The sequence below is a fragment of the Photobacterium sp. Alg240-V54 genome (assembly GCF_900537155.1).
In the GTDB taxonomy this organism is placed as follows: domain Bacteria; phylum Pseudomonadota; class Gammaproteobacteria; order Enterobacterales; family Vibrionaceae; genus Photobacterium.
The window spans coordinates 288,358-403,700 of the sequence record NZ_UNRL01000001.1; the positions used below are offsets into that span (position 1 = coordinate 288,358).

Below are 115,343 nucleotides of genomic sequence, written 5' to 3' on the forward strand. Positions count from 1 at the left end.
TTCAACTTACCAACTACACGCTGCTGTTTGCCATTTCTGCGCTATCTATTTATTTATGGATGCACAGTGCGATTCAAGTCGGTGCGATCGCTATTGCCATTAGCCTTGCACTGCGTATTAACGGCATGTCAATGTGGATAATGTGGGAAGTCGGCGCATTATTTGAAAATATCGGTACGGTTGTTGATGGTATGAAAACCTTATCAAAGCCGATTGCCATTGAAGATGATGCCGATGCTAAGCCTTTAGCAGTAACCCAAGGCGGGATTGAATTTGATGATGTAAGTTTCCATTACGGTGAAAACAAAGGCATTATCAGCCATCTTAATCTCAACATTAAACCCGGTGAAAAAGTCGGTTTAGTCGGACGTTCTGGCGCAGGTAAATCAACCTTAGTTAACCTACTTCTGCGCTTTCATGATGTGGAAGGTGGTAAAATTCGTATTGATGGTCAAGATATTACCGCCGTTACTCAAAACTCACTGCGTAGTAATATTGGCATGGTGACCCAAGATACTTCCCTATTACACCGTTCTATTCGTGAAAATATCGTCTATGGCAAACCAGATGCTGATGATGAAACCTTATTTGCCGCCACTCGCCAAGCGCAAGCGCATGAGTTTATCGAAACCCTTACCGACTCTTTTGGTAATGTTGGCTACGATGCACAAGTGGGTGAACGTGGAGTTAAACTGTCAGGCGGTCAACGTCAGCGAATTGCTATCTCGCGAGTATTACTTAAAAACGCACCAATCTTAATTTTAGATGAAGCAACCTCGGCGTTAGATTCTGAGGTTGAAGCTGCGATTCAAGAAAGCCTTAATGAGCTAATGCAAGGTAAAACAGTGATTGCGATTGCGCACCGTTTATCTACCATTGCCGCGATGGATCGGTTAATCATTCTTGATAAAGGCCAAATCATTGAGCAAGGCTCTCATGCTGAGTTATTGCAGCAAAATGGCATTTACGCACAATTATGGGCCCATCAGACCGGTGGCTTTATTGGCGAGCAGGATGTTTCTGACAGCGTTGATGATTTGAATCAGAATATATAGTTGTATTTGATTTTCTTTAACACCAAGCCGCTGATTTAGCGGCTTTTTTTGAATGCTTTGCGGTGATGATGTTTTTGAATAGGAATAAAGAAAAGCATGGGTACTATATATTTTTACATTTTTCTCAAGCCTGCCCAACTATAGTTACTCTCCCGACAATACTTGCCAGTGTCCAACCTTTGTCATTCCCTACAGTGAATGCCCGCGAGGGCGATAGGGAATCTATTCACAGCGCGTTGTAGAGTTATTATTTTCGTTGATGTCTGTAATGCTCAAACGAGTGGTGAATAGATCACGGGCAACCCTCATTTCTCTATTATTCAAAAACATATGGTTGTCCTATGTTTTTTTCTTTAAAAATTCAACATGCGGTAAGTAAACTCTCTATCGACATCGACCTCACAATCATTCTCTAATTAGAAATAACAGCAGCTAGATAAAAATTACGGGAGTCCCCAGTATTTCTATTTACATTCGGTCAAATATAGAGCCTATATCAGGACTAAACAGCTTATGATATAACTTAGTAGCATAACTATCAGTCATACCTGAAATATAGTCACATATTACTCGTTTTTTATTCGTTGAATGTTGATACTTTTTATAAGTAGATGTCGGAAGTAAACGCTTGGGATTTTCTTGAAGAACTTCAAACAAACTAAGAACCATTTGTTGCCCTTTATACTCTAAAGTTTGAACTTCTGGTCTTTTTATTACATTCTTAAATACAAACGTCTTTAATAGTTTAAGCAATGATTTTGCTTCGCTAGACATTTTTACCTGATATTTAAGCAATGGCGTTTCAAACTCGGTCTTTTCATACACCTCAATGCTAGGTATAAAATAACCGATTAACTTACTAATTGCATGCTTACGGTCTTTATTAGATTCTGAAAAGAGTTTTTCATTAAAGAAGTCAATATCACCATGTATGATATTATCACTTCCCATCTTTGTTATAACTTCATCATTCCATTGTTTAAAAGTTACCAATTGTAGAGCCAATGCATCTTCTAAATCATGAACTCCATAAGAAATGTCATCAGCCAACTCCATTATTGATGTGTCAAAACCTTTAAATTGTGCTCCAGAAACACCATCCTCATCAGTTATTGGTGTCCTAAATAACAATTTGTCATTTTCAGGTATTCCATCAAGAATCCAATCTAAAATATCACTATCATCATCATGAATACACTTTGGTGGTTTATAGCCATCAATATTAATCTTATTTTTACAACCACATATACTGGAGTAATCCGCTACTTCTTTATGTAATACTGGATACTTTAATAACCCCAACGTTGTTCTACGAGTTAAGTCTAAACCACAATCTGGAGAATACTCACCAAGCCTACTAACAATTCTTAATGTTTGCCCATTACCTTCAAAACCACCTTGATCGTTCATATAGAAGTTCAAAGCAACTTCTCCACCATGCCCAAATGGAGGATGCCCTATATCGTGAGCTAAACAAATTGCTTCAATCTGGCTTAGTGTTGGAATCCACTCAAGATAATCTTCTCTACCCTTATACTTTTCACGTAAATGCTCGCAGATTCCAGATCCAATCTGTGCGACTTCTAATGAATGAGTTAGTCGTGTTCTGTAAAAATCACTTTCACCAATTCCTAAAACTTGAGTCTTTGACTGTAATCTCCTAAATGAAGAAGAATGAATGATTCTTGCCCTATCTCTTTGAGCCTGACTATCATCCGTATTTGAATTAAATGGCTTTGCTTCATAACCATCTAAATATCTGCGTCTTGCTTGCCACATATATAAAATCCTTCTGTAAATATAACAATTTATTAATAAGCATCCTTACTTTATACGCAAAAACACACTCATAAATTTCGCTAATAATATTCTATTTAATTCACCAAAATACAAAATATGGGACAGCCATAATTATTCAGAGGTCTATCCGTGATCTATGCAGTACGGGTTTGAATATTAAAGACACCAACGAAAAACTAACTCTACAACGCGCGGGTAATAGATTTCCTATCGCCCTCACGGGCATTCACTGTAGGGAATGACGGCATTTGAACTCGAGCATGTGTTGTTGATAATGGCAACAACGAGATAAAAAGTTATGGGTATCTATTCTTTGGCATACCACCTTTTTAACTAGTTGAAAGTCGAGCATAAGTAAGTGCTAATTCAATTACAGGCATTGGAAAACGCTGCTCTTCACGAATACCATTGAAAGAAGGTAAATAATTAAAACCCTTTTCAGAAACGATTTTCTCGCAAAGTGCGATTACATAGTTCACTTCATTTATGGAGATGTTAAGAGAAGATAAAACATCAGCCACATCGTAGAACTCATATTTAGGTAAATTAGCGGATTCAACCGTAACCAAACGCTCCCCCAATAATTGAATTTTTTTATCTTGTCCTTTGATTGTATTGCTCTGCTTACCCACTTTTTCATCCAGTTTCTCGAACTTTTCTTTTGAGTTGCGAATAAACTGGCTTAGAAGCTGCGATTGTTTGGCTTGTTGATCAGCTAGTTGAAGGATTAGATCGTCATCAGAAACTTCTGGTGGTGGATAAACACCATATTTTCTGATTGATGGCATAACTTCCTTTATGACCCAATTTTGGAACTTCTTAGCACCAGAGCTATTGGATTGAAGAGCAACTCGGTAGACACCAGGTTCACTAACAAAATAGTCCGTTCGCTCAACACCATTTTCAATAATGTTTTCCATAAAGCGCTCATCATCCTCAAGTGAAGACAAACAAGCTCTCAAAAATGAAGTTTGATCCGAAGTTGCCTTACCATCTAGATGTTGCGACTCCTTTGAAATCACTCGAATTACATCAGGTAGCAAGAACAGTGTTTCACCATTTTTCTGTAGCGTTTTTATTTCAAGTTCACCCATGGAACTTGGGTACAACAAAACATCAAACATTCAATTTCCTCATTGATTGACCTAGAAAAACAAAAACACAGGACAGCCAAATCTTTACTTTAAAAAATCAACACGTGTAAGTTGATTCCTATCGTCCTCAGTATCATTCTTTATTAGGAATGGCAATATCTAGGCGAAATTATTGATGTCCATTATTTTTTCGATAATAGTCTATTTAAACTATAAGTATCATGACGTTGGTTGCATTTTTGAAAATGAAGAAGTGATGGCTATCCGTGAACTATTCAGTTCGTGTTTGAGCATTAAAAACACCAGCGAAAATAATAGCTCTACAACGCGTGGATGGTAGATTCCCTATCGCCCTCGCGGGCATTGTTGGAAGGAATAACGAAGTTTGGACTCGAGCATGTATTGTTGATAATGGCTGCAGCGAGATAGAAAGTTATGGGTGTCCATTTTTTTATCGATTTTTTTATCACGATCAAAGCTTAAAACAATTGTACGGTAACCTATTCATTCTCATAAGATATTACTAATACAAGGTCACTTGGTCGTGTCCAACACTTCGGATAAGTGTCGACTCCGCAACACATATCCTTATTGTTATAATCCAGATACTAACTCATACAAGTAAGCTTCCTATTTATATTTGAGGCTACAAAGCGCATATCCATACTTTTGAAGAACGGATGCCAAGGTCGTGGGGCTAGAAAGTAAAAACGATTTCCGTATTCCCATACCAAGCACACCTCTCCAGATAAACCTGCATCATTGGCATAATACTGAAGCGATTGATTTAATTCATTTTGCTGTTGGCTGGACATTGATTGAACTCGAGAAGACACAGGTACGATGATCATATCTTGACCTTGCTCTCTAATATGTGCGACTTCGTATGTTTGGCTAGCCATTGGTTACCTCATAAGACTATTGGCAGAAGCTATTAATATACAACCAAGGGAGTATAGTTAATCGTATCTCGATCTCATTTAGTAAAACATGGGACAGCCATAATTATTCAGAGACCTATCCGTGATCTATTCTGTTCGTGTTTGAGCATTAAAAACACCAGCTAAAAAATAACTCTACAACGCGTGGATGGTAGATTCCCTATCGCCCTCACGGGCATTCACTGTAGGGAATGACGAAATTAGGACGCGGGCATGTCTTATTGAGAATAATCGATGTAACCTTATTCACCTGAATGCTTGAACTTATTAAACGCCATAATAAGCATCGACAAGATCACCAATGATTATAGAATTAGTACAAGCATTTATCTCAAGCCAATCTTTTATATAAGCTCTATCACTTTCAGATGCTGAAGAATATCGTCCGTCACCACATATAAATAGCGAGTAATCATTTAAGATACCACCACCCCCACACCTATAAGGCAACATGGTGTGAAGGCAACATGGGACAGCCATAAATTTCATGAGAACTAACCGTGATCTATTCAGCACAAGTTTGAGCATTAGAGAAGCAACGAAAACAATAACTCAACAACGCGCGGGTGGTAGATTCCCTATCGCCCTCGCGGGCATTCACTGTAGGGAACGACGATAACCAGTCCTGACAATAGCGTTAATTCTTGTCTATTTACTAAAGGAAAATTTACGAGTGTCCTATATTTACAATAAAATTCCTTCAAGATTGAATCTACGTCTACTGTCTCATGTACTTCTTTGATACCGTTAAAATATAATTTTTTGATATTTATAGTTTTTATCCCCCCCCCCAACATGTAATAATGTTAATTATCAGATATGTCGATGATGGAGAAGCTTAGTTATTCAAACGATCATTCTCTCCCGCTAATACTTTCATAATGAGGTCCATCTGTTTCATTATTTGGACATCTGTATTTTGTGACCATTTATAGTGCTTAGCTATCTTATTCAACTGTCTATTTAATGAAAAAAACTTCCTGATCAACTGCTCTAATATCGGTTTCTTTTTTATTGTTATAGATGACGAGTACACTGTTCTTGTAAAGTGACATACATTTTGCAGATATAACTGCAGTTCAAGAATCGAGTTTTGTTCACCTAGAGAGTCTGAATATTCTTTCTGCGCATCTAAAAGTAAATAAAGCACGACAATTGAATCGGCGAGCTTGATTGGTAATTCAGGAAAGTTGGTTGTATTCATATTGAGTCCATCGTGTCGGCTTTTCAAAGAGAAACAGGGCAGCATAAATGTAAATAAAGACTACACTGATGTAGTTATTCACAGCGAGAGCCAAACCTACAACAAGCCACCTAGTAATTATTCATTAACCTACTGAATAGGTGGTTGATCTAAAAGTAGAAGCAATAAAACTGAATGTACCCGCACCAACAATATGATTTAGGACTCTTACATCCTGACTTGAACTCGTAGAGCATGATAAGGCTCTATGATACAAAGCGCTAAATGCTACCAAGCCTTCTCCCCACGATATTTCTCTCGTTGGAGCAATCACCGCGTTACAAAATGACTTGTGATATTCAAATATTTCTTCAACGCCTCTAGCAACATCACAACTCGAAAAACATAAGCAAGTATCTTTCAAGTGAGGCCATGCAATTAGGTCAAGCTCTTTCCAAGTAATAAATCCATTTGTTAACTCAATCCCTTTATCTGAGCCATGCCCGCTAAAATGTACATATTTTATGTTCTCATTTGCTGCATATTTGATGGCTTTTTCAAAGTACGCTTTGTTAACGACTTCAAAGTGCCTTGCTGATATTCCTTGTAGTTTCAAAACCTCTTTGAGAGTTGCACCTTCATATCTGTCATCGTAAATATCTTGTGCATTTCTTGATTCAATAATCAAAATTTCGTTTTTAACCACAGTTACTTTACCCGCAATATTAAACTTAAGATTAAAAATATCTTAGGTTTTTTTTGCAATTTTTTCTCTGACATAACACACAAGATGCATAAAAAGTTTAAAACGCGATTGACGATTAAGAAACCAACGAAAAAATAACTCTACAACGCGCGGATGGTAGATTCCCTATCGCCCTCGCGGGCATTCACTGTAGGGAATGACGGCATTTGGACACAAGCATGTGTTGTTGAGAATGACAACGGCGAGATAAAAAATTATGGGTGTCCTGTGATGTGTTTTTTTCTATCTCTTTTTGAAGTCGTTCAACTTAATGACATTACTCATATCAATCGTCTGGCTTTCCTGTGCCCACTGCAGCCATTGACTCAAAAATTCTTGATTTGAGAAAAAGTGCGACTTCTTGTGTTTACTATTACGAGGGAATTGACCTGCAAATAAGTTAAAACCAATTAGGTCAACATCTTCAAGCAACATACCATCCTCATAGCTATGGCGTTCAAGGTGCCAAAAAAACACAGGACAGCCAAATCTTTACTTTAAAAAATCAACACGTGTAAGTTGATTCCTATCGTCCTCAGTATCATTCTTTATTAGGAATGGCAATATCTAGGCGAAATTATTGATGTCCCTTATTTTTTCGATAATAGTCTATTTAAACTATAAGTATCATGACGTTGGTTGCATTTTTGAAAATGAAGAAGTTATGGCTATCCGTGATCTATTCAACGCGTCTTTGAGCATTAAAAACACCAGCTAAAAAATAACTCTACAACGCGTGGATGGTAGATTCCCTATCGCCCTCGCGGGCATTCACTGTAGGGAATGACGAAATTAGGGCGCGGCCATTATTGGAAGGAATAACGAGGTTTAGACTCGAGCATGTGTTGTTGATAATGGCTGCAGCGAGAGAAAAAGTTATGGGTGTCCATTCTTTTAATTTACAGGGTCTCATTACCATGAGCTGTTATTGGTTTATGCCTTGTAACTCCAGGAATTTTGATAAATCAGTACCAGTGGTAGAACCAATAAAATAACTAGGACTCCACAGGGCATTGCCTTTTGCTAAATCTTGGTTTAGTTCCGGGTGGTAGCGTTTTAATTCGCGTGAAGTTGTACCTTTCAATGTATTGACTAATTTACTTAAGGTTGTTTTAGGCGGGTAATCAATAACCAAGTGAACATAATCAGAACCACCTATAAACTGTTTTAAAGAAATGTCATTTTCGACACATATTTTTTTCATTAATTCTTAAATCTTATTGATTGCACCGCAGTTAAATACATCACCTTTATACTTAGTAATGAAAACAATGTTTGCACTTAACAGGTGTGCAACATTTCTATCTTTTCTTAATTCTTTTGTCATTTTCTTATTAGACCGCGTTTATTAAAGTTATCTAACACTATATTATTCGCGCCATTAGGTCGATTAGACCGTGTTTTTAGTTACTGTTTTCAAGTAACAATAAATATAAGTTAAGGCATGAAACAATGAAAAAAACATTACTATCTGTAGCGGTTGGTTTATTAACCGCAACTTCTAGTTATGCAGCTGAATCTACCCAAGCTAATTACTATCAAGATGCCCACGGTAACTTCATTGGTTATACCCCTGCTACATCGGATGAACTAATAAATGGATATGATAGATATGCAAGATTATTCAGGGATGATTGGAACGGGTTCATGTATGATAATGGTGAACTGTATCATGATGGTTATCCAGATAGACAAGTAGGTATTTTCACAAATAAAACATATTATAAAAGTACAGATTGTTCCGGTACTGGTTATTTTGAATCTAGTATTAGTGATAATGGTTATGTTGAGCCATTTAAAACTGAGGCTATAAAAAACGATAACAATAAGTACATTAAATATAAAGTTCAAAATAAAAAAGGTTATAGTTATGACGACTATACGCCAGCTGTTATGTCATTTTCAACAATAGATTCTGATGGTGCTTTAATTTGTGAAGAAACACCTTATGCAATCCTAGACAGGAAAATACAGGAAATTAAGGACGCGTTAAACGATCCTGATAATTATTATGATGATCTAGATGAATACCTATCAGATCTATATCTTGAATTGAGGGAGAATACTTACCCTAAGTATGTGGCTGAAATACTAGATCACGGTACTGATATAACCAATGCATATAGTTGGATGGGGTTTAAAGATCATGGTAGTGGTCTTGTGACTGGGTATGTAAAAGGTATTGATTTTGACGCGGGTATTGAATTTGTAGACGTGCTAACACAAATACCACCTACACCACCTGAAGAACTAACGTATGTACGTACATCACATGATCTTAATGTACGTGTTCAATCTAAAGGTACAATTGGATCTGTTAGCGTAAATAAAGGTTCTGACATTAAACTAAGCCAATTGTTTGTTGAAAAGATTTCAGCGGGTATTTTTGAAGTTACTATCCCGGAATCATTTTTACCAAAAAATAAAGCTGTTAGACACTTACAATTACAGTGTTCAAATAACGTGGGTGCATCAAGCTTGATACCGAATACAAGTATTGGCTGTTATAAAATGGATAATCAAAATAAAATCCGTGTAACGACAACACGAAACGAAAAATATCACAGCACTGATTTTAGTTTAAATATTACATATTAATTAGCACAAAAGTTACATGACCATTTTCAAGTAAAAAATTAAATAAAAATTATGGCATTAAAAAAATGAAAAAAACATTATTGGCTGTGGTTGTTGGCTTGGTACTTACTGGCTGTGGTGGTGGCGGTGATGATGATAAACCAAGTATTGAAAATCCAAAACCTGAAATAGAAAAGCCTGTATTACCTTTAGATCCATTACCACCAACAGTGGTATGTGATGAAAACTCAACAGATGAAGAATGCAGCGATCTTGATGATGGTTTTACCAATCCATTGTTACCAGTTAAGCCAGTGTTACCGCTAGAACCAGCCCCCCCAACAACGGTATGCGATGAAGATTCAACAGATAAAGAGTGTATTAATCTTGATGATGGTTTCACAAACCCTTCAGAAGCTGTGACAGGTGACACAGCACCCTGTGATGATGGTTCATGCCTAGAAGATGATGGTTTTACTAGCCCTTTGTTACCGCTTGATCCAAGTCCTATAGCAAAATTTGCTAACATTATCGGCTTTGATTTGAATTTTGTAAAAGAAATGTGCTTCGATAATTGGGAGTTAAGCTGTAAATTTGACGAAGAAGAACGCCCTTATTTTCAACTATGGTATGGTGGTGATTTTTCCGATGGTACTCAAATTTTTCCGTTGACAGGTAAAATTGCCGTTGCAGGTACTTATGATCTAGAACATGACGAAGGCAGCATAGTTTCTGCAAAAGTTAAATCTAGTAACGGTTATATTAACGGCGATCCTTCAGATGTTAATGCGCAATTAGTTACAAGCGCAAAGATTGAGAAATTTTTAGAATTAAGTGATTCAATAGCAATATTTCATACAGAGGCAAATCTAAGAAATAACAGTTTCAATATGGGTTTAAAAACAATTAACTTAACTGCTGAATACGTATTAGAAACAAGTTTTGGTAATAGTGTTGAATTTGTTCAAGACACACCCTATGATTTTTCTGACCTGCTAAGTGATAAAACAAAAAACAGTCTATTTCAGGTGTTAGAAACACATTCTAATGAATGGGTTGACTAATAAGTAAAAACAAACCCTATGTTACGTGACATAGGGTTTTTTTGTATCTAAAGACGATCCTGTGCCAAAATCTGTGTCATTGCCTATAAAACATGGGACAGCCATAATTATTCAGAGGTCTATCCGTGATCTATTCAACGCGAGTTTGAGCATTAAAGACACCAACGAAATAATAGCTCTACAACGCGTGGATGGTAGATTCCCTATCGCCCTCGCGGGCATTCACTGTAGGGAATGACGGAATTAGGAAAACATGGGACAGCCATAATTATTCAGAGGACTATCCGTGATCTATGCAGCACGAGTTTAAGCATTAAAAACACCAACGAAAAAGTAGCTTTACAACGCGTGGATGGTAGATTCCCTATCGCCCTCGCGGACATTCACTGTAGGGAATGACGAAATTAGGACGCGGGCATTGTTGGAAGGAATAACGAAGTTTGGACTCGAGCATGTGTTGTTGATAATGGCTGCAGCGAGATAAAAAGTTATGGGTGTCCATTCTTTTTTCTACAAAACTGAACAACAATCAATACGTTATATGTTAATATACTTTTTATTATTACCACCAATAAAATCAGGCGCTTATGGCAAACATCGTATTTATTGCAACCAGTTTAGACGGTTTTATCGCCGATAAACAAGGGAAGTTAGACTGGCTCCATGCAGTACCAAACCCACACAATATCGATACTGGATTTCTGCCCCTAATGGCGCGCATTGATGGCTTAGTGATGGGCCGTAATACTTTTGAGATGGTGGTAAGTTTTGATTGCGATTGGCCTTACACTAAACCTGTCTTTGTATTAAGTAATACCCTGACTCAGGTACCTAAAGGCTATGAAGACAAAGTAACGCTTGTTCACGGTGAATTAAAAAATATTATCACCACACTAAATTCTCAAGGCTTTAATGAATTATATATTGATGGTGGCATAACAATTCAACATTTTCTAAATGAAGATCTTATCGATGAAATGGTTATCACTCGTTTGCCTATCCTTCTCGGCGGCGGTACGGCTTTATTTGGTGATCTACAACAACCATTAAACTTTAAAGTGACGAGCAACAAAGTGATCTTAGAAAACCTTGTTCAAACCACTTACGTACGAGAAAGATTATCTTAATACTCTACAATGCGTGGATGATAGATCCCCTATCGCCTCACGAGCATTGACTGTAGAAAATGACGAAATAAAGCCAGTACCTTATTCACTTTCGACTAAGAGTATTGGCTTTATTTGTAAGATGGCTGTTACGATTGTTTAACGTTTACAGACCGTAAGATGCTAGCAAGTTATGGAAATACAGTGAGATACTTGCCCAAGTTCGAGTGAACCAGCCGCCTTGTTGAACGCCGTTGAGCGCGACAAGTGGCTCGGTTTGAATAACTTTATCTTTATAGGTTACGGTAATTTCACCTAATTTCTCACCCTTATCAACCGGTGCTTTGATATCACGTTCAATTTGAAGCTTAGCTACCAGACCTTTCTCATCAACACTGGAAGGAAGGACCATGGTTAATGGCTTCTCAAGACCTAAAGAGACCGTATTTTGCTGCCCTCCCCAAACCTTTTGTTCCGAAAGTTTACTATTTGCCGCATATAAAGTGTCTTGCTTAAAGAAGTGAAAGCCGTAATTGAATAATGCCTTACTTTGAGCGGCAACATCATTCAACGATTTTGTACCTAGAACAACGCCAACCAACTTCATTGGATTATTTGGGATTTCAGCAGAGCTTACTAGTGAGTATCCCGCAGCTTCTGTACTACCTGTTTTCATGCCTGTCGCATATTGGTAAGTGAACAATAAGCGATTGAAATTGGGTTGACGGATATGATTGTATTCAAAATACTTTTGACTGAAAAAATGAAAGTATTGAGGGTAGTCGTTCATGATGTGCTGTCCGAGCAGTCCAAGATCATAAGCGGTTGAGAAATGTGCTGGCGCAGGCAAGCCCATGACAGTTGTGAAGTGGGTATTGTGCATACCGAGCTTAACAGCAGTCGCGTTCATCATCGCAACAAATGAAGATTGAGAACCCGCGATGTAATTTGCCAAAGTAACAGCGGCATCATTGCCCGATTCAACAAGCATACCTGAGATAAGATCTTTCACAGAAACAAAAGAGCCAGGCTTTAAGAACATTCTTGAACCACCAGTGCGCCATGCGACTTCTGGCACTTGCACTTTTGAGTCTAGTGAAATTACACCGGCGGCCAATTTTTGCTCAACAATGTACATTAGCATTAACTTGGTGGTACTAGCTGGTGCCATACGCATATTGGCATCGTTAGCGGCAATAATCTGTCCGGTGTTAGCATCCATTAAAATGAAAGCGCGTGCTGCAACTTGAGGCGAAAATACTCCTGCCTGAGTCCATTTTTGCATCAAGGTTTCTGGGATCCCATTATTACCACCAGCTTCTACGGGTGCAGAAGGCACTTGTATATTTTCTGGAATACTGGTTTTTACATCGATAGCGCCGAAGCTATTGAGTGGTGCTTGAGCTTCTTTGTATTGCGTTGCCGCAAAGTAATCACTATTAGGCATAGTGTTCGTTGCATCATTGCTAGGTGTAGCAAATACTGTACTGGAGGTAAATAATGCAGCGATGGTTGCTGCTAAAGAAAGCTGTTTGATTATTGTCATAAGAGTTTTTATTTACAGTTATTTACTAAAAGTGCGATATAAAAAAGCGACTGGATAGGATACTAACTTCACTGAGTAATTAATGCCCTACAGAGTTTATCTATCACACCACAAAAATGGTGAGTGCTTTTCCGTTCTTGATCAGCGTTACAATGACTTTGGTTACAAGGTCGTATTTCTATCTTACCAGTAGATCCATTATGGAAACCTGAACGGTTATGATGTTTATGCTGCAGGGAGGAAAAACATGGGACAGCCATATCTTTACTTAAATAGATTGCCTGAAAACAAAAAAGCGTTAGCACATTCTAGTATGCTAACGCCTTAAATAAATCGCACCTCATGTTACGTATTACGCACATGTGTAGGTTTAATGATATTTATTTAACCAATATTGCAATCAGTGCAGCTTTGCAATTCAATTTCGTGTTCAAAAACAGCAACATCGCTACCATCTTCAAATAATTCAGCGATTTCTTGTGCGACTTCTTGCTCATCTTCTGCTTTTACTTGATCAGCAAGTGTTTCTTCTGAGTAACCATAGAAATTTAACAATAAGTAATCACGGACTTCATCTTTAGTACAAGTCACGTTCACCACAAGCTCTGAATTAACATTGCCCTGCGCAATGATCGCCGCTATTTGTGCGACTACATCTTCTTTCATCGTAGCTGTTAACCAACCAAGATCAGTACTTACTGTGGTTTTATTACAGTTAAAACAAGGAAGTTGATGAAAGTAGTATTGAAAATTAGTCATAGGTGATTTCTTCTTTAAATATTGTAAGCCAAGATTATGAGCGTTTTCTGGCAAAATACTACTGCAATAACTATTGAAAACACGATTAACCTGAATAATTAACAGCAAACAAGATGATTTACTTAAAGCGTCACCTCACAATATTAGTTACAGCGTCACTTAAGGTTGCTTTTATTCACATTCATAAAATACAAACCAATACCAAATATTCCCCATTGTAGTGTGTCGTGATGTCTTTCAGTTTTCCATTTACAGACTGATTGATAAACCAAACTACTACAATTTACGAATACCAACAGGGGTTATTGGGGGGTTCAGTTTACAAAATGGTTAAATTGTCTGCTCTATACTGTGAGTTACAACAAATTTGTGATGTTGATATAAAAAATATCAACTCATATTTGATAACGCAAAAAAATAAACTCTTATTATAATTAGCTAACAGGTGTTTACAATAATGTTAATAATGCTTAATGACGCATGAATAAGTGATTGACTTAATATACTTAAAGGAAAATCTAATGTTGCAATAGCGTAACTTGAACCCTTTTAGAGTCAGACGTAACATGCGCACACCTTTATTTGAGAGGACACCGCTTTGAACACACCCAGTCGATACTGGAATGAGATTTTTCCACGTTAATCTGTCCTCCAGCGCTTTTAAGTGCGAGTTGACAATGTTTAACTGTCAGCATGCACTATTCCTTATTTTCGTTGCTTTTGCTTAAATCTTAGTATTCCAGTTTTCATTGGTAGACGCTGTATTATCAGCCTCACTTGGTGTTTTTAAGTGTTCTTTATATCATCGCCATTAGTGGAGATATAAGACATGCTGAACGCATTCACATTAAACGATTTACGTTTACAACGTTTAGATTTAGACGCTCAAGACTCTATCTCATCAGCACTATGGGTTGATCTCATCGACCCCAATCAAGAAGAACGAGAGCGCGTACAGCAAGAGTTAGGACAAGGCCTTGCAACACGCCCTGAACTTGAAGATATTGAAGCAAGTGCGCGTTTTTTTGAAGATGAAGATGGCTTACATATTCACTCCTTCTTTTATTCCGAAGATATGGAAGATTATGTAAGTAATGCTACCGTTGCTTTTACTATTCGTGATGGACGTCTATTTACGTTACGTGAACGTGAATTACCAGCATTTCGACTTTATCGCATGCGGGCACGTACTCAACGGCTGCAACAAGGTAATGCTTACGAGCTACTGTTAGATTTATTTGAAACTAAAATAGAGCAACTTGCTGATGTAATTGAAGATATTTATAGCGAATTAGAGTCTATTGGCAAAACTATTTTACGTGGTAAGCCTGGTGAAAATTTTGATAAAGCCTTATCAAACCTAGCTGAGCAAGAAGATGCTGGCTGGAAAATTCGTTTATGTTTAATGGATACTCAACGCGCATTAAGCTTCTTGGTTCGCAAGGCCCGTTTACCTGAGAGTGAATTAGAACAAGCACGTGAAGTATTACGCGATATTGATTCTTTGCTACCTCACAATGAGTCTTTATTCCAAAAGGTGAACTTCCTGATGGATGCTGCCATGGGCTTTATTAATATTGAGCAAAACCGCATTATTAAAATATTTTCAGTGGTATCTGTCGTATTCCTACCACCAACATTGGTTGCATCAAGTTACGGTATGAACTTTAAGTTTATGCCTGAGTTGCACTGGGAACTGGGTTATCCTTATGCGTTAGGTTTAATGGTACTGGCGGGGTTTGCACCTTACTTATTCTTTAAACGTAAGGGATGGCTATAAGCTACAACTAATCATTGCTATCGCACATTATTTACAAAAAAAAGAACCCTACTTCAACAGCAGGGTTCTTTGTTATTTATTAACCGTTATAATTGTGGCTTCAGGCCAAGTTTTTCTAACACTAACTTAAAGTTAGCTTGACGCTCTTTGGCATTATGCACTTCGCCAGTTGAACATACAGAATCTGGACAACCACGGTTTACAATACCTGACACATCATCAATAAACTCAGTTCCTTTTAGGCCACTATCAACGTACTTTTTCAGTTCGTTGTAGTAATTCCAATCTGCATATTGTCCACCTTCATCAGAATATGCCTGCACTGATGTTACCCAGTAAAACAAACCTGCAATCCACTTAATTTCTTTGTTCTCTTCAGAGCTACAAATTAGACCCGGATTTGAACAGAAATCAAGATCAGCATACAGTGGGTTTGCTGGTGGTGCTTCAACGGTAACACCATCAATGGTTTTACCAATTGTCGCAGGATCAACATGGGAACGGCCTAAGTAATGGTTAAGGGTACCGAAGTTCTGACGGCCTGTCGTTTGAATTACACCGCGTCCCCACCAGCCACAACCTTCAACACTTTCCTGGCTGCTACCATCCCAAATAAACGTACCCGCTTGTTGACCAACATAAGTCTTACAAATATCACGTTCCCACACCTGCTTAGAAGTATCGACATTTTCTGGTACATCATTACAGTGACCATTGTTTGTCCAACGACCAACCGCACCATTAACCAATAGGCCACGCTCTTCAAGTACTGCATCTGGTGCGGCAAATACTGGCGCTGGCGCACCGTACCATTTAGCATGCGTTAATGCACTCACTTCCATCTTGTTATCACGAGGACAAGAGTAAGCGTAATCTAAGCCTGAATCAGGATTCACACCGTAATCTGCATATTTCTGACCTAACTGACCACAACTTGCTGTCATTGGGTAGTCTGCAGGTGCACCGTATTTTACTTCAGACCAGTTATTCTCATCACAAGCGTTATAGCGAATCGTCTCTTGCATGCTTTGGGCTAAGAATGCAGCAATGGCAACTTTAGCGTAGACAATGTTAGTTGCATCATCAGCGTCATCACTCAATAGCCAAAACTTATTACCTGCAACACCAATATTGTGCATTGCATTTAAGCCATCAAGGAAATCATTCCACTTATAAACGGTAGATGGGATCCATTGTGACTGTGGCGTTTCGTAAAGGAAGGCTTCATTATCCATTACATCAGCCGCATTGGTCAGCTGTTGGTTCAATGCTTCTATGCGTGTTAGTGAGCCTTTTTCTAGCTCTTTGCCAACATAGTACAGCGGCACTTTAGCTGTTTGGTAAGATTCAATTTGCGCGGTTAAATTAGCGCTGTTTTTATCAAACAAAATAGCAAAAATATTACTGTAAGCTGCTTTGCGAATTTTCTGCTCTGAGGTTGCATTACCCATAAAGTAATTAGCAGCTTGATCTGTCGGCATATTGGCTAACATCGCAGGTGTTTTTACAAAATCAGTGACTTGCTTAACGTATTCTAGCGCATTATGCCATTGGTCATTTGACAGGGCAGCCGTTGCACTTGACTTAGTAAAGACCACAAAATCAGCTTTGGTTGCGCTATCTGCTGTATAAAGTGCAAGCTTATCTATTAAATCTGCACTGTAATTAGATGCTGCATTCCACACCGACTGACGGCCAGAATGGGTATCAAATGCAAACTCACCAATCGATAATGACCAACCAAATGGCGCTTGCGGCGCAACAGTTGATACAATCAAGTTATGTGCTTGTGTCCAACCCTTTAGATCATTGCTTAGTGCGTTGATCGCATCCACATCGATTTTACTGCCAGTGCCATCAACAGCCTTAATTAACGCTTCTTTAACAGCAACAGTTGTTGTTAATAGGTTTTTATCTTTCGTTGCATTATCAAGCACATCGCTACTAATAATCACTGATGCTGTATTAGCTTTATTCGCTTGTTCAATAACAGCAACAAATGCCGCAGTTAGCTTATTAACATCGGTAAGATCAGCACTGTTCGCTGTCGCAATAGTCAGAGTCTCAGGCGCTGTTGTTGATGGGCTTGCAACTACAAACGTATTAGGCCAACCCGCCACTTCTAAACGTACAGGATCCATTGGGTTTGGCAATGAAAGTACTGGCGCAGTACCTGGTTCTGAACCATCACAATTTAAGTGCAATGCCCATGAAGCGTCGCTACCCGGTATGCTTTGGGTCCAGTAAACCGCAGAATATGCAATGTTGTCATGAACCATAATGTCGCCACCCGTTGCATGATCACCACGCGTCCAGTCAGGGTAAACATTAAATTCTTCACACAATCCCCCCGGTGGCGTTACTGGCGGCTCAACGGTTTCTTCTTTAATAGTGATAGTTAAACTAGCATTAGAAGAAAGTGCTTGGGCATCAGTTGCAATAGCATTTAGAGTAACATTACCTGTTTGCGTAGGTTGCCAATCACATGCAAATACCGTTGTTGTTGCAGCATCAAAGGTACAAATTTGTTGGTTATTTGCGTTAACAACTACTTTGGTCAAATCATTATCAACATCAGAGGCATTAATAGAAATAGAAACAGTGCCCGTTTCTTCAATGATTGAACCGTTAGTTGGAGTAACAAATGCGACAACTGGCGCGCTAAAATCGTCGTTACCTTCAGCTTCAACGTTTACAGCAACAGATTGTTGTTCAATTTTTTGGTTATTTTTATCAAACACAAAGAGATTAATTGCCGCACTGCCCGCTTCTGTTGGTGTCCAAGTTTGCGAGTAAAGCTCAGTAGTTTGATCAATTGCTTTTTCAGCCAGCTTGGTATTATTAATCCAAAACTCAACTTTTGATGCTAATTCACCATCAATACGTGCCTTAATGACAACCGCTTCGTTAGCTTTTAATACTTGGCCTGCAATTGGAGCAAGAATCGATAGTTCGGTTTCTTCTGGCTCAGGTGATGGCTCGTCAGTACACTCTGTTAATGACCAAAACCATGAATCGGTTGTTGGTGTTTCCCATATACTTGGGCTATTTTTAGCGATAAAACATTGGCCATCATATGACACAACATCGCCATTATTAACTTGGGTTGTACCCGGAATAAACGGAATAATAGTGCCAGGCTCTGGATTTGGCTCAGGCTCTGGTTCACCTGAACACTCAGCAGTGTCCCAAAACCATGAATTGATACTTGGCGAGTCCCAAACACCAGGGCTATTTTTAGCTATGTAACACTCACCATTAAAAGACACCATAGTGCCATTTTGAACTTTTGTTTCTCCCGGAACAAAAGAAATAACGTTGGTGTCAGAAGCGTATACATTGCTGCTCAGTATTACACTGAATATAGCCGCTGTTATTTTATTTATTTTTTTCACTTTACTTCCTAAGTATGTCCACTCATTTCAACGAAGCTAACACTCTCATCCTCATAAGTATTGATAGTTGTATTCCGTACAACCAACTTATATTTAGCGTTTGTTTCACCAATGAAGTGTTATTAATCAATACGATACCACTCAATATAATATATTATTATGACTTGTATTAATTATACCAATAGATATATGTAACAGTTGATTAGAATGTGTAAAGCCCTGTAACAACAATGGGCATAGACGCTTGTATCATGAAAAAATTAATATTTTAGATTAAGGCTTTTTGTCACGCAGAAATAAGGTAACATAGCGCCATAAATGCTAACGTACTAGATAGCATATCTTTAAAAAAGAATAGGTTAGAATCAATGGATTACCAACATTACTATGAAACCATGATCGAAATATTGGTTGATAATTTTGATACAGATATTGGTGAATACAATGGTCAAATTGAATTATCTGTCGATGAATATAACGACAGCTGCATGATAGCTAAAGAATTTAATGTGGCTTATAACCCTGAGCATAGCGTACTCGATGTATTACACCAATCAACGCCTGAAGTTGGTGACATAACGACCTATATTGTTTCAGCGCTAGCATTAGGGTGTTTAATTGATTATTTAGAAGATGAACTGATTGTTGATTTTGATGATTAATTCTATCTTTTAACGCTTATCCAATAAAAAGCTAACAATTACGGCTGTTAGCTTTTTATTTATCTTCCCCCCTTCTTAACATCATGATATGTATAATCTTCATGCACATTTATCATGTCTTACAAGCAAGATCATCATTAAAAATATTAATTATTATAAATATCAATTGAAGATTAATTTATGTCCGCTAACATAAGGCAACTTATTACTCGTGTTCACTATTTTATAACATAAGGCAAAGGATGCAGCCAAAAATATATATCAAATTAGAAGATACTGTTTGGAAAGTTACCGAAAATGGCCAGTGGCTAGCAGTAACTCCACACGAAGTGATCGATATTAGTTTACCTTTTATTACAGAGCATACGCATTTTAACGATGTGATTAGCCTTCACTTTAATGAAATAGAAATCCTAACTGATTTAGGCTAGTTTTCCTCAGTGATTATTTAGTTAACAATCTAGATTGAATACGATTTATTTCACATGTTGCCATGCAAACCCACCCCTTTACATACCCCTTTTGCGAGCAACATTTTACCTTCGTATCGCTAAGTAACATATCACCGCTTTCAAACATATAATTAGCCATCTTTGCCTGTTGGGGTAACATTGATGTCAGATAATGATCTAGAAATATCTAAATGGCGACAACAGCGTAAAAAAGGTCTGTTGCGGTTTATTGTGAGCAATAGCCTTCCTGCTTTTTTAGGTGTAATAATCGGGAAATTTATCGGTGCCTTCCTCATGACTGATAACGGTTTTAATGACGTATTAGTTCGAGAAATAATAATCAGTTTTATCGCTCTCGTTACTGTTTTACCATTATTAAGTATCCTTCACTGGCAATGGAAAGAGCGTAAATACCGCCTCCATAATGAAAAATATAATCCAAATTCATTAGATAATAGTAACGACTAAGGGATTAAAATGACGATACAACAAAAAATAGCAATAAGCCTAGGTTCAGGTCTACTAGTAGGATCGGTTGCTACTGTATTACCTACTTTTCAATTTTGGTGTTTTATTATCGGACTCACATTACTTAATTACGCTCTCATAACCAAGAAAAGCTAACGTTTTGCAATAGCTGCTAATTTGTATTGGCATAACAATATTATCGGCATAACACAAATTGTGGTGGTAATAATGTCAGCAAGCGTATGGTACTTTTGATGCATCATTAAAGCCGCATATCCCACCATCGAGAGGATCATTAATACGCTTAATTTGGGTCTATACACCATAAAATATCCGATAAAAACTAAACCAATTGCGGTGTGGGTGCTGTAATCCAAATCAAAAGCAGGCCAAATACCAATTACATTATCGATAAACATAATTGCATAGATAAAAACAGCCGACAGTACCACTCCCCCCAACTGTAATAAACCATCTTTGAGCCCGTGCTGTCGTCCCGCCAGCAGCATACAAATAATGCACACAATCACAATAATTGGAGTATAAAGATCGGCAATAACAGCCCACTGTTCAAACGTCATAATTGCTATATTCCACAAAAAAATAATCATTATCTTCACATACATAACGAATTATTTCATCTGTTTGAAAAGAACAAGAATTGTCAGAGAAGAGGAATAGTGGACAGACATATCTTTTTAAATTACCAAATATATGGATCGTCACCATACAAATATGCTCGCCGTACACAACGATTAATCACATGATAAAAAGGCGTGATTTGAGGCTCGATCAATTTACGTCTTGAGATTGTCATTGGTTGAACCATAAGCAACTTGAAGCTTAAGTGTGGTTGTGCATGGTTAATGTGCAAGGGTGTGGCTGTCCTTTGTTTCTGCTAGCCGGATAATAATTTTATTAGGAGCTCACCTTGTCTACTTTAGGTATTAAAATTTATACCTATAGCGTATTGATATTTCTTTAATACCATTACGCTCACTTAACAATATTAAATCTCACTCTCTGCGACTAATTAATATACTTAATGTCATTTTATGACAGCACTATAAAAGATAACTATCAGGCATTTAATAATAAAAGACTGTTATTTAACCTACATTTATCACAAAACTTGCAAAAAAGATCACAAAAAAACAACGAAAATAACATTTTTTATAAGTTTAATGTTCACTATAATTATTGACCATCTAAGATGGACTTATGGTATTTCACCATACTTTTCCATAATAATAACCATAGGGCCCACGGATGAAGCCACTCATGTATATCGTTGTTGAAGGCGTTATCTGGAAAATAACAGCTGAAGGTGAATGGATACAAATTCCCCCATCAGAAATCCTTGATAGTTCTGTACCTTTCATCTCAGAAAAAGCACAAGTTAACGACATCATTAAAACTAAAAATAACGAAGATGATGTGGTTAAAATTAGTACTTCAGCAAGAATAATGGACAGCCATATCTTTTTAGATAAAATTTCCCCAAAAGACAAGCCATTCCACTACTCATACCCCCTCAAATTTAAGTTTTATAGCTCATTATTGAAATTCTTCGTAAAATCAACCCTATTCGTATATTTTACGATCGGTAACACCCACAATCCTAACGGTTATTGTGGTATTTCCATCTAATACGAAGAATCTATCTCTAGTTAGGATGCAACTGATGACTAGCCAACTTTCCTTTGCACCAGTGTCCACCTGCATGTTGTTTGAAAGCACACATTCTGGACCATTTACCACTTACATTGGCATACCGCTCCATAAACTGCTCGCTATGTTCAAGCCAAGCGTCTGGTGTTATTCCCAATTGTTGTAAAATTTTAGGCTGGCTAGATGATATAAAGCCTTTTTTATCATTGCGAATACAGCGGCCAGTCCAGTCTATAAGTTCAAGATAATCGGCAAAGGCAAAGTTTATTCCTGCCGTTTTAGCCTGATGTTCAGCACCCACAAAGGGTAATAATTGAAAGTGACCTCTATTTGATGGTGGTTGTTTAGTAGAGGTTTTAAGTTGCTGATATTCACGAATGCGCTGCTGAATCGAGGTGAAATCTGACCGTTCTAATGACGGTGTAACGCCAGCTCGAATAGGATTTAAATCAACATACATCATGCATGACAGTAGCGATTGTTCATCTAATAGTGCTTGAGACTTAAATCGCCCTTCCCAAAACGCGCCTTTACATTGGTCTTCTTTATTGGCTTTTCGTGCTATTTCCTCATTAAGGCAGCGCATAAACCAGCTAATACTGCCTAATCTTTGCTGCCATTCCGTGACTAAATTTGATAACGCTTGCTGTTTATCTGTGCCTACTTGTCCTTCTTTTAAGAAATCAAGCGCAATAGGATGACCATTAAATAACTGCAACCAGCGCGATATTACCGCTTTAGGTGTTAACTTTTTCTGCTGTTCAGTATCTATTTTTAGCACCAAATGGTAATGGTTGCTCATCACCGCATAAGCGCAAATATCAATACAAAAAACAGCTGCTAATTGTTTGATTTTATTTACTATCCAACCTCGACGATGGTGATAGTTCTTGCCGTTATATGGATCGTCACCACATAAATACGCACGACGTACGCAGCGATTAATGACATGATAAAAAGGTGTGATTTGCGGCTCGATCAATTTGCGTCTTGAGATTGTCATTGGTTTCACCATAAGCAACTTGAAGCTTAAGTGTAGTCACTCATGGTTGATGTGCAAGGATATGGCTGTCCATTGTTTTTTTAGAAATAACAGCTAATTGGTTAGATTCGCGTTTATAAAGCTTTGATTAGAGATTAAGAAGATTTACTGTACTGCAGATACGAAAAAGCCGCTGATCAATCAGCGGCTTTTCAATGTGTGGCGGAGAGATAGGGATTTGAACCCTAGATACGCTATAAACGTATGCCGGTTTTCAAGACCGGTGCTTTCAACCACTCAGCCATCTCTCCATGACAAATATCATACTGCTGCAGCATATATATGTAAACCAAAAATGAATTAACAGCTTAATTTTAAAGCACTTTAGTGGTTATTTTACTCAAAAATACAATTAAATAACAAAGGTGACATATTAGAGAACAATAAACGTACTCATTGCTATGCTGTAGCCAGAATCTTTATTTTCGTTATATCAGTAATGATCCGTTATAATCTCAACAGTTAACCTATTAGATTGAAAAACACATGGCAAACAAATCAGATTTTACGGACGAAGAATACCAAGCTTTTGCTCAATTAATGGATGCTTATAATCGAACTTTTGCAATTTCACTCACCACCCTCATTTTATCTATTTTAGGTTTTATCGTTGCTGAAACTCAAATCGGTTACGCCATTACCAATAATATTCGCTGGATTTTTGGATTATTAGTAGCCTTACCGTTATTGGTTACTGTTATTGGTTCTAAACGTGATTTCAATAACCTTTCATTTAGCATGCCTAAAACAATTTTATATTCCGTGCTCAACGCTGTAAGTCTGATCACTATTATTGGTTTGGTTTTTAGCCTTAACTAAAAATAATGCTCAATATTTAACCAAATTAAAAATCCTACCATTAAACTTTATAATGAACCATCAAACTATTGGCGGTTCATTTATTATTATCAATTTTAAGTTATTGATAATAATGAAACAAACATTAACATGCATATCAAATGAATCTTTTGCATTGACGAAGCACCCCTCCAAGGAATAACATGCATAAAAAATACATCTTATGTTATTAAGGAATTTTAAAATGGCTATTCATGTTAAGAATAATATTACTTGGGTTGGGCAGCGTGATTGGGAAGTTCGTGATTTTCATGGCACAGAATATAAAACAACCCGTGGTACTAGCTATAACAGTTATTTAATTCGTGAAGGTAAAAATGTATTGATCGATACTGTTGATCATAAATTTACTTTGGCTTTTCTTCAAAATTTAGAACAGGAAATTAATCTTAACGACATTGATTATATCGTTATTAATCATGCCGAAGAGGATCACGCAGGTGCATTAACTGAATTGATGAATCGTATTCCTAATACACCTATCTATTGTACAGAAAATGCTATTGATTCAATTGTCGGTCACCACCATCATCCGGAATGGAACTTTAACACCGTAAAAACAGGTAACACGCTTGATATTGGTAATGGTAAGGCATTAGTGTTTGTTGAAACGCCTATGTTGCACTGGCCTGATAGCATGATGACATACATGACTGAAGATGCAGTCCTGTTTAGTAATGATGCTTTTGGTCAACATTATTGCGATGAACGCCTATTTAACGACGAAGTCGATCAAAACGAACTGCTCGATCAATGCCTACGTTATTACTCAAATATTTTGACGCCATTTAGCCCTTTAGTAACCAATAAAATTCATGAAGTTTTAGGCTTCAATTTACCCGTTGATATGGTCGCAACATCACATGGTGTTATTTGGCGCGATAACCCTACTCAGATTATTGAAAAATACCTTGAATGGGCTAATCAGTATCAAGAAAACCGCATCACGATTTTCTATGATTCTATGTCTAATAATACTCGTATGATGGCTGATGCTATTGCACAAGGGATCACTGAAGTTGATGATGACGTTATTGTGCGGATCTTCAATGTAGCTCGTCACGATAAGAATGAAATTCTAGCTAATATGTTCCGCTCAAAAGGGGTACTTGTTGGCTCATCAACCATGAATAATGTCATGATGCCTAAAGTCGCGGGTTTACTTGAAGAAATTACTGGCTTACGTTTTAAAAATAAAAAAGCTGGTGCATTTGGTAGCTATGGCTGGAATGGTGGTGCTGTCGATCGTATTCACGCTCGTTTAACTGATGCTGGTTTTTTCACTACCGTTGGTCTTAAAACGAAATGGCGTCCAGATGGAAAAGCATTACAACAATGTCGTGAACACGGTAAAAAAATAGCCAAAGAATGGGCTCAAACTGAACGCCCATATGATCATTACACACCTTTCACAACCCAAATAACATCAGCATCAACCATACAAGTTGCAATTGATACACCAGAAATAATCGAACCAACATCCGTTGTTGAACAAGAACCTACTGTAAATACCGAATGTTGCACACAAGCAACCGCAAGCCAAAAAATGTTATGTACTATTTGTCAGTGGATCTACGATCCTGCATTGGGTGAACCCGATCAAGATGTTGATCCAGGTACATTATGGCAAGATGTTCCTGACAGTTTTCTCTGCCCTGAATGTGGTATCGGTAAAGAAGTATTTGAACCTATAAACTAAAATAAGGTTAGCGCGTATAATGTCCAATCCAATTATTGTCATTGGCAGTGGCTTTGCTGCTTACCAATGGGTGAAATCATTTAGAAAGCTCGACCAAAATACTGCAATCACTTTAGTAACCGCAGATCAAGGTGCTGATTATTCAAAGCCTGAGCTAAGCCATGTGTTTAGTCGAGATCAACAACCAACAGATCTTATTAAACAAACCGCTGTTGAATTTGCTACAGAACATAATATTGAATTACTCACTAATACTGTCGTTGATGAGATCAATACCGACCATCAATGGATTCGTTTTAACCAGCAGCAATGGCATTATTGCTCATTAATTATTGCAACGGGTGCCAAATCTTTTGTCCCTAAATTTGAAGGAAATGCTTTAGATAAAATCATTACATTAAATAGCCTTGATGAGTTAACACGTGACCACTCAAAAATTACTACAGCAAAACATATTACTATTTTAGGTGCGGGATTAATTGGCACTGAAATAGCCATAGATTTAGCTACAACTGGCAAGAAAATTACCTTATGCGATAAAGCCGCTGCCATGATGCCAACATTACTGCCTGAGTTTATTGCTGCCGAGTTACATCATATACTGCATCAAAAAAATATAGATCTACAATTAAATACCATTATCACTGCAATAAATACTGATGATAAACAAATAACGATCTCGCAATTAAATAACAAAACGATACATACTGATGTTGTCATTGCTGCGATGGGATTAACACCACAAATTCATTTAGCTCAACAAGCAGGAATCAAGACTAACCAGGGTATTATCGTTAATAATATGCTGCAAACATCGGCAGCTAATGTCTATGCCATTGGAGATTGTGCTGAAATAAATGGCAAAATAAGTGCGTTTATTCAACCGATTATGTTATCAGCGATGGCACTGGCCAAGACGTTGGCTGGAACGCCGACACCATTATCATTACCACCCATGTTAATCAAAGCCAAAACACCTTGGTTACCGTTAAGTTTAGCGGGAATAACCACTATGGAAGATATTCATTGGCAAATAGAGCGAGACAATGACGGTTATGTTGCTAAAGCGCACACTGATGATCAAACCTTAATCGGCTTTATTGCTACGCATAATAAGCAAAAACACGCCTTCGCATTATTAAGACAATTATCACCAACGTTATAATTCATTCAAATATCGGCGCTATTTTCAGGCCCACTATTATTGTGGGCCAATTGTTTATCTCATCATGACATTACAGCGTCTATCTTTAATAAATAAGTACACATATTTATTAAGGTGACATTATTCGTATGAGTCCACTCCAGTCAACCGATAGTCAATTTAAGCGTGCACAAGCTAGTGATAGTAGTGTCCTTAGTGAATGTATTTATGAAAGCTCACATGAACTAATGGACTTTATGTTCACTTCTCGTAGTGAAGCCATTCCGACACTAACTAAACAAGTATTACAACCTCGAGGATTATTTAGTTATCGCTTTGGGTATGTTTATTATCATGATAACCACATTAAAGGCACTGTCGTCGGTTATACTAAGCAACATATGCAGCAGCAAGAGCTTATTGGTGCAATCCAATTATTAATTGATACTCCTTTAAAACTAAAATGGCATTTATTAACCACAGTGCGTAAAGCGTTAAATAATTATGTGCCCTTACCTTCTGAAGATGCATTTTATATTAATAATATTGCTGTCTTTGATGAGTATAGAGGCCAAGGTATTGGTGCTGACATACTTGATAGTTTATGTAATTGGTTACAAAAACAAAATATTTCTAGTATTGAACTCGATGTTACTCAGTGTAATAAAGGCGCAATTAATTTTTATCAACGTTATGGTTTTCATATTATATCTCAATCGGGTTCAGATGAATTAGAACAACAATTTCAACTGCCGATATTACTAAGAATGCGTTATTTTATTCCAACGAGTAACCTAGCTAAATCCTCACCTCGCTACACTAATATCATCAAAGAAGTCTCACGGCTTTACCCTATTGCTGTCGATGATATTTACGTTCCCGGCACTGTCGAACAGTTACAAGATATGCTAAAAAACACTCAAAAGCCGATTTCTATTGGTGGCGGACGCTATAGTATGGGAGGACAAATAGCCCATAGCGGTTCGTTACATATCGATATGCGTGGTTTAAACCGTATTCTTGATCTTAATGTCGAACAACAAACGATTACCGTACAAGCCGGTACGCGATGGCGAGATATTCAAGCATGTATTCAGCACCATGGGCTCGCGATAAAAATCATGCAAACTTATGCTAATTTCACTATTGGTGGATCATTAAGTGTAAATTGTCATGGGCGTTATGTCAGTTTAGGACCTTTAATTTTATCAATAAATTCTATTGTGTTAATACTTCATAATGGCAAGCGTATCAATGCCTCCCCCGCCACAAACAGTGAGCTCTTTTATGCGGCAATTGGTGGTTATGGAGCGGTCGGGATCGTCGTAGAAGCGGAATTATCATTAACGACTGATTGTCATATTGAACGTTTACATAAAAAAATGCCATTAAGTGATTACCCCGCTTTTTTTAAACATCAAATCAATAATAATACCAAAGCTATTTTCCACAATGCCGACATACTCCCACCTCGATTTGATAAAATTCATGCAGTTACGTGGTCACAAACAACCAAGCCCGTTAATGTATCTCCTCATAAAGAACGAAAGCTGTATTTACTCGAGAAATACATGTTATGGACAATTACAGAGTCACCATGGGGCCACTGGCGTCGTGAATATATCTATGAACCATTAATGTATTGGAATAAAAAAATCACAACTCGTAACGAGGAAGCTAATTATAATGTTGCTGAACTAGAACCGATTTCACGAAATCAAAATACTTATGTTCTGCAAGAGTATTTTATTCCAGTTGATCGTATTGATGACTTTACGCCAATAATGACCGAAATTCTTAATCGTTATCATGTTAAAGCGGTTAACGTTTCCATTAGACATTCTCATGCAGATCCTGGCTCACTGCTAGCTTGGGCGCGTGAAGAAGTATTTGCTTTTGTATTATATTACAAGCAACAAGCCAGCGATGCTGAACAACAAAAAGTCGCTATTTGGACTCGAGAACTGATTGAAGCTGCAATTAATGCTGGCGGTTGTTATTACCTTCCTTATCAACCCCACGCTCGTTATGACCAATTTCATCGCGCTTACCCGAATGCAGCAGCTTTATTTGCATTAAAAGACAAATGGGATCCACACTATCGGTTTCGCCATTGCTTATGGGAGAAGTATTATCGTCAAACAGATGATATCGCTATTTTCTCGCGAGCTGAGTGTGGCCAATCTGCATTTCGGCAAGTATTTAGTACCATTAATGGTAGAGACGATTTCTATCTTTTTCTACAAAATATTTATCATCTCTACCCTGAGCATTTATTCCATGCGCTTATTAGCCAATGCTGCCAACGGTTTACTACAGATAAAGACATTTACCATGAAATTCAATACGGTCTTAGAGATATAAAACCCAAATTGGCGGATATTACCTACGCTCTTCCCGCATTAGCAAAACAAAAAAAAGAAATGGCATGTCAAACTTCAACTATTTTAGCCACCACGGAAACACTGAAGGGGTATTTAGAGATTGGTTCCACTGGCCGTTATGTCAAAACACTACAAAAACAGCTGTCTATCTCTGGGCCAATTTTTTTATGTAATGATATTGTACCTGATAACTCGCCAGCAGAGATTGCAGAGCGCGGTAGTATTAAACCCGTAGGTCACTTTTTTGATCTCGCCAATTATGAGCCATTACCTGCCGAGACAATTGCTAACGCATCACTTGATTTAGTCAGTTGCTATATTGGATTACATCACTGCCCACCCCATAAATTAGACGCTTTTATTGCATCAATTGCTCGAGTATTAAAGCCTGGAGGACGGTTTATTTTACGTGATCATAATGCAGAAAATATACCTATGCAGACATTTTGTGCATTAGTCCATACCGTGTTTAATGCCGGTTTAGGTGTAAGTTGGGCTGAAAACAAAACCGAATTGCGTAACTTTCAAGGACTAGATTATTGGATCACAGCATTAGCTAAACATAATCTAATTAATAGCCAGCAATACTTACTTCAACAACATGATCCCTCACTCAACACCTTGATGCGATTTGATAAAAAGATTTAAACAAATAATTAAGATAAAAAACACGATGAATAGACGAGTATTTATTTACCGTCTTTTATCCTTAATCACACTCAATTTAATACTCATGAAATAAAAGTTAATAAAAACGTCAATAAATCTGACATATACCCATGCCAATATTATGGTTTTTAGACGTAACGGTATTAATAGGCATGTTCACAAGACGATTATTCTTAAAAGGTACAGTGGCAACAATGGTCGCTACCTATTTGACTGGCTGTAATTCAAGTAGCAGCAACAGTAACGACGATAAAGACAATACGCATCAAGATTGGAAATTGGTCATTTTACCTGATACTCAAAAATACTCTGAAAATAGCCCTGAACGTTACTTATCTCAAACTCAATGGATTGCTGATAATTGGAAAAATGAGCGTATCCCTTTTACGATCCATTTAGGTGATTTGGTTGAGCACGACGATCAACCAACAGAATGGCAAGCAGCAACCCAAGCAATGGACATACTTGGCGCCTCCGAAAATACCCCTTACTCTGTTTTATGTGGTAATCACGATTTAGCTGAAGGTGACAAATATGATGTTAATCGAAAAGATAGCGAACCGTTCCTAAACTATTTTTCTCAAGATAAGCTTTTATCAGTAACAACTTGTATTGCTGTTAGTGAATGTGGTTTTAACAGTTGCCACCTCTTTACAGCACCCAATAGCGATCAGCAATTTTTAGTCTTTGCTATTGATTGGAATCCATCACCACAAACATTTGATTGGGCACAACAAGTTCTCGATGATTATAAAGAAATACCCGCTATCTTCTCGACCCATCAATTATTAAATATTGATAGTGATGGTAAAAGCCCACTTATCACCTCAAAAGGCTTTGAATTTTGGATAGACTTTATCCACAAAAATGACCAAATATTCTTAACTATTAATGGTCACCATCATGGCGCTGCTAATATGGTTGCTCAAAATGCCTACGGTCGTGATGTACTGATGATGGTCGTTGACTATCAAGCCATGTATTGGGGTGGAAATGGTATGTTGCGTACTGTTGGCTTTGACTACAGTAATAATAAATTAGTTATACGCTCCTTCTCACCTTGGGTACAGAATATACCAGAAGATGAACGCACCCCCTTCGATCTTCCAGATCTGACTGACGAATGTAACCAGTTTGAGTTTCCAATTAATTTCAATGAACGTTTTAATAATTTAAATGAAGGCGAGCTTATTACTCCTTCGGGGCTTATAGATGGCACTATTGGTTACTGGTTGTTAGATAAAGAAAATATGATGCGTGTTGATAATGAAGGCGATATCACAACCATGTTTCAAGATCTATCCGGTAATGGTAGTCATTTTAAAATGGAGCCTAGAAAAGCAAATCAAGACGCTTTAAATAGCTATTTTGAATTTTCGACCTCAAAACCTAATAGCGGTAATTCATCTGGGTCCATTTTACTTAAAGGAAATAAAGCTACAGATAGCGGCGCTTATTTATCAACACTCGGTACGGCTATTACGCAAAACAACTGGGAGCAAGGCTATACCATCGAAACTTTTCTCCAGCTACCTGATGATTGGGAGAGTGATCGCTCTCGCTGGGGAGGTATTTTTTGCCAACAAGCCAGTTGTAATGATTTTACCCCTAACAGCGGTGAAGATCCGGCTGTTGTAATGGCTATTTCCTCCTTACGCGAAATGCAATGGGTAACTATGGACAATAAAAAACAAGATACAACAACAGCTTGGTCGTGGGATCTCGGCACCTCACGTTGGTTCCATATCGCTATAATTAACGATGGTCGATTCACAAAAATGTACATTGACGGCATTGAAGTTATGCGTAACCCAGAGCAACAAAGTACCGGTATTGCTATTAAAGAAAATGCTAATTGGTTAATTGGTTCCTCTTGTTCAAATGATGAATTACATAATCCATTATATGGCTATGTTAGTGAGTTAAGAATAGTCAATCGTGCTCTGACGCTTAATGAATTACTCTTTAATAACTAAATGCGTTCGAATTAACAGGCCGCTAATCTTCCCAATAGAGAGCACAGACTGAACTAAGAGGCAATTGTATCGGGGTGGAAGCACCCTATTCTCGCGATCTTTACACTCGCTACTCAAAACTCGCTTCACCAAAATACAGACGTAAAAAAGCCCGCAATTGCTTGCGGGCTTTTCTATTTGGCTCCCTCTACTGGACTTGAACCAGTGACATACGGATTAACAGTCCGCCGTTCTACCAACTGAACTAAGAGGGAATTATATGGTGGTGGGAGAAGGATTCGAACCTTCGAAGGCAGTGCCGGCAGATTTACAATCTGCTCCCTTTGGCCACTCGGGAATCCCACCGAAATTTAATGGTGCCGACTACCGGAGTCGAACTGGTGACCTACTGATTACAAGTCAGTTGCTCTACCTACTGAGCTAAGTCGGCACACTAATTTCTTTTTATTGCCAAGCCTAAACTCAACAATTAAATTTGGCGGAGAGATAGGGATTTGAACCCTAGATACGCTATAAACGTATGCCGGTTTTCAAGACCGGTGCTTTCAACCACTCAGCCATCTCTCCAATGCCGCGAATAATAGCGGCTTCCAATTACCCTGTAAACCCTTTATTTATAAAGAATAACTCAACCGAACAGCATTTATTCAATTCGAGCCTTCTCTGATCAGACATGGACACTATTTACGTATTATCTTGACGTCGATAATTGGCTGACTGCAATAATATGTCATAAAAAGCTTTCGCAGCAGGGCCAGTCTTAGCTGCTTTAGGAAGCGTTAAATGCATCGGTACTTGATATTTTTGCGCCTGCTCAACCTCAAGCACAACCACTTGAGCATTTTTCCTATCCCTCACCATATGTTTCGGTAAACGGCAATAACCAACACCTTGTTCTACAGCTTGAAATGCATGATCAAAATTATCAACGGTAATACGCTGTCTCGACTTCAACCAGCCAACATCCTGCTGACGTTTTTGCGTCGGTTCACAACCTAAATCTCTGATCACTATTTGAGGCAGCATCGACATATCAGTAAGAGATACTCTAGTTTTTAATGCTAATGAATGACGCTTAGCCACTATTGGCACCATAGTAATGACACCAAAAGCTTCCGCTGGATAATTTGTTATCGGTAAATTAATAATTGAAATATCAGCCCGCTGATTCGTTACCATATCAGTGGTTTTTGTTAATGATGTTTCAACTACTTGAATAGATGTTGCACTATTAGCACTAATATATTGTTGCATTGGCTTATAGAGCCAAGTTAGATCACATAAATGGTCCACTGCAATGGTTATTTCAGATTCAAAGCCTCTGGAAAGCTGCTGGCTTATATCTTCTAATTCACGCGCTTGTTCTAGCATCGTCGTTGCACGTCGTAATAACGATTTACCTTCTTCTGTCAATACTGCACGACGACCTTGTACCTCAACAAGCGCAATACCTAATTGTGACTCAAGCTTTTTAACTGAGTAAATAAGAGTGGTATGACTTTTGTTTAATACAATTGCTGCCGCTTGAAAACTACCAGCACGATCGATTTCATGCAATGTTAACCACTGGTCTAAGGTACTTTTTAATCTCATCTGTCTATTTTTTTCACAGTTAAACTCAGCATTATGAACTTTTCTGTTTATTTTTTATAGTAAATAATAACTCACACACAAACTCATACATTAAAGAGACACGCAGATGACTAAGCTACTTCAAGTTGATTTCGAATTTAACGGACCTTTTGGCGAGGAGATGACTGTAGCATTGATGGATCTTGCTAAATCCATCAATCAAGAGCCTGGAATGATTTGGAAAATTTGGACTGAAAACGCACAACAAAAATTAGGTGGTGGAATCTATCTTTTTGAAACTGAAGCAACGGCAAAAGCCTATTTAGCGATGCATACTGTACGCTTACAGCAATTAGGCATATCTCAAGTACGTGGTGTTATTTTTGATATTAATCAGTCACTCACCAATATTAACCAAGGCCCAACAACTGATAGCTTCTCGCACTAAGGCCCCAATATGACGAATAAAACATTTTTAACATTCCATGGCTGTATTTATTTAATGTTTTCATTAGCGCTATTTTTTATTCCAACGATTATATGGCCTATGTATGGCGTTGAAATAAATGATAAATATGCTTACTTTTTATCACAACATACCACCATTTTTTTAGGCGGCATTGCAGCTATTAGTTTACTGCTAAAAGATATTGAGGCTGGTATTACTGCGAAAAAACTATTCACCGCGCTATTAATTTTAAATATTTTAGGGGCTTTAATTACAATTTATGCTGGTGTAACGGGTATTTTTGTTGGTTTCGGTTGGAGTGATCCCGCTTTTTTCATTATTCTTTCGATTTTTACTTATCTACAATTAAAAAAACAATAAAAGCAACATAGATAGCACTAAGAAGGAGTTTCATAGAGGCAGAAGCTAGCACTCTGCTCTCGCGATCTCGAAACTCGAAACTCGAAAACTCAAATCCTCGCTTCACCAAATCCCAAACGTAAAAAAGCCCGCAATTGCTTGCAGGCTTTTCTATTTGGCTCCCTCTACTGGACTTGAACCAGTGACATACGGATTAACAGTCCGCCGTTCTACCAACTGAACTAAGAGGGAATTATATGGTGGTGGGAGAAGGATTCGAACCTTCGAAGGCAGTGCCGGCAGATTTACAATCTGCTCCCTTTGGCCACTCGGGAATCCCACCGAAATTTAATGGTGCCGACTACCGGAGTCGAACTGGTGACCTACTGATTACAAGTCAGTTGCTCTACCTACTGAGCTAAGTCGGCACAAAATTTCGTTATACAGCATATTAATAAATAACACTGCATCTTTATGTTGGCGGAGCGGACGGGACTCGAACCCGCGACCCCCGGCGTGACAGGCCGGTATTCTAACCAACTGAACTACCGCTCCAATTCTTTATAAAACTCGATTACATCGAATCTCTAGAATTTGGCGGAGAGATAGGGATTTGAACCCTAGATACGCTATAAACGTATGCCGGTTTTCAAGACCGGTGCTTTCAACCACTCAGCCATCTCTCCAATGCCGCGAATAATATAGTCGATAACGGTAGCTGTAAAGTAATAATATTCAAAAAACCACCAGCTGCATTTTTATTAATCAATGAAAACTAAAAACGACCAAAACAAGAACAATAAAGCATCATTCATACACTTTCATCACAAGTAACCGTTATTACAACTATAATGACGACAACACACCTAACTTATGCTCTCATAAAAACAATTAAAGCAGCATAACCACCTAATTATATCCAATATAACGATAATCTATGTTGCTTACATCGATATCAAACGAAATCCTTGTCTACACAAGATAATATACACTTTAGCATTTTATGCTATTTATCAAGCCTTACCAGAATAACAGTAACAATTTGTTTATTAACGATATTTATCATAAACCAATAATAAAACATCATGCTTAGTGTTTATCTTAATGTAATTTTCCGTTTAAAAACCATTAAATACATGATAAAAAGTAGTTAATATATTTAACATTTTTATATCTTTACAAGTACAAATATTAAACCTTTATCTTATTCTCTTAAATAATTATGCACTGTAAATATATTATCTATTAAAAATCAAACGCTTTTATTTATAAACACAGGATTACGTATGGATACAACATCATCAACAACACCAAATCGAGGAACATGGAGTTCAAAGATTGGCTTCGTGATGGCAGCAGCAGGATCTGCTGTAGGTTTAGGTAACATTTGGAAATTCCCTTACACTGCAGGTGAGAATGGCGGTGGTGCGTTCGTCGCTATATATCTATTATTTGTTATCGTGATTGGTTTTAGTGTGATGCTAACAGAATTTGCTGTTGGTCGAAAAACAGGATTATCAGCAGTCGGAGCATTTAAAACAACAGATCGTCGCTGGACTTTTGTGGGCATTCTAGGCGTACTTAGTGGTCTATTGATCATGGGTTTCTACCCTGTTGTCGGTGGCTGGGCCATTGCCTATATCTATAAAGTTTCTACTGGACTATTAAGTCAACCCGACGCGATTGGTGACAGTTTTAGCGGTTTTATTGCTAATCCTCTGCAACCTCTATTTTGGATGGGACTATATCTCTTCTTTAATATTTTAGTGGTTATGCGCGGTGTTTCTGGCGGTATTGAGAAAGCCGGTAAAGTATTAATGCCACTGTTATTTATCATTTTAATGATTGTATCAATCAAAGGATTAATGTTACCTGGTGCAATGGCAGGATTAGAGTTCTTGTTTAAGCCCGATTTTTCAAAAATTGATAGTTCCGTTGTATTAGCAGCATTGGGACAAGCGTTCTTCTCATTAAGCCTCGGTATGGGCTGTATGCTGACTTATGGTAGTTATCTACGTAAGCAAGAAAACCTAGTACAAACAACAGCAATGGTTACCGCAATGGATACAAGTGTCGCTCTACTTGCTGGTATCGCAATGTTCCCTGCCATGTTTGCTTTTGGCATGGAACCTTCAGCTGGCCCAGGTTTAGTGTTTGTTGTAGTACCACAGCTGTTTGCCGAAATGGGTGAAATTGGCTTAGTACTCGCTATTTTGTTCTTTATCGGATTAAGCGTGGCTGCACTTACATCATCAGTATCGTTACTTGAAGTTGTTGTTGCTTACTTAATTGATGAAAAAGGCTTTAGTCGTATAACTGCGGTATTAACAGCCAGTGGTGTAATGGCACTACTGTGTATCTTAGCGTCTTTATCCATTGGTGGATTTGGTCCAACTCTATTCCATACTGGTGCTTTTGATATTTTTGATTTGTTAACCGATAAAATCTTCCTTGCCATTGGCGGTATGTTGGTATGTTTATTTGCTGGCTGGCGTTTAGATCGTAGTGAATTGAAAAAAGAAATCACGAATGACGGTAAGGTTTCGTTCCCACTGTTTAATGTGTGGTATATGTTGATCAAATATATCATTCCAGTAGCTATCGCAATTGTTGCTATTGCTGGCGTAAAAGCTGGCTTTGATAGTAATAAAGGTGAGATTATGATCCTTGGTTTAATTATCATTGGTCTATGCGGGGTTTTCTCAAAGAAACTCTAACGATCATAAACATATAACCCTCTTTGCCGCTGATTATTATCAGCGGCTTTTTTAATTGTCTAAATAAGTCATTTTTTAGATCCTTGTTGCCATTTGTGGTTACAGGTACACTCTGCTAATCATTAACATTATACTCATAAGGGATTATCCATGAAAAATATTATCGCATTTATCTTATTAGGAATGGTTGTAACTGGCTGTGCAGGATCTCAAGGTACTACGATTCAAACCCATGGCAGTATTGAAGCAAGACAAAGTATTAATTAATCATCGTCATCATAATTATTGTTATAAACCGAGCCAAGACTCGGTTTATATTTTATTAGATTGCTCTCAATTCATTGAAATACTGCTTTAACTTATTTAAAAAATATAGCCGTTCATCAGCTGTTCCATGATCGAGAACGTTATAAGCTTCCTGTAATAATGCTAATTCACTACCATTATTTTCAGTAACCGTTAATTCCTTAGCCTCTTTAGCTAGTATTAATTGTGCTCGTTCTGATAACAGCATTAAATCAATTGATAATCCAGCTAACGACAGTAACTTCCGCCAAGCCGTATACGGTATTTGCTGATCGCGACTACTACCAAGCCAGCTATTAAGGGTTCTATTACCTTTTGCTGTCACCCCTAGTTGAATCGATATCTCTGTTTTAGATACTCCAAGGGTTTCAACTAAATAATTTACAACACATTGAACTTGCTGTTTCGTTGGCGCTATATAATTGTTATCCGTAATTGATAATAAACACTCGCTGTCAGGATTGATTACCTCACAGCCAACCATAAACATTTGTTTTATATGAGCATCAGCAGTAACACGTAACATATCCATATATTCAACGCGAGTACAATGTTGCTCAAAATCACTAAAAAGCTCTTCGATTGTAAAATACTGAATTTTATCTTCCATTTATGTTTTATCTTCCATTGAGTAATAAAGGCTAACATCATTAATAGTAGTCATAAGATATAACATATTAAACAGAAAACACTTTTCCTTGTCATAGTCAGTGACGTTACGTGAGCAAGATCTCATTCAAAAAAACATAAAAAACATAGGACAGCCATATCTTTACTTTAAAAATTAAAACAATTCACTGATATCTTTTAGGCTCGATCATACCTTGAGCAGATCACGGATATTAGGCTGAGTAAATGATAGCCTCTAAGCAAAAATTTATGGGTGTCCAGTACTTCTTTACTTCTTTGGAACACTTCGAACCAGCAAGTACCGCGGGGAAAATGGAATAGAATGATAAATTATTTGGTTCAAACGTAAAAAAGCCGCTATAAATAGCGGCTTTTTAATGTGTGGCGGAGAGATAGGGATTTGAACCCTAGATACGCTATAAACGTATGCCGGTTTTCAAGACCGGTGCTTTCAACCACTCAGCCATCTCTCCATGCGGCGTATAATATAGAGGACGGTATTTTATGTAAAGCGCTTATTCCAAAATGGAATCCAACTGCGCAGTTATAATACTACTTTAAACGTAATTGTATATTTTATCACAGACCAACCTTATTATTGGTACGCTATAATACTACTTAATGATCACAGGCAAACGATGCGAAATCGTTATGCACAATTTCAAGGATGATATAATGAATGCATTAATTATTGGTGGTTCTGGATCTATTGGACTTGCAGTTATCAAACAGTTATTGCTACTCAGGCCTCATGCGCACATCCATGCGACATATTTTCGCCACCAGCCCGACTATCAACATCCACACTTACATTGGCATGCGCTAGATATTACGATTGAAGCTGATATTGCTAAGCTTACTGCCCTATTACCCCAACTTGATGTGCTGATCAATGCCGCTGGCGTGCTCCATACTGCTGGGCATTTACCTGAAAAATCCATTCAACAGTTTGATGTCGATTTTTTCCAAACTAATATTCAAACAAATACCTTACCGACATTGCTACTTGCTAAGCACTTTATGGCATCATTAAAAACTTCACCGCGTAGTTATTTTGTCACGATCTCAGCCAAAGTCGGCAGTATTGAGGATAATAAATTAGGTGGTTGGATCAGCTATCGCAGCTCTAAAGCGGCATTAAATATGGCAATTAAAACCATCAGTATTGAATGGCAAACAAAATTACCTTCCTGCTGTGTGGTTGCCTTTCATCCTGGCACTACTGACAGCGCTCTTTCTCAACCTTTTCAACGCAATGTTGCTTCACATAAACTATTTACACCACAATATACTGCGCAATGTTTATTAAATATTTTATCGACGTTAACCCCTAAAAATAGCGGTCAATTTTTAAGTTATAGCGGCGACACCATTGCTTGGTAAAGATCCACTAGCGACATCAACATCAAACCATATTATATTATTATACTTCACGCTAAATTCATCATAAAATGCTGCTTTATTCGTGCTATTCGCTGCTATTTATTTCGGTAGGTATAATGAAAAACCGTTCTGTTGGCTTTGCAATGACCATCTTAATTATTGGTAATTTAGTGGCAGTGCTTTCTGATGCTTTAATTAAAACCATGGGTAAAGATGCGGCTGTATTTCAGTTTGTATTTTTTCGCCAATTGTCAGCGGTAATCATCTTACTGCCCTTTTGTTTACGCGCCACCAAACAGAGCTTTTTAATTGGCTTAAAATGGCATTGTGTACGCGCGCATGTATGGTTATTAGGTGCGGTGTTTATGGTGATCTCTTTAAACACACTGCCGCTAGCCACTGCAAACGCTATTTTCTATGCTGCTCCCTTGATCATGCTTCCGCTCGCCATGGCGATGTATGGTGAAAAGCTAACTCGCTATTCTATCGCCGCAGGTATTATTGGCTTTGCGGGTGTATTAGTTATTGTACGCCCAACCGATATTAGTTGGGCTGCTTTTGGTGCATTAGTGGTTGCCTTTACCATTGCCGTTAATAACCTTTTTATTCGTAAACTCCCGACCGAGCAGAGTGTTGCTCAGACCTTACTGCTGACGAACTTAATCGGTATGCCAGCATCACTGGCGTTAGCACTATGGGAAAATAAACCATGGGACTGGTCGCCACTGATTACAGCATCAGGCTCAAGTGCATTAATTTTGGTGTATGCGGCAACGTGTGTCGTGGCTTACCGTGCTGCAGAAAGTAATAAAATAGCCAGTGCAGAATACAGTGGCTTAATTGGTGCGGTGATCGTGGGCTATTTATTGTTTAATGAAGTACCTGATATCACCACATTAGTGGGAACAGTAATGATCATAGCGCCACTATTATGGTTAGCCAAAGTTGAATCAAAACAGCATAAAAAAGATTCAATTCAAGCAATTGCTGTTAATGAATAATAAAAAAGCGATAACCATTAGGCTATCGCTTATATTCATTTTCGCTTTACTGCCTAATAAGCAATTATGCTAACGCTTTATTAAAGCCATCAAGCACTGCTACCGTATTATGGCCTAAGTCATCAACCGCGTAGCCACCTTCAAATACAAATAATGTTGGAATATTTAATAAACCAATCATCCAGCCAATCTTTGTATAATCATTACGTAACAGCTTAAAATAACTGATCGGATCGTCTGCAAAAGTATCCATACCTAATGATATAATTAACGCTTCTGGCTGATATTCTGCAATACGAGCCAATGCGGTTACTAAAGCGGGCTCATACACTGACCAATCGGTTGTATTAAGCGGTAACGGCAAATTGAGATTAAAACCTAGACCTTCACCTTCACCCTCTTCGTCAGCAAAGCCAAGGTAATGAGGATAATCGTAATCTGGATCACCATGAATCGATGCAAACAATACATCGCTACGATCATAGAAAATACTTTGCGTACCATTACCGTGGTGATAATCAATATCCAATACTGCTACGCGCTTTGCCCCTTGACGAATAAAGCTTTCCGCTGCAATTGCGGCATTATTTGCATAACAATAGCCACCCATTAAATCAGGTGCCGCATGGTGACCTGGTGGTCGACATAACGCAAACACAGCATGCTCGCCTTGCTTAATTAAATCGACTCCTGTTAATGCACACTCTGTCGCAGCGACAATCGCTTTCCAAGAACCCGCCGTGATCGCAGCAGTCATATCGAAACTGTAGTAACCTAAACGGCCTTCGATATCTTTTGGAATACGATTTCGTAGATGGCGCGCAGGTGCAAAGCAGTATGGTGAGGCATCATGCACATCACCAAACGCCTCAACCCATTGATCCCAACAACTTGCAAGAAAATCAACGTAATCATCCGTGTGCACCCAACGCATCGGTGCATCACCGTAGCTATTAGGTTCTACCATCGTAAAACCACCATGACTATTAAGTGCATTAAGCACCATGTCAGCACGTTCTGGCTTTTCAAAACATGGCGTTGCTTCACCATTTAAAAATTCAAAACGTACATGATGTAAACGTTGTTTTTCCGTGTAAATAACTTTCATTATTTCTTCAACTCCATCCAATAGCGTTGGTAAATGGCTGTCGCTTCACCAACATCGGCCAAAAATTGACCTTGTTGCTTAATCGCTTTGGTTGGGAAAATAATATCACTATTACGAATATTGTCAGGAAGATTATTTAATGCCGCTAAATTTGGCGTTGCATAACCAATTTCAGTGACTATTTTGGCTTGATTTTCTGGCTTTAATAAGAAATTAATGAATTGATATGCAGCATCTTGTTGCTTACTCGCAGCAGGAATGACCATATTATCCATCCAGAAGATAGTGCCTTCTTGCGGATACACAAATTTCAGTGCAGGATTTTCATTTGCTGCACGCACAGCGGTGCCATTCCATTGCATACCAACAGACACTTCACCGGCAATGTAGGGAATATGCGGTGCATCGGAATTAAACAATGCAACATTTGGCATTAAGCTTTTCAGCGTTTGATAAGCTTGCTTAATTTCAGCTTCATCACGGCTATTTACACTATGGCCATTCATGATCAGCGCCATACCAAACACATCACGCGGATCGTCAGTTAATAATACACTGCCTTTAAACTCAGGCTTCCATAAATCTTTCCACTGCGTGACTTGCTTACCATCAACCACATCACTGTCATATCCTAATGCAGTGCTACCCCATAAATAAGGAATAGAGTATTGGTTATTAGGATCAAATGGCTGATTTAAAATCGTGCTATCTAACTGAGAAAAAGCGGTTATTTTGCTATGATCCAGTTTAGCTAATAAACCTTCATCAGCCATTTTAGAAACATAGTAGGTTGATGGAAAGACTAAATCATACCCTTTACCGTCGATCATTTTGATCTTGGTATACATCGTTTCATTACTTTCAAACGTTGAGTAGTTGACCTTGATATCCGTTTCTTTGGTAAATTGTGTCAATAATTCTGCAGGCAGATATTCTGACCAATTGTAAATATTTAATGTGGTATCAGCGAGAGCCGGTTGAGCAACAAAAGAACTAAGTAGAAGCGATGCAAGTAGATTTTTTTTTAACATTTCACCTATTACCAATATTTCAATAAAGCTCGAAATAAGCTTTTAATATTGACAATAGCATAAATAAATTTATGTCAGTTATATCGAAATTGTATGTAAATGCTACCGTTATACACATTTGCACACAACTGTGATGTCGTTATAATTCTTTTGCAACCATGCGTAAATTTGATCTTTAACACCACCCCGCTAAATGCATCATCTCACTCCATCACGGCTCATATTCCTGTGTGATAAATATTATTACTGACATTATTGAATAATAACTCGATAGACCACAGTTCCTGATTCTCCACCCGCTAAACTGCCACTTAATTCCCAAATTATATTGCCTTCATACCCTGCTATATTGGCGCCATCTGTCGTTACAACATTACAGGTTAATGAAGCAGGCATTAAGCTATTACTGCACAATACAGGTTGAGCAAGCTGAGTAAATATAGGGGTATTATCATAAACTTTCACATCGGTTATTGCTGCATTGCTAGCATTAGTGAAAGTCACAACATATTCCAATACATCACCAGGGCGCGCATTATTACTGGTTGATGTCGCACTATTTTGCGTTACATTAGTGACTGTTTTACTGAGAGTTAACTCACCTGCACCACTAAAGGTTGCTCTTACAGTATCTTTATCTAATACAGAACGCGTGATTCCATGACCGGTATTTTCTGTATCAGAAAAGGTCATATTAGCTTCAATATCGTAGTGATACTGACCATTCATTGGTACATTCATCGGCACAAACACTTTACTTAATAAACACACCGCATTGTTGCCAGTAACCGTAATTGGTGCTGAAATTTGAGCGTCTATACCATCGATAATGCCATTACAGTCATTATCACGATACAGGGTTGAGTTCCAACTGCTATTTGCTGGTGATGCGCTTAAATTAATAACTGAAAAATCAACACTTCCGGAAGTAGCGGCTGTAAATTTATGCGGTAATAAAATAGATTTACCCGGTTCAACGTCATGGAAGTTATCAGGCTCCATTCTTGGTTCTTTGACTTTACCAAAGTTCAAATTAAACACTTCATCACCAGCATTTGCATTAATGACTATTTGACTATCAATCACACTGACACTAGCTGCTTGTGGAGTGCTGCCCACATCGGCTTCACTAATATCAATCCACTCTGCTTGTTTCACCACATCGAGCAACAGATCTTTGGTTGAAAAATCGACCCCAAGGACAAACTTATAGCGGCCGTCACCCGAGGTTACTTCCGTTGCTATAACATCTCCGCTGTTGTAGCCCGTTACCCCTGTGTCGTTTAGCGTCACTGTAACCGTAAAATTGCCTAACCCAACTTCAGTTCCTTCTTGAATACCATCATGAGCAGCGTTTGCTCCACCAACACCATTATCTTCAAAAACTAAACCATTGAGCACAATGCGATTAAGCAACTCAAACCAATGATCTTCAACTTCACCGTTAGATGCTGCACCTGAGAATGTATTACAGCTATTAATGGCTGAACATAACCGCACTCGCATCACGGTATAACCATTAAATCCCTCAGCACTGGCAGCATCTAACGTGATCGCAATATTATTAATCCCCGTTACGACTGGCTCATCATCTATAAGAAACTCATTGGTATCGGTAAAGACACCATTATTGTTTAAATCAACCCAGATACTCACAAAACCGCTACCTACAACATCAAGAGCTAGATTGGTGCTTGTTTCGACCACAATCTGATTAGGAATCGTTAGGTCTTCATCATCCTGACCATTGGTGTCATCCCCTGATGCATCAGCGGTGAACCACTGCCCGAATTCTGGATCCCAACGGTTACCTAAATAAAGATCAGCACTACCATCAACAGCACCGTCCCAGTAAGCATGACTGGCTTCACCATATGTATCAGCAGCATCACCATAATCGGTAGAATCGTAACACCCTGCACCATCATTACCTTGCAAACTGCCTCGATCAGATGCCGTCACATACTCAACTTCATTGGTGATCACGTTAACGCGGTAAACCACAGCACGATCATTGAGATCAATGGTGCCATTATTATCGCTATCGTGATTACCACCATTGGTAATGGCATACAAACTTATCCCATTATCCATCACTAATGCGCCAGCTTGTAGCTTGAGATTGAGATCGAGCGTTGGCTCTGCACCAAAGTATATTAATGGCTGCGATGTTATCGCACCAGTGGTTAAATCAATCTGATAAAGCGCATCACCATTTAAATCGAGAACGTAACCATTCCCTGATTGACTGCTAATGGCTAAATCAGCACCCACATCGATTGGCCCGCCACCAATAGAACCGCCCATTACACCGATACTTAATGGTATAGTAGTAAAGGTTTGTGTTGCTAAGTTAACTTTAACTAAAGAATCCCAAGAAGTACGCCAGATAATCAGATGATTACCATCTATCGTCACATCGCCTGCGGTGGGTGAACTTAGGGTTGTTGACGTTGCTGATGTGGTTGAATAACCACTATTACGCAGTGAATCACCCGCGCTAAAGCCAAAGGTTTCACCATCTTGAAGGCGACGAATAGTGGCCGAAGACTCAGCACGTATTTCCCCTAAATCAATAAAGCTGGTGCCTGTTTTATCCGTCACAAATAAATGATGAATACGCTCAGATTGAGACATATCGGTAAAAGTACCGTAAATTAATCCATCAACACGGTTAAAACCGATAGCGTTCAAATTGGCAATATTAGTCTGATTAGTGATCGCAACAGGATCAATAATATTGGAGAATGTAACCGGATTACTTGGCACATCTAATGAAGTGTAAGTATAAGTACTGCTACTCACTGGACGAATGGTTTGTAAAATACTGTCACACTGATTATTCCCCACCAGATCAGAAATTAATATGCGATAGTCTTCAACCTCACCATCATTGGCGCGTCCGACAGGACTATTACAATCAACATCGCTACATAGGCGAATACGCAGGTAGCTATAACCAACAACCGCACTATTAGGGATCAGCACATTGTAATTATTGTTACCTATATTCGCACTTGCATCACTAATGATTTGTTCCCCTGAATCATCCCAATCACCATCAAGGTTTAGGTCTAACCAGCCGTAAAGACGTTGCCCAGTTCCCAAACGCGCACCATCTTCAACAACATTGATATTTATCGCTACGTTTTGGCCTTTATTAGCAATAAATGGCACAGTAACACCATCTTCATCAGCAATATTATGATTGTTATCAGCGGTAGCATGAATATTTTGCAGATCACCAAGATCAGCATCCCACAAATTACCTAACCGTAAGTCAATAAAGCCATTGTCATCACTGTCTACCTGCACATGGTGAGCACCATTGTGGTCATATTGAGTGGTATAATCATTGATTGCGGTACCGGTAGTTGTATCAACAGCATCACCAAAATCAGACCCTAGAACATTTGGCGCATCGGTAAAACAGCCTTTTTGAAGGTTATAGCCATCTCCAGTACTACCCGTGAAACCAAACCGCACCATGTTATTACCAATGTCATTACGAATATCTCGCGTAAACTGGCCAATCATGACGCCATCCATGTAATAGGTAAATTGGTTGGTGGTCGGATCCCATTCAAATTGCGCAATATGGTAACGTCCATCTTCAAGCTCGCCCCCTGCAACAGACGTTGCAGCAATTAAAGTATTGGCAGCGCTTGGGGTGTAAACATCACCGTTAAGATAAACGCCTGTATGATCGATAAATTGTCCACCGACAGCATCATCGGTTGCGCCAATAAAGGTATTATCAAAGGTATCAAATTCAAACACTATTGATGGTGAAACAGGTGTCGCCCCAAAAATATCGCCAACACCTAACCCACCACCAAAAGACCCCACGGCATTCAAATCGCGTGAATCAGCAGAAAGCACAAAGGCCATACCATCAGCACCACTTTCAATGCCGTTTGGACAACCTGTATTACAGGCTCTATCACCTAAATACACCGCTAATTCAGCATACATTGGCTGGTTTAAATCAATGTAATCGTAGCTCCATAAATACCCTTGCTGATTGGTTTGCGCTTCGGTAACAACATATTCGCCATTAGCCGATAAATACGCATCGCCACCTTCATAAACAACTGGCGCTTCACAAATATTGGGTTGCACGATATTGGTAATATTAGGTGTGACTACATCGGTATCATCTTCGCCATTACCAAAACCATTATTGGGGGTCGAATCAATATCATTAATCGCTGCTTGAATAATTTCAGCATGGATTGCAGGCGCAGTTGCTGATTGTGGCGCCAAACGAATCACCGCATAATCATTAAAGCCAAGCCCGACAGCACCAATATCGAGCTCACCTGTGATTGAATCATAGATTGATGTTAGCGTAACGCCATCGCCTTCATAAGCACGAACAAAACTGTATCCAGCAGGAATAGGCAGTGTCACCTTGGTATTTAACGCAATAGTCGTACCTGCATTAGCAACGCTAACCACTACATTAAACGGAATCCCCAACGTAACATTCACCCCAGGTTCTAGATCTAAAGTTAGGGATAAATCACCTGGCGGTTTAAGCGATATAGTATGATCTTCAACTTCACCATCGCCTGAACTGCCTAATGGCGTATCACAACTTTCACCACTGGAACAAACACGTAAACGGACATAGGTATCAATAATTTCAATATCAGCGGGCACTGTAAAATTCAAGATGCTATTGCCTGATGCCGTAACCGCCACCGATGCCCTTTCATCCGCTTCAAAAGTGCCACTGTTATCAAAATCGATCCAGCCATAGAGGTTATCATTGCCTGACGATACAACAGGTATTGACAGGGGCAGCGTACTACCACCAGATAAGATTGTTGTTATGGATGGCTGAATAAATCCATCTTCATCATCGGGTATTAGACCATTGTTATCATCCCCATCAGCGATTGTTGTAGGTTGTCCATCATTTTCATTGTCAGGAGAATTACTGCCTAGGTAAGGTAAACCAATATCCGTTTGATGCCGTGGCCCATTACTAGTTAAATCGGTACCGTATGTATTGGGTGAATCAGCAAAATCTGTCGGAACAGGCGCATAACGACAACGTGCGCCATCGTTTCCACTTGCGGATTGACCATTGGTTAAAAACGTTGCATTAACTAACGTTGATGATGGAGCTGATAAATTTGAAAGATCAAATCGCCACAACGCACCATTACTATTATTTGAGGCATACATGAAACCTATATTATCGAAATATACGGCGCCAACAGCACTACTTGTTGTCATATTGCTTTGACCAACATTGGTAACGGCAACACTATAAGTATTGGTAGATCGATCAATGGTTAAATCGAATTTATATAGCTTTTTATTACCTGTTACCCCCCACGCCGTTGAGGTATCAAGTGGGTGAATAGCAATATCACCCAGAGAAATATTGGTTTGAGCAGAACGCCCTAAATATTGTCCGTATGTTTCAGAGTTAGGGTTTACATCTATAAAGTAAAAACGTCGTCCATCCGTTCCCCCTGAGACGAGCACAAGAATATCGTCATCTGTCACATCACCCGCTGGAAAACTGATCCCATTAATCTCAGGCACATTCAATTTTAAAATACGTTGATGAAGACGATCAAAAGCAACAATATCAGAATTTGTTGAACCGCCAGTTGGATACACTCCCCATAATATATTTTGCGCCACACTGTAACCAATACCATTATATGAAGGAGAATGTGACGAACCTAATTGAGTTTCAGATGCTGTTACAAGATTCACCTGATACAATTTTCGAGGTGTACCTTTGGTTAAATACGCACTGGTATCACAGGTTGGGAAGGTATTATTAATAACAATATCGCCGAAGTTCACATCGCTTACCACACCGGCAGTAACAGTGACGATATTCGATGTTGATGAGATATGTGTAGAGGGGTCGCCCACCGTACCACCGCCGCTTGTTCCTGTAACAGGATCAACCGTAGATTGTGTCGGTGGACACGTAGGAGAAGCAATATTGGTTTCATTAACCGCTTCATAAACCTTATATGTGCCAGCACTCCCACCCGTTATCGTATAAGCCCCTGTCGTAGGATCACTGTTTGTGGCATAACACAATCCAGTAGACGTGTTATGCGCCACAATAGGCACCGCAATACCTAATCCCGTTTCGGTACCATCCTTAACCCCATTCGTTGCCGTTCCACCGCCACTACCATCATCATTAAACACAAAGCCCGAGATTTGGGGAGCAACCACAGTTAAGAAATAATCTTCAACTTCACCATCATCAGCTAAACCTTGAGGAGAATTACAACCAACATTTGAACACGCTCTGACTCGTAAATAAGTATTTCCCACAGAGGCATCGGCAGGAACAGCAATTGAGTAATTTTGTGTCGATGGCAGTGCTGTAGAATCAAGAATAACTTGTTCTCCAGCATCGTTCCAATCACCGTCTTGATTCCAATCAGCCCATGCATAAAGTTGTAAACCGACCAGCGTAGATTCAGGATCTTTGGTAATTGTGACTGCTAAATCTAGTGAGCCCCCACGAACAAATGTATCTGTCCATGTCACACCATCTTCATCATTATTATTATCAACGTTATCTGAATTAGCGCCGATATTTTGCAAACTACCGTCATCAAAATCCCACAGTGTACCGAGGCTAATATCATTTTGACTATCATCATCAGTATCAGTAAAAGCATGCCCTGCTCCACCATTATCAAATGTCGTTTGATAATCACCGTTAGCCGTTGACGTTGATATATCTGGCGCATCACCTAAATCATAATCATCAGCAATAAAGATAGCGCCGCCAACGGTACTGAATAATAATCGTACCGAATATGCGGTTGCACTATTAACAACACCTAAGTCCCACTGAACACCGATACCATTATCCGTTCCGGTATTAGTGTCTAAGGTATTATTTAAATGGAAAGGAGCAGAACCTAAGTTACTCCCCAGCATGGTGCCATATGACCCTGAAAAGTAACGATCCCAAGAGCGATCTAATTCTAAATAGCCCATAAATTGATCATCAATACTATAATTTTTGGTCACGCCCACTAACGAATATGGCGCAGTCCCTGGTTGATAATTTGCAGAGTTATATGGTAATGTAAAAGCAGCACCTGCATCACCACCATTTAAATATGTGTCAAAACCTTGTGATAAACCAATATTAGCGGTATTTGAATCATCAAAAGACTCTAAGCAATAGTGCTGATCGAAATATTCGTTACCATTTTCATAGGTGACTTGAGTAATAATTTTTATGTCACTGCCATCATAACTATTATTACCATTACGATCCCAATATCTTGATGACCAAATAGAAAAAGGATCAACTTCAGTGCCACTGCCTGTTACTGAACTCATTAAAAAATCTTTATAATTACAATATTCACCTGAGCTTCCATCCTCAACATGCATATAAGGAAAAGTACTACCACAACTATAACTATTCTGTTGGTAAGATTGCCGCTGGCCATTTTTAAAAACACCATTACCACCAGCTGCAATATGATGAATGACTAATGGCGAACCACTGATTGTTTCATATTGAATATTTGTTTTAGTGGTTGCGCCTACCAATCCAGAAATATTACAATCACCATCGGCTAAAACATCAGGATAATGAAAATATTGAGGTAATGGCGTAAATTGAATATCCCTTTTTCCATAAGCTAACTCTAATTCCCAATCACCACCAAATGCTTCGTTACCGGTTTTATTGATTGAGGCTAAAACGGCGACACCCGATAATTTAGCAAAATGATTTAATAACGTTTTACCTTCGTTAGTTTCTCCTAAATCACACCCCAAAAAATTGATAACACCTTGATTACCCATTATTTGACCAATTTTATTGATTCGTTGTTTATACTGGTCAATGTTCGCCAAGGTAATAATATCTTGACCAAAACGAAGCTCACCGGATTGCCCGTGGGAAAATATATCGATCGTTTTAGAGTAAGGGGTATGATTGAGATGAAAGATAAAATCATCTAATGAATTAATTACTTGATAAGACTCTATATGATTAGAGAAGAAAGGATCTGACACAATATCTTGATCAACAACCACTAATCGATTGGCCATCGGCTGTTTATCACTAAACCAATTATCACCATATATAAATATAATTAATAATACAGCACTAATAATCTTATGCATGAAGTCACCTCATAGAATCTAAGTGAAGTTATGCATGAATAAGACCAACTTAAATATTATTTTTTTTCATATAGTTAAAATTTTTGTATTAAAATAATAACTGCCATTCGCAAAATATTGCTAAAAAATAAGCTATTTATCGCTTATTCAATACTAAATAAATTATATTTAACCTGATGATTTATTATAACCAACTGAAATTAAAATATAATTCAACTAATTGGCGCATTTTATAAATAGAACAAAAAAAGACATATTTTAATAATGCAATTTATTTCAAGTTTTTCAGATTGCTTCGCAATATAGATACAAAAATAACGCATAATAAAAAGGTGCTAATACAACTGTATTTAGCACCTCTTGTTTTAATTACACACTTAACTAGAATTTAACTTTCTTTTTTATCGGCCTGCATTTGCTCGGCTTCTTCAATAAAGTTTTTAGGTGGTGGTGTCCAACCGCGTTCTGATTTAGTGTGCTTATCAGTACGCTCTTGCTTCATTGCCTCACCTAGTGTCTGCTCTAATTGCATAAATAATTCAACATAAGAGCTGTTAAAGCGATCTTCTTCGGTGCTATCACGCCACGTTTGATACAACAACTCTTTGCTTTTTACTTCTGTTTCAACAAACATTGCTTTTTGCTGTTCAGCCCTAAATGGATGCACACCAAGCTCTTTTAACGCTTGCGCGCCCATTGCCAGTGCTGAACGATAAGTTTCACTGATCACATAATCAGCACCTGCGCAACGTAATGAGTAATGATGGCCTCGATCATAAGCGCGTGCTAATACCCGTACATGCGGATAGGTTTGTTTAATATAATGCACTAACTCAGTAGCACGCTCTTGATCATCAATCGCAACCACAAATACTTTGGCATCTTCAATGCCCGCAGTATGCAATAAATCATGTCGAGTTGCGTCACCAAAATAGCTCTTAATATCAATCTGACGCATATTATCGATTTGAGTTACGGAATGGTCGAGTACCACCGTTTTCATACCATTAGCACTTAATAAACGGTTAACTATTTGACCAAAACGACCAATACCAGCAATGATAACTTTACCTTGCTCGTCTATTTCATCTGCTTCTCGATCATTTTTAGCAGCACTAAATCGCGGTAAAATAACTTTATCAAATAGAATAAATAACCCTGGGGTTAAGAACATTGATAATGCAACTACCAGCGACAACGTTTGACCTAACTCAGCCGGTAAGACATTATTTTGAACGGTGTAATTTAACAATACAAAACCAAACTCACCCGCTTGTGCCAAACTAAGCGCAAACAGCCATTTATCACTGCCTTTAACTTTGAACACAAAGGCTAAAATGAATAACACCAATGCCTTAATCAGCATAACGCCCAGCGTTAACCCAATAATAAGACCAAATTGATCAAACAAAATACTGAAGTTAATCCCTGCGCCTACGGTAATAAAGAACAGCCCCAGTAATAATCCTTTAAACGGTTCAATATTTGATTCGAGCTCATGGCGGAACTCACTGTTTGCCAGTACTACACCCGCAAGGAAAGTACCCAACGCTGGCGATAAACCAATAAGACTCATTAATGCTGCAATACCAATAACTAACATTAATGCTGTTGCTGTAAATATCTCACGTAATCCAGAAGCGGCAACAAAACGAAATAATGGACGACTTAAATAATGCCCACCAACCACCACACCTGCAATCGCAAGGATCACTACAATCGCGTATCCCCAACCAGGTAACCCAGCAACTAAACTAAGATCGTCATGATGTTCTGCGGCGGCAGCAACGGTTGTTTGCGCTTTTTCAACTAATTCAGGTAATGCCAATAAAGGAATTAATGCCAACATTGGAATAACGGCAATATCTTGAAACAGCAGAACTGAAAACGCGCTCTTTCCACCTTCCGTTTTGCTTAACCCTTTCTCATTAAATGTTTGCAGTACAATAGCAGTTGATGACAGTGAGAAAATCAAACCAATCGCTAATGCATAAGTCCAACCAACACCGAATACACTCGCAATCCCCATTACTACAGCAGTAGTCACAACAACTTGCAGACCACCCAAGCCCAATAAACGATGACGCATGCCCCACAGCATTTTAGGTTCAAGTTCTAAACCAACTATAAACAGCATCATTACCACGCCAAACTCAGCAAAGTGCTGAATAGTGCTGGTTTCACTGCCCACTAACCCAATCACTGGTCCAATAACAACACCAGCAATTAAGTAGCCTAATACCGAGCCTAACCCAAATCGTTTCGCAATAGGTACCGCAATGACTGCCGCAACTAAATAAATAAATGCTTGTAAAAATATACCAGTCATGACTACTCCGTGATCACACTATCAAGATTATGGTTTAATTTTGATAATTTACTCGCGACATCATAATTGAGCTTATTATCAGCAATAGCAACTAACACACGGCGCCAGTTTTCTAAATGTTTAGTAACACGTTGCTCTTCTGTTGCGGTTCCTGCGCCAAACAAAGCAAATGGGGCTAAAAATTCCATTCCCGTTAACTCTGCCATTTGCTCTAACGGTTGTAATAATTCACGAATCGTAAAATGGTTAAAACCTTCTTTACGGTAACTTGATTCAGCTCCACCAGCGGTCAGTGCACAAAGAAACTTTTTGCCTTGTAATGCTGTGCCCTCACTGCCATAAGCAAAACCGTATTCCAACACTAAATCTTGCCACTCTTTTAAGAGCGAGGGTGTGGAGTACCAATACAATGGGAACATAAACACAATCACATCGTGGTCACGTAAACGTTGTTGTTCTTTATCAATATCAATACGGTATCTAGGGTATTCCGCGTATAAATCGACAGTAGTGACATGCTCAAAACCTTTTGATGCATTAAACAATGGCATATTGATTTCAGAACGATTTTGCGATGGATGCGCAAACAGAATCAGAATTTTTTTATGAGGCTCAGACATTATTTTCCTTATTATTTAGCCTTATGATGATGGCTTATATGTTAATAAAAGCATTTTTATACATTTTCACTTCAATTGCACACTATTTCATTCCACTACGATATATTACCGAATAAATCCGGTTTGTTCATGGATTTTACTTGGTGGCAAACCAAAATATCGTTTAAATTCACGACTAAATTGGGTCGGACTTTCATATCCGACTTGCCCTGCTGCAACATTAGCAGCCATTCCTTGTTGCAGCATTAATGTTTTTGCATTATTTAAGCGAATTTTTTTTATATATTGCAGCGGCGGATCGGTCACTACTTGCTTAAAGACTTTATGAAATACAGAGACACTCATTCCTGCCATCACAGCTAATTCATGCACCTGTAATTTAGTCGCATAATGCTGCTGCACATAATCAATGACTGCTGAAATTTTAGCTAAAACACTGTCTTGTTCACAATATTGCGCTAATAAATAGCCTTGTTCACTATGTAACAAATAATAAAACAACTGTCGTATTAGCGAGGGACCGAGCACTTGTGCATCAAGAGGATCGTGCAATACCTCTAATAATTGTTCGACACTGCGATACATGCGGTCAGTCATTTGTGTTGTCGCCACACCACAACTACCTTCATAATCAAAACGGCTATGCTGCTGAGCTTCAATCATTGCGACTAATTGTCCAATAACCGTGATATCAAAGTCAATATTGATCCCCATTAACGGTTGTTCATGTGATGCAAAGGTTTCACAAACAATCGGATAAGGGGTAGTCACTAATAAACACCGGTGTGGATCATAATTAAATTGGTGTTGATTTAAGTGACCAATTTTTCGACCTTGAAGAATAATAACAATACCTTGCTCATACATTTGCGGACTATATTTTCGATAACCATCAATTCTGAACAACCGTATTCCTGCTAAACAGGTATCAACTCGACCTGAACGTTGTGCTAATCCATAATACTCACATAATGAGGTTGCAAGGGTAATTAAACTGGGCGGCACTACAGCAAGCGGATTGACGGTTAAATATTGACAGCTATCTATCTTCACGACGATGGGATCCATAATTTGGTTTTATTTACCTTAGCAGACCCCTACCATAAATCAATCATCAACTCCGTCAACAAAAGAGAAATAGGCAAGTATTAAAGAGAATTATGTATTAAGTGAAACAGTATTATCACCTAGACTGTGGACATCAAAGATAGTGAGTCTTCGATAAAACAAAATCATTATAATAATCAGCGTCAGCTTGCTGCTGAGAGGGAAAAACAATGGACAAATTTACCTATCAAAGCCCAACAAAAATTCATTTTGGCGAAGGTCAAATTGCTGAAATTGCCAATGACATTCCTAAAGATAAGAAAATCTTAGTGGTTTACGGTGGCGGTTCAATCAAAACCAACGGTGTGTATGAGCAAGTTGCTGCCGCACTTAGTGGTTTTAATTGGGACGAGTTTGCGGGCGTTGAGCCAAATCCACAATATGACACTTTGATGCAAGCTGTTACTAAAGTAAAAGCTGAAGGTTTTGACTTCCTACTGGCTGTTGGCGGTGGTTCTGTGGTTGATGGTACTAAATTCATTGCAGCTGCAGCGTGTTACGAAGGTAACGATCCTTGGGAAATCCTTCATGACCAAGCACCAGTTATTACTGCACTACCTATTGGCTGTGTATTAACCCTGCCTGCAACAGGTTCTGAAACTAATGGTGGCTCTGTGGTTTCTCGTGGTAAAGACAAGCTATTCTTTGGCTCACCATTGGTAAAACCGACTTTTGCTATTTTAGATCCACAAACCACTTTAAGCTTATCACCACGCCAAGTGTCTAACGGTGTGGTGGATGCTTTTGTTCATACTATGGAGCAATACTTAACTTTCCCTGTAAATGCTAAAGTCCAAGATCGTTTTGCTGAAGGTCTATTGCTAACACTTATCGAAGAAGGTCCAAAAGCCCTTGCGACCCCAAATGATATCGCTGTTCGCGCTAATATCATGTGGTCGGCAACGCAAGCATTGAATGGTTTAATTGGTGTCGGTGTACCACAAGATTGGACAACGCATATGATTGGCCATGAGCTAACCGGTAACTATGCTATCGATCATGCACGTACATTAAGTATTGTACTACCAGCGGTAATGCAGGTTTGTCGCACTGAGAAACAAGCTAAATTAGTTCAATATGCAGAGCGTGTATTTGGTATTACTACCGGCACTGCCGACGAGCGCATTGATGCAGCTATTGCTCGCACTATTGCTTTCTTTAAAGAGATGGATGTCCCAACGTCATTGGCAGATGTTGAACTAGGCGCTACAGATATTGATGTGCTGATTAACAGCCTTGAGAAACACGGTATGACCGCATTAGGTGAACACGGTAAACTGACAATTGCAGATAGCCGTAAGATTTTAGAGACAGCATTATAATCATAACCTAATGATAATTTGATACATATAGAGGCTAGGTATTTCATCATACCTAGCCTTTTTTATTGATAATATTAATTGCTTGGTTGAATGATGCCTATCTGGCATTATGCGCCAAAGAATACCGTGGTCTGTCAACGGTACCAAGAGCATGAAGGTAATCTGTGGTAGAAAATAGCCAACAATTAAGTAACAGTTACGACAAAGATGGTTACTTTGTTATTAGAAATTATTTTGATGATGCCCAAATTGCATCATTGAGAAAAGTCGTTTTAAAATTCCATGAATTATGGAAAGCAGACAATAAAGAATTCTATCAAGAAGAAGCGTTTAACTCATCGTTAATTACAGGCAGCGAGTATTTAGCTATCGACGATAGAACGGTACTTTTTAACTTCATCAGCTCAAAAAAAATCATGCAAGTAGTCGATGCAGTAATACCTAATAACCCTGCATTTATGAATACACAGCTATTTTTTAACCCTGTTAATCCGCAACAAAAAGATTTTTGGCATCGCGACTGTCAATATGACTATGACATTAATGATCAAATGCGAATCATCCTTGAAACGCAAGTGCTTCACCTTCGTATACCTTTGTTTGATGAACCCGGTATGGAAATTATCCCTGGCACCCACAAACGATGGGATAATGAAGAAGAATATAATGTTCGCCAAGAAGTTAATGGCAAGCTTAGTAACGATAGCATCTCTGGCGGTAAACAGATTGCACTCGCCGCAGGTGACTTATTAGTCTTCTCTGCCGATATGATCCACCGCGGCCTATACGGATTAGATCGCTTGGCGTTAGATATTTTAATCTTTGATTCAGCGGCTGACTATGTCGATTACGTCGATGATGATTGCTTACCTACTCCATCGATACTTAATAATATTACTGATCCAAGATTGTTTATAAATACGCTGCAGCTAAAATCGATGGCGTGTGCTTAATCAATAAAAATCCTAACTCCAAAAGCGAGGTATTGCGTGATATCTCGCTTTTTTTGTGGGCATTCTTTATTGACCATTGCGAACACAACGATCATTCCAGTCTATATAGTCACCCATGGTCGATGTGTAATGTAATAGCTGCCCATTATCCTTTCTTAACTCTCTACTATGAGAATGGAAAATATTAAATATTTATTATTAACATTTTTAGTTTTTATTTTTGTTATTTTAACTCAATCAATATTTCAGTATTATTGAATTTTAGTAAACCAAATAAACACAATTGTAAAAGGAATATATTGAATGTTAAGCAATATAATGACACCAAGTAAGGTAAAGGTTAAATGTTAAGTAAATTAAAGCTGTTAAATTTTAAAATTATACCAATTCAAATTTTTCTCTTCGCATTTTGGTTTAAAAATGGATTTATAGATAAGTTATTTGGTGTTACTGCTAACGTACTATTTCCACATATTGCTTACAAAGGAGACTCTTGGTCTGGATGGAAGTCATATATAACTGGCAACTGGGATAAATCTTCAGTTGCTCATATGCTCTTTACGCCTATATATGACTATATGTTTCCATTGATAATTATATTGCAATGTTTACCTGCAGTAATTTTAATTATAGCAATTATGAAGGGTGAGTTTTTAAATGATAAAGATAGCGTATTTACTCAACGTTCCGCTGTTGCCTCACTGTTTGTAACTTCAGTATTATTATTTAGCCAAACAATATCAGGAGCACCTGACGGACAATATTTATGGCAATTATTAGGGTTAGGAATGATCTTAATAATATATCTCAAACAAATATCAAACAACTTGCTAGTGAGTAACTAACAAATAAGCATGAAAGCCTCTTTAATTAGAGGCTTTATACACGGAACTGTCATGAAATTCATCGTATTAAACATTATAAAATACAAAAAACGGCCACATCATTATGATGATATAGGCATATTAGGATTTATACTTATAGGGATAATGTTTTTATTTACCGCTTTAGCAATCCCATTAGTAATAGCATATGAAAATATTTTTTCTAAAATAAAGCCCCTATCTTTAAATAAAAAATAGGGGCTTTATTAACTAATATAGTTATTTAAAACCAGTGATAATTAAGCGGTGGTTTTAAAACATTGGCGAGTAACATCACCCCAATATTCATCGTGATAAATATCTTCTACAAATTCATTATTTGTATAAGCACCAATCGCGCGTCGCCAAAAAGCAATCGCATTATCAGCCCCTGCAATTTGCTTGCTCTGCCATAAGCCTGGCATCATATCAAATAGAATATGGGCAAAGCGCTGACCCGCTTTGTGCTGACGAAATACTGGCACAACGTAAAAATCACACACTTCGTAATGATCAACACTCTCGTTAGCAATTGCCGCTAGCCCAGCAGGTGTACCATCAATGTACAATAAATAGCCAGTAACGTTGCCTTCAATCGGCGTATCTAAAGTAAACTTACCCTCTTCATCAGGTAATTTTTTGGTCAATGGCGAAAACTCTGCTTCATAAGCTTGAGTTAAATTTAGATAAATCGCTAAATTACTTGAATTAACAGTTACTAATTCCACAATCATTCCTTTTACTTTGTTTCTGGTAATAGCTTAGTTTTAACTTGTTGAGACTTAGTGCCAGTTGCTTTCATAAATTGCGCTTTAAGGTTATAGCTGATCTCATTAGCACGAATCGTATTGCCATCTTGCACAATTTTAGCATTTTGTTTTAAGACCATCATATTGCTTGATGGCGTATAAATACCATATCCAGACTCACCGTTGATCACTTTGCCATCCTTCATTACTCGTTTGAAGTAAGCGGGCTTGCCATAAACTTCAATGGTTTTTAATTCTTTGGTTTTACCATTTAGTTTAATGATTGCTTTATCTGCTTTGATGGTGACGCCACCCTGCACAATATCAACCTTGCCGATCAACGTAGTGGTATTATTTTCAACATCCACATCTTGAGTAACTGATGATAACTCTATTGGTAACTGTGTGTCTGCTGTAGCAGCAAAGACAGAGCTACTTAAAAGTAAGAGTAAACTTGCAGTAAATAACTGTTTTTTCATTATGTATTGTTCTCATCAATTGCTGCTAATTTTGTCACGATCATACCAATGAATAAGAAGTTAACCATTACTTCAAATCTAAATCACTAAGTATATCGCTCATAATTATATTCTAACTGATTTTTGAATTTTTATCTTAAAGCTATTTTTCACCACGATTTCTCATTCCCTTCAAGACCAAATAAATCTTATGAAATCATAGCGTTATAAGTTAACTTATTTTTTTGTTGCTAATGCAATCAGCAAGAACAGCAACAATTATTATCTCTTTGTCAGCACCTTATCAAACCTGACTTTATTTTAGACGGCAATAACTGATCGTCATTGTTTATATAAATGAACTGCTAATAACACACCAATTTAGTAGTTCATTATCCTGATCTTCTCTTTATCTAAAATACTCGATAATTCCCCCCATTGTTCACCTAGATCAATCAATAGCTCTATGTTATAACATCACATTGATAGATGCTTATTATCCCCTATTGTTTGCACTCATCACATGATGAATATGGAGTTTTACATGCGCAGGAATGTCCTTTGCAGTTTTATGTTATCAATTGCTGCGTTATCGCCAATAACCAGTCAGGCACATCCTCATTCATGGATTGATATGAAGACCTATATCGAAGGCAATAATAATCAAATCACAGGATTTAAAATGGTATGGACATTTGATGCCATGACTACCGCTTATATGCTTGATGGTGAAGATATGTCGCCAAAAAACAAGCAACAAACCTTGAAAAACATTGCGGCATCTGTGATGGAAAACATGAAAAATGAGCACTATTTTACTTATTTCTATGACAACGAAACCCCAATTAAATACCATATTCCAGCAGGTGGCGAATTAATAAAACCACGTGCAAAAGCGACGCTAACTTTTGAGCTTCCATTAGCCAAACCAAAAACGGTCACCAAAGATTCACTTAAATTGTTAATCTTTGAACCAAGTTATTATGTAGATATGTCATGGGGTAACAAAAGTGACATTGTACTGTCACCCGAATTGGCCAAAACCTGTAGTTTTAAACTTATCGAGCCACATCCAACCCCCGAACAAGTTACGTATGCAATGTCGATTCCTGCTGATGAAAGCCCAGATCCTGATGATAAATTAGGTCAGGTATTTACCCAAACAGTTAAACTGTACTGCAATGTCGACAATGCCTTGCCTTCCACTAAATAGCATTGATTTAGGATTTTCCGAATGAAACCCGGCTGTAACTCAATCTCAGAGGCAAAAGATCCTGCTGTTGCCTCTTCATGCTGCGATCCGCATGAGCCCAATGAACACCACCATCGATGTGAACATCATCATTTAGAACACAACCATGATGGTCATAGCGCAACGTGTGATCATCACCATTCCGATATTAACCCTGCATCTATCTCTTGGTTAACTCGAACAATTGTATTACTGTTATTTCTTGGTAGCGGTTATTATTTATGGCTACAATGGCCTGCAATGTTAATGACTAGCATTAAATGGCAACGCGATATTAATGGTCAGCTCAGTGATTTACTTTATGATGCCCAGCAAAACATAACCGCGGCTTATTCATTAGCAGGACTGAGCTTTCTTTACGGTATTTTTCATTCCTTAGGGCCTGGCCATGGCAAGATGATTGTCACCACTTACCTTGCTACTAACCCAGCAAAGATAAAAGCCAGTTTAATAATGACAGTGGTTTCAGCATTTGTACAAGCTATTGTTGCGATTACACTTGTTAGTATTCTATTAGTATTTTTCAAATCATCAATGCGCCAAGTTAACGATGCTGCAGATCAATTTATTAGCTACAGCTTTATGGCGATGCTATTACTTGGCGCGATTGTTATTTATCGCAGTTTAAAACAAGCATGGCAACTTAGAACGGCGCAACATCACCACCATCATGATCATGGTGATAACTGCGGTTGTGGTCATAAACACTTCGCTAACGCTGATGAAATCAATAATGCAACTAGCTTGCGTGAATACATTGTGATTGTGTTCAGTATCGGTATTCGACCTTGTACCGGTGCTATTTTAGTGCTGTTATTTGCCAATATGGTCGGTCTTTATTGGCTTGGGGTTATCAGTGCCATTTTAATGGCTGTGGGTACAGCGCTGACAACATCAGGGATCGCACTATTAACCTTATCAGGTAAAAAGATTGTTAGTCGTTATTTAGCTACCAATCAACGTCAACGTACCATGAGCAGTATTATCATCAAACTGATTGGAGGAATATTAATGGTATTATTAGGTTTATTGCTCCTTAATGGCCACAGCTATGGTATGTCACCAGTATTATAACTATAGCTCTTAGTTTTCATTTAAAAAGGTTGAGAGGCTATCATTGCCACTCAACCTTTTTATTTAATTAATAACACCAATACGCTAACGTTATTCATTTATATCAAACTTAATCAACCACAATACCTTGACGTCGATAGTCACGCAAAATTTGCTGCTCTGCAATAGTCGATAGAATAAACATCATCACATAACCTAAGCCTAACGCAACAATTATTGCAACTACGTTAGCGGTAAATAATGCCAACAGATAATAGCTAACAACCAAAGTGACAATACCACTTAGGCGGATCATTAAACTTAAAGTAAATTTTCCATGCGCTTTTATATAGGCTAACTGGTATGCATTAAGCATCATGAAAATAAAGAAAATAGAGAAGTGAAATAATACAATTTCTGCGCCTTTATATTGGGCAGGGAAAATAAACCCAATGATCTCTTTTCCACCAACTAACATCACCAAGAAAAAGATCACACTCACAATGATCGCTAATCGATACACCCAACGCCGAATAGCCCGTATTTGAGCATGTTCTCCTTTACGGACACTTTGAGATAATTCAGGTAATACAAACCGATAAATCGGAAATACAAATAACATTGTCATGTAAGTAAAAATCGGCCTTACAACAACTTGGAAATCACCTAATTCATCCAGACTAAAACGGGTGATCGTCAGCAAAACAGCCGCATAAATCATCAAAATACTGGCTCCAGCTTCTAACGATGCGGTAAAACTTTTACGCACATAGTTACGCATATTGGGATCGAGCTGAACAGTTGTTAATGGTTTGGTGGCAATTTGTTTTCTACGCTTCCAATACATGAAGTGAGCAACAATCAATGAAGAGACCATCACACTATAAAAAAGTGAGGCTAAAGCGCTAAAATGGAAAATATAATAACAACCAATAAAGGTAATAACGTTAGATGTAGGTTCAATCCAAGTAACTTTATTTGACACGTCATATAAGCGATACATAGCAATTAAATTGGTAAAGTATATCTTTAATCCCATACCAAAAATAACGCCAACCATCTCGAAATAGCCTACATTAATATGGAGTTCATGTTTTATATAAGGTAAAACTAATCCCCATGTGATTAACACCATCACAATTAAACTAAATCGAAAGATATTTATAATATCATGATCGTTATGGGTCTGGCTGTATGTAACCACCATAGACGATCGAAATCCTGTCATTAATATTAACGATAATGACACAATATCAATAACACTATTGAATAACGCTAAATCATCTTTTGCAACCCACTGTGCCAACCAAACTTTAAACAAAAAACCAATAGAAATACTGGCTAATGTTGCCCAAATACCCGCAACAAATGCTGTTTTTAAGCGAGTTAATGTATCAACATCATCAACTAGAGGAATGGTTTGTGGATTTTTCATACTTAGTAACTATAAATGAACATACTGCTATAATACTGGATTTTTCGTATGAGATCTCAACCGAACAGCAGATTTAATTTACACTGAATAGAATGCATTTTTATCGCTTGATTTATAATGATTTATTTTTCATTTGGCGCGCATAAAGCTCTTCAAATTCGGTGCAATAACGGTCTAAATTACACAATAAAAACTGAGGGTTGTTATTTAGCCCACGACTAACACAATAACGGATCGTTTTTTCAGTACTTTTGATTTTAAATCGTACAAAATTCAAACGATATTGTAATCGTTGCTGTGGTAATAACAAAAAACGTACCAATGAAACCATTTTTAACCCAACGAATAATATAACTTAATTATCGCTGCGCATTTTAACAAGTTTTATAAGCAAATTAATCCTTTTAAATGAAATCAAAATTCTTAAAAATATAGTCTCTATTATTTATATGCTTCACGATAAGTTATCAAATTAATTAATACTCCTATCTTATTATTAAATATTTTATATTTACTGTTAAATATAACCACCTACTGTTATTAGTAGGTGATTATTTACTCTAAAGATAGTTTAGTATTGAATGATTAAGCATTGATTAACGATTACTTCAATGCATTAGCAATAGTTGCGGTATTATATTCCATCATCTTAATGTATGAACTAGCGGGTTCACTAGGGCCTGACAATGCATCTGAATATAATTTGCCACCGATTTTAGCGCCTGTTTCATGGCTGATCTGCTCAACCATACGGTTATCGGTTATATTCTCAATAAATACTGCACGTACATGATCATCACGCACTTGATTAATTATTTTCGCGACATCAGCAGCACTAGCTTCAGCACTGGTACTGGTTCCTTGTGGCGCTAAGAAAGTCACATCATAATCACGTGAAAAGTATTGAAATGCATCATGCGATGTAACGATCATCCGTTGAGATGCAGGAATTTTGGCAAACTGCTTTTGAATATCAAGTTGCAATTTATCTAGCTTTTGCAAATAAGCTTGCGCGTTGTGTTGATAATCACTGGTATGTGCCGGGTCAACTTTAATCAATCCTGCTTCAATATTTTTTACATAAGTTTTAACGTTAGTAACACTATTCCATGCATGAGGATCATATACGCCATGATGGTGATGGTGATGGTGATGACAGCCTTCTTTTGCCGATGAATGATGATCACACTCTTCTTCAGCTAAGGTTAGTGTATCGATCCCTTTTGAAGCGACAATTTCTGTACCTTTAAAATGAGATGATTCGATTAACCTTGGTAACCACCCTTCAAGTCCTAGTCCATTAATTACCACCAATTGTGCATCTTTTACTGCCACGGCATCCATCGGGGCGGGACTATAAGTATGTACATCACCATTAATGCCGACAAGATCTTTTACCGCTACATGATCGCCACCAACTTGAGAGACTAAATCACCTAAAATAGAAAAACTGGCAACGACTGGCACCTTCGTTTCTGCCATTGCTGATGAACTTGCTATTAGTCCTAACACAACCGCAGCAACAACGGCTTTTTTATGTAATATCTTCTTGGTTGTCATGTTAACTTTTACTCCAACTTTTAAAAATAATGCCACCTTGGCGACCAAATAATAGTGACAACAAATACACCCCCCCCATCACCAATACGATAGATGGGCTGGTTGCAAAACCTAAATAATATGAAACAATTAAACCGACATAGCAGCTGCTAATCGAAGCAACAAACGCAATAACAAGCATGCCACCTAAGCGACCACTCCAAAAACGAGCAATGGTTGCAGGTAAGATCATTAAACCGACGGCCATTAATGTGCCAAGTGCTTGAAAACCCGCAACGAGGTTAAGCACTAATAGCAGTAAAAAACCATAATGAGCCACACCACTAAGCTTACTAACAGTCTTAAAAAAAGCAGGATCAACACACTCCATGACTAAAGGTCGATACAGCACAGCTAACGTAAGCACTGTTATCGATGCTATTAAAGTCAACAGAATCAAGGCAGCATTATTAAGTGCTAAAGTCGAACCAAATAAGACATGCAATAAATCCATATTGCTACCTTTGGTAGAAATAATGAGTACACCTAATGCAAGTGACAATAAGTAAAAAGCGGCCATACTTGCATCTTCTTCGGCTTTTGAATGCCGTGCGGCAATACCAGACAAAATAGCCACAATACAACCTGCAATAACACCACCAATTGTCATCGCAGTTACAGATATCCCTGAAATTAAAAAACCGATTGCAGCGCCTGGTAAAATTGCATGTGACATGGCATCACCGGTTAAGCTCATTCGACGCAAGGTTAAAAAAACGCCGATCGGTGTACCACTAATGCTTAATAACAAACATCCCCATAGGGCACGCTGCATAAAATTAAAATCACTAAAAGGTTGAGTTAAAAAGTGTATTACCTCAGTCATGGCCACATTCCTGCTGTGCATCCATTGCGATAGGAGATAATGTCGATAAAGACTGAATTTTATCAAAGCAAGGGGTGAGATAAGCTTGATACCCTGCTTGCTGTAAATAATGACTTTGAAGCACTGTTTTTGTATCCCCGCTCGCGACTAACTGTGTAGCAATAAGGATCGTGGTAGGAAAATAGCGGGCAACTAACGATAAATCGTGCATGACAGCAATGACGGTTTTACCTTGCTGTTGGCACCGTTTTATTACTGCCATTAAGTCTTCAGATGTCTGTGCATCAATTGCAGCGAAAGGCTCATCTAATAATAATATTTGTGCATCTTGCAGCAGCATTCTCGCAAATAACATCCGCTGAAATTGCCCTCCTGATAACTCACTAATTTGACGAGTTTCCATACCTGACAACTGCACTGTTTCTAATGCTTGAGCCATGTGATTCGATTCTTGTTGCGAAAAACAGCGCCAAAATGAACTACGACGCCAAGCCCCTGCGGAAACAAACTCAGCAACAGTAATTGGAAAATTACGATCGATGTGACTACTCTGCGGCAAATAAGCGATATCTTTCATGGTGTATTTACCTAAGCACACCTCGCCAGCTGTCGGTGTTATTTGCTGCATAAGTGCTTTTAATAACGTTGATTTTCCTGCACCATTCGGACCTACGATAGCCACTAAATCACCATCATTAATGGTGCAACATATGCTATCCAACGCAATATCATTACGGTAGCAGACTGTAAAATTAACCAATGAAATCATATCATTACCTAAATAAAATAACTTAACGTCCACCACAACAAAGTAATTATCGTCAAACCGATAGCACTCCGTTGGCATACACCGGTTAGCAATAATGAATTTTGATAGTTTAGCTTGTTATGATATGTTATATCATTACATTTTGAGTGCGTGGTTGGTGGATTTTGTTGACGAATCATTACTCTATTCTTTTATTATTTAGCACAAAGACCATTCAGTGGCGCCACCGCCACAACAGAGTAATGTTATAACATAACAATACCAGCAAATACAACTTTGGTTACAAATGAGTTAATAACAGTCTAAGTGTTCGCATTGCATTGGTTAAAAGCACTATGTATAAGTAAGAAAATAATCAATAAGAGTAAAAAAATGAAACTAAGCCCCATAACGTCATCGCATTGGTATCAAATAGAACGTATTCAGCAATTAGCTTATGGCGATGATTATTGTGAATCTATGGCTGTTTTAAAAACAAAAATAGCGATATCACCACAAACATGTTTTGTATGTCTTAATGATCAACACCGTGTTGTCGGCTATCTGATTAGTCATCCTTGCGATAAAAAATCTCTACCTCAGTTAAATAAAGCCAGTAAATATATAGATAGTACGCATTTACATCTTCATGATTTAGCGATTAAACCGACATCACAAGGGCAAGGACTCCCTTCTTTATTGATCAACCACTTATTTGTCGCTCTAAAGGCTATGAATTATCAATCAGCCTCATTAATTTCAGTCCAAAATTCAGCTTCATTTTGGCAGAAATTTGATTTCATTGCTGATAACTCGCTTGAAGTGCCTATAAGTTACGGCTCAAATGCTATTGCCATGTCTCGTTTACTATCAATCTAATATGCGCTATTGGAAGTATTAACTGTTATGTCACAGTTAATACTGTTGTTGTTTATAGAATAGTAATACAGTTACGGCCATTATTTTTAGAGCAATACAGTGCTTTATCGATATGCTTTAGTACCGCTTCTATTTGATCATTAGGTGGCGAAAATTCTGTTAACCCAATTGAGGTCGTAATACGAATAGTGTGCTCTCCAAATAAGAACGGATATTGCTCAATAGCAGTTAAAATACGTAAGCAGATTTCTTCAGCCTGATCTTTATTGGTGTTATCCATAAATAATATAAACTCCTCTCCCCCCCAACGAGCAAACACATCAGTAGAGCGTATGTTATTAATACAGATATCAGCAAATATTTTTAGAACCTCGTCACCAGCATCATGGCCATAACTATCATTCACTTTTTTGAAATGATCGATATCTAAAAAAGCAAGGCTATGCGTCAAACTAATATCTGATGCAAATATAAGCTCCATTTTTTCATTCATATACCTACGATTAGCAACCTTCGTAAGTTCATCAGTAAAAGAAACTTGCTTTAATATATGATTGCTATCAATAATTAGTCTGTTTTTTAATTTTAATATATGTTCACGCTTATATATATAAAACAAAAAAGCACCAACTATGAAGTACAGTAAACCACGAATAATATTCAAATTAAACTTATTATCGTCAACTCTTGTTCTTGAAAAAACCCACTGGCCATTAGGCACATCAACATTGAAAATATTAACAAGCTCGTCTGATTTATTAAGACGGTTATCAAAGATTGTTAGTATTTCACCATCAGGATTAAACCCTTCAATCTTGTAAAATAAACCCTTAAAATTCAATTTATTAGCAAACTTATTGATATCACTAATCGCAATAACAAAACCAGAGAAATTTAAATTATCATCAAAAATAGGTAATCTTAATATAAATGCTAACTTATTGTTTTGAATTAATTTAACAGGGCCAATTAACGTATACTTTCTACTTTTTATTGCTAACGAAACACCCTGCTTTCTTTTCTTTAAACGGTTTAAATCATGCCCAATTGGAGAGTTAACGTCTGAATGAGGATACGTCATTTTAATTATCCCCTGTGGAGCAAATTGTAATTCTGAAATGGCATTATTTGTAGTTATTATTTCTTTTGCTAATGATTCAAACATCTCTGGATTATATTCATTTAATTTAAATAAAGAATTAAACGTTTTTAAGCTTACAACCATATCATTAATTTCATTATTAATAATTTTTGATACACATTGCTCTAACGCTAAATTTTGTTGGTTATTTTTTAGTTCTATTTGTTTTTTTTCGTTTAAAAAAAACAATTCAATCGCGACCAAGGTTAATAATAAGGCAATGACTATCGCTAAACTCGATGGGGCTATTCTTAACTTCATTATTAATACTTCAAGCTGCATTAAAAGTAATATGACATCACTGCATGGTATTTACTCATGTAGTAGTGACATTTATATACCTGTATTTTAAGTCATATAAACCTTCATGAATATAAATATAATTCGATATACGCATTTTGTTACATAAATCCATGATAACAGTAAGGTGTAAAGTCGCCTTCTGAACAATGCCATAAGTATTAATTATTCATACTATAAAAATAAACATCAGTTAACTGTTTTTCTTAATCATCATTGATGATTAACTATTGCTGACATTTTGAACAACAACTATTTAAAATAGCGCAATTTATTCATTTTTCGTATTAATCCTAAAATAAACAATCGATTACCTTGACTACATCCATACAAATATTTATTGTTAATACAGTTAGCGGATATCGTATAATGGTATTACCTTAGCTTCCCAAGCTAATGACACGGGTTCGATTCCCGTTATCCGCTCCATTCTATTTACCAAAACTAAAAAACGATATCAATCTCTTGATACCGCCTTTTAAATATAATCAAATTACGCTTACACTATTAAAGTATTTGATCTGATTGATTCCAAGATTGTGCAAAACCCTTGGCTGAAATCCTAAAGTTCAAATCTGATTTTTGGTTATAGATATTAACAAACACATTATGGATAGTAACCGTTTCAGTGTATTTAAACTGTGTAATCAGAAATGCTAATCCCTCATTGGTGGTCGGTGTATATACCCAATAGTTTTTACTGTCTTCTGTTCTACGACAAATCTTATCCATCTGTACTTTTTGACCATTAATGGTCATTGATACCGTTTTATCAAAACCATTTTTATTACATTGGCTTAAAAAACGTTCAAAGCCATTATTATTATATTTGGCTTTATACAGTGAAAAGAACACTTTTTTTTGTCCCTGTTGCTCATCAATCAACGATGATAAAACATAGTGGCCATCAATGCCTGATGAGTTCCACTCACCCGCTTTAGCATGAATAGGCAGCAATGTGGTACAAATCCAAGCAAGCCAAAAAAATTTACTCATATTATTCCTTTAACATCAATAAAATAAACAATACCCGCATGACATTGTTTTGACCAAATATTAAATCTTATGGCATTACTTTCTAAAAAACTTCGCAATATAATAACGACAAATTGACTAATAAAAATTTTAAATAAAAACCAATCAGGGCTGATCACAAATAAAAATTAAGTAATATTTAACACTGCATATTTTTTGCGACAGATATCATAAATATTAGTGCCGATTTTAATTTTAAAAGGCGATACTCAATGAGCTAAACCTGCAATGTTTTATAAAATCCAATAATGAAAAGAGTAAAAAAAACGGCAACAAATACCACAAAAACATTGAATTGAAATTAAAAATACCAAAATGGAACATAATGCCCAAATACAAAAATAGTTGCTGGTTTTATTTGATAACTATCACAGTATATTCATCACTATGCATTATTTGGTTAATGAATTAATTACAATCCATTTGTCATTTTTTATCGAGTCTATTATGCGATGTACACTAATGTAATCACGAGTTCAGTTGTTTCTAAATGTACTCATCAATCGACAATACAACAAAATTTTCTCCAATTTATTGATGAGCATATCCATTTGCATAACGATACCGACTTCTTTTCTACATTAGTCAATGCTCGAATAGAGACAATTAATCATCTAATGCCATATCAAACAGATAATCTCTATCAGTGCATTAGCAATGATTATGCGCAATCTATTAATGGTACAGTGCCCTTGGGTAGTCTTGCTCCCTATTATATTGAAATAGAGAAACAAGCTATTGCTTTATTTGGTAATATCTTATGTTGCTGGGCTGAATATGAATATTACCGTGTTATTCAACGTGTTATTAGACAGCCTCTGATAAAAAACAACGCTCTACAACGGGTTGATAATAAAGAAAATATAACTGAAGTTATCGCTCAAGTGGAAAATGATACCCGTTTATTTATAACGCCATACAGCGAGCTACCAATGACGCTTGGTAATGCGGTGGCATTAAAAACCATTGCTTGTATTGTTAAGAAAAAGAATTTCTATGAATTACTCTATTTTATGGCGCTGCCAATTCATGGCGAATATGTGATTCATTATCATTATAAAAATACCGATCTATTTCCAACCCTGATTGCAACATCACAGTTTTAAATAGCAACGAATACTCATAATAAAAATGCTCATACTAATATTAGTATGAGCATCTAAAAATCACTTATAAACCAGTCCACATTGCAGCACCAGCCGCCCAGACTTCGACATAACTTGAATTACATCGAAATTTTAAGTATCCCCGATTATTATCTTTTTGATAATTAACATATACCCAACCACGATTATCCTTAGATTTATTATCTAAATGATTATCAGACATTGCTGTTACTGAATAATTGGTTTTCACCGCAATACGCTGTTGGCACATTTCAATATCTTTAACCGTTGGCGGTTGACGTGTTTCAGTAGTGATATCACAGCCAGATAATAGTAGTACTGCTGCTGCAACAAAGGAGTGTGTTTTCATTGGCTACTTACGTTATTAATCATCAAAATTGTCGCTAATGAGAGACATAACACAAGTACGCGCTTAAGCTCTGTTAGCAATGTGCGCGGGATTTTATAGATAAATAAAAAAAATGATAGTACTAATTTGGCTATTTAAACGTTTTTTTGAGCGCTATCACTTATTACCCTTCAATATTAATATTAAATAAAACATTAAAAAGCTGTATATATAAAATCGATATATACAGCATATTAATTCTTACTAAAACACAGCCATTAATTACAATTGCTGGCGTTTTTCATTTAACCAGTTAAACCATGCATCCATACCTTCACCTGTTTTAGCTGACAGCTTAATCACTTGAATTTCAGGGTTTACTTTACGTGCATTGGCAATGCAATCTTCTATATTGACATCAACATAGGGCAACAGATCGATTTTATTTATGATCATTAAATCTGCCGCAGCAAACATATTTGGGTATTTAAGCGGTTTATCCTCGCCTTCCGTCACCGATAAAATAGCCACTTTAGAGGCTTCGCCAAGATCAAAGCTAGCTGGACAGACTAAATTACCCACATTTTCAATAAACAAAAATCCAGGTTCATTAATTGCCAATTGATGATAAGCATCGTGGATCATTTGAGCATCAAGATGACACCCTTTACCGGTATTGACTTGAATGGCAGGCACTGTCGTTGCACGAATCCGATCAGCATCATTAGTGGTTTGTTGATCACCTTCGATTACAGCACAAGCACAGTGATCCTTTAATCGCATCAAGGTTTCGGTTAGTAATGTGGTTTTGCCTGAACCTGGGCTTGATACTAAATTTAGCACCAATTGCTGATTTTCAATAAAATGCTCACGGTTATGGGCTGCAAGTTGATTATTATTGCTCAATATATCCATTTCTAGTGTGAGTAGTTGCCGCTGTGAAACACCAGCAACATGGACTTCAGCTTCACCCTTACCATAATGAAGATCACCGGTATTTAAACGCTCTGGTTGATGGTGTGTATGGTGACTATTGCTATCATGGGCATGATGGTGTGAATGTTGATGATGGGTTTCATGCTCATGATGATGTTCATGCGTTGCTTGCTGAGGCATAGCACTAGCAGGCACCGTATAATGAACATGATGATGAACATCACCCTGATGATGATAATGATGGTGAATAACTACTGACTGTGGCACATCCTTGACGCCATGGTGGTGATCATGATGCTGATGTGGATGGTGATCATCATGGCTGTGATCATGAGAATGTTCGTGAGAGTGACCTTCAATTCGACTATCTCCGCAGCCGCATACGTTACACATATTACTCAACCTCGATATGTTTAATCATTAATTCATCGCCAGCTTCAACTTTTAATTGATAGCCTTGACAACGTGGACAACTAACGCCCCGCTCTGGAATTGCTACATGTTGCTGACAGTCTAAGCACCATACTCGCGCCGCAACAGATTCAATCTTCAGTTGAGCGTCTGCGGCGATAGTGCCACGACTGGCAAATTCAAACCCCGTAGCTAATGCTTGAGGCTCAATACATGACAGTGTACCAATGGCTAATGTCACACTTGTCACGCGCTTAAAGCCTTGTTTTTTAGCCTGTTCAACCACGGTATCAACCGTGTTTATACTCAGTGATAATTCATGCATTGCTACGCTTCCTGTGACTCGCTTATTGACTTGATAGATAGGTGATGTAGCGCATACCACAATTGTCCAGCAGCAATGGCACCATCATTGGACGGTAATTGTTCACCACAATAAAGTGGCTGTGAGTGTTCTGAAAATTGGCGATAAATATGATCGACCAACACCCGATTTTGAAACACTCCTCCACCAAGAACTACCGCATGACTAGGATATTGTTTTGCTATCGTCGCTATCATTTTTGCTATCGCCATCAACATACTGTGTGCCAAGCTATTGATCCATGTTTGACGTTGCTCATCAGTAATATCACTCACCAAAGGCAATATATGAGCAAGCAATGGCTGCCAATCAATAACACCAGTTGCAGTGATCTGAAATGATAACGGAATATGATAGATATTCTGTTTCGCCGCTTGTTCCAGCAGTAGCCCACATTGACCTTCGTAATTAACCTTATCAACTAACCCTAATAAGCAAGCCCAAGCATCAATCAGTCGACCGATTGAAGACGTGTAAGGAGAACGACTGCCACTTTGCCATAGTTGATAAAGGTTATTAAAATGTGCCTCAGTCCATGTTGAAAAGGCACTTAATTGCATCGCTTTAATATCATCAAGTACATAGCACTCAAGTAGCATCGCAAATAATAGCCGTGCTGGTTGTTTGATTGCTTGTTCACCACCAATAAGACGAAAAGGTCGTAAATGACCAATACGTTGGTAGTCTTGGCACGATGCAAGTAATACTTCCCCACCCCACACTGTGTCATCATCCCCCCAACCCGTACCGTCAAAAGTAAAACCAAGAACAGGTTGAGTAAGGTTAAATTCTGCCATTACCGCTAAAATATGCGCATGGTGATGTTGAACTTGAAGTCGATTTACTGGTATTTCAGCAGCAGAAATCAACTGTTCTGCGTATGCTGTGGAATAATAGCTTGGGTGTTTATCACACACAATTTGTGCCGCGGTGACTTGATATAATTGCTGCAAATCAGCCACTGTTTGTTGATAGCGCTGTTCAGTATCAAGGTTACTAAGATCACCAATATAAGGCGACAATACCCACTGCTGAGGTAACGCCAGTGCAATCGTCGATTTCTGCTGCGCACCAAGCGCTAGAGTTATCGTCTCAGCTTTATGACCAAAGTGACTATAAGGGGCATAACCACGTGCCATACGTAGAGTGCGTATTTTTTCACCCGCGAAATGCACGACACTGTCGTCACAGGCATGAACAATAGGACGATTATGATCAAGTACGCTATCAATCAAGCCAAAGAATTGCTGTTCTATCTGCTCGATTTCAGTCGCAATTGGCATACCAGAAACATTAGCACTAGTCATAACTAGCACAGCGGTTGCATTAATTTCAGCTAATGCCGTAAACAATAAATAATGCAGTGGTGTATAAGGCAGCATGACCCCTAAATAAGGCACATTAGGAGCAACATTGTCAGCAAGGCTAACTGTTGATACGTCACAATTAATCGTTTGAGACTTATGCATTAACACAATAGGGCGTGCTTGAGAGTCCAATGCCTGCCATTCAATTGCATCGCCAGTAACTAACTGTTGTGCGGTCTCAATATCAGCGACCATCACCGCTAATGGTTTTTGTTGGCGATGCTTAATCTGGCGTAATTGTGCAACTGCATCAGAATTGGTGCCATCACAAACAAGATGAAAACCACCCAGTCCTTTAATCGCAACGACAGCACCGGCTTGAAGGCGTTGTGCTAGCTGATTAATCGCCACTTGTTGGGTTAATTCAGTATCAGCTATCGCATTGTTACGGTAATCAATAAACCGCGTCCACGGCCCGCAGACGCTACAGCTTATTGGTTGAGCATGGTAACGACGATCCAGTGGGTTTTCATATGCTTGTTGGCAATCATGGCACAATGCAAAACTTGCCATACTAGTTGTAACCCGATCATAGGGTAACGCACGAGTAATACTGTAACGAGGCCCACAATGGGTACAGTTAGTAAAAGGATAGCGATAATAACGTGAGGCAGGATTTGCTATGTCTTGTTTACAGGCATGACAAAGCCCTTGATCAGGAGAAACACACACCGTAGTACTATCACAGTGCTGACTCTTCTCAATACTAAATAGTTCTGTTTTTTCATAATCTTGCCACAACGAGAGTGATAGCACAGCTATATCATCAATACGGCTTAAAGGTGGCGCTTGTTGCTCAAGTGCAATAATAAAACGTTCAAGGTTTTCAATCTCACCTTGCGCCTCTATTTTCACCCCTTCTGAATCATTAATTACCCACCCAACGAGCGCATACTGTAGCGCCAGTTGGTAGACAAAGGGGCGGAAACCGACCCCTTGTACAATGCCGGTAATATGAATATATTTTCGTGCAAAGTTGTCTTTCACTGTATTATCCAGCTAAATTACGACAGCATTAATACGCCACCAAAGGCTGCCATAACAATGCCAACCACACGCATTACTCGTTGGTTGATGGCAGAAGTCATGACTAATTTACCTAGTGCAATGCCTGATACATGTAAGATTGCAGTTGCTAACACGAAACCGGTAAAGTATTCCATCGCTTGTGCATCAAGCGGCATTTCCATACCGTGTGCCATGCCATGAAATAACGCAAACGCCATCACTAAGCCCGTTGCCAATTTTTCAGACAGACGACCGCCAGCTAACAACATTGCGCCCATACCAATCACTGATAAAGCAATGCCCATTTCGATGCCAGGTAATACCATGCCTGCAACACCTAATGCGCCCCCAACAACCATAATACCAATGAATGCCATTGGTAAACGTGATACCGCTTTACCGCCCATTAATGCCGCTAATAACCCCACACCAATCATTACTGATAAGTGATCAAGGCCTGTAAATGGGTGAACAAAACCGGTCATAAAACCCGTTGTTGTATGCGGTCCAATGTGGCCTGGGTGTGCTAAAACGAAGGGTGAAAAAAGAGTAAGCGCACCAGCAACAACATGTTTAATTTTCATTTATATTTATCCTTAATGTAATAGAATCAAACCCCGACTTAACGGGCGATTTATTGCTAATAAGTAAGAAGGAGACCCACTTATTAACATTAAATTCAATACTTAAGCCTTGTTAAATCATCCCTGTAATACGTTCAGGATGCGCATAAGCGTCTGCGCGACCATTGCGACAATGGCCCAATAACGTCAGATTAAGTTTTTCAGCCAAATCGACCGCCATTTTGGTGGCTGAAGAAATTGCTAGCAGCACCTCAACCCCTGCGGCTGCCGCTTTTTGAACCATCTCAAAACTGGCACGACTAGTTACTAATACTGCCCCGCCCGTTAACTGACGTTGATGAATACAGCCCACTAATTTATCCAAAGCAATGTGACGACCAACATCTTCAAAAATGGCTTCTACTTGTCCTTGTTGGTTGATATATACCGCCGCATGAGCAGATCCTGTTAACTGATTTAATTGCTGTTTACGCAATAATTGTTGCAAAACAGGATCAAGAAAACCTAAATCAAACTCCACTGATGATGGAACTGGATTAAGCGCTCGACATACCGTTTCTAATTTTTCTTCGCCACAAATACCACAACCTGTCAGCCCTGCAAGTGAACGACGCTTTTGTTGTAAACGTGCTACACAGCGGTTAGCAATGGTGACATTAATATTGATACCGTCACAGGTTGGCATCATATCGATATCATGAATATCACGATGATGATCAATGATCCCTTCTGATAATGAAAAACCAATCGCAAACTGTTCTAAGTCATTGGGTGTACACATCATTACTGTGTAAGCAACACCATTAAAAGCTATAGCAACCGGCGTTTCTTCAATGATGTAATCAAGCTCATTACAATCAGTCTTGCCTTTACGGTAACGTACAATAGGACGTTCACTCGCATTACAAAACATCGATTCCGGTAATGCTTCGAAGGTGTTCAACATCTTTTTCCTTTACTCATCTATGATGATATTTTTTATTTATAATATTCAGTTAATTAAGCGAAAATCTTGGCTATTCAAACCCATTTTTTGCATCCGCGATAACAAAGTTGTTCGCTTTAACCCTAATTGATTAGCAGCACCATTGGGGCCTGCAATAACACCACCACAACGAATTAATGCATCCACTATCATTTGTTTATCTATCACCGGTGACGGCGATTTAACTGTCGCGGGTAATACTGAATCTTGTTCCACGACTTCAACAGATTTACTAGCCAATATGGATGGCGACGAAACCAATTCTTGTATAGGTACATTAAGTACATGGCCTCGAGTTAAAATAACTGAACGCTCAATCACGTTACGCAATTCACGTACATTACCCGGCCATGAGAATTGCTGCATAATATGCATATCTTCAGCGGCAATTGAGGTAATGTTTTTACCCATTTTTTTCGCAAGTTCGCGGGTAAAATGTTTTACTAATAACGGAATATCTTCTGCTCGCTCACGCAACGGCGGTATTTCAATCGGGAAAACATTCAAACGGTAATATAAATCATTACGGAATTGCTTCTGCTGTACCATTTGCAGCAGGTTGACATTAGTCGCCACCACAATGCGTACATCGACACTGATAAGCTGGTTTTTACCTACTCGCTCAATTTCATTTTCTTGCAACGCACGTAATAATTTAGGCTGTAACTCCAATGGCATATCACCAATTTCATCAAGAAATAATGTACCTTTATGTGCTTGCTCAAACCGACCAACACGTTGAGTAACCGCTCCTGTAAATGCGCCACGTTCATGGCCAAACAATTCACTTTCAAACAGCCCACTTGGAATTGCAGCACAGTTCATCTTAACCATATCGGTTTTACTGCGGTGACTCATTTTATGAATGGCGCGTGCAATCAACTCTTTACCTGTGCCTGATTCACCTAAAATCAATACCGTACTATCGCAACTGGCAACTAAAGCAACCTGCTCTAGCACCTTATTCATCACTTCACTTTGACTAATAATGTCATCAAAAATAGCGTGCTCATCATAGCTATCTTCAATACTAATAAACTTGGTTTGAGAACGATGTGGAATCGCAGATTGATGCACTTTAATGCTGTGCATCGCTAATGCGACTCGTGCTGATATTTGTTTAAATAATTCAATTTCACCTGACTCAAATTGGCTTTCTACCGCTTTGACATAACAGATATAACCAATGGTTACACCGCGAAATATCATCGGTATGACACAAGCACTTTTAGCCAATGTGGAAAAGTAAGGACTATTATCATCCCCTCTTAAAGTATAAATATCAGCCGCAGTTAAAATAACCGCTTTATTATTTTCAACCGCATTTTTGATCATACTGTCATCGGTGAAAAAATGGCATTGATAATCAATTTCACCTTCGATATCACCACCAGAATATTGATTATAATGGCCATCTTGAGATTGAATAATTGATAATTCATTCATTCCAAAACGTTGATATAAAAAGTGTAATAGCGAACTAATCAGTTCTTTTTTTGAACTTTGATTAATAACAGCATTCGTAATATCAACTAAAAATTGATAATCCTTATGCTCATTACTTAATTGTTGCGTTAACGATGAAGCAATTTGATGCTCAAGAATATGTTCGATCATTGCAGCAACCATATTATTGAACAGCTTAAATTGTTTTTCTACATCATCATAACTCGGTAAACGGAGATTAATATATTCAATTGCGCCTAACTGCTGATTTGCTATTAGCAGCGGTATTTTACAATAAGTTTGAATATTAGTGTATGCCGGATGGATAGATAATTGAGGAAATGTTCGATACAGTTCTTCGCCATTAATATAATGGCTATACTCACACGATACAACATGATGAAGACTTAGATTATCTTCTGAATAATCATAGCGTTGAAAGTTTTTATTCGCATCTTGGTAGTATAATATTGATTGAGCATTTATATCATCTTTTAAAATAATATTAACACGATCGGCATTGATGAATAACAAACTTTCATTATTTAGAAAATTTATTACACCAGAAATATCATTAATAGACAATAATGCCTTAGAAAAGATCATTAAATCGCTTTCAAAATTTTCCATCTTGACATTAACTCTTGCTGATAATATGACTTAAATTGTGAATAATAACTCAAGTATTTGTTATACAATTCTCAAGTATTTTAATAACTAAGTATTGATCCATATCAATCAATAATTACTAACAATATCACCACTAAAATAAAAGTAACAATACTATCAAGTTATTGAGCTAAAAATTAAATCAGCGCGGTTAATTTCATGAAAATAACAAATAAGGCACCAAGATAAAAAATAATCAACATTTTATCTTGGAAACCTTATTTTCATTTATGAGCTATACATTATAAATAAAACGTAATAGGTCTTATTTAAATAATATAATTACGCATTAGCTACATGGTTTTTCAAGCGTGCTTTCAAATTACTGTACTCTGTTTGTACATAATTTTCAGCCCACGACTGATCATCAATATTTTCTACTTTAACAGCACAATATTTAAATTCAGGCGTACTTGAAATAGGATCAACATGTTCAATGGTTAATTCGTTACATGCACCAATCCACCACTGGTATGTCATGTAAACCACACCTTTGTTAACACGATCATTATAGTTAGCGCGTGAGATAACTTTACCACGACGAGAAGATACCCAAACTAATTGTTGATCATCGATCCCCAATGCTTTGGCGTCATCTGGGTGCATTTGCACATAACCCGGCTCATCAGCCAATGTTTGCAACGCAGCACAGTTACCTGTCATGGAACGACAAGAGTAGTGACCTACCTCGCGTACCGTTGATAACACTAACGGATACTCAGCATCTGGCTGCTCTAATGGCGGACGCCAATCTGCACCGATGAAGCTACCTTTACCTGATGGCGTTGTGAACTTATTACCTTCAAATAGGTACGATGTACCAGGATGATCTTCAGTCGGACAAGGCCATTGTACAGATTTTAGATCAGCCATTTTTTCATACGTCACACCTGCATAATCAGGACATAACGCACGCAACTCATCCCAGATTTCTTGAGTATTGTTATACGACATAGGGTAACCCATGTACGTTGCTAACAAGCTAAAGATTTCCCAGTCAGGCTTCACATTACCGGTTGGAATCACTGCTTTATAGAAGCGTTGGAAACCACGATCGGCACTACTGTATACACCTTCATGTTCGCCCCAGCTGGTTGCAGGGAAGATAACATCCGCAAATTCCGCAGTTTGAGTCATAAAGATATCTTGAACGATAACCAGATCCATCTTGCGCATGGTTGCACGCATTGCAGCTAGATCGGCTTCAGTTTGCGCTGGATCTTCACCAAAGATGTAAAACGCTTTACAAATACCTTCATCAGCTTTGTGGCCAACCTCAGTTAAGCGGTAACCCGGCTTACCTGAAAGCTCTACACCCCATGCTTTTTCAAACTTTTCGCGATTAGCATCAACATCGACATTCTGATAACCAGGGAACTGATGCGGCAACATACCCATATCACAGGTACCTTGAACGTTGTTTTGACCACGAACCGGACCACAACCAACACCTGGACGACCAAAGTTACCGGTTAACAGTGCTAAGCCTGCTAAACCACGAACCACATCAACCGCTTGACCATACTGAGTAACACCCATGCCCCATAAAATCATCGCTTCAGGTGCAGCCGCGTATGTACGAGCCGCCATGCGAATATCCGCAGCGCTAAGACCTGTGATTTCTTCTACAGACTCTGGAGTATAACGTGAAGCAATTTCACGGAACTCAGCAAAACCTTCAGTATTATTTTCAACAAAAGATTTGTCGTATAAGTTTTCTTCGATAATCACATTCGCTAACGCATTAACGAGTGCCATGTTCGAACCGTTCTTTAACGCTAGCCATTGATCAGCAACACGCGCAGATTCGATCTTACGTGGGTCACATACAATAATCTTAGCGCCATTTGCACGGGCTTTAAGAATATGTCTTGCTACAACAGGGTGAGAATCAGCCGCATTGTAACCGAATATGAGTAAGCATTTAGTAAGTTGAATTTCGGGAATAGCGTTACTCATTGCGCCATTACCTACTGTTGTCTCCAGACCGGAGACTGATGGTGCGTGTCACACCCTAGCACAGTGGTCAACATTGTTGGTTCCGATCACCGCCCTTGCGAGTTTTTGCATCACATAGTTAGCTTCGTTACCCGGACCGCGGGCTGAACCTGTTGTCATTATCGCATCTGGACCATATTGCTTTTTAATTGCCATTAGCTTATCGCCGGCAAATTGAATCGCTTCATCCCAAGACACGGCTTCTAATGCTGATTCACGAGTACGGCGAATCATTGGTTGCTTTAGGCGTGGTGTTAATAAGTTGGTATCGTTGAGAAAATCCCAACCATAGTAGCCTTTCAAACAAAGTTGGCCTTCATTGGTACGACCCATTGCTGGCTCTGCTGCCACCACTTTGTTATTTTCGACAACCAACTTTAGTTTGCACCCAGTACCACAGTAGGGACAAACAACAATTGATTTTTTCATACTAACCTTTTGGCTATAATTGTTATTAATGTGTATTTAAACGAAGGCTTAACGCCCTAGCGAACAATCGCTATAGCAGCATTGAGCGCAGCTGCTTCACGTTTTTGTTTGCTTGTTTGTTGCAATGTTTCAGGTTCAATAATCTGAATAGCGCTAGTAGGACAAACTTCTACACACGCAGGACCTGCTTCACGATGAGAACACAAGTCACATTTCAATGCTTGAGACTTAGGCACCATGCGCTTAAATAACGATGCACTTTTTGATTCTTCAACCATCTTCGTCACGACATTCATTGCACCATAAGGGCAAGCAATGACACAGGTTTTACACCCGATACAACGTGACTGAATCACTTTTACATAGCCATCTTCTAAAACGATAGCGTTATTAGGACAAACCTGCGCGCAGGGTGCATCATCACATTGACGGCACATTACGGGTGTTGTTACATGCGCATTTTTCACCAAGGTTAAACGTGGAGAAAAATCCTTTGGTGCAACACCTGTCAATTTTCCGTCCGCTTGATGTGAGACAACACATGCAATTTCACAAGTTCGACACCCAATACACAGATTTGGATCTGCAAAAACAAACCGGTTCATGGTCTATACCTTGTTGATATCGATACATCGCAACATAGTCTTATGCTGCGATACCTTTTAAGCATTAATCATACCAAAAATAAATATTTGAAGAATTTATTTTTAACCTGCTGAAATAAAATCAAAAAAAAAGGAGGTACATGCAATGCTGTACTTCCTTTTTTAGTAATGTCGATAACCGCATTAATCTCGCCACTTGATTCGACATTATTCGTCAGTGACTATCGACACCTTTCGACACCTATTTATCGACAGTGTCAACCGGCATTAACAATGCTCAAAACCACCCGACCCTTGCCACTCAGGTAAACGTTGATAAATAGTTTCAACGGCGGTTTGCACCATCTCTGTTAACGGAAATGAAAATGCCACAATCGCGGGCTGAATGCCGACAAAAATCACCTCAGGTACAAAGGTTTTTAGATCATCAATTAAGAAATTTAATGGCAAACTGTGAGTAGAAACCACATACATATCAACGATGGTTTCTGGATCTATGATCCTAACTTCTCCAGCTTGTTCACCAATATCAGCCGCATCGACCACAATCACACGTTGCGGTTGTGATTGTCGAATAAGATGCAAGCAATCTTCAGGCATTGAACCGCCTTCAAGCACGCTCCAATTCTCAATCGGATTGTCTTTGATCATTTTCGCCAATAATGGGCCTGCGCCATCATCACCCATCATGCTATTACCCACGGTAAGCACGATATTGCTAACGGACAGATCAACATCATCATTAGAGACACTTTCGCCCATCACGGTTGACAGATTCACTTCCTGCAACATAGTTAGCGTATTCCTCGAATCATCATATACATAGTTGGCTCACGATGAATATCACCCAACGCTGCAATAAAATCGCGGGTTAATTGCTGTGAGCGCGCATTTTGGGTCGAGGTATCTATTCGATCAAAGGCTAACGCCAGCATATTAAGATGTTCTGGATAAATAGTAATTTCGCCAAACACAAAATAGCCCTTCATTTTATTGAACGCTTCACCGTCTTGTGGCAACGCGCTTATCCATGTCAGGTATTCATCACCTTCGCATTCAATCACAGCTTTTAAACAATCAACGACGCCTAAGTGATGGCCAATTGCCAAACTGTAATACATGATTTGTTTAGCTTCTTCAGGCACATCATAACTTTCATCAACAAACTTACGCCCTAAAGTATAAAAATAGATACGGCCTTGAAAATGTCGAGATTGTGTTAATTCCGCTAAAACATCACTCATTGCTGACAGCCTCCACATGATGGCGAACCTTGACCAGAACAAGCTTCTGAGCCCGTTAATGCTGCCATGGTTTTTGACAGTAAAATATTAACAATTTCTGTTAAACGTGGATCATCTTTGGTCGCAAGATAGTCACTTATTTTTTGATCAACGTTATCAGCACTACAGGTTGCTAACACATTTAATACATCATCTGCAATACGTTGTCCTTGTACATAACCGGCAAGTAAGCGCGCTTGGCGTTCAATCATCACCTTAATATCCAATGGAATTTCGGTATGTTTTAAACTCGCCTTTTGCACTTCAGGTTGGTGCACCTTGGCTTTCAATTTTTGATCAAGTAGCCCTAATGCCACTGCAAATCCAAAAATGGTTGCTGCAGGTGTTGGCGGACATCCCGGAATATAAACATCAACCGGAACAATTTTATCTGTACCACCCCAAACACAATAAAGGTCATGGAAAATACCACCATCACAACCACATGCGCCGTATGAAATCACAATCTTAGGATCAGGTGCTGCTTCATAAGCCCGTAATGCTGGAGCACGCATCGCACGTGTTACCGAACCTGTATACAGTAAAATGTCGGCATGACGAGGCGAAGCAACAATTTTGATACCAAAACGTTCGGTATCAAAAATAGGCGTCGTTGCGGCAAAAATCTCAATTTCACATGCGTTACAACCACCGCAGTCAACACGATAGACATAAGCTGAACGACGAATTTCCTTGATTAGCGCATCTTTTAGCTTTTGGCTATTGGGTGGCAATTCAACCGGTACGGTTTGAGTATGAGCAGTGCCAACTAATTGTTTAATACCTTTCACTTTTGCTCCTCAAGGTAACGTAGGTGACTGACATTTTCGCTGTCTAGCATGTTGTTGCTGCGACGACATTCAGGACAAGTTTCAAGCTGTTTACGACGTTCTTGTAATTGTTCACCGCTAACGCCGCTTTGCGCTAAGGTATCAATTACATACTCAAGCAGTTTACGTGCAACAAAAGGATGCTCACATTGACGACAATTGGCCAAGGTGAAAACCGCTTCATCATAAAGATCCGCTTTGCTGGTCACAGCTAGTTCAAAATTCTGAGTCAGTTTAATCGCATGAGTTGGGCATACTTCTTCACAACGGCCACAAAAAATACAGCGCGCGGTTGAAAGCTCCCAGCGACGAGTGCCTAACTTAGTGTCGGTTTCCATGATCAATGCATTAGCAGGACAAGCACGAGTACAAGCTCCGCAAGATAAACACTGATCGGCATCGAGTTCAGGTTTACCACGAAAATCCTCATTAACTTCCATCGGAGCAAAAGGATACTTAGTGGTAACATTACCTGTTTTAAGTACTGTTTTTAATAACTTAAACACATATCCTCCTAAAGCTTAAATGGCGAGTTCTTGCGGTCAATGCTGTACTGCTCAATCGCTTTATAAGGAATAGTTTTACTACGCTGCTTTTTAGTATCAACAATCGTTACGCGGTCAGTACATGAGTAACATGGATCTAAACTACCGATAATTAATGGTGCATCTGCTACTGTATTACCACGTAGCATATAACGTAGTGTTGGCCAGTTGGCGTATGTTGCTGCACGACAACGCCAGCGGAACAGTTTCTGATTATCACCAGTCATACTCCAGTGAACATTTTCACCACGTGGTGCTTCAGTAAAGCCCAACGCAAATTTATTCGGCTTGTAATCGAAACCTTCAGTGAGAATTGCACCCGGTGGTAGGTGATCCAAACCGTATTCAATCACATTTAATGATTCAAACACTTCACGAATACGTACCATCACTCGTGAGAATACATCACCATTTTCCATTACTTGAATATCAATCGGCACGCTACCGTATGACTCTAACGATTGACCATGCACAGTACGTACATCACGATTAAAACCACTAGCACGAATCATTGGACCAACAGGACTGTAATCACGTGCAATCTGCTTTGATAACACACCCACGTTTTCTGTACGACTGCCAATGTTAGGCGTAGCAAGCAATACATCCACCAGCTCTGAGAATTTCTGACGAACTTCTTTCACCATCGCAATACCTTGTACGCGCTGCTGTTTTAGAAAATCGCGGCGCACGCCACCAATTAAGTTCATGCCATACGTTTTACGTGCACCAGTAAGCAATTCAGCAAGTTCCATGGTTTTTTCACGAACGCGGAAAAATTGCATAAAACCAGAGTCAAAACCAACAAAGTGACTTGATAGACCGATGTTAAGCATATGGCTATGTAAGCGTTCAACTTCAAGCAATACGGTACGGATCATCTTGGCGCGAAATGGCACATCCACTGATAGCGCATTTTCGATAGTATTGCTGTAACCAACACTATGAGTAAAACCACAAATACCACATACACGATCTGTTAGCTGTGCCACTTCATGGTAACCCATACGTGTTTCAGCTAATTTTTCCATGCCACGGTGAACATAGAACATGCGGTAATCGGCATCAACAATGTCTTCACCATCAACGAACAAACGGAAGTGACCCGGTTCATCAGAGGTAATATGCAATGGACCGACAGGTACAATACGGTTGCTATCATCACCCAGTTGATTATCAAACTGATAGGTTTCAGTTTCTGTGGTCGGTTGTGGTCGCTGACGGTAATCCATCGCATCTTTACGTAACGGATGAAGGTTTTCAGGCCAATCATCCGGTAATACTAAACGACGCTCATCGGGCAAACCTACGGGATGTAGACCGTACATATCACGGATCTCACGCTCGCCCCATACCGCAGCAGGAATAGTCGGTGTGATAGAAATAAACTCTTGGCTTGTCGCATCAACCAATACTTTTACGGTTACCCAACTTTTTACTTCACCTTCCATAGAAAGCGCATGATAAACCGCAAAATGCCCATTAAGGCTACGTTCATCATTACCAAAAGTAACCGTTAACCAGCCACCTTGATCGTAATAAAGCCATTTCATCACTTCGACCAATGAGGTCATTTTTACTGTGATAGTAACCTGATTTTCTGTCTGCCACTCTTCATCAATAATCGCGGATGGAAAGAAATGATTCACACCATCGACATAGTTTTTACCAATACGACCCGCTTGTGGCTGCGAGTGAAATTGTTGAGATGTATTGTTTGTCATATCTATTACTTACCAACCAAAAATTAAAAATATCAGCGCTAAAACAGCCACTAAAAACGCAGGGAAAATTACGCGATGAACCTGAGTAAAACGTACACGTGCCATGGTGTTTTCAACCAGGCCAGCAACTAAGAACACCACAAACAATTTAATCAACAGAATAATAGTTGCGGAAAATAAACCGCCAAAACTCAAACTACTTGCTTTACCCCAAGGGATGAAAATAGCCAGAAATAGCTGCGCAACAACAAGCTGTTTTAAACCTAAACCCAATTTCACCATCGCCAATGCAGAACCAGAATATTCTGTCACTGGGCCTTCTTGTAGCTCTTGTTCTGCTTCTGCACTATCGAACGGTAATTTGCCCATTTCAATAAACAGCGCAAACGCACACACAATACCAGCAAGAATAATCGTTAATGGATGCTGCCAAGAATTATTGGCTAACGCATGACTGATATAACCTAAGTCAGTCGTACCAACGCTCAGTGCAACCACAATAATTGCTAGGATTAATATTGGCTCAACTAAAATACCAAGTGTTAATTCTCGACTACTGCCCATACCTGCAAACATACTGTTTGAATCAATACCTGATAACGAAAAAAAGAATCGAAAAATCGCTAACAGATAAATATCGGTAATAATGTCACCTGAAATAGGAAATGGTGACACTTGAGTAACCGTTGGTAGTGCCATTCCAATTAATAGCATTGTTACCACTAACACCCATGGCATGATCCAGAAAATAAAACCAGAGTTTGCTGGAGCAACCGATTGGCGACGTAATAATTTGGCAATATCACGGTAGTCTTGTAATACACCCGGACCTTGGCGCGAATGAATTTTGGCACGAATAACGCGAGAGAAACCGGTTGCAAGCGGCGCTAACATCAGCATCAATATAGCTTGGAAAATCGCTAATACGATCCAACCCGCTGTTGGCATTTCAAGTGGGGACATTAGAGACTAACTCCTGAAATGAGAGGAACGAATAACACCACAACCACTACGGCAATAATGCAGAATCGATATACTTTACGGCTATCTAGTGTTGGCGTTTCACCACCATGACTTAGATAAGGCAATACAAAGCGCTCAGTAAATGATTGCTGACGGTTGTTATAAATAAAGCCAAACATATGACGCATCGGACGGGTAATACTCGCCGCTGATACCGTCATTTTTTTCTCATATTGATAACCACATGCCCAAGGATCACCTTGATGTCGACGCTCAAGGCGACGTTGACGGAAGGCGTAAAGCAACGCTGCTGGAACTAAAGTTAACAGTGCCAACGCAATGGCAATTACAGGCGTTGAAAGGATCGCTTGATCAGCAACTGCAGGGTAAACCGTTAAACCATGAGCAACCGTTACTGGTGCCATGTTCAACATTGACGAAGCGATTGAGGAGAAATACGGTGCAATCCACGGTGCACAAACACCTAACACCACACATAATATAGCCAATGATGTCGTTGCAGTAATCATTGCAGGGCCCACTTCACGGGTATTAGCTGCACGCTCTGTTTTGGGTGCGCCGGTGAAACAAATACCGTACACCTTCACAAAACACATACAAGCTAAAGCACCAGTAAAGGCCAGCATTACCATACCAAATGGGCCAAATAGCATGTTAGCAGCCGAACCTACTTTACCCATGCTAAATAATGACTGGTAAATAAACCACTCAGACACAAAGCCATTTAATGGTGGTAAGGCACAAATTGCCAATGTACCAATTAAAAACGCAGCTGCTGTTTTCGGCATTGTTTTTGCCAAGCCACCCATGTCATCCATTTCTTTCGTATGCATGCGGAACACAATTGAACCAGAGCCAAGACATAACAGTCCTTTGAACACCGCATGATTTAATAAGTGGTATAAACCACCCAACAGACCAAGCAGAGCTAACACTGGATGATGTGAGGCAATACCAATCATACTCACACCGACACCAATTAAAATAATGCCAATATTTTCAATGGTATGATATGCCAATAAACGTTTGATATCGTGTTCTGCTAATGCATACATTACGCCAAGCACAGAAGATACCGCGCCAAAGATTAATACCAAAAAACCCCACCACAATTGGGTTGCGCCAAGGAATAAAATCGCAAATTTCAAAATACCGTAGATGCCAATCTTAACCATCACACATGAGATTAAGGTTGAACAATATGACGGAGCAATTGGATACGCTTTCGGTAACCAGCCATGTAAACCAATACCAGCCGCTTTAATACCAAAACCCACTAAAGCCAATAAGAACACCAATGATGCTGTTGCCCCTGTGACAGGATTTTGCATTATAGCGCTGAATTGATAACTGTCAGCATGGGAAGCTACGATCATAAATGCGACCACAACCAATAAGCTCGCGGCATGATCAGCAATAAAATATTGCAAGCCGGCTTTTTTACTTTTAACGCTACCATCACTAATAACAATCAACCAAGAAGCCAGTGAAATGATCTCCATAAAAATAATAAAGACCATTACATTGGCTGACACCACAAGAGCTGTCATCGCTGCAGCAAAAATATTGAAAAGCACATTAACTTTCCAACCGCCTTTGCCATAGTATTCTTCAAGATAATTAATCGAATAAACAGACGCAGCCATGGTGACCACAGAAATAACTACCACCATCAATGCTGATAACATATCCATGCTAAACCAATGGCTCATTGCAGCAGTAGCATCGGCAGTATCGTAACCTGATACGATGGTGCTAATACCTGCAATAATGCCAAACAGGCCACCAAAGGCACTGATCACACCAGCAAGGCGTAAACTTTCTTGCTCATGCTTACGCCCTTGATACGATAAAATCGCAGCCACGGTATAACTGATTAAAGCAAAACAAACTAAAACTAATGGACTCATCGTGTTACTGCTCCACCTTTGGCTGATGCTGAACTATCCGCCGCACATTCACGTTTAATATCGCGTGCTTTAGCAATATTTGCCTCGTCAATTAGCACGATTGCTTGGGTTGGACACACTTCAGCACAGGCTGGTCCTTGTTCACGGAAACCACACAAATCACATTTAACCGCAATGCTCTTTACTCCAGGCTCCCAAGCAAGAATATCTTGACCAAATGTGCTAGGGATTGAAGTTGAAGGGTTACTTGAACGAATGGTTGAAGGGATATAAGTATCGTAACTATTTGCCATCGCAATAGGTCGACTACCATCAAAAGCGATTGCACCAAAAGGACAAGCAACAGCACATAACGTACAACCGACGCATAGTGTTTCATTAAGCATCACACGATCTTGTTGCTTAGTGATCGCTTGCACTGGACATACTGTGGCACAAGGTGCATCTTCACAATGACGACACATCACAGGCGCAGTGGCATCATCAAGTTTAACCACGGTTAGGCGGGGATGGCTTTGCAGTCCTTGTTGTTTATGTACTGTCGAACATGCTGCCATGCAGGTGCCACAACCAATACACTTCTCAGGATCTGCAATTACAAAGCTTTTCATTGTCTACCTAGTTAATCGCAAAAAAAACTATTTAAGCAATAACTATACCAACAAGGAATAACGAGGGTTAATTTCAATTATTTCAGTATGTTAAGAATATTTTCACAACGCTAATTTACTTCCATTACAACGGTGTACTTAATTAAATGTCGTCACTGTTCATGTCGACACTCGACATCGACATATCTCGACACTAAAGTATTTCACTGTTATTTTTATTTTAGCGGTCAAACAAGCTAGAAATATAAATTATATTAATTAATAATATAAGATAATCATATTAATATAGCTTAAAAATAGAAGTATTAGCTAACATTTACATATGTTTTAGATGATAAATATAACCAATTTCAATAAGGTAGCGATTTAAAAATAAAGGCATTATTATACTTTTAAATAATAATGGAAATGTAATTTAAATGAAAAAAAGCTACTCCAAAAAACTATCTTTGCTTATTTGTGGTTTATTAATCTCGCCTTTTAATTATGCGGCAGAATCTACGCCAAGTAATTACTACCAAGATGCTCATGGCAACTTCATTGGTTATACTCATGATCAATATAATTCTATTTATGAAGGTTATGGTGCTTCTTTATTCAGAGATGGCTGGAGTGGGCTAATGGATGCTGATGGCAACTTGAAATATGCTGGTTACCCAGAACATACCTATATTTCGACAACAAATACCTATTATAAAAGTACAGATTGTTCTGGTGCTGGTTATTTCTCTTTATCTACAGATGTTCTTAGTTATTTTGAACCATTTAAGACTGAAGTTGTAACAAAAAAACACAATAAATACAACCAACTTACAGTACAAAAAAAGAACACTATCGCTTCTGAGACTAAGCCTGCTAATGTGCTATCTTTTTCAACGTTAAATGCTGATGGCAATTTAGTGTGTGAAAAAACACCTTACGCAATTCTAAAACAAAAAATAACTGCGCTTCAAGAATCTCTACAAAACAATGGTGGTGATGATGAGTCAGATGAATATCTCTCAGAACTTTACGTGGAGTTGCGTTATACAAAGCCTAGCGATGTAGCAGAGATTGTAGATAGTACTGACATCACCAATAAATACAGTTGGATGGGGTTTAAAGATTACTCCGGTGGTAGTGTATCGATATTTGTTAAAGGGATTGATTATAACGCTGGTATTGAATTTGTAGATGTGTTAACTCCACCGCCTCAGCCAGAAGAACTAACGTATGTACGTAGATCACATGATCTTAGTGTTCGCGTTCAATCTAATGGCTCAATTGGTTCAGCTAGTATCACTCAAGGTCCTGATATAAAAATAAGCCAGCTATTTGCCGTTAAAAAATCTACAGGTATTTATGAGGTTAATATTCCTGAAACTTTCTTACCTAAAAATAGATCTGTTAAAAATTTACAGTTGCAATGTTCAATCAATGTTGGCGCTGCCAGTTTAATACCGAATGCAAACATTGGTTGTTATAAACTATCGAATCAAAATAAAATTCGTGTTGTTACGACATTAAATGAAAATTATTATAACTCAGACTTTAGTCTAAACATTAAATATTAATTTACAACACCAAAGCCAGAGTGGATATATATCCACTCTGCTTTTTATACGATTACTGTATTTGCCACGGTTTTAAAATAATACGTTCATCATTATCACGCTTAACCCAGCCGTCTTTTTCCATTCGGTTGGCTAATGGAATAGAATACTTACGACTTAACCCCGTACGATCTTTAATATCCGTCATGGTAATACGATCATGGGGCTGATGTTCAGCGATCACCGCGCGTACTAAATCTAAATAGATCCCCATATCAAAATAGATATTTTCATCAAGCGCAGTAATATATTTCTGATGACTTAGTTGTCGTAACCATTTTTTGCCACCAACAACTTTGACTTTATTTAGCTCAAGCCCTGCTTTTCCGAACTGACGAATTTGATGCAGAATATTCAGCGCATCTTGCGGTAAATCATCTTCATTATCACCTTGGCCAATACACCATTTACCATAACTTAAATGAACTTTATCTTGTTGTTTCAAACGCTGCATGATCAGTTCAATCACTGCATCATTGATTCGTAATCGGCTACAGAGCTCTGCTGAAGCCATTGCAATCCCCGCACCTAATAATGTTTCAATTTGGTGTGACATATCCGCTAACCATTGGCTATCAAAACAAAATGGTGTGATGTATGTTTGCTGTTCACAAGCTTTAAAATCTGCATCTGCACATTCAAAATAACCTTGTAAAACAAGTAACATTTGTCGTTGAGATTGTGGCTGTAGTTGCTGTGGTAAATTATTTAGCACATCGTATAGACGGCGTTTTTGATACCCAAAAATATAATCGGTCCACACTACCTCTGCGCCATGCTGTAAGCCACTGCCGCCTTTTTGGATCATAGCTAATCGTTGACCAAATAATAACGGGATTGGCTTTTCAAACACTAATCGGGCTAATTCAGTATTGGGAATATAGCTCAAACGTGCAGTTCCGTGCCACGTCCCCATCGCAACTTCAACTTGGCGTTGTTTTTTAACTTTTAACGTTGTTGCCGTTTTAGTTAAACGTACAATACATTGATCGCGTAAGGTAATCTGCTGATTGATACCAGTGATCAATTGCCCTCTGCCGATATCTTTACGCCCCACACCTTTAATGTTTACTGCGACACGACATGTTGCTGAAACAGATGTTAATTGCTGATGATACGCCTGAATCGATCGCACCGTACCTATAAGATTTGATGGATGACAACGTACTTTATCGCCAATAGCTAATTGTCCTTGTGCTAACGTACCAGTAAGCACAGTACCAATTCCGTTAACGACAAATACGCGATCAATATACATCAAAGGATTTGTCGCAGGCTCAAGCACTGCAGTATCATCACTGTTTGCTGGCGCGATAACTTTATGACGTGCAATGTTTACCTGTACGGTATCAATTAAAAGTTGGCGCAGCGCTTCAATGTTATCTTTCTTTAATGCAGAAACAGTCACAATTTCAGGTAACAAACCACTACGTTCCATGACTTGTTCTAACACTTGATCTTCTATTTCAGCTAATTGCTCAGCACTGACTTTATCGCGCTTATTGATACAAACGACAATATCTTCAATCCCCATTGCATGCGCCACATCAAGGTGGGAAGTGGTCATTGGCATCCAGCCTTCATCGGCAGCTACTACTAATAACAACACATTTAAATGCCACACACCCGCAACCATATTGCGCAAATAACGTTCATGGCCTGGAACATCAACCACCCCAATAGTATTGCCATGATCATCTTGAAAATGAGCAAAACCTAAATCTTGGGTCATGCCTAATTGCTGCTCATGAGGACGCGCGGTAATCATGCCTGTTAATGCTTCAATTAATGCTGTTTTACCATGGTCAACATGCCCAGCAAGGCCAACCACTGCTTGATATTGTGTTGGAGTTACCGCCATTATTTAACCTCAGTATTTGTGTAAGATTGAATATAATCGTCAAGTTGAGCAATAAAGACCGTATGATCACGGTCTAATAAAGTCGCGACATTTAATAGCAACTGGTTACTATTAACATAACCAATAATTGGGATCGGTAACTCACGTAACGCATCTAAGTGCAATTGTGCTTTACCCGGCAAGGTAAGTTTTAAGCCATAACAAGGATAGCTTTCACTGGGAATAGCACCACCACCGACTTGCATTACCAGCGGTACGGCTTGTACATACGTTTTCCAACGTTGTGCCCATTGTTGTGCTAACGTCTGGCTGATCTTGGCACGATCTAACGCTTGTTGCGCCACACCAAAACCAGCAGGATCACGGTTTAGTTTCTGAACTAATAATTGCTCAAGCATTGATAAAACAATGCGCCCAGGACGGAAAGTTCGCATCATCGGATTTTTGGCTAATCGTTGACAAAGATTTGGACAACCAGCAATGATACCCGCTTGTGGGCCACCGATAATTTTATCACCAGAAAAACACACTAAATCAGCGCCCATCTGCAAATAACGTGGTAGCGACACTTCACTTTGCGCATATTTCTCAGACGATAAACCAGAGCCTTGATCGATCACTAATGACACATGCTCAGGTAAGCGTTCAGCTACATCCTGAATATCGGGTGACTCAGTAAACCCCTGCATTGAGAAATTAGACTGATGCACCATTAATACCATCGCGGTATTGTCGGTAATAGCATTAATATAGTCATCACTGGTGGTGATATTGGTGGTGCCGACTTCAACTAGCTTACACCCAGAAAGGGCTAGAATATCAGGGATACGAAAACCACCACCAATTTGGACTTGCTCACCACGAGACACTATAACTTCTTTACCCGCCGCTAAAGCATGCAACACTAAGTAAACTGATGCCGCATTATTGTTCACCACCACACAATCTTCAGCCCCAATCCAACTCTGAATCAAGGTCGGTAATAAACCATTACGATCACCACGTTTGCCATCACTTAATTTAAGTTCAAGGTTGTTATAACCAGTATTAACGGCTTTTACGCTATCCCAAATCTGCTCATCAATTGGCGAACGACCAAGATTGGTGTGTACTGCAATCCCAGTAGCATTTATCACCCGCTGCTGGCGACGGCGATACAATTGACGGCAACTATCAACTACTAATGCCATCACATCAAGGTCATTAACACCTTGAGTTTTAAAATCAGGATGCTGACGAATAGAAGCAAATAACTGACGCAGAGTATTTGTGACGACAGGTCGACTTAATAAACGCACATAATCAGCTAAATCTGGATGTTGAAGTAATTGTTCAATTTGAGGCAAGCGATAATTAATAGTGGATATTGGTGATGAGGAAAGACTATCTGAGGATGTAGTGGTATTCACGGTAAGTTCCTTGGCTGAATTGCAGACAACAGCACTCATACTATAAACTCAAGAAGAGATAGAATGAGTGTCAGGGAACCATTTAAACGCGCGAAAAATGGCGGAAGAGGCAGGAATTGAACCTACCAGAGCTTATACAGCTCACATCGGTTTTGAAGACCGAGAAGGCCACCAGACCTCATCTCATTCCGAAATTCATGGCATGATAGTTTAACTGTCATTATTATTATTTGATTTACATCAATTTGTATAACAAATAACTATATACCTAAAAGGTATTGCATCAACTGCACAATATTTAATCATTCAAATATACAATAGTGAGATATTCACAACTAAAAAAGCCCTACTGTATGACTGTCATACAATAGGGCTGAAATAATCAGCATGCGTTTATGGTAGTGGTGTTATCGTACTACCCCATTATCTTGTAGATTTTCAATCAGAATATCAGTTAGCTCAGCAATAATGTCATTCATATTAGTTGGATCAACAGATTCTGATGATGTTGACCAAATCGGCTTATGGCTTTTGGTATCAAACAAAGTAAATTCTACATTTACAAACTCATACGATACGGTGTAGCTATCATCATAAATATAGCTGTAAGAATTATTATAATAGTTATGGAATGAAACACTGCCGCCATAGCCATAATTATTGCCAGGATAACGAATATTTTTATCTTCAATATTGACTAACTGAGCAACAAACACTGTTTGGGTATTATTGGCTTTTATATATCCTGCGATATCATTTTTAGATGGTAATTTATTTGGAAATAACTGTGAACTTGCAATTGCATTAACACCGTTTTTTCTAAAGTCATTTACCATATCATCTTCAAATATACGTCGTACACGTAAGTTATCTGACATTGCTACCACTAAGGTGCTTTTTATGGGCATTTGAGTATAACTCCTATCTACCCATGAAGATGTTAAATTACTTGAAGCACACGATGTGATTAATAAACAAAATAATGAAATAAATAGTAAACGCATAATACATCCCTTTAAGTTATGTTCTAAAATTAACAATAGTACAGGGATAGGAGAAATCAATAATGAAGAGGCTTATACTATCGAGTTTAATAATATTAACAAGTTGCTCAACAGAAAAAAATGAGCTACCCGTTGAAACAGAACCTAACAATAAAATAAAAACATCATCTTTATCTTACGATAATAATAAACCACCAACCCTTTCACCATTGTCAAAATCTATTTTAATCATTGAAAATGAATCGACATCAAATGAAGATCGCCAACAGCAGGTAGATCAAATTTCTACACTTTCAAATAATTCAGATGCGTTGTTTTATTTAGCAGCATTATATGAAGAAGGAAAACTCGTCCCTCTTTCAGAAGCAAAAGCACGTAAGTTGTATCAACAAGCCGCAGCAATGGAGCATCCTCTTGCGCGTTACTACTATGCCCTAATGTTAATTGATGGTCGCGGTGGTGATGTTATGCATGATGAGGCTGAATCATACTTACTAATGAACCATAACAAAGGCCATGTACCTTCTTCTTACTCTTTGGGATACTTATATTTTATTCAAAAAAAACATGAGGATGTTATAAAAACCCTTGAAAAAAATAGCCAACAAAGTAATGAATATTCATCATATCTATTAGCTATTTCTTATCTTGAGTTAAATATAAAAACCACAACAGCAATTGATTTATTGCAACGTTCAGCAGAAAAAGGTCATCAGTTTTCACATTTAATCTTAGGTGATATATACCGTAAAGGTCTTTATAAAACTCCCATTAACACCAAAAAAAGTTATAGTCACCTTCAAGCAGCAGCAAAACAAGATAACCCTAAAGCATTATATGAATTAGCGATGTTAGGGATTGAAAATTTAGATCTTATTAACAATGATGTTGATATAGCAATAACTCAACTTAAGTCAGCAGATAAAAATGGCTATCCAGAAGCAAGTTTTGAGCTAGCTAAAATATATGATCAAGGAGATCTAATAAAACAAGATTTCACACAAGCTATTTACTGGTACAAAAAATCAGCATCACATGGGAATAACCGTGCTATGTATAATCTTGCTAGTATTTATATTAATGGTGATGGCGTAGATAGTTCAATTGAAAAAGCAGAATATTGGTTAATCGAATCAGCAAAGAATGGTAATGATAGAGCTCAAGATATCCTAAAAAAATAACAACCAATAAATAATAATCTCAAATTAAAAACCACTTTATCATAAAGTGGTTTTTAATTTTTTGTCATATCTATATAAGCTCACCGGTAATTTTAATAAAAAAAACTTGCTTAGCAGAAAACTAAGCAAGTGTTGTCGTTACAAGTCAACGATAATTAGTTATCTATTTTAATACCAAACTCCATTGTTTCACTTTCTCCTGGTGAAACATTATTAATCGTACCAACAATTGATCCTGTCGAGCCATTAATAGATGCATTTGCACTAATTGTTCCTTTTGATATAACAGGAACTCTATTAGTAAAGACATTAAACGTCGTATAAGCAGGTGTTGCATCGTTTAATTTCACATTTTTTGCATCTTCAATTCCAATATTTTCTGCTGTTAGGCGGTAGATTATGCATTTCCCCGGTGAAACAGAAAATGTTGAGGTAACATACACCATTGTATCTGACTCGCCATTGCAATCTAAATCTGGTGTTTGTTCTTTGGTTATTTTCATGTTGGTATTAGCAATAGTCGTTATGTCTATAACTTGTGCCGTACCACAACTCACAGTTGCTGCTACTGTAGTGATATTTTTACTTCCTTGAGTAATATTACCAGGCGTAAATACCTTCACAAACAGCACTTTGGTTTCATTCCCTGCTAGCGTTGCAATTTCAGTTATCGCAGTATCAGCAGCACTAAAGACGTCATCACCATTATCTTCATACACAACAGCAGTGAAATCAGGGTTTGAATTTGAAACTACAAGGGCAATATTTGAATATGCATCATTACTATTATTTAAAACATTATGCTTATAGATAATGACTCCCCCAGAATGAGTTACACCTTCAGAGTCGGCTTCAAACACGATACACATACTACTGTTATCAACATTAATAGCATCGTGTTTAGTATCTACAGCCCCTGTTGCAGCAGATACCACTCTAAAGTAAAGAGATTGCAATGCGCTAGGAGCGGTTTCAGGTATCGTTACATCGGCATAAATCATTACAGCATCATCAGGCCCTAAGACTGGAATATTGGTTATAGTATTTTCAGTACTGTCTTTAAACGTAACACTCCATCCTGCAGGTAGCGTATCCTCAGCAAAATCACTGTCACTGTATTGCAACAAGTAACTATCTGCAGTACCGGATGTGTTAGTTACATATAATGTAAATCGTGTGGTTGCACCAGGTGCTGCAAGATTTGTCGTAACTGCTGATGACTCAGCTCCTACACCAAAACCACAATTATCATCGGCAGCATCACAGCTATCTTCTTGGGTTATTGCCGTTTCAGCACGAAAATTATTGGTTAAGTCTACTGTGCTAGCAATGATTGCATCTAACTTATCAATCACCATATTCGATTCAGCAGTGTTGTTTGATGATGTCGCTGTTTTTTCCACTTGATATGGACCGCCCGTACTTGATGCTGGTAATGTCGCAACAAGTACCACTTTATAACCACATGTACCGTTACTATCAGTAACATGATATGACTGACAGCTTTGACCTAATGCTGGAATAATACCAGTATCTGGCTTACCGTCATTATCTGTATCTAACAGAGGAGTCACGCCATCACTTTTATAGAAGAAGAAACTAGTACCAGAAGGAAACGTTGAGTTATCTAAGGTAATATTGAAAATATCTTCGGCATTACCTCTATTCCAAATATAGTTAGTAAAACTTACTCGCTCACCTTGCGTAGCTGTTGCGACTTCAACTATTTCATGATTAGTATCATCACTACCGTCACAGTTGATATCATTACTACCAACATCACAACCACCATTATTAGCGATAACTGCGTAGTTTGCTGTAATTAAAAATGGAACACGGTTAGTATTATTTTTATTTTGCTCACTCGTTTCGACGGTGCCGCTATTATTTTCATCAAACCCAAACACACCGGAGTTATATAACGTTTCAGTTGCCAAACCAGCATCAATGTTAACTTCAAAACTTACCGTTGCCGACTCATCACTGGCTAATCCGTCCATTGTGAATACAATTTCATCATTATTAGCACATGAAGAATCTGGTGCAATACAGGTTGTAAAAGAAAGATCGTGATCGCCTGACACTTCAGATCCTCCCGTAGTAACACCTGATGCGGTAATGATGGTACCTGAAACACTCCATGCTACTTTACCATTAAAACGCATCCCCTCAGGCAGTTCATCTGTAAGAATCACACCGTTGGTTTGAAGTGGATCCATATTGGTTAAACCCACATTAGTATAAGTGAACGTTACCGTGTAAGGACCACTTGGCGACGCACCTTCACTGGCACTTATTGACTTGGTCATTTCAATAATCGGTAAATTTGTCACTGTCAGTGTATCGGTATTGGTTTCTGTGCCAACAGCATTGTTTGCAACCGCAATTCCATCAACTGTCACTGCCTGACTAGTTGCGGTTACTGTTATGCTGTTTGATGCATTTATTGCAGCTGCTGCATCGATGTCAGCTACGATAACAAAATCAAAACTCTCACCTGCCGCCAGTGGCCCAATAATATCGCCAGATGCTATCGCTGTAGAGCCAGCGTCAGCAACACCATCATTGTTAGCATCTGGGTATACCTCTGCGCCAGTAATAACATTTGACGGCAGAACATAATCAAGTTTAAAGCTATCAGTACTATTACCCGTATTTGTTAATACATGATTAAAGGTTACCGTACGCCCTGGCGCACCTAATTTCGATTGATCATTAATTAACGTCAACGCCGCTACAGGTTGGACTAATGTTTCAACTAAATTCGAGGTTGTGCTTCGTAAAATATCAGCACTATCACGATACGTTGCCCCGGCTTGGTTTTTAATTACCGTTCCTGATTCAGTCAAAGCAAACGTAAAAAAACTTGCACTGGCTATGATCAGTAAACTTAGTTTAATAACTAACCTGTAGAAGACGTTCATATGAAGCTCCCTTGCACTATTGCGCACTTAAATGATCAATAGCAGTTTTATACTGCAAACCAACAGGATTAAAATCTGAGTCTAATAAAATCAGTTGTACGCGACGATTGACTAGATTTCTTTGCTTATTATCACTAACAACAAATTGCTCTCGCGCACCACTACTTAATGTCACAATACGTGATGCTGCAATTCCCTGCTGCTTGAAATAATCAGTAACGTTTGTAGCTCGTTTACTGGCTAAAGTATTGTTGTAAGCATTTTGCCCCGCAGAATCAGCAGATCCAATAACAGCAAGATTTAAGCTTGGATTTTTTTGCAATATTGAGATTGCTGACATTAACTTTTGCTGCTGGTCACTCGTTGCGTGTGATTTATCAAATTCAAAATTAATCACGGTTGGCCAAGGCTCTGTTGCATCAACCAATATTTCCACTGGTGGTGTATCAGCACCACAATCTAGCTTTCCATACTCTGTATAAATAGCCCGATCACTTACGCAACCACTTAGCAATAAGCTATTAAGAAATAAGAGTGTCATTGCACATTTCATCATCTATTTCCTGCCTCTAATCGCTCAACCAATCAAACATGTCTTCATCAAGTTTGAACATTAGGTCGAAGTAAAAACCTTGTAAGTTATAACCTTGAGGATCTAAATCATCATCATCGAATCCAATAACGTTATAGCCAATACCTGCACGTAAATTTTTCATTATTAGATAATTGACACCAGCACCTGCTGAGTAACGACGGCTGTTAAACCAATCAGTGCCTAAGACTCCAGCATGTAAATCAACATCCCAGCGACGATTAATGTAATAAATCACACGGCCATCGATGATGGTTGAAACAGTGTCATAGTCTTGTTGATATTCAGTGAAGTCTTCCCACTTCATTCCTACACGTCCTGATACTGTCCACTTTGGTGAAAGTTGATAGTTTTGATGTGTTGACAGAATATGCGCATCACGAGAGATTTCGCTGTGCTCCGTTTTCCACTCATATGCTGCTAACATGTGATAACGGTTATTTAAACGAGGACGATAAGCAACACCTAAACTCATATGGTTGCTCCATGTGTTTGCGCCTTGATCTTTATCCATATAACGATATTCATCACGGACTAAACCACTCCAATCTTGGCTTAAACGCGTTACCCATGCCCCTAATAAACCGTAGTAATCTTCGTTATCACCATGACGGTATTCAACGCGACCAGTAGTTTTATAATTAGGGTTACGAATATCAGCTAATCCAAGAGAGACAGCTACACCTGAGGCGGAGTCCCCTTTTAGAACTTCTACATATTCGACAGAAGGGTCAATACTAATGCCTGGTATCACTTCAAAACGACCGCGGTACCCATTTGCTAGCTCAAGACTTCGACCATCAGAAGCTCCCCGTTGGCGGAACTCACTATAAGTACTGCCACCATTTAGCCAATCAACATCAATACCTGCGGTAAACATATTCGTTGAACCGCTACCTAAATTACTGATTCCAGAAAGTGAATCAATGTATTCATATTGAGTGTAAATACTGGCTTGCTTATGAATATTCCAATCGGCTTTAATATTGAAACGACGCTTACTGTTATGACCAAAACTTTGCTCATATTCAGTATCAAAACGTGCTGGTCGACTAAATAAGCTGAAGTTACGACCAAGGCCGATAATTGCGGTTGTGTATTCTTCTGAATTATTATCAACTTTATTATGGATATAACGAGAACCAATACGTGTCATCCACTGACTGCCTAAGATTTTAGTATCTATTGTGGCACTAATTGATTGCTGCATTTCATCATAAACTAAAGATTCAGAGTGATTAGCCTCAATATTTAAATTAGCAATGCCGGTAAGTTTATGGCGATGACGTAAACGCACTTCTTGACGTGCAGGTGTTACACCACCAGTAGTATTAGTAAAGCCTTCTTGCGCATAAACATATTCAAGTTCAGTTGCAGCGCGCGCTGTCCAATCGCGTTTGAGTAAAAACTTAACAGCAGAGCCTTTCTTAATTTTCTTACCAGTATTGTTAGCGTTGTCAGTCACCGTTGTTGCACTGGCATTACCTTCATGATTCATTGTCGCAACCGAAGCCACTAACTTCGTTTTACTATCAAAATCATAATTTACCCATAAGCTACCAATGTTATAACCTTCAACATCGTGACTGTTATGCTCATAACTTGCACCAGCAGCTAAATAAGGCGTAAATAGATAAGATAATCGTGTACCCGCTATCGTGTATTTATCACCATTACCATCAACATCATAAGCAACCCGAACTTTAATTGGATTCAACTCAGGATCATAAGATGGAATAACACGGTTAAAGCGCATATCACCAGTAAAATAATCAATCGTATAATCTACATAACGGGTCAATGGTTGTTGATTAATGATTAAGCCAGGGCTATTACGATCATAAGTTAATAACGTTACAATATCAGTGTGTCTAACAATACGGTCATCACCAATATTATAAAACATCGCGGTACCATTACCGTCAAACTCTGTGACTTTATGCAAATCTTCAGGACGAGCACCGTATAATTGCGCCGTTAATCTACCATCGTTATACATACCACTTGCGCCATTAAGTATCTGGCTAGTACGACCAATATCAGCATTATCTGAGCCATCTGCAGTGCTGTAATCACCCCACATAATATAATGACGGTCTTTTTCTAATTTGGCATAAATCTTACTGGTACTTCTTGCATCATAACCTTTAATACTTGCATCGCCAGGTAATGGATAATAGCTATCAGGCGAGATTTCACGTAAAAACTCTTCGTCAGACTTCTCACTGTCATAGCTTAAAGTAAGATGCATTCCACCTTTAATATTACCTTTAATGAATATAGCCGCACGTTCATCATCAGTGTAATGACCATCTCTGTAATTATCTGCTTGCTGCGAAGGTTCTTCTCCGCTTACTGAGCCATAACGTCCGGTATAATTTAAGATACCCGTTACAAATAATGGACGTTCGGCAGCTACTTGGTAGAGTTTCATTTCATCAGAGAAATCTTCAACACTGGCTCTAACAGTAATTTCTCCCGTTGTTTCTGTACTACGTAAATAGACCGTCTTTTCACCATTAATAACACGAACCTGATGACCTGACTCTTGCTCTTGAATATCAGGGTCTAACCAAATATCACCCTTATTTGTATCTAAAGTAACAAAGTAAGTACCACGTGAAAGCTTGTCATTTTCATCATAAAGACGAATGATAATTGGCATAACAGAACGGCCACCATCAGCGCGTAATACATCACCATCAGCCATTAGATTTATATGCTTAGCCGATTGTGGCTGTGAGAAATTTTTACTTAATATTACACGTTCATTACCAAATGGGTCTGCCGCTTTCACTTCAATGAGATTCTCGGCAAGAGGTAAACCAACACCATACCAACCCATTATTTGTGCGTTCTCTCTCTTATTTACAATCCGCTCACCAAGTTGTGTATTACTCACTTTATCGCCATTAACATATAATGCTGGCTCTACATCACCACGAACAACAACAATGAAACGGCCGTCATAACTATAATCATTCTTTGGCCAATACCATGTACCTTTTTCAGCTTCTGCTCGAGTGATATTTTTAGCTTCTTTTTCTGGTAACGGGATATCATCACCAATATTATTATCGATATTAAATTTAGCCTGTTGTGGAATATTGTTATAAGACGTTTCAACAATAGTTGTATCTATATTACTGCTCGCTAAATCTTGTTTTAAATTATTTAATTTAGATTGCTGATCACTAAAACCAAATCTAATTGAATAAGTATCATTAATAAGAGGATATAAATAAGCTTCACTTTTAATATTTTCAGGGAAAAGGTTAATAACAGATTCTAGATCTTGCTTTCTACCTTTGCGTGACTCTAATGCGTAACCTTTAAAAACAGTTAATACCGAATTAGTAGCAGTTACATCGTTACTCATATTACCAGTAACAGATGGACCACTAACAATACCCGACTCTAGCTCACTCTGCTTCATGACTTTTGGCTGAGTATCATATTGTAAGCCTTTAAAGTTATCCGCAGTTTCAAGTAACCATTCACCATTGACATTATTATTACGATCTTGAAGCTCTTGATATACTTCTGCTTGATTTTGCGTTGGGCATGGAGCACTAAAGTCTGCTCGATGCATTTCGCCACGTAGCATATCAACAAAGCGTGAGTTACCATCGCCGGCATTACGCGTATCAATTGGTTGTAGTTCAATACCCACAGGTAGTGTTTGCTTATCAACCCGCAATACATGGTTACCCGGTTTTACACCAAACATTGAATATTGACCATTTTCATCAGTGATAACGTAATCACCTGTTTCAAGGTAAATTTTTACGCCACCGATAGGCCAATGTTGATTCTTACGTAATTGATTACATTGTGCATCCACATAAACTTTACCAAATAAAATACCACGCTCAGACATCACACCAGTTTGTGTTATCCGCACTTGATATTTATCGGTATTAGAGACCAGTTGATTGTCACTATTACCACCAAATGTACGAGCTTGGGCATAAACAGAGTTAATACCATCAGAATCCAGCGCACCAGCGGTTAACTGCAATACATAAGTCAATGTATAAGTACCATTTTGCGGTGCTTGCGTTGAACCAGATAACGTACCTATATCAAAACGGTAGGTATATTTGTCAATCCGCATCGGATCTGCAAAAGGTTGATCATTAAGACGGGTACTGCCTGACATATATTTAAATCCATAAGGCATGCTATCAAACACTTGCGCATTAAAGATTTCTGAGTCTGGCAAATTATTTTTAACGATAACGGTGTATTTAATATAGCTACCGATCTCTGCCGTTTCTTTATCTGCTGTTTTTTGTACTGACAAACGGCGGTCTAAATTATTAGGATCAAGAGGAATATCAAATAGGTTAATCGTTTTTTGTGGTGTTAGTTCAAATGTACCTGAATCGACAACATCTTTATTACCAAATGGACCATAAGACTCAGGAGATACATTAAATAAATTAAATGCATCTAAATCAGTATATGCCGACGGCCATTGGTGTGTTGTTGGCGGGGTCACCGTAATATAATATTTATCAAGATCATTGATCTCTAATTTAGGATAGAAAACACGTCCGTCAGCATCAGAGATCACTTGAGCTTCAGGTGTTAAGCCATCAACATTAGGTAGTCGCGTTTTAGCGTCCGGTGCGACACCTTCTACTGCTTTATAAAAGTTAACGGTTGCGTCAGCGACGCCTTTAAAATTGGTCGCATCAAAGACAGTAAATTGAGGACTAATATATGCAATATCACTCAATAATAAACGACCATTTATACTGTCATATACATCAGCGTAGATCTCACCACCAGACGTGACTTCAATTTCACACTCTGGATGGGTATCTTCGCCATTAAGTCCATGAGCACTTAAATTAATAACACCATCAATTAAAGATAATAACGAGGTGTTATCGACATGATTCGTTTCCCATGTTGTTACAAGGTCTTCTAAACAGTGATCTAAATCATTACTTGATGCTGCCTCTTCTGGTGAAATAGGATGTACAGGTATAATACTTCTGAAATGACCTGTATTTGTGCCTGTTTCAGCAAAAACTAAATGAAACTTATCTTGAGCGTTTGAACTTAATAAAACCGGATACTCAGATGAGCTTGGTCCGATAATATCAATCACACCTGGATGTTGATTGGCTTGAGGGAGAAAAACATCAATATATATACTGTCACTTTTAGAGGTAAAGTTATCAGTTTCGGTATGATAGTAAAAATCAGTATCAACAAAATGTGATGTGTCATGATGTGTAATATCTAAATCATTACTTACCACATCTGCGTGTAATTCTTGAAAGTTCAGTAAATCATTTGCATCCGTTTTAATCCTATCGTTGATACCAGATAGCGTATTACAAATTTCATCACTGTAAGAAATATTAACATCTGTGGCCGACAAATTAACTTGCGCTTGAGAGTATATTTCAAATGCTGGAGCACCTGCAATATCATTCACTTCCGCATAATATTTAAAATAGCCAGATGTATTTGGACGTAAATAAGTTGGCTTTACTAAAAAGCCCATTTTCGCTACATTTCCAGAACCATCCCATGTTGCATAATCAAACCAGTCAATATCATGATTTGTCGCATTGCTCTTAAAGCTATTATTAATACCAACTAATACAATACCGCCATCAAACTTTGTTTCAGGTGAAGCAATAGTGATTGGCGCATAATCTCGAGCAGGTTCACCATTAATAATTTTATCTTGTTGTAGCGTAATATTTCCAGGTAACTCTGATGTAATTAATACACCGGTATAACTTACTTTTTTATAATCAGGTGATTCCGTTGAGCCCGTATTAATTGTAAAACTATAAGGTTGCTCAGCGGCTTGTGGTTGGACTAACCCAATACTGGTATAGTCAATACGATATTCAATATTATCAAAGGGTCCTAATTTTTGCTCACAAATAGCAGAAGAACTCGCCGTTAAGTTAACCACAGGACCTGTAGTAACAATAATGCTCACTTCACTTGTTTGAACAACATCAGGGTCAAGGACAGATGTAACAACTGTTTCAATATCATAAGTCGTATTATTAAGATCATTAGATGGAATAGATACGACGTATACAAGATTAATCTTTTCACCAGGCTTTAATTTAGGTGTTATATAGTTACCATTATTATCTTTTTGTAATTCAATTTCACCTGCATCATAAATACCATTACCATTAGCATCAACATATACATTAATATCATCTGAGCTTGGTGAAGTAATATCACCATTATCGCCGGTTAAGTTATTAACATTAATAATATACGAATCAGTAGTATTACCTGTATTAGTAATTATATTAGGCACATTGACCACGGCACCTGCAGCAGTATATTTTTCGGCTTTACCACCGCTAGTATCAGGTGAGAGTTCAAAATCATGAACATTTGCCACTCTGATATATGAAATATTAGAGAGTATTTTTATGGTCTCACCACTTTCAGAATCAAAGTAGGTCATAATGGCTTGATTCATTATTTTGGTGCCAGCATCAGTTATTGCTAATGTCGCTGAACTTAAACTAATTAAAATGAAAACGACCAAATACTTCATTTTATTTATGTAATTTAAGAGGGCCATAAGCGCTCTCCACAGGCTAGAAAATTCAAAGAAATGGATATAAAGGCTTATTGAGATCATTTATTAAATAAGCTCAATAAGCCCCCCTAAATTAATAGGGAGGCATGATTAGGAGCTATTAATCTACTTCTACAACAAAGTGGCTAACAACACGGTCACCTGGTTCTAAATCATTAACAGTGAAAGTTACTGTGTCACCAGAAATAAGCGGAGTAACATCAGCACCTGTAGTACTGTCAGGATTACAAAGTGGACCAAGATCTTCAGTCTTCAGTGCATAGTCAGCATCTGTCGCAAATTTCACAGCGCCAGTATCTACTGAGTTACGACATTGAACTAAGTCACCGCTACCGCCATTTGAGAATTGCGTATATTCAGTACGCTTATCTGTAATAACAGTGTTTAGTGCTGTAGAACTACCTTCGTTAATTGCAACGAGTTTCCACACCACACAATCTCCAGGAGCTACGCGAGTTGTATGTTGTTTCTGGAAGTTCTTCGGCATATCAGACTCACCATTGCCATCACAACCAACATCTATATCAGTAAACTTGTACAGACGTACTTGACCTTTAACGACTTCAGAGTTATCTAAGCCAGTCGCATTCACTGATGGATCTGTTGTTGATACAGCATTAATAGTCGTGATGTTTGTTGTACCAGAAGTTGCTGTACCTGGAGCAAATACAGTCACAAATAGCTCAACAGTTTCACCTGGTTCAATTGTAAGGCTAGGAACAGTATCACTACCATCCGTTGCGTCACACGTCACTTCAATATCAGTCGCAACACCAGTACCTGCTTGTAGTACAGAAATAGGCGATACAACAGGGGCATCACAAAGGTTACCAATCTCTTTATCTGGCGTACCATCACCATCAATATCAATCATGACAGTGTTGTTAAAGCCAGGTGTGTTATTACTTGAAGAAAGATCAACAGTTTCAGTAGTATTACCATTATTACTTAAAGTGTGCTCATAACCGACGTTACCGCCTGGCTCAACTTGCTCACTTAAAGATGCAGGAGAGATATCAATACTTGCTGCATTATCAATATCAAATGCCTCAACCTTACGGTCAGTTGCACCTGAACCTGCCGACTCTACAACCATCGAAATGATGTAATCTAAATCACTATCACCATTAGCATCAATCGCACTAGGCTGCTGGCTATCAGCCAACGCTAATGTAGGATCTAATGGAATAGTAATTTCAGCTGTCACCCATAATACACCGCCACCAGGAATTAATGGTGTTGATGTAATAGCTGCGCCAGTCGCTGGAATATCAACAGCTCCACTGTGGTCGATATCAATACCGTTATGCTTAAAGATTACAGTCCAACCTTGCGGTAATGTAGGTAACCAACCCGCACCATCATAACTACCTTCTGCGCGTAGTATGAATGAATCTGAGCTACCACCTTCATTTGCAATATATAACGGAACCATTACAGTAGTGCCTAAAGGTTCGTTAAATGTTGTTGCAACATCAGCACTTGTAAATCCATCACTAACATCAAACGGATCAAGGTTAGTACCAGGCGTTACATCCGTAATTGGGCTGTTAGCAATATCAACAGTAGGTCCGGTGATCGTTGCTAAACGCTCAATTTTGCTACCTGACTTAGACTTATCATTAAATGACGTTGCTGTAGTTGTCGCATCAAATGGTGCTGTATAATCAGCCGCATCTGCTGGTAACTTAGCAACTACGCGAATCAATACTTCGTTACAATTTACAGTAATGCCATCTACCGTTGCTGGCGTAGAATTGTCACACGTTGCAGGTTGAACTGGGCCTGTATCAGCGCCATTATGCCCATTCGTATCCACAAGTTGACCTGTACCATCAGCATTCCAGTATTGGAAACCGGTTAATGGTGGGAAACTTGTGTTTACTGTTGCTAAATCAAAGCTATCAACTTTATTACCGTTATTGATAATTTTGTTATAGAAGAACACATCACTACCAGACGATGCACCACCTACAGTTTGAATACCATCACCAGAACCATCAGTATCACCACCACCTGATGTACCAGTTTCAGGACCTGTATCAGTGATACCTACACCAGTAGTTGAAGTTGTTGGTGTCGTTGTAGGATTCGTTGTATCCGGACCTGCTTTCGTAGGATCAGGGTTTCCACATTCTCCATCATCAACGAAATCACCATCACCATTTAAATCAGCACAACTATAAGCAACGTTACCAATATCAGTATCACCCGAAATCACATCTGGAGAATATGCAACATAGAAAGTCATCGTCATGTTGTTACCAACATCCATGAACTTATCAATTGCGTAGACACCAGGCAGACTTGAATCAGATGTGTTTCCATTACCATTTAGATCAATACCTGGGCCGATATCAGCCTCATTAGAGTCTGTTGCGCCATCTTGGTCTAAATCAACACCGTGGCTACCTTCATTAACTAAGTTAGCAACACTAGTAATTAAGGTATCATTACTTGATGTTTGTAAAGTACTGGTTGGGTCATATAGCGCACCAGAACTAGCTGTAACTAATGTGGTTCCATCAGGAATACCATCAAATATCACAACATCTTTAGCGGCAGTATTACCGTTGTTTTTAACTGTTACTGTATAACGAATTAAGCTCACAGGTAAGTCATTGCTAGGATCACCATCGACATCAACACCAAGAGACTGCTCTGTTCCAAGATTTTCAAGATGATCGGCCGATTTGGTCATATTAAGTACAGCATCATTTGTTACTGTAATTAAGTCACCATTGGTATCATTAGCACTATCGTTATTACCAATAGGATCAGATACTGAACCATCAACAGCACCACCAGTGCCTTCATGAGCTTCAGCTTCTATCTGGACACCAATTGTTTCACCAATCGCTGTTGTTGGATCAATACTCGCGGCTATAATGAACTTCATGAACGAGCCACCATTGATGGTGACAGTATCTCCAGAAGAAATCGGAGGCTTACCAGGATCAGGCTCACCATTACCATCTGTATCGGGATATAATTTGATCGATGTTGCATCTTGTGTATCTGGTCCTCGAGTATCACCTGTTGGTAAATTTTGACCAAAGGTTAAGGTATAAGTATCGATACCATTACCTGTATTGGTTAATACGTGAGGAAGATAAACGGTTTGACCTGGTGCACCAGGTACATCGAGATCTTTTTCAATTGTTGCACTGTATATTTGTTTAACGGTAACTATGGCTTCATTTGATGTTGCGGTATAACTGTTACCTGAAGTATCTTCATAGGTTACTGTTGCTAAGTTTTTTATATCAGTTCCGGCGGCAGTAGCTGCAAGGGCTTGGCTAGATATTGAACCTGCACCTACCGTTATGAGTCCCGCTGCAACCCACATACTAATAGGCTTTAAATGCGTCTTCATAAAGTGGTTACCTTTTAAGGTCATTAATGAATTACTAAAGTGTGTTACAAACCCTTGCAAAAGCTCGGGGTGAATCATTTACTAATCGTTATTTAACTTCTATACGATAAGCAAAAACTTGTTTTTCCTTAGCATTAATTGGGACAAGTGGCATCCAACGAACAGCGGTATATTTTTCAGGTGGAATAATAATTTCTACTTTTTTTCCATCTTTCATAATTTCGCGTTTCACTGGCTCTGATTCGAATGTTTTTCCTCCATCAATACTAACGACAAAATTTGATTTAATTTTTGTATTACTTGTATCGGCAACATAAAAAGTGTTTTCAGGAATTGGTCCTGTAATAACTAGGCCATTTAAAGGCTTTTCAGAATTATTTGTATACGTTAATTTATATTCAATTTTGTCTTTCGGATAAACCTTCTCAGCTTTTACTAACTCCTCTTTACCTTTCTTATTAATTTCAACCACATAAGCATCCATTTTACTTGTAAGTAAATCTTTATCTTCCGCATAAACAGAAAAAGACATTATCAAACAGGTTACTACCATTAATAATAAGTTTTTCATATTACACCTCATCCATTATGATCCGTGAAATATAAGTAATGCCAGAAGTATGCCAACCATATAATTTATTTAAAACATAAAGAATCATTAGGTTAAAAAAAACAGCAGTTGCACAATGCAAAATAAAAACAATTTCCTTTCTTTTTTGCAAATCTATAAAAAAGATTGTAAACATTTTAATAAATTACAAATAAGAACAACTTCAAAAAAAATACATATTCTTAAAGTTAATAATTGAATTGTTTTCCAGTTTAAATACGACAATTTAAAAATAGCTTAATTTATTATTTAAATGTCACAATGGTGAGAAAAACCCTGTTATCTTCATTAGAAGATAAACTATTTCCTTATGTTATATAAGTTACTGGATATATCTATTATAGAAATTTAAAAAAGATAACGATTAGTTGATTAGATATTTGAAAATATAATTTCATATTGCAATTTATAATTCTATTTTGCATGACATATTTCAAGATTATATGCTGAAACTTAAATAAAATAAGCAACTGCTTTACAAACGATACCCTCATCCCAATAGACATCGTTCTATTCAATAGTTACTTGATAATAAATAGAACCGTCTTCAGATGGCTGTAATTCACCCATGAACTCAACCTTTATTTGGCCTTTATAACCACTAATATTATTACCATGAAGCGTTATAATATTGCAGTTAAGCCCAGCAGGATAAGTATAATTATTACAATCAAGCGGTTGATCTAATACTGTATATGCTGGCGTATCATCATAAATAGTGACATCAGAAATTGATCCTGTTCCAACATTTTCAAAGTGGATGTCATAGCGTAAGACATCATACGGTTTAGCGGTATTTTGAGTTGTAACACCACTACCTTGAGTGAGATTATTCACTGTTTTTGTCAACTTTAATTCACCCGCACCAACAAAAGTCACTTTGACTGTATCGGTATCAGTGACAATTCGTGAAATACCATGCCCAGATCCAGACACATCTTCAAATACCATGGTGGCTTTTACAGCATACCTTACTGAAGCATTTAATACGGCATCACTTGGAATGTATATTTTGCTTAATAAACATAGATCTGTATTACCAATAACAGTTATAGGCGCTGTAATAACATTATCTATTGTATCAATAGCACCATTACAATTTTGGTCACGGTATAAGGTTATCGACCAATTGTTATTTATAGGAGTGATAACGACATCATCGATAATGAGGTTAATACTACCTGAGGTAAAGGTATGTAGTTGATGGCGCAGTAATACCGAATTATTAGGCTCAACTTCAGTAAAATTATCGGCCTCTAGTGTTGGCGGTTTCACTTTACCAAAATTAAGATATTCAACGTTATCTCCAGCATTCGCTATTACTGTAACTTGGTTATCGGTAACGCTACTACTGCTCGCTTGTGGTATTGAGGAGAGATCACTTTCACTGATATCTATCCAGCTAGCTTGACCAACAACCTTAATGATTACAGGCTGAGTGGCGACTTCTACTGGCAGTAATATTTCATAGCTACCATCACCACGACTTCGTACGGTTGATAAAATATCACCTGGGTTATAACCCACTATCACAACACCTTGATAAAGGGCTTGTACAATAAACCGGCCTAATCCTGCTTCTAGCCCTGATTTCACACCATCATGTGCTGTGGCACTTCCTGCTGCATTATCTTCAAAAATAAAGCCTTTAATAACAATCTGATTGATCAATTCAAAAGGGTAATCTTCCACCTCACCATTAGGTGCCAACATACCTAGTTGTACATCATCTGATGCGTTACATTGATTTGCTTGTTCACATAATCGAAAACGTATGGTGGTATTACCGTTATAGCCCTGAGTATAGGCAGCTGGAAGGAGTAATTGTACTGAGTTAATACCATCAATAACATCGAGCTCATTAACGATTTGCTCTCCGGTATCTCGATAACTACCATTACCGTTCATATCAACCCATACATTAAGTTTCAGCGAGCCTGATGCTTGATTGGTCACTGCGACATCTACGTTAACAATGCTATTTACCACAATACTGGCTGGCATATTGACACCATCTTCATCATCAATATCATGAATATCATCACCGCGTGCATCAGCACTATTGAACTGCGTTAGCTCAGGATCAAACAACAACCCTAAACGATAGTCTGCGACACCATCTGTATCATTATCATAAAATTGATGTGTAACATTACCGTCAATGTCTGCCGTTGAGTCACCATAATCAGCACTCAAAAAACAACCAGCACCATCTAAAGTCTCATTGTAAGCATTGCCCATTGCGGCAATAGCAACAATATCACCAGTGACCGTATTTATTCGATACATTGCGGACCCCGTATGCTCAGGTGAACCATCACGATCGATATCATGCGAGCCATTTTTGGTAATAGCATAAGCAAAAATAGTGTCATCCATCATCAAAGCACCAATAGCACCACCAGCAATAGGCGCACTAGCACCGTTCCAATTGAGGGTAACGCTATTGATGGTGCCTAGGGTTGGATTCAATTGATATAACTGTCCATTTAAAAGATCGGCATTATAGAGATAGCCATCTCTATCAAAAGCCATATCGCCCCCCATTGGGGTTAAGGCACTTTGCAGAGAAACAATCGTAAAGGTTTGATCTTTTAGATGTATTTTTATTAAATTTTGCCATTGCTGATGATGTAAATAAAGGTAGTTACCCGTAGGATCAATCGCACCACGGGTAGCACTATGAATAGTGACGCCATTAACAACATTTGCAAGTGGTTGATTCTTATTAAATACAATCGAGCTTGACGGAATTAGTTGTAGTGTTTGATTAACGGCCGAAACAATACGTCCTAAATTAACCACTTCACTACCACTTTGATCAGTGACGACTAAATGCGCATCGCTATTAACTGAATTGCTATCGGTAACAACGCCATAAATTAAATAGCTTTCAGGATGCATACCAAGACCATTGAAGTGATCAAAATTGGTCAAGCTTGTAATCGTAACCGGTTGCTGTAATGACGTGGTTAATAGTGGTGCAGTATCTGGTTGCAAGCTTTCAAGTCCATAATTACCATTCGCGCCACTTGATAAGGTAAAATTGTTACAGCTGTTGGTAACTAAAGAGACTGCTGTTGTCCATACTTGATAATCTTCAACTTCACCATTACTCGCACTACTTCCCTGTACGACATCATTATACTGATCACATTTCCCCACAGCGGCGCAATAACGCACTCGTAATATGGTCGCACCGTTATATGATCCCATTGCAGTCGTATCTAATGTCAACACTATCGAGTTATCTCCCGCCGTAACAGCATAATTCGTTAGTAATTGTTCACTGCTATCAAAACTGCCTCCGTGTTGATAATCTAACCAAATATTGACCACACCGGGCTGAGTCGCCGAGAGTGTTATAGTGTTTGTACCTGCCTGTAACTGAGCTGGGATAATTACCCCATCTTCGTCTGCTAATGTATATAAGTTGTCATCACGGGCATTCGTACTGGAATGAGCATAAAATTCACTATCCCATAAACTCCCTAAAGAATAATCATTAATGCCATTACTATTATTATCCGAAAATTGATGACTTACAGCGCCATAGCTAGTATCAGCATCGCCATAATCTTTTGCTGTTTCAATACAACCAGCGGCATCAGAATAAGCCAAATTCGAGCCAGAGATAGAGCCTAAATATAATGCTTTTTTAGACAATATATTGAGTTGATATAATGCAGAGCCCACACCATCAAGACTGCCATTTAAATCACTGTCATAATTGCCATCGATCATTAAATATACAAAGCTATCTTCCCCCATCACCATACCGTAACTTGTCGCTGCTGGTACCGTGGTATTAAAATCAATCGCCGTTGTTGCTATTGCGCCACTGGTTGGATTAATAATATAAAGCGTTCTTGCGGCGAGTTCTGTCGCATAAATATTCCCAGTCTCAGCACTAAATACCCAATCAGAGTCAAAAGGTAACGAGAAGCCACCCCCCGTTGTCATGCCAATATCTGGTAGTAATAAATTAACTGCATCAACAGTAAAGGTGTTTAAATTGACGATTAATATTTGAGCACTGTTAATATGCCCTAAATATAAATACTCCCCACTATGATTTATCGTACCTAATTGACCAACTAATGAAGGAAAAGCAGTAATAGGAGCACCGGCAAGAACTGCAGTCATCGCACCTGTAGATACATTTACTATATCGAAACTATTACTCGCAAGCGGAGCACCGACATCCACAATATTGCCTGATTTATCAAACATCGCGATATGGAGCGTATTGCTATTATCAATGAAACTACCATAGAACACCCCTCCGACACGATCAAAAGCAATACCATTGAGATTATCAAACCCTGTTTGATTACTGATAATATTCGATAAACTGTAAGGCTCACTGGCTATATTTAATCCAGCAAAATCAAAACTGGTTGCGCTGCTACCACTGGATTGATAGATACCGTCACATGTTGTACTTGGGAAAACACCTTCAATCACTTTCGCTAAGTGATCTTCTACTTCACCATTACTTGCTGGCCCTGAAATAACATCACATTGCGCCGTTGCATCATCAGTACATAATCGCAATCGTAAATAAGTGTCTCCAGTAACAACTCCCACAAGCCCATTCCAATTT

Annotated in this window: 83 protein-coding genes and 13 tRNA genes (2 of these 96 only partly in view); 29 read left to right on the top strand and 67 right to left on the bottom strand. The window is 38.3% G+C overall.

Annotation, left to right across the window (positions count from 1 at the left end; translation table 11 throughout):
- Nucleotides 1-1,055, top strand: partial view of an ABC transporter ATP-binding protein gene (locus tag G6R09_RS01420; protein WP_163920162.1) — the 3' portion only. It extends 814 nt beyond the left edge of the window; the window shows 1,055 of its 1,869 coding nt (coding positions 815-1,869); the start codon falls outside the window, past its left edge; its stop codon occupies nucleotides 1,053-1,055.
- Between the two features lie 468 nt (nucleotides 1,056-1,523).
- Here the strand turns inward: G6R09_RS01420 and G6R09_RS01425 are convergent, their stop codons facing one another.
- The 7 genes from G6R09_RS01425 to tnpA all read right to left on the bottom strand — a co-directional run bounded on the left by G6R09_RS01425 (nucleotide 1,524) and on the right by tnpA (nucleotide 8,022).
- On the bottom strand, nucleotides 1,524-2,834 hold the full coding sequence (locus G6R09_RS01425) for an anti-phage deoxyguanosine triphosphatase (protein ID WP_163920164.1): 1,311 nt from the start codon (nucleotides 2,832-2,834) through the stop codon (nucleotides 1,524-1,526).
- A 350-nt stretch (nucleotides 2,835-3,184) separates the two neighbouring features.
- Complete coding sequence (locus G6R09_RS01430; protein ID WP_087852929.1) at nucleotides 3,185-3,979, bottom strand: Bro-N domain-containing protein; 795 nt, start codon at nucleotides 3,977-3,979, stop codon at nucleotides 3,185-3,187.
- Nucleotides 3,980-4,557: 578 nt separating this feature from the next.
- Nucleotides 4,558-4,851 carry a hypothetical protein gene (locus tag G6R09_RS01435; protein WP_163920166.1) on the bottom strand — a complete coding sequence of 98 codons (294 nt, stop codon included), beginning with the start codon at nucleotides 4,849-4,851 and terminating at the stop codon, nucleotides 4,558-4,560.
- A gap of 877 nt (nucleotides 4,852-5,728) precedes the next feature.
- A complete protein-coding gene (locus G6R09_RS01445; RefSeq protein ID WP_163920169.1) occupies nucleotides 5,729-6,094 on the bottom strand; it encodes a hypothetical protein in 366 nt (121 codons plus the stop codon).
- Nucleotides 6,095-6,218: 124 nt separating this feature from the next.
- A complete protein-coding gene (locus G6R09_RS01450) occupies nucleotides 6,219-6,779 on the bottom strand; it encodes a hypothetical protein (RefSeq protein ID WP_240345683.1) in 561 nt (186 codons plus the stop codon).
- A gap of 282 nt (nucleotides 6,780-7,061) precedes the next feature.
- Complete coding sequence (locus G6R09_RS01455) at nucleotides 7,062-7,253, bottom strand: hypothetical protein (RefSeq protein WP_205522968.1); 192 nt, start codon at nucleotides 7,251-7,253, stop codon at nucleotides 7,062-7,064.
- A gap of 490 nt (nucleotides 7,254-7,743) precedes the next feature.
- Nucleotides 7,744-8,022 carry an IS200/IS605 family transposase gene (gene tnpA / locus G6R09_RS01460; RefSeq protein WP_163920171.1) on the bottom strand — a complete coding sequence of 93 codons (279 nt, stop codon included), beginning with the start codon at nucleotides 8,020-8,022 and terminating at the stop codon, nucleotides 7,744-7,746.
- 248 nt (nucleotides 8,023-8,270) lie between these two features.
- Between tnpA and G6R09_RS01465 the strand changes: the two genes are divergently transcribed.
- The 3 genes from G6R09_RS01465 to G6R09_RS01475 all read left to right on the top strand — a co-directional run bounded on the left by G6R09_RS01465 (nucleotide 8,271) and on the right by G6R09_RS01475 (nucleotide 11,586).
- The gene (locus G6R09_RS01465) at nucleotides 8,271-9,416 is read left to right on the top strand and encodes a hypothetical protein (protein WP_163920173.1); all 1,146 of its coding nucleotides are present in this window, start codon (nucleotides 8,271-8,273) and stop codon (nucleotides 9,414-9,416) included.
- Between the two features lie 65 nt (nucleotides 9,417-9,481).
- Nucleotides 9,482-10,459 carry a hypothetical protein gene (locus tag G6R09_RS01470; protein WP_163920175.1) on the top strand — a complete coding sequence of 326 codons (978 nt, stop codon included), beginning with the start codon at nucleotides 9,482-9,484 and terminating at the stop codon, nucleotides 10,457-10,459.
- A gap of 587 nt (nucleotides 10,460-11,046) precedes the next feature.
- The gene (locus G6R09_RS01475; protein ID WP_163920177.1) at nucleotides 11,047-11,586 is read left to right on the top strand and encodes a dihydrofolate reductase family protein; all 540 of its coding nucleotides are present in this window, start codon (nucleotides 11,047-11,049) and stop codon (nucleotides 11,584-11,586) included.
- A 145-nt stretch (nucleotides 11,587-11,731) separates the two neighbouring features.
- Here the strand turns inward: G6R09_RS01475 and G6R09_RS01480 are convergent, their stop codons facing one another.
- Nucleotides 11,732-13,111, bottom strand: coding sequence for a D-alanyl-D-alanine carboxypeptidase family protein (locus tag G6R09_RS01480; protein ID WP_163920178.1), 1,380 nt, complete (start codon nucleotides 13,109-13,111; stop codon nucleotides 11,732-11,734).
- 384 nt (nucleotides 13,112-13,495) lie between these two features.
- Nucleotides 13,496-13,870, bottom strand: coding sequence for a hypothetical protein (locus tag G6R09_RS01485; RefSeq protein WP_065167280.1), 375 nt, complete (start codon nucleotides 13,868-13,870; stop codon nucleotides 13,496-13,498).
- An 829-nt stretch (nucleotides 13,871-14,699) separates the two neighbouring features.
- Here G6R09_RS01485 and corA point away from each other — a divergent pair.
- Complete coding sequence (gene corA / locus G6R09_RS01490; protein ID WP_065167281.1) at nucleotides 14,700-15,650, top strand: magnesium/cobalt transporter CorA; 951 nt, start codon at nucleotides 14,700-14,702, stop codon at nucleotides 15,648-15,650.
- 86 nt (nucleotides 15,651-15,736) lie between these two features.
- Here corA and G6R09_RS01495 read toward each other — a convergent pair whose 3' ends face one another.
- Nucleotides 15,737-19,045 carry an Ig-like domain-containing protein gene (locus G6R09_RS01495; RefSeq protein WP_163920180.1) on the bottom strand — a complete coding sequence of 1,103 codons (3,309 nt, stop codon included), beginning with the start codon at nucleotides 19,043-19,045 and terminating at the stop codon, nucleotides 15,737-15,739.
- Between the two features lie 368 nt (nucleotides 19,046-19,413).
- Between G6R09_RS01495 and G6R09_RS01500 the strand changes: the two genes are divergently transcribed.
- The 3 genes from G6R09_RS01500 to G6R09_RS01510 all read left to right on the top strand — a co-directional run bounded on the left by G6R09_RS01500 (nucleotide 19,414) and on the right by G6R09_RS01510 (nucleotide 20,627).
- Nucleotides 19,414-19,707 (top strand): hypothetical protein, encoded by a 294-nt coding sequence (locus tag G6R09_RS01500; RefSeq protein WP_065167283.1) that lies wholly within the window; start codon nucleotides 19,414-19,416, stop codon nucleotides 19,705-19,707.
- Nucleotides 19,708-19,949: 242 nt separating this feature from the next.
- Nucleotides 19,950-20,138, top strand: a complete 189-nt coding sequence (locus tag G6R09_RS01505) for a hypothetical protein (protein WP_065167284.1) — start codon at nucleotides 19,950-19,952, stop codon at nucleotides 20,136-20,138.
- Between the two features lie 183 nt (nucleotides 20,139-20,321).
- The gene (locus tag G6R09_RS01510; protein WP_065167285.1) at nucleotides 20,322-20,627 is read left to right on the top strand and encodes a hypothetical protein; all 306 of its coding nucleotides are present in this window, start codon (nucleotides 20,322-20,324) and stop codon (nucleotides 20,625-20,627) included.
- Nucleotides 20,628-20,779: 152 nt separating this feature from the next.
- Here the strand turns inward: G6R09_RS01510 and G6R09_RS01515 are convergent, their stop codons facing one another.
- Nucleotides 20,780-21,208, bottom strand: a complete 429-nt coding sequence (locus G6R09_RS01515) for a hypothetical protein (protein WP_163920182.1) — start codon at nucleotides 21,206-21,208, stop codon at nucleotides 20,780-20,782.
- Between the two features lie 688 nt (nucleotides 21,209-21,896).
- Here G6R09_RS01515 and G6R09_RS01520 point away from each other — a divergent pair.
- Nucleotides 21,897-22,277, top strand: a complete 381-nt coding sequence (locus tag G6R09_RS01520) for a hypothetical protein (RefSeq protein ID WP_163920184.1) — start codon at nucleotides 21,897-21,899, stop codon at nucleotides 22,275-22,277.
- Between the two features lie 16 nt (nucleotides 22,278-22,293).
- Here G6R09_RS01520 and G6R09_RS01525 read toward each other — a convergent pair whose 3' ends face one another.
- Together G6R09_RS01525 and G6R09_RS01530 are read right to left on the bottom strand one after the other, a co-directional pair.
- The gene (locus tag G6R09_RS01525) at nucleotides 22,294-23,301 is read right to left on the bottom strand and encodes a transposase (protein ID WP_163920186.1); all 1,008 of its coding nucleotides are present in this window, start codon (nucleotides 23,299-23,301) and stop codon (nucleotides 22,294-22,296) included.
- 199 nt (nucleotides 23,302-23,500) lie between these two features.
- A tRNA-Ser gene (locus G6R09_RS01530) sits at nucleotides 23,501-23,591 on the bottom strand.
- A gap of 235 nt (nucleotides 23,592-23,826) precedes the next feature.
- On the opposite strand from G6R09_RS01530, the gene G6R09_RS01535 reads away from it, so the two are divergent.
- The 5 genes from G6R09_RS01535 to G6R09_RS01555 all read left to right on the top strand — a co-directional run bounded on the left by G6R09_RS01535 (nucleotide 23,827) and on the right by G6R09_RS01555 (nucleotide 32,070).
- The gene (locus tag G6R09_RS01535) at nucleotides 23,827-24,159 is read left to right on the top strand and encodes a hypothetical protein (protein ID WP_065167288.1); all 333 of its coding nucleotides are present in this window, start codon (nucleotides 23,827-23,829) and stop codon (nucleotides 24,157-24,159) included.
- 223 nt (nucleotides 24,160-24,382) lie between these two features.
- Complete coding sequence (norV, locus tag G6R09_RS01540) at nucleotides 24,383-25,897, top strand: anaerobic nitric oxide reductase flavorubredoxin (RefSeq protein ID WP_163920188.1); 1,515 nt, start codon at nucleotides 24,383-24,385, stop codon at nucleotides 25,895-25,897.
- Between the two features lie 19 nt (nucleotides 25,898-25,916).
- Nucleotides 25,917-27,062 carry an NADH:flavorubredoxin reductase NorW gene (gene norW / locus G6R09_RS01545; protein ID WP_163920190.1) on the top strand — a complete coding sequence of 382 codons (1,146 nt, stop codon included), beginning with the start codon at nucleotides 25,917-25,919 and terminating at the stop codon, nucleotides 27,060-27,062.
- Between the two features lie 128 nt (nucleotides 27,063-27,190).
- Nucleotides 27,191-30,073 (top strand): GNAT family N-acetyltransferase, encoded by a 2,883-nt coding sequence (locus G6R09_RS01550; protein ID WP_163920192.1) that lies wholly within the window; start codon nucleotides 27,191-27,193, stop codon nucleotides 30,071-30,073.
- A gap of 131 nt (nucleotides 30,074-30,204) precedes the next feature.
- Nucleotides 30,205-32,070, top strand: coding sequence for a LamG-like jellyroll fold domain-containing protein (locus G6R09_RS01555; protein WP_240345684.1), 1,866 nt, complete (start codon nucleotides 30,205-30,207; stop codon nucleotides 32,068-32,070).
- A 178-nt stretch (nucleotides 32,071-32,248) separates the two neighbouring features.
- Here G6R09_RS01555 and G6R09_RS01560 read toward each other — a convergent pair.
- The 5 genes from G6R09_RS01560 to G6R09_RS01580 all read right to left on the bottom strand — a co-directional run bounded on the left by G6R09_RS01560 (nucleotide 32,249) and on the right by G6R09_RS01580 (nucleotide 33,663).
- Nucleotides 32,249-32,324 (bottom strand) — tRNA-Asn (locus G6R09_RS01560).
- A 6-nt stretch (nucleotides 32,325-32,330) separates the two neighbouring features.
- A tRNA-Tyr gene (locus tag G6R09_RS01565) sits at nucleotides 32,331-32,415 on the bottom strand.
- Between the two features lie 9 nt (nucleotides 32,416-32,424).
- A tRNA-Thr gene (locus G6R09_RS01570) sits at nucleotides 32,425-32,500 on the bottom strand.
- A gap of 46 nt (nucleotides 32,501-32,546) precedes the next feature.
- A tRNA-Ser gene (locus G6R09_RS01575) sits at nucleotides 32,547-32,637 on the bottom strand.
- A gap of 117 nt (nucleotides 32,638-32,754) precedes the next feature.
- Nucleotides 32,755-33,663: a LysR family transcriptional regulator gene (locus tag G6R09_RS01580; protein WP_163920194.1), complete on the bottom strand. Its 909-nt coding sequence runs from the start codon at nucleotides 33,661-33,663 to the stop codon at nucleotides 32,755-32,757.
- Between the two features lie 106 nt (nucleotides 33,664-33,769).
- Here G6R09_RS01580 and G6R09_RS01585 point away from each other — a divergent pair, with 106 nt between their 5' ends.
- A complete protein-coding gene (locus G6R09_RS01585) occupies nucleotides 33,770-34,090 on the top strand; it encodes a monooxygenase (RefSeq protein WP_065168671.1) in 321 nt (106 codons plus the stop codon).
- A 9-nt stretch (nucleotides 34,091-34,099) separates the two neighbouring features.
- A complete protein-coding gene (locus G6R09_RS01590; RefSeq protein WP_163920195.1) occupies nucleotides 34,100-34,471 on the top strand; it encodes a hypothetical protein in 372 nt (123 codons plus the stop codon).
- Between the two features lie 155 nt (nucleotides 34,472-34,626).
- On the opposite strand, the gene G6R09_RS01595 is transcribed toward G6R09_RS01590, so the two are convergent.
- From G6R09_RS01595 to G6R09_RS01615, 5 genes are all read right to left on the bottom strand, one after another.
- A tRNA-Asn gene (locus G6R09_RS01595) sits at nucleotides 34,627-34,702 on the bottom strand.
- 6 nt (nucleotides 34,703-34,708) lie between these two features.
- A tRNA-Tyr gene (locus tag G6R09_RS01600) sits at nucleotides 34,709-34,793 on the bottom strand.
- Between the two features lie 9 nt (nucleotides 34,794-34,802).
- Nucleotides 34,803-34,878: transfer RNA gene (locus G6R09_RS01605), tRNA-Thr, on the bottom strand.
- Between the two features lie 50 nt (nucleotides 34,879-34,928).
- Nucleotides 34,929-35,005 (bottom strand) — tRNA-Asp (locus G6R09_RS01610).
- A 40-nt stretch (nucleotides 35,006-35,045) separates the two neighbouring features.
- Nucleotides 35,046-35,136: transfer RNA gene (locus G6R09_RS01615), tRNA-Ser, on the bottom strand.
- Nucleotides 35,137-35,736: 600 nt separating this feature from the next.
- Here G6R09_RS01615 and G6R09_RS01620 point away from each other — a divergent pair.
- On the top strand, nucleotides 35,737-37,167 hold the full coding sequence (locus G6R09_RS01620) for a sodium-dependent transporter (RefSeq protein WP_065168660.1): 1,431 nt from the start codon (nucleotides 35,737-35,739) through the stop codon (nucleotides 37,165-37,167).
- A 322-nt stretch (nucleotides 37,168-37,489) separates the two neighbouring features.
- On the opposite strand, the gene G6R09_RS01625 is transcribed toward G6R09_RS01620, so the two are convergent.
- Together G6R09_RS01625 and G6R09_RS01630 are read right to left on the bottom strand one after the other, a co-directional pair.
- Nucleotides 37,490-38,083, bottom strand: a complete 594-nt coding sequence (locus tag G6R09_RS01625) for a hypothetical protein (RefSeq protein WP_163920197.1) — start codon at nucleotides 38,081-38,083, stop codon at nucleotides 37,490-37,492.
- Between the two features lie 402 nt (nucleotides 38,084-38,485).
- Nucleotides 38,486-38,576, bottom strand: a tRNA-Ser gene (locus G6R09_RS01630).
- Between the two features lie 202 nt (nucleotides 38,577-38,778).
- Between G6R09_RS01630 and G6R09_RS01635 the strand changes: the two genes are divergently transcribed.
- Together G6R09_RS01635 and G6R09_RS01640 are read left to right on the top strand one after the other, a co-directional pair.
- Nucleotides 38,779-39,486, top strand: a complete 708-nt coding sequence (locus G6R09_RS01635; protein ID WP_065177115.1) for an SDR family oxidoreductase — start codon at nucleotides 38,779-38,781, stop codon at nucleotides 39,484-39,486.
- 116 nt (nucleotides 39,487-39,602) lie between these two features.
- Nucleotides 39,603-40,487 carry a DMT family transporter gene (locus G6R09_RS01640; protein WP_065167092.1) on the top strand — a complete coding sequence of 295 codons (885 nt, stop codon included), beginning with the start codon at nucleotides 39,603-39,605 and terminating at the stop codon, nucleotides 40,485-40,487.
- Nucleotides 40,488-40,551: 64 nt separating this feature from the next.
- Here the strand turns inward: G6R09_RS01640 and G6R09_RS01645 are convergent, their stop codons facing one another.
- The 6 genes from G6R09_RS01645 to G6R09_RS01670 form a co-directional block, all read right to left on the bottom strand.
- On the bottom strand, nucleotides 40,552-41,595 hold the full coding sequence (locus G6R09_RS01645; protein WP_163920199.1) for a histone deacetylase family protein: 1,044 nt from the start codon (nucleotides 41,593-41,595) through the stop codon (nucleotides 40,552-40,554).
- Nucleotides 41,595-42,626: an extracellular solute-binding protein gene (locus G6R09_RS01650; protein ID WP_065167094.1), complete on the bottom strand. Its 1,032-nt coding sequence runs from the start codon at nucleotides 42,624-42,626 to the stop codon at nucleotides 41,595-41,597. The genes G6R09_RS01645 and G6R09_RS01650 overlap by 1 nt, the downstream gene beginning before the upstream one ends.
- 252 nt (nucleotides 42,627-42,878) lie before the next feature.
- Nucleotides 42,879-50,774, bottom strand: a complete 7,896-nt coding sequence (locus G6R09_RS01655) for a GEVED domain-containing protein (RefSeq protein ID WP_163920201.1) — start codon at nucleotides 50,772-50,774, stop codon at nucleotides 42,879-42,881.
- A gap of 388 nt (nucleotides 50,775-51,162) precedes the next feature.
- The gene (locus tag G6R09_RS01660; protein ID WP_163920203.1) at nucleotides 51,163-53,103 is read right to left on the bottom strand and encodes a monovalent cation:proton antiporter-2 (CPA2) family protein; all 1,941 of its coding nucleotides are present in this window, start codon (nucleotides 53,101-53,103) and stop codon (nucleotides 51,163-51,165) included.
- A gap of 2 nt (nucleotides 53,104-53,105) precedes the next feature.
- Nucleotides 53,106-53,723: an NAD(P)H-dependent oxidoreductase gene (locus G6R09_RS01665; protein ID WP_065167098.1), complete on the bottom strand. Its 618-nt coding sequence runs from the start codon at nucleotides 53,721-53,723 to the stop codon at nucleotides 53,106-53,108.
- Between the two features lie 105 nt (nucleotides 53,724-53,828).
- Nucleotides 53,829-54,776, bottom strand: a complete 948-nt coding sequence (locus G6R09_RS01670) for an AraC family transcriptional regulator (RefSeq protein WP_240345685.1) — start codon at nucleotides 54,774-54,776, stop codon at nucleotides 53,829-53,831.
- Between the two features lie 224 nt (nucleotides 54,777-55,000).
- Here G6R09_RS01670 and G6R09_RS01675 point away from each other — a divergent pair, with 224 nt between their 5' ends.
- The 3 genes from G6R09_RS01675 (at nucleotide 55,001) to G6R09_RS01685 (ending at nucleotide 57,950) form a co-directional block, all read left to right on the top strand.
- Nucleotides 55,001-56,152 carry an iron-containing alcohol dehydrogenase gene (locus tag G6R09_RS01675; RefSeq protein ID WP_163920207.1) on the top strand — a complete coding sequence of 384 codons (1,152 nt, stop codon included), beginning with the start codon at nucleotides 55,001-55,003 and terminating at the stop codon, nucleotides 56,150-56,152.
- Nucleotides 56,153-56,316: 164 nt separating this feature from the next.
- Nucleotides 56,317-57,105, top strand: coding sequence for a phytanoyl-CoA dioxygenase family protein (locus tag G6R09_RS01680; protein WP_065167100.1), 789 nt, complete (start codon nucleotides 56,317-56,319; stop codon nucleotides 57,103-57,105).
- Nucleotides 57,106-57,449: 344 nt separating this feature from the next.
- On the top strand, nucleotides 57,450-57,950 hold the full coding sequence (locus tag G6R09_RS01685) for a hypothetical protein (protein WP_087845313.1): 501 nt from the start codon (nucleotides 57,450-57,452) through the stop codon (nucleotides 57,948-57,950).
- A 278-nt stretch (nucleotides 57,951-58,228) separates the two neighbouring features.
- On the opposite strand, the gene G6R09_RS01690 is transcribed toward G6R09_RS01685, so the two are convergent.
- The gene (locus G6R09_RS01690) at nucleotides 58,229-58,696 is read right to left on the bottom strand and encodes a GNAT family N-acetyltransferase (RefSeq protein WP_107272713.1); all 468 of its coding nucleotides are present in this window, start codon (nucleotides 58,694-58,696) and stop codon (nucleotides 58,229-58,231) included.
- 11 nt (nucleotides 58,697-58,707) lie between these two features.
- On the bottom strand, nucleotides 58,708-59,196 hold the full coding sequence (gene lptA / locus G6R09_RS01695) for a lipopolysaccharide transport periplasmic protein LptA (protein ID WP_065167103.1): 489 nt from the start codon (nucleotides 59,194-59,196) through the stop codon (nucleotides 58,708-58,710).
- A 523-nt stretch (nucleotides 59,197-59,719) separates the two neighbouring features.
- Here lptA and G6R09_RS01700 point away from each other — a divergent pair.
- Nucleotides 59,720-60,388 (top strand): DUF1007 family protein, encoded by a 669-nt coding sequence (locus G6R09_RS01700; protein ID WP_373423674.1) that lies wholly within the window; start codon nucleotides 59,720-59,722, stop codon nucleotides 60,386-60,388.
- Nucleotides 60,389-60,409: 21 nt separating this feature from the next.
- On the top strand, nucleotides 60,410-61,501 hold the full coding sequence (locus G6R09_RS01705; protein WP_240345686.1) for a nickel/cobalt transporter: 1,092 nt from the start codon (nucleotides 60,410-60,412) through the stop codon (nucleotides 61,499-61,501).
- A 109-nt stretch (nucleotides 61,502-61,610) separates the two neighbouring features.
- On the opposite strand, the gene G6R09_RS01710 is transcribed toward G6R09_RS01705, so the two are convergent.
- From G6R09_RS01710 to G6R09_RS01730, 5 genes are all read right to left on the bottom strand, one after another.
- Complete coding sequence (locus tag G6R09_RS01710) at nucleotides 61,611-62,915, bottom strand: hypothetical protein (protein ID WP_163920211.1); 1,305 nt, start codon at nucleotides 62,913-62,915, stop codon at nucleotides 61,611-61,613.
- A 112-nt stretch (nucleotides 62,916-63,027) separates the two neighbouring features.
- Nucleotides 63,028-63,246 carry a hypothetical protein gene (locus tag G6R09_RS01715; RefSeq protein WP_065167109.1) on the bottom strand — a complete coding sequence of 73 codons (219 nt, stop codon included), beginning with the start codon at nucleotides 63,244-63,246 and terminating at the stop codon, nucleotides 63,028-63,030.
- 272 nt (nucleotides 63,247-63,518) lie between these two features.
- Nucleotides 63,519-64,475 (bottom strand): metal ABC transporter substrate-binding protein, encoded by a 957-nt coding sequence (locus G6R09_RS01720; RefSeq protein WP_065167110.1) that lies wholly within the window; start codon nucleotides 64,473-64,475, stop codon nucleotides 63,519-63,521.
- Nucleotide 64,476: 1 nt separating this feature from the next.
- Nucleotides 64,477-65,340: a metal ABC transporter permease gene (locus tag G6R09_RS01725; RefSeq protein ID WP_065167111.1), complete on the bottom strand. Its 864-nt coding sequence runs from the start codon at nucleotides 65,338-65,340 to the stop codon at nucleotides 64,477-64,479.
- The gene (locus G6R09_RS01730) at nucleotides 65,333-66,109 is read right to left on the bottom strand and encodes a metal ABC transporter ATP-binding protein (RefSeq protein ID WP_065177190.1); all 777 of its coding nucleotides are present in this window, start codon (nucleotides 66,107-66,109) and stop codon (nucleotides 65,333-65,335) included. The genes G6R09_RS01725 and G6R09_RS01730 overlap by 8 nt, the downstream gene beginning before the upstream one ends.
- A gap of 372 nt (nucleotides 66,110-66,481) precedes the next feature.
- Here G6R09_RS01730 and G6R09_RS01735 point away from each other — a divergent pair, with 372 nt between their 5' ends.
- A complete protein-coding gene (locus tag G6R09_RS01735; protein ID WP_163920213.1) occupies nucleotides 66,482-66,967 on the top strand; it encodes a GNAT family N-acetyltransferase in 486 nt (161 codons plus the stop codon).
- A gap of 52 nt (nucleotides 66,968-67,019) precedes the next feature.
- Here G6R09_RS01735 and G6R09_RS01740 read toward each other — a convergent pair whose 3' ends face one another.
- Nucleotides 67,020-68,369 (bottom strand): diguanylate cyclase, encoded by a 1,350-nt coding sequence (locus tag G6R09_RS01740; RefSeq protein WP_163920215.1) that lies wholly within the window; start codon nucleotides 68,367-68,369, stop codon nucleotides 67,020-67,022.
- 394 nt (nucleotides 68,370-68,763) lie between these two features.
- Here G6R09_RS01740 and G6R09_RS01745 point away from each other — a divergent pair.
- Nucleotides 68,764-68,837: transfer RNA gene (locus G6R09_RS01745), tRNA-Gly, on the top strand.
- A gap of 78 nt (nucleotides 68,838-68,915) precedes the next feature.
- Here the strand turns inward: G6R09_RS01745 and G6R09_RS01750 are convergent.
- A complete protein-coding gene (locus tag G6R09_RS01750; RefSeq protein WP_065167114.1) occupies nucleotides 68,916-69,404 on the bottom strand; it encodes a hypothetical protein in 489 nt (162 codons plus the stop codon).
- A gap of 491 nt (nucleotides 69,405-69,895) precedes the next feature.
- Between G6R09_RS01750 and G6R09_RS01755 the strand changes: the two genes are divergently transcribed.
- A complete protein-coding gene (locus tag G6R09_RS01755; RefSeq protein WP_163920216.1) occupies nucleotides 69,896-70,549 on the top strand; it encodes an acyl-homoserine-lactone synthase in 654 nt (217 codons plus the stop codon).
- A 64-nt stretch (nucleotides 70,550-70,613) separates the two neighbouring features.
- Here the strand turns inward: G6R09_RS01755 and G6R09_RS01760 are convergent, their stop codons facing one another.
- The 17 genes from G6R09_RS01760 to G6R09_RS01840 all read right to left on the bottom strand — a co-directional run bounded on the left by G6R09_RS01760 (nucleotide 70,614) and on the right by G6R09_RS01840 (nucleotide 89,587).
- Entirely contained in the window at nucleotides 70,614-70,919 is a 306-nt protein-coding gene (locus G6R09_RS01760; RefSeq protein ID WP_065167116.1) for a hypothetical protein, read from the bottom strand.
- A gap of 261 nt (nucleotides 70,920-71,180) precedes the next feature.
- Nucleotides 71,181-72,227 (bottom strand): hydrogenase nickel incorporation protein HypB, encoded by a 1,047-nt coding sequence (gene hypB, locus G6R09_RS01765; protein ID WP_163920218.1) that lies wholly within the window; start codon nucleotides 72,225-72,227, stop codon nucleotides 71,181-71,183.
- Nucleotide 72,228: 1 nt separating this feature from the next.
- Entirely contained in the window at nucleotides 72,229-72,570 is a 342-nt protein-coding gene (gene hypA / locus G6R09_RS01770) for a hydrogenase maturation nickel metallochaperone HypA (RefSeq protein ID WP_065167118.1), read from the bottom strand.
- 2 nt (nucleotides 72,571-72,572) lie between these two features.
- On the bottom strand, nucleotides 72,573-74,963 hold the full coding sequence (gene hypF / locus G6R09_RS01775) for a carbamoyltransferase HypF (protein ID WP_065167119.1): 2,391 nt from the start codon (nucleotides 74,961-74,963) through the stop codon (nucleotides 72,573-72,575).
- A gap of 17 nt (nucleotides 74,964-74,980) precedes the next feature.
- Complete coding sequence (locus G6R09_RS01780) at nucleotides 74,981-75,568, bottom strand: HupE/UreJ family protein (protein ID WP_065167120.1); 588 nt, start codon at nucleotides 75,566-75,568, stop codon at nucleotides 74,981-74,983.
- 112 nt (nucleotides 75,569-75,680) lie between these two features.
- Nucleotides 75,681-76,514, bottom strand: a complete 834-nt coding sequence (fdhD, locus tag G6R09_RS01785) for a formate dehydrogenase accessory sulfurtransferase FdhD (protein WP_181314996.1) — start codon at nucleotides 76,512-76,514, stop codon at nucleotides 75,681-75,683.
- A gap of 45 nt (nucleotides 76,515-76,559) precedes the next feature.
- Nucleotides 76,560-78,629 carry a sigma 54-interacting transcriptional regulator gene (locus tag G6R09_RS01790; protein WP_163920220.1) on the bottom strand — a complete coding sequence of 690 codons (2,070 nt, stop codon included), beginning with the start codon at nucleotides 78,627-78,629 and terminating at the stop codon, nucleotides 76,560-76,562.
- Between the two features lie 321 nt (nucleotides 78,630-78,950).
- Nucleotides 78,951-81,095 (bottom strand): formate dehydrogenase subunit alpha, encoded by a 2,145-nt coding sequence (gene fdhF, locus G6R09_RS01795; protein ID WP_082955668.1) that lies wholly within the window; start codon nucleotides 81,093-81,095, stop codon nucleotides 78,951-78,953.
- A gap of 56 nt (nucleotides 81,096-81,151) precedes the next feature.
- A complete protein-coding gene (locus G6R09_RS01800; protein WP_065167123.1) occupies nucleotides 81,152-81,700 on the bottom strand; it encodes a 4Fe-4S dicluster domain-containing protein in 549 nt (182 codons plus the stop codon).
- A 267-nt stretch (nucleotides 81,701-81,967) separates the two neighbouring features.
- Nucleotides 81,968-82,462, bottom strand: coding sequence for a hydrogenase maturation peptidase HycI (gene hycI / locus G6R09_RS01805; RefSeq protein ID WP_065167145.1), 495 nt, complete (start codon nucleotides 82,460-82,462; stop codon nucleotides 81,968-81,970).
- A 32-nt stretch (nucleotides 82,463-82,494) separates the two neighbouring features.
- Entirely contained in the window at nucleotides 82,495-82,944 is a 450-nt protein-coding gene (locus G6R09_RS01810) for a formate hydrogenlyase maturation HycH family protein (protein WP_163920222.1), read from the bottom strand.
- A complete protein-coding gene (locus G6R09_RS01815; protein WP_065167125.1) occupies nucleotides 82,941-83,774 on the bottom strand; it encodes an NADH-quinone oxidoreductase subunit B family protein in 834 nt (277 codons plus the stop codon). Before G6R09_RS01815 ends, G6R09_RS01810 begins: the two co-directional genes overlap by 4 nt.
- Nucleotides 83,771-84,319 (bottom strand): formate hydrogenlyase complex iron-sulfur subunit, encoded by a 549-nt coding sequence (locus tag G6R09_RS01820; protein WP_163920224.1) that lies wholly within the window; start codon nucleotides 84,317-84,319, stop codon nucleotides 83,771-83,773. The genes G6R09_RS01815 and G6R09_RS01820 overlap by 4 nt, the downstream gene beginning before the upstream one ends.
- An 8-nt stretch (nucleotides 84,320-84,327) precedes the next feature.
- Entirely contained in the window at nucleotides 84,328-86,082 is a 1,755-nt protein-coding gene (locus G6R09_RS01825) for an NADH-quinone oxidoreductase subunit C (protein WP_087845335.1), read from the bottom strand.
- A 9-nt stretch (nucleotides 86,083-86,091) separates the two neighbouring features.
- On the bottom strand, nucleotides 86,092-87,045 hold the full coding sequence (locus G6R09_RS01830) for a respiratory chain complex I subunit 1 family protein (protein WP_065167128.1): 954 nt from the start codon (nucleotides 87,043-87,045) through the stop codon (nucleotides 86,092-86,094).
- Nucleotides 87,045-88,976 carry a proton-conducting transporter membrane subunit gene (locus G6R09_RS01835; RefSeq protein ID WP_163920226.1) on the bottom strand — a complete coding sequence of 644 codons (1,932 nt, stop codon included), beginning with the start codon at nucleotides 88,974-88,976 and terminating at the stop codon, nucleotides 87,045-87,047. The genes G6R09_RS01830 and G6R09_RS01835 overlap by 1 nt, the downstream gene beginning before the upstream one ends.
- Nucleotides 88,973-89,587 carry a 4Fe-4S dicluster domain-containing protein gene (locus G6R09_RS01840; RefSeq protein ID WP_060997191.1) on the bottom strand — a complete coding sequence of 205 codons (615 nt, stop codon included), beginning with the start codon at nucleotides 89,585-89,587 and terminating at the stop codon, nucleotides 88,973-88,975. Before G6R09_RS01840 ends, G6R09_RS01835 begins: the two co-directional genes overlap by 4 nt.
- A gap of 419 nt (nucleotides 89,588-90,006) precedes the next feature.
- Here G6R09_RS01840 and G6R09_RS01845 point away from each other — a divergent pair, with 419 nt between their 5' ends.
- Nucleotides 90,007-91,140, top strand: coding sequence for a hypothetical protein (locus tag G6R09_RS01845; protein WP_163920228.1), 1,134 nt, complete (start codon nucleotides 90,007-90,009; stop codon nucleotides 91,138-91,140).
- A 52-nt stretch (nucleotides 91,141-91,192) separates the two neighbouring features.
- Here G6R09_RS01845 and selB read toward each other — a convergent pair whose 3' ends face one another.
- From selB to G6R09_RS01865, 4 genes are all read right to left on the bottom strand, one after another.
- Nucleotides 91,193-93,040, bottom strand: coding sequence for a selenocysteine-specific translation elongation factor (gene selB, locus G6R09_RS01850; RefSeq protein ID WP_163920230.1), 1,848 nt, complete (start codon nucleotides 93,038-93,040; stop codon nucleotides 91,193-91,195).
- Nucleotides 93,040-94,449 carry an L-seryl-tRNA(Sec) selenium transferase gene (gene selA / locus G6R09_RS01855; RefSeq protein WP_235859639.1) on the bottom strand — a complete coding sequence of 470 codons (1,410 nt, stop codon included), beginning with the start codon at nucleotides 94,447-94,449 and terminating at the stop codon, nucleotides 93,040-93,042. Before selA ends, selB begins: the two co-directional genes overlap by 1 nt.
- A 98-nt stretch (nucleotides 94,450-94,547) precedes the next feature.
- A tRNA-Sec gene (locus tag G6R09_RS01860) sits at nucleotides 94,548-94,639 on the bottom strand.
- 217 nt (nucleotides 94,640-94,856) lie between these two features.
- Entirely contained in the window at nucleotides 94,857-95,357 is a 501-nt protein-coding gene (locus G6R09_RS01865) for a hypothetical protein (RefSeq protein ID WP_235859640.1), read from the bottom strand.
- Between the two features lie 158 nt (nucleotides 95,358-95,515).
- Between G6R09_RS01865 and G6R09_RS01870 the strand changes: the two genes are divergently transcribed.
- Nucleotides 95,516-96,634: a tetratricopeptide repeat protein gene (locus G6R09_RS01870; RefSeq protein ID WP_065167134.1), complete on the top strand. Its 1,119-nt coding sequence runs from the start codon at nucleotides 95,516-95,518 to the stop codon at nucleotides 96,632-96,634.
- Between the two features lie 155 nt (nucleotides 96,635-96,789).
- Here the strand turns inward: G6R09_RS01870 and G6R09_RS01875 are convergent, their stop codons facing one another.
- The 6 genes from G6R09_RS01875 to G6R09_RS01900 form a co-directional block, all read right to left on the bottom strand.
- Complete coding sequence (locus G6R09_RS01875) at nucleotides 96,790-99,558, bottom strand: DUF11 domain-containing protein (protein ID WP_163920231.1); 2,769 nt, start codon at nucleotides 99,556-99,558, stop codon at nucleotides 96,790-96,792.
- A 16-nt stretch (nucleotides 99,559-99,574) separates the two neighbouring features.
- Nucleotides 99,575-100,099, bottom strand: coding sequence for an OmpA family protein (locus G6R09_RS01880; protein WP_235859641.1), 525 nt, complete (start codon nucleotides 100,097-100,099; stop codon nucleotides 99,575-99,577).
- A gap of 28 nt (nucleotides 100,100-100,127) precedes the next feature.
- The gene (locus G6R09_RS01885; RefSeq protein ID WP_163920233.1) at nucleotides 100,128-106,733 is read right to left on the bottom strand and encodes a DUF11 domain-containing protein; all 6,606 of its coding nucleotides are present in this window, start codon (nucleotides 106,731-106,733) and stop codon (nucleotides 100,128-100,130) included.
- Between the two features lie 118 nt (nucleotides 106,734-106,851).
- Entirely contained in the window at nucleotides 106,852-110,127 is a 3,276-nt protein-coding gene (locus tag G6R09_RS01890; RefSeq protein ID WP_065167146.1) for a DUF11 domain-containing protein, read from the bottom strand.
- A gap of 88 nt (nucleotides 110,128-110,215) precedes the next feature.
- Nucleotides 110,216-110,698 carry a DUF11 domain-containing protein gene (locus G6R09_RS01895; protein ID WP_065167138.1) on the bottom strand — a complete coding sequence of 161 codons (483 nt, stop codon included), beginning with the start codon at nucleotides 110,696-110,698 and terminating at the stop codon, nucleotides 110,216-110,218.
- A 549-nt stretch (nucleotides 110,699-111,247) separates the two neighbouring features.
- A protein-coding gene (locus G6R09_RS01900; protein WP_163920235.1) for an L-type lectin domain-containing protein crosses the window boundary here: on the bottom strand, nucleotides 111,248-115,343 show its final stretch. It continues 7,664 nt past the right edge of the window; 4,096 of the gene's 11,760 nt are visible here — the last part of the coding sequence; its start codon lies beyond the right edge, outside the window; its stop codon occupies nucleotides 111,248-111,250.

Excerpts from the sequence above, each read along its gene's own strand:
- G6R09_RS01835 (WP_163920226.1), bottom strand. The coding sequence starts at position 88,976 with ATGAGTCCATTAGTTTTAGTTTGTTTTGCTTTAATCAGTTATACCGTG.
- fdhD (WP_181314996.1), bottom strand. The coding sequence starts at position 76,514 with ATGTTGAACACCTTCGAAGCATTACCGGAATCGATGTTTTGTAATGCG.
- G6R09_RS01505 (WP_065167284.1), top strand. The coding sequence starts at position 19,950 with ATGCAGCCAAAAATATATATCAAATTAGAAGATACTGTTTGGAAAGTT.
- G6R09_RS01520 (WP_163920184.1), top strand. The coding sequence starts at position 21,897 with ATGAAGCCACTCATGTATATCGTTGTTGAAGGCGTTATCTGGAAAATA.
- G6R09_RS01425 (WP_163920164.1), bottom strand. The coding sequence starts at position 2,834 with ATGTGGCAAGCAAGACGCAGATATTTAGATGGTTATGAAGCAAAGCCA.
- G6R09_RS01640 (WP_065167092.1), top strand. The coding sequence starts at position 39,603 with ATGAAAAACCGTTCTGTTGGCTTTGCAATGACCATCTTAATTATTGGT.
- G6R09_RS01725 (WP_065167111.1), bottom strand. The coding sequence starts at position 65,340 with ATGACTGAGGTAATACACTTTTTAACTCAACCTTTTAGTGATTTTAAT.
- G6R09_RS01580 (WP_163920194.1), bottom strand. The coding sequence starts at position 33,663 with ATGAGATTAAAAAGTACCTTAGACCAGTGGTTAACATTGCATGAAATC.
- G6R09_RS01445 (WP_163920169.1), bottom strand. The coding sequence starts at position 6,094 with ATGAATACAACCAACTTTCCTGAATTACCAATCAAGCTCGCCGATTCA.
- G6R09_RS01760 (WP_065167116.1), bottom strand. The coding sequence starts at position 70,919 with ATGAAAACACACTCCTTTGTTGCAGCAGCAGTACTACTATTATCTGGC.
- G6R09_RS01705 (WP_240345686.1), top strand. The coding sequence starts at position 60,410 with ATGAAACCCGGCTGTAACTCAATCTCAGAGGCAAAAGATCCTGCTGTT.
- G6R09_RS01455 (WP_205522968.1), bottom strand. The coding sequence starts at position 7,253 with ATGTTGCTTGAAGATGTTGACCTAATTGGTTTTAACTTATTTGCAGGT.
- G6R09_RS01865 (WP_235859640.1), bottom strand. The coding sequence starts at position 95,357 with ATGCCCATAAAAAGCACCTTAGTGGTAGCAATGTCAGATAACTTACGT.
- selB (WP_163920230.1), bottom strand. The coding sequence starts at position 93,040 with ATGGCGGTAACTCCAACACAATATCAAGCAGTGGTTGGCCTTGCTGGG.
- norV (WP_163920188.1), top strand. The coding sequence starts at position 24,383 with ATGGCTATTCATGTTAAGAATAATATTACTTGGGTTGGGCAGCGTGAT.
- lptA (WP_065167103.1), bottom strand. The coding sequence starts at position 59,196 with ATGAAAAAACAGTTATTTACTGCAAGTTTACTCTTACTTTTAAGTAGC.
- G6R09_RS01435 (WP_163920166.1), bottom strand. The coding sequence starts at position 4,851 with ATGGCTAGCCAAACATACGAAGTCGCACATATTAGAGAGCAAGGTCAA.
- G6R09_RS01885 (WP_163920233.1), bottom strand. The coding sequence starts at position 106,733 with ATGGCCCTCTTAAATTACATAAATAAAATGAAGTATTTGGTCGTTTTC.
- G6R09_RS01585 (WP_065168671.1), top strand. The coding sequence starts at position 33,770 with ATGACTAAGCTACTTCAAGTTGATTTCGAATTTAACGGACCTTTTGGC.
- G6R09_RS01880 (WP_235859641.1), bottom strand. The coding sequence starts at position 100,099 with ATGACACTCTTATTTCTTAATAGCTTATTGCTAAGTGGTTGCGTAAGT.
- corA (WP_065167281.1), top strand. The coding sequence starts at position 14,700 with ATGCTGAACGCATTCACATTAAACGATTTACGTTTACAACGTTTAGAT.
- G6R09_RS01740 (WP_163920215.1), bottom strand. The coding sequence starts at position 68,369 with ATGAAGTTAAGAATAGCCCCATCGAGTTTAGCGATAGTCATTGCCTTA.
- tnpA (WP_163920171.1), bottom strand. The coding sequence starts at position 8,022 with ATGAAAAAAATATGTGTCGAAAATGACATTTCTTTAAAACAGTTTATA.
- G6R09_RS01645 (WP_163920199.1), bottom strand. The coding sequence starts at position 41,595 with ATGAAAGTTATTTACACGGAAAAACAACGTTTACATCATGTACGTTTT.
- norW (WP_163920190.1), top strand. The coding sequence starts at position 25,917 with ATGTCCAATCCAATTATTGTCATTGGCAGTGGCTTTGCTGCTTACCAA.
- G6R09_RS01870 (WP_065167134.1), top strand. The coding sequence starts at position 95,516 with ATGAAGAGGCTTATACTATCGAGTTTAATAATATTAACAAGTTGCTCA.
- G6R09_RS01665 (WP_065167098.1), bottom strand. The coding sequence starts at position 53,723 with ATGTCTGAGCCTCATAAAAAAATTCTGATTCTGTTTGCGCATCCATCG.
- G6R09_RS01720 (WP_065167110.1), bottom strand. The coding sequence starts at position 64,475 with ATGACAACCAAGAAGATATTACATAAAAAAGCCGTTGTTGCTGCGGTT.
- G6R09_RS01875 (WP_163920231.1), bottom strand. The coding sequence starts at position 99,558 with ATGAACGTCTTCTACAGGTTAGTTATTAAACTAAGTTTACTGATCATA.
- G6R09_RS01480 (WP_163920178.1), bottom strand. The coding sequence starts at position 13,111 with ATGACAATAATCAAACAGCTTTCTTTAGCAGCAACCATCGCTGCATTA.
- G6R09_RS01485 (WP_065167280.1), bottom strand. The coding sequence starts at position 13,870 with ATGACTAATTTTCAATACTACTTTCATCAACTTCCTTGTTTTAACTGT.
- G6R09_RS01535 (WP_065167288.1), top strand. The coding sequence starts at position 23,827 with ATGGCAAACAAATCAGATTTTACGGACGAAGAATACCAAGCTTTTGCT.
- G6R09_RS01825 (WP_087845335.1), bottom strand. The coding sequence starts at position 86,082 with ATGACAAACAATACATCTCAACAATTTCACTCGCAGCCACAAGCGGGT.
- G6R09_RS01590 (WP_163920195.1), top strand. The coding sequence starts at position 34,100 with ATGACGAATAAAACATTTTTAACATTCCATGGCTGTATTTATTTAATG.
- G6R09_RS01675 (WP_163920207.1), top strand. The coding sequence starts at position 55,001 with ATGGACAAATTTACCTATCAAAGCCCAACAAAAATTCATTTTGGCGAA.
- G6R09_RS01895 (WP_065167138.1), bottom strand. The coding sequence starts at position 110,698 with ATGAAAAACTTATTATTAATGGTAGTAACCTGTTTGATAATGTCTTTT.
- G6R09_RS01475 (WP_163920177.1), top strand. The coding sequence starts at position 11,047 with ATGGCAAACATCGTATTTATTGCAACCAGTTTAGACGGTTTTATCGCC.
- G6R09_RS01465 (WP_163920173.1), top strand. The coding sequence starts at position 8,271 with ATGAAAAAAACATTACTATCTGTAGCGGTTGGTTTATTAACCGCAACT.
- G6R09_RS01840 (WP_060997191.1), bottom strand. The coding sequence starts at position 89,587 with ATGAAAAGCTTTGTAATTGCAGATCCTGAGAAGTGTATTGGTTGTGGC.
- G6R09_RS01500 (WP_065167283.1), top strand. The coding sequence starts at position 19,414 with ATGGATTACCAACATTACTATGAAACCATGATCGAAATATTGGTTGAT.
- G6R09_RS01650 (WP_065167094.1), bottom strand. The coding sequence starts at position 42,626 with ATGTTAAAAAAAAATCTACTTGCATCGCTTCTACTTAGTTCTTTTGTT.
- G6R09_RS01470 (WP_163920175.1), top strand. The coding sequence starts at position 9,482 with ATGAAAAAAACATTATTGGCTGTGGTTGTTGGCTTGGTACTTACTGGC.
- G6R09_RS01780 (WP_065167120.1), bottom strand. The coding sequence starts at position 75,568 with ATGAAAATTAAACATGTTGTTGCTGGTGCGCTTACTCTTTTTTCACCC.
- G6R09_RS01700 (WP_373423674.1), top strand. The coding sequence starts at position 59,720 with ATGCGCAGGAATGTCCTTTGCAGTTTTATGTTATCAATTGCTGCGTTA.
- G6R09_RS01515 (WP_163920182.1), bottom strand. The coding sequence starts at position 21,208 with ATGACGTTTGAACAGTGGGCTGTTATTGCCGATCTTTATACTCCAATT.
- G6R09_RS01685 (WP_087845313.1), top strand. The coding sequence starts at position 57,450 with ATGTTAAGTAAATTAAAGCTGTTAAATTTTAAAATTATACCAATTCAA.
- G6R09_RS01550 (WP_163920192.1), top strand. The coding sequence starts at position 27,191 with ATGAGTCCACTCCAGTCAACCGATAGTCAATTTAAGCGTGCACAAGCT.
- G6R09_RS01800 (WP_065167123.1), bottom strand. The coding sequence starts at position 81,700 with ATGAACCGGTTTGTTTTTGCAGATCCAAATCTGTGTATTGGGTGTCGA.
- G6R09_RS01510 (WP_065167285.1), top strand. The coding sequence starts at position 20,322 with ATGTCAGATAATGATCTAGAAATATCTAAATGGCGACAACAGCGTAAA.
- G6R09_RS01655 (WP_163920201.1), bottom strand. The coding sequence starts at position 50,774 with ATGCATAAGATTATTAGTGCTGTATTATTAATTATATTTATATATGGT.
- G6R09_RS01750 (WP_065167114.1), bottom strand. The coding sequence starts at position 69,404 with ATGAGTAAATTTTTTTGGCTTGCTTGGATTTGTACCACATTGCTGCCT.
- hypB (WP_163920218.1), bottom strand. The coding sequence starts at position 72,227 with ATGTGTAACGTATGCGGCTGCGGAGATAGTCGAATTGAAGGTCACTCT.
- G6R09_RS01735 (WP_163920213.1), top strand. The coding sequence starts at position 66,482 with ATGAAACTAAGCCCCATAACGTCATCGCATTGGTATCAAATAGAACGT.
- G6R09_RS01790 (WP_163920220.1), bottom strand. The coding sequence starts at position 78,629 with ATGGAAAATTTTGAAAGCGATTTAATGATCTTTTCTAAGGCATTATTG.
- G6R09_RS01845 (WP_163920228.1), top strand. The coding sequence starts at position 90,007 with ATGAAAAAAAGCTACTCCAAAAAACTATCTTTGCTTATTTGTGGTTTA.
- G6R09_RS01620 (WP_065168660.1), top strand. The coding sequence starts at position 35,737 with ATGGATACAACATCATCAACAACACCAAATCGAGGAACATGGAGTTCA.
- G6R09_RS01660 (WP_163920203.1), bottom strand. The coding sequence starts at position 53,103 with ATGACTGGTATATTTTTACAAGCATTTATTTATTTAGTTGCGGCAGTC.
- G6R09_RS01525 (WP_163920186.1), bottom strand. The coding sequence starts at position 23,301 with ATGACAATCTCAAGACGCAAATTGATCGAGCCGCAAATCACACCTTTT.
- G6R09_RS01555 (WP_240345684.1), top strand. The coding sequence starts at position 30,205 with ATGCCAATATTATGGTTTTTAGACGTAACGGTATTAATAGGCATGTTC.
- G6R09_RS01715 (WP_065167109.1), bottom strand. The coding sequence starts at position 63,246 with ATGGTTTCATTGGTACGTTTTTTGTTATTACCACAGCAACGATTACAA.
- G6R09_RS01755 (WP_163920216.1), top strand. The coding sequence starts at position 69,896 with ATGTACACTAATGTAATCACGAGTTCAGTTGTTTCTAAATGTACTCAT.
- G6R09_RS01730 (WP_065177190.1), bottom strand. The coding sequence starts at position 66,109 with ATGATTTCATTGGTTAATTTTACAGTCTGCTACCGTAATGATATTGCG.
- G6R09_RS01890 (WP_065167146.1), bottom strand. The coding sequence starts at position 110,127 with ATGAAGACGCATTTAAAGCCTATTAGTATGTGGGTTGCAGCGGGACTC.
- G6R09_RS01625 (WP_163920197.1), bottom strand. The coding sequence starts at position 38,083 with ATGGAAGATAAAATTCAGTATTTTACAATCGAAGAGCTTTTTAGTGAT.
- hypA (WP_065167118.1), bottom strand. The coding sequence starts at position 72,570 with ATGCATGAATTATCACTGAGTATAAACACGGTTGATACCGTGGTTGAA.
- G6R09_RS01830 (WP_065167128.1), bottom strand. The coding sequence starts at position 87,045 with ATGTCCCCACTTGAAATGCCAACAGCGGGTTGGATCGTATTAGCGATT.
- G6R09_RS01635 (WP_065177115.1), top strand. The coding sequence starts at position 38,779 with ATGAATGCATTAATTATTGGTGGTTCTGGATCTATTGGACTTGCAGTT.
- G6R09_RS01710 (WP_163920211.1), bottom strand. The coding sequence starts at position 62,915 with ATGAAAAATCCACAAACCATTCCTCTAGTTGATGATGTTGATACATTA.
- hycI (WP_065167145.1), bottom strand. The coding sequence starts at position 82,462 with ATGGGCGAAAGTGTCTCTAATGATGATGTTGATCTGTCCGTTAGCAAT.
- G6R09_RS01810 (WP_163920222.1), bottom strand. The coding sequence starts at position 82,944 with ATGAGTGATGTTTTAGCGGAATTAACACAATCTCGACATTTTCAAGGC.
- G6R09_RS01430 (WP_087852929.1), bottom strand. The coding sequence starts at position 3,979 with ATGTTTGATGTTTTGTTGTACCCAAGTTCCATGGGTGAACTTGAAATA.